The 112203-nt window shown below is 59.4% G+C and carries 106 protein-coding genes, 7 tRNA genes, 1 other RNA gene and 1 pseudogene (2 of these 115 cut by a window edge); 55 read left to right on the plus strand and 60 right to left on the minus strand.

Annotated features, from left to right (window positions below; genetic code table 11):
- The 7 genes from KHA73_RS17050 to ccmA form a co-directional block, all read right to left on the minus strand.
- Window positions 1-451, minus strand: the 5' portion of a protein-coding gene (locus KHA73_RS17050) for a DsbE family thiol:disulfide interchange protein (RefSeq protein ID WP_234585579.1). 101 nt of this gene lie to the left of the window's left edge; 451 of the gene's 552 nt are visible here — the first part of the coding sequence; the start codon lies at window positions 449-451; its stop codon lies off the left edge, out of view.
- Window positions 448-2418, minus strand: coding sequence for a heme lyase CcmF/NrfE family subunit (locus tag KHA73_RS17055; RefSeq protein WP_234585580.1), 1971 nt, complete (start codon window positions 2416-2418; stop codon window positions 448-450). The genes KHA73_RS17050 and KHA73_RS17055 overlap by 4 nt, the downstream gene beginning before the upstream one ends.
- Window positions 2415-2909, minus strand: coding sequence for a cytochrome c maturation protein CcmE (ccmE, locus tag KHA73_RS17060; RefSeq protein WP_234585582.1), 495 nt, complete (start codon window positions 2907-2909; stop codon window positions 2415-2417). The genes KHA73_RS17055 and ccmE overlap by 4 nt, the downstream gene beginning before the upstream one ends.
- A complete protein-coding gene (ccmD, locus tag KHA73_RS17065; RefSeq protein WP_234585583.1) occupies window positions 2906-3142 on the minus strand; it encodes a heme exporter protein CcmD in 237 nt (78 codons plus the stop codon). Before ccmD ends, ccmE begins: the two co-directional genes overlap by 4 nt.
- A complete protein-coding gene (locus tag KHA73_RS17070) occupies window positions 3142-3876 on the minus strand; it encodes a heme ABC transporter permease (protein WP_234585584.1) in 735 nt (244 codons plus the stop codon). The genes ccmD and KHA73_RS17070 overlap by 1 nt, the downstream gene beginning before the upstream one ends.
- A gap of 115 nt (window positions 3877-3991) precedes the next feature.
- The gene (ccmB, locus tag KHA73_RS17075; RefSeq protein ID WP_234585585.1) at window positions 3992-4651 is read right to left on the minus strand and encodes a heme exporter protein CcmB; all 660 of its coding nucleotides are present in this window, start codon (window positions 4649-4651) and stop codon (window positions 3992-3994) included.
- Window positions 4651-5283 carry a cytochrome c biogenesis heme-transporting ATPase CcmA gene (ccmA, locus tag KHA73_RS17080; protein ID WP_234591313.1) on the minus strand — a complete coding sequence of 211 codons (633 nt, stop codon included), beginning with the start codon at window positions 5281-5283 and terminating at the stop codon, window positions 4651-4653. Before ccmA ends, ccmB begins: the two co-directional genes overlap by 1 nt.
- Window positions 5284-5521: 238 nt before the next feature.
- Between ccmA and KHA73_RS17085 the strand changes: the two genes are divergently transcribed.
- A complete protein-coding gene (locus KHA73_RS17085) occupies window positions 5522-6451 on the plus strand; it encodes a formate/nitrite transporter family protein (protein WP_234585586.1) in 930 nt (309 codons plus the stop codon).
- Window positions 6452-6580: 129 nt separating this feature from the next.
- Window positions 6581-6655, plus strand: a tRNA-Arg gene (locus KHA73_RS17090).
- Window positions 6656-6801: 146 nt separating this feature from the next.
- Here KHA73_RS17090 and KHA73_RS17095 read toward each other — a convergent pair.
- Both KHA73_RS17095 and KHA73_RS17100 read right to left on the minus strand, forming a co-directional pair.
- Window positions 6802-7023 carry a hypothetical protein gene (locus KHA73_RS17095; protein WP_234585587.1) on the minus strand — a complete coding sequence of 74 codons (222 nt, stop codon included), beginning with the start codon at window positions 7021-7023 and terminating at the stop codon, window positions 6802-6804.
- A 1-nt stretch (window position 7024) separates the two neighbouring features.
- Entirely contained in the window at window positions 7025-7996 is a 972-nt protein-coding gene (locus KHA73_RS17100) for a hypothetical protein (protein ID WP_234585588.1), read from the minus strand.
- 226 nt (window positions 7997-8222) lie between these two features.
- Between KHA73_RS17100 and KHA73_RS17105 the strand changes: the two genes are divergently transcribed.
- From KHA73_RS17105 to dsdC, 3 genes are all read left to right on the plus strand, one after another.
- Entirely contained in the window at window positions 8223-9719 is a 1497-nt protein-coding gene (locus KHA73_RS17105; RefSeq protein ID WP_234585589.1) for a helix-turn-helix transcriptional regulator, read from the plus strand.
- 132 nt (window positions 9720-9851) lie between these two features.
- Window positions 9852-10103 (plus strand): CsbD family protein, encoded by a 252-nt coding sequence (locus KHA73_RS17110; protein ID WP_234585590.1) that lies wholly within the window; start codon window positions 9852-9854, stop codon window positions 10101-10103.
- A 205-nt stretch (window positions 10104-10308) separates the two neighbouring features.
- Complete coding sequence (dsdC, locus tag KHA73_RS17115) at window positions 10309-11238, plus strand: DNA-binding transcriptional regulator DsdC (RefSeq protein WP_234585591.1); 930 nt, start codon at window positions 10309-10311, stop codon at window positions 11236-11238.
- Window positions 11239-11274: 36 nt separating this feature from the next.
- On the opposite strand, the gene KHA73_RS17120 is transcribed toward dsdC, so the two are convergent.
- The 3 genes from KHA73_RS17120 to KHA73_RS17130 form a co-directional block, all read right to left on the minus strand.
- Entirely contained in the window at window positions 11275-11574 is a 300-nt protein-coding gene (locus KHA73_RS17120; protein ID WP_234585592.1) for a hypothetical protein, read from the minus strand.
- 3 nt (window positions 11575-11577) lie between these two features.
- Window positions 11578-12501 (minus strand): DMT family transporter, encoded by a 924-nt coding sequence (locus KHA73_RS17125; protein ID WP_234585593.1) that lies wholly within the window; start codon window positions 12499-12501, stop codon window positions 11578-11580.
- Between the two features lie 94 nt (window positions 12502-12595).
- Window positions 12596-12886, minus strand: coding sequence for a hypothetical protein (locus KHA73_RS17130; RefSeq protein WP_234585594.1), 291 nt, complete (start codon window positions 12884-12886; stop codon window positions 12596-12598).
- Between the two features lie 382 nt (window positions 12887-13268).
- Between KHA73_RS17130 and KHA73_RS17135 the strand changes: the two genes are divergently transcribed.
- On the plus strand, window positions 13269-14420 hold the full coding sequence (locus KHA73_RS17135; protein ID WP_234585595.1) for a porin: 1152 nt from the start codon (window positions 13269-13271) through the stop codon (window positions 14418-14420).
- Window positions 14421-14476: 56 nt separating this feature from the next.
- Here the strand turns inward: KHA73_RS17135 and mltB are convergent, their stop codons facing one another.
- On the minus strand, window positions 14477-15565 hold the full coding sequence (gene mltB, locus KHA73_RS17140) for a lytic murein transglycosylase B (protein ID WP_234585596.1): 1089 nt from the start codon (window positions 15563-15565) through the stop codon (window positions 14477-14479).
- 289 nt (window positions 15566-15854) lie between these two features.
- On the opposite strand from mltB, the gene KHA73_RS17145 reads away from it, so the two are divergent.
- Window positions 15855-16307: a hypothetical protein gene (locus KHA73_RS17145; RefSeq protein ID WP_234585597.1), complete on the plus strand. Its 453-nt coding sequence runs from the start codon at window positions 15855-15857 to the stop codon at window positions 16305-16307.
- Here the strand turns inward: KHA73_RS17145 and pgaD are convergent.
- The 4 genes from pgaD to pgaA are packed head-to-tail and all read right to left on the minus strand — an operon-like array spanning window position 16304 to window position 22533.
- Window positions 16304-16738 carry a poly-beta-1,6-N-acetyl-D-glucosamine biosynthesis protein PgaD gene (pgaD, locus tag KHA73_RS17150; RefSeq protein WP_234585598.1) on the minus strand — a complete coding sequence of 145 codons (435 nt, stop codon included), beginning with the start codon at window positions 16736-16738 and terminating at the stop codon, window positions 16304-16306. The two genes, KHA73_RS17145 and pgaD, sit on opposite strands and share 4 nt — an antisense overlap.
- The gene (gene pgaC, locus KHA73_RS17155; RefSeq protein WP_234585599.1) at window positions 16735-18069 is read right to left on the minus strand and encodes a poly-beta-1,6-N-acetyl-D-glucosamine synthase; all 1335 of its coding nucleotides are present in this window, start codon (window positions 18067-18069) and stop codon (window positions 16735-16737) included. The genes pgaD and pgaC overlap by 4 nt, the downstream gene beginning before the upstream one ends.
- Window positions 18066-20072: a poly-beta-1,6-N-acetyl-D-glucosamine N-deacetylase PgaB gene (gene pgaB, locus KHA73_RS17160; protein ID WP_234585600.1), complete on the minus strand. Its 2007-nt coding sequence runs from the start codon at window positions 20070-20072 to the stop codon at window positions 18066-18068. The genes pgaC and pgaB overlap by 4 nt, the downstream gene beginning before the upstream one ends.
- A gap of 10 nt (window positions 20073-20082) precedes the next feature.
- On the minus strand, window positions 20083-22533 hold the full coding sequence (gene pgaA / locus KHA73_RS17165; protein WP_234585601.1) for a poly-beta-1,6 N-acetyl-D-glucosamine export porin PgaA: 2451 nt from the start codon (window positions 22531-22533) through the stop codon (window positions 20083-20085).
- Window positions 22534-23038: 505 nt separating this feature from the next.
- Here pgaA and KHA73_RS17170 point away from each other — a divergent pair.
- Complete coding sequence (locus KHA73_RS17170; RefSeq protein WP_234585602.1) at window positions 23039-23482, plus strand: type II toxin-antitoxin system HicB family antitoxin; 444 nt, start codon at window positions 23039-23041, stop codon at window positions 23480-23482.
- 554 nt (window positions 23483-24036) lie between these two features.
- A complete protein-coding gene (ypdK, locus tag KHA73_RS17175) occupies window positions 24037-24111 on the plus strand; it encodes a membrane protein YpdK (protein ID WP_234591314.1) in 75 nt (24 codons plus the stop codon).
- 69 nt (window positions 24112-24180) lie between these two features.
- Here ypdK and KHA73_RS17180 read toward each other — a convergent pair whose 3' ends face one another.
- The 3 genes from KHA73_RS17180 to KHA73_RS17190 all read right to left on the minus strand — a co-directional run bounded on the left by KHA73_RS17180 (window position 24181) and on the right by KHA73_RS17190 (window position 26706).
- On the minus strand, window positions 24181-24705 hold the full coding sequence (locus KHA73_RS17180) for a cytochrome b (protein ID WP_234585603.1): 525 nt from the start codon (window positions 24703-24705) through the stop codon (window positions 24181-24183).
- Between the two features lie 114 nt (window positions 24706-24819).
- A complete protein-coding gene (gene alaC / locus KHA73_RS17185) occupies window positions 24820-26049 on the minus strand; it encodes an alanine transaminase (protein WP_234585604.1) in 1230 nt (409 codons plus the stop codon).
- A 117-nt stretch (window positions 26050-26166) separates the two neighbouring features.
- Window positions 26167-26706, minus strand: coding sequence for a GNAT family N-acetyltransferase (locus tag KHA73_RS17190; RefSeq protein WP_234585605.1), 540 nt, complete (start codon window positions 26704-26706; stop codon window positions 26167-26169).
- Between the two features lie 170 nt (window positions 26707-26876).
- Between KHA73_RS17190 and KHA73_RS17195 the strand changes: the two genes are divergently transcribed.
- From KHA73_RS17195 to KHA73_RS17205, 3 genes are all read left to right on the plus strand, one after another.
- On the plus strand, window positions 26877-28121 hold the full coding sequence (locus tag KHA73_RS17195) for a DUF1479 domain-containing protein (RefSeq protein WP_234585607.1): 1245 nt from the start codon (window positions 26877-26879) through the stop codon (window positions 28119-28121).
- Between the two features lie 107 nt (window positions 28122-28228).
- Entirely contained in the window at window positions 28229-29920 is a 1692-nt protein-coding gene (locus tag KHA73_RS17200; protein WP_314725572.1) for a sensor histidine kinase, read from the plus strand.
- Window positions 29917-30651: a LytR/AlgR family response regulator transcription factor gene (locus KHA73_RS17205; RefSeq protein WP_234585610.1), complete on the plus strand. Its 735-nt coding sequence runs from the start codon at window positions 29917-29919 to the stop codon at window positions 30649-30651. The genes KHA73_RS17200 and KHA73_RS17205 overlap by 4 nt, the downstream gene beginning before the upstream one ends.
- Before the next feature lie 4 nt (window positions 30652-30655).
- Here KHA73_RS17205 and KHA73_RS17210 read toward each other — a convergent pair whose 3' ends face one another.
- Window positions 30656-30988, minus strand: coding sequence for a DUF2502 domain-containing protein (locus KHA73_RS17210; protein ID WP_234585612.1), 333 nt, complete (start codon window positions 30986-30988; stop codon window positions 30656-30658).
- Between the two features lie 396 nt (window positions 30989-31384).
- Between KHA73_RS17210 and KHA73_RS17215 the strand changes: the two genes are divergently transcribed.
- The gene (locus tag KHA73_RS17215) at window positions 31385-32611 is read left to right on the plus strand and encodes an L-lactate MFS transporter (RefSeq protein WP_234585613.1); all 1227 of its coding nucleotides are present in this window, start codon (window positions 31385-31387) and stop codon (window positions 32609-32611) included.
- Between the two features lie 313 nt (window positions 32612-32924).
- Entirely contained in the window at window positions 32925-33620 is a 696-nt protein-coding gene (locus KHA73_RS17220; protein WP_234585614.1) for an alpha/beta fold hydrolase, read from the plus strand.
- Window positions 33621-33665: 45 nt separating this feature from the next.
- Here KHA73_RS17220 and glk read toward each other — a convergent pair whose 3' ends face one another.
- Window positions 33666-34628, minus strand: a complete 963-nt coding sequence (glk, locus tag KHA73_RS17225) for a glucokinase (RefSeq protein ID WP_234585615.1) — start codon at window positions 34626-34628, stop codon at window positions 33666-33668.
- Window positions 34629-34951: 323 nt separating this feature from the next.
- Here glk and KHA73_RS17230 point away from each other — a divergent pair, with 323 nt between their 5' ends.
- Window positions 34952-36199: an ion channel protein gene (locus KHA73_RS17230; protein WP_234585616.1), complete on the plus strand. Its 1248-nt coding sequence runs from the start codon at window positions 34952-34954 to the stop codon at window positions 36197-36199.
- Here the strand turns inward: KHA73_RS17230 and KHA73_RS17235 are convergent.
- Both KHA73_RS17235 and KHA73_RS17240 read right to left on the minus strand, forming a co-directional pair.
- Window positions 36196-36888 (minus strand): aspartate/glutamate racemase family protein, encoded by a 693-nt coding sequence (locus tag KHA73_RS17235; RefSeq protein ID WP_234585617.1) that lies wholly within the window; start codon window positions 36886-36888, stop codon window positions 36196-36198. The two genes, KHA73_RS17230 and KHA73_RS17235, sit on opposite strands and share 4 nt — an antisense overlap.
- Before the next feature lie 67 nt (window positions 36889-36955).
- Complete coding sequence (locus KHA73_RS17240) at window positions 36956-37408, minus strand: multidrug/biocide efflux PACE transporter (RefSeq protein ID WP_234585618.1); 453 nt, start codon at window positions 37406-37408, stop codon at window positions 36956-36958.
- 99 nt (window positions 37409-37507) lie between these two features.
- Between KHA73_RS17240 and KHA73_RS17245 the strand changes: the two genes are divergently transcribed.
- The 3 genes from KHA73_RS17245 (at window position 37508) to KHA73_RS17255 (ending at window position 40096) form a co-directional block, all read left to right on the plus strand.
- Window positions 37508-38386 (plus strand): LysR family transcriptional regulator, encoded by an 879-nt coding sequence (locus KHA73_RS17245; protein ID WP_234585619.1) that lies wholly within the window; start codon window positions 37508-37510, stop codon window positions 38384-38386.
- Between the two features lie 82 nt (window positions 38387-38468).
- Window positions 38469-39458 (plus strand): L-glyceraldehyde 3-phosphate reductase, encoded by a 990-nt coding sequence (mgrA, locus tag KHA73_RS17250; RefSeq protein WP_234585620.1) that lies wholly within the window; start codon window positions 38469-38471, stop codon window positions 39456-39458.
- A gap of 221 nt (window positions 39459-39679) precedes the next feature.
- Window positions 39680-40096 carry a DUF2502 domain-containing protein gene (locus KHA73_RS17255; RefSeq protein WP_234585621.1) on the plus strand — a complete coding sequence of 139 codons (417 nt, stop codon included), beginning with the start codon at window positions 39680-39682 and terminating at the stop codon, window positions 40094-40096.
- Between the two features lie 42 nt (window positions 40097-40138).
- On the opposite strand, the gene KHA73_RS17260 is transcribed toward KHA73_RS17255, so the two are convergent.
- Window positions 40139-41374 (minus strand): Nramp family divalent metal transporter, encoded by a 1236-nt coding sequence (locus KHA73_RS17260; RefSeq protein WP_234585622.1) that lies wholly within the window; start codon window positions 41372-41374, stop codon window positions 40139-40141.
- Between the two features lie 378 nt (window positions 41375-41752).
- On the opposite strand from KHA73_RS17260, the gene KHA73_RS17265 reads away from it, so the two are divergent.
- Window positions 41753-42940 carry a NupC/NupG family nucleoside CNT transporter gene (locus KHA73_RS17265; RefSeq protein ID WP_234585623.1) on the plus strand — a complete coding sequence of 396 codons (1188 nt, stop codon included), beginning with the start codon at window positions 41753-41755 and terminating at the stop codon, window positions 42938-42940.
- 117 nt (window positions 42941-43057) lie between these two features.
- Here KHA73_RS17265 and KHA73_RS17270 read toward each other — a convergent pair.
- A tRNA-Ala gene (locus tag KHA73_RS17270) sits at window positions 43058-43133 on the minus strand.
- A gap of 60 nt (window positions 43134-43193) precedes the next feature.
- Window positions 43194-43269 (minus strand) — tRNA-Ala (locus KHA73_RS17275).
- A gap of 309 nt (window positions 43270-43578) precedes the next feature.
- On the opposite strand from KHA73_RS17275, the gene KHA73_RS17280 reads away from it, so the two are divergent.
- The gene (locus tag KHA73_RS17280) at window positions 43579-44364 is read left to right on the plus strand and encodes a formate/nitrite transporter family protein (protein WP_234585624.1); all 786 of its coding nucleotides are present in this window, start codon (window positions 43579-43581) and stop codon (window positions 44362-44364) included.
- 66 nt (window positions 44365-44430) lie between these two features.
- On the opposite strand, the gene gltX is transcribed toward KHA73_RS17280, so the two are convergent.
- A complete protein-coding gene (gene gltX / locus KHA73_RS17285) occupies window positions 44431-45846 on the minus strand; it encodes a glutamate--tRNA ligase (RefSeq protein WP_234585626.1) in 1416 nt (471 codons plus the stop codon).
- A 292-nt stretch (window positions 45847-46138) separates the two neighbouring features.
- Between gltX and KHA73_RS17290 the strand changes: the two genes are divergently transcribed.
- The 9 genes from KHA73_RS17290 to KHA73_RS17330 all read left to right on the plus strand — a co-directional run bounded on the left by KHA73_RS17290 (window position 46139) and on the right by KHA73_RS17330 (window position 51029).
- Window positions 46139-46214: transfer RNA gene (locus tag KHA73_RS17290), tRNA-Val, on the plus strand.
- Between the two features lie 31 nt (window positions 46215-46245).
- Window positions 46246-46321 (plus strand) — tRNA-Val (locus KHA73_RS17295).
- A 40-nt stretch (window positions 46322-46361) separates the two neighbouring features.
- Window positions 46362-46437, plus strand: a tRNA-Val gene (locus tag KHA73_RS17300).
- Between the two features lie 7 nt (window positions 46438-46444).
- Window positions 46445-46520: transfer RNA gene (locus KHA73_RS17305), tRNA-Lys, on the plus strand.
- Between the two features lie 73 nt (window positions 46521-46593).
- Window positions 46594-46719: non-coding RNA, RtT sRNA (locus tag KHA73_RS17310), on the plus strand.
- 186 nt (window positions 46720-46905) lie between these two features.
- Window positions 46906-47907, plus strand: coding sequence for a Fe2+-enterobactin ABC transporter substrate-binding protein (gene fepB / locus KHA73_RS17315; RefSeq protein WP_234585627.1), 1002 nt, complete (start codon window positions 46906-46908; stop codon window positions 47905-47907).
- 208 nt (window positions 47908-48115) lie between these two features.
- Window positions 48116-49171, plus strand: a complete 1056-nt coding sequence (fepD, locus tag KHA73_RS17320) for a Fe(3+)-siderophore ABC transporter permease (RefSeq protein WP_234585628.1) — start codon at window positions 48116-48118, stop codon at window positions 49169-49171.
- Window positions 49171-50208, plus strand: coding sequence for an iron-enterobactin ABC transporter permease (fepG, locus tag KHA73_RS17325; RefSeq protein WP_234585629.1), 1038 nt, complete (start codon window positions 49171-49173; stop codon window positions 50206-50208). Before fepD ends, fepG begins: the two co-directional genes overlap by 1 nt.
- 17 nt (window positions 50209-50225) lie before the next feature.
- Window positions 50226-51029, plus strand: coding sequence for an ABC transporter ATP-binding protein (locus KHA73_RS17330; protein WP_234591316.1), 804 nt, complete (start codon window positions 50226-50228; stop codon window positions 51027-51029).
- Window positions 51030-51059: 30 nt separating this feature from the next.
- Here KHA73_RS17330 and KHA73_RS17335 read toward each other — a convergent pair whose 3' ends face one another.
- Window positions 51060-52646 (minus strand): ABC transporter substrate-binding protein, encoded by a 1587-nt coding sequence (locus KHA73_RS17335; protein WP_234585631.1) that lies wholly within the window; start codon window positions 52644-52646, stop codon window positions 51060-51062.
- Window positions 52647-52777: 131 nt separating this feature from the next.
- On the minus strand, window positions 52778-53683 hold the full coding sequence (locus tag KHA73_RS17340) for a LysR family transcriptional regulator (RefSeq protein WP_234585633.1): 906 nt from the start codon (window positions 53681-53683) through the stop codon (window positions 52778-52780).
- Between the two features lie 126 nt (window positions 53684-53809).
- On the opposite strand from KHA73_RS17340, the gene KHA73_RS17345 reads away from it, so the two are divergent.
- Window positions 53810-54490, plus strand: a complete 681-nt coding sequence (locus KHA73_RS17345) for a nitroreductase (RefSeq protein WP_234585635.1) — start codon at window positions 53810-53812, stop codon at window positions 54488-54490.
- A 100-nt stretch (window positions 54491-54590) separates the two neighbouring features.
- Here KHA73_RS17345 and alsS read toward each other — a convergent pair whose 3' ends face one another.
- Complete coding sequence (alsS, locus tag KHA73_RS17350) at window positions 54591-56276, minus strand: acetolactate synthase AlsS (protein WP_234585636.1); 1686 nt, start codon at window positions 56274-56276, stop codon at window positions 54591-54593.
- A gap of 34 nt (window positions 56277-56310) precedes the next feature.
- Complete coding sequence (budA, locus tag KHA73_RS17355; RefSeq protein ID WP_234585637.1) at window positions 56311-57090, minus strand: acetolactate decarboxylase; 780 nt, start codon at window positions 57088-57090, stop codon at window positions 56311-56313.
- Window positions 57091-57519: 429 nt separating this feature from the next.
- On the opposite strand from budA, the gene KHA73_RS17360 reads away from it, so the two are divergent.
- Window positions 57520-58422: a LysR family transcriptional regulator gene (locus KHA73_RS17360; RefSeq protein ID WP_234585638.1), complete on the plus strand. Its 903-nt coding sequence runs from the start codon at window positions 57520-57522 to the stop codon at window positions 58420-58422.
- Here the strand turns inward: KHA73_RS17360 and eutC are convergent.
- Window positions 58401-59192, minus strand: a complete 792-nt coding sequence (gene eutC / locus KHA73_RS17365; protein ID WP_234585640.1) for an ethanolamine ammonia-lyase subunit EutC — start codon at window positions 59190-59192, stop codon at window positions 58401-58403. The genes KHA73_RS17360 and eutC overlap by 22 nt on opposite strands.
- A complete protein-coding gene (locus tag KHA73_RS17370) occupies window positions 59189-60574 on the minus strand; it encodes an ethanolamine ammonia-lyase subunit EutB (RefSeq protein ID WP_234585641.1) in 1386 nt (461 codons plus the stop codon). Before KHA73_RS17370 ends, eutC begins: the two co-directional genes overlap by 4 nt.
- A gap of 199 nt (window positions 60575-60773) precedes the next feature.
- Between KHA73_RS17370 and KHA73_RS17375 the strand changes: the two genes are divergently transcribed.
- Window positions 60774-61322 carry a nucleotidyltransferase family protein gene (locus KHA73_RS17375; protein ID WP_234585642.1) on the plus strand — a complete coding sequence of 183 codons (549 nt, stop codon included), beginning with the start codon at window positions 60774-60776 and terminating at the stop codon, window positions 61320-61322.
- A 52-nt stretch (window positions 61323-61374) separates the two neighbouring features.
- On the plus strand, window positions 61375-61839 hold the full coding sequence (locus tag KHA73_RS17380; RefSeq protein WP_234585643.1) for a FlxA-like family protein: 465 nt from the start codon (window positions 61375-61377) through the stop codon (window positions 61837-61839).
- Window position 61840: 1 nt separating this feature from the next.
- On the opposite strand, the gene KHA73_RS17385 is transcribed toward KHA73_RS17380, so the two are convergent.
- Entirely contained in the window at window positions 61841-62761 is a 921-nt protein-coding gene (locus KHA73_RS17385) for a LysR family transcriptional regulator (RefSeq protein WP_234585644.1), read from the minus strand.
- Window positions 62762-62858: 97 nt separating this feature from the next.
- Between KHA73_RS17385 and KHA73_RS17390 the strand changes: the two genes are divergently transcribed.
- Window positions 62859-63851: a bile acid:sodium symporter family protein gene (locus tag KHA73_RS17390; protein WP_234585645.1), complete on the plus strand. Its 993-nt coding sequence runs from the start codon at window positions 62859-62861 to the stop codon at window positions 63849-63851.
- 25 nt (window positions 63852-63876) lie between these two features.
- Here KHA73_RS17390 and KHA73_RS17395 read toward each other — a convergent pair whose 3' ends face one another.
- The 3 genes from KHA73_RS17395 to zipA form a co-directional block, all read right to left on the minus strand.
- Entirely contained in the window at window positions 63877-64092 is a 216-nt protein-coding gene (locus tag KHA73_RS17395; RefSeq protein ID WP_020827985.1) for a DUF3820 family protein, read from the minus strand.
- Window positions 64092-66113, minus strand: a complete 2022-nt coding sequence (gene ligA / locus KHA73_RS17400) for an NAD-dependent DNA ligase LigA (protein ID WP_234585646.1) — start codon at window positions 66111-66113, stop codon at window positions 64092-64094. The genes KHA73_RS17395 and ligA overlap by 1 nt, the downstream gene beginning before the upstream one ends.
- Before the next feature lie 76 nt (window positions 66114-66189).
- Window positions 66190-67191 (minus strand): cell division protein ZipA, encoded by a 1002-nt coding sequence (gene zipA, locus KHA73_RS17405; protein ID WP_234585647.1) that lies wholly within the window; start codon window positions 67189-67191, stop codon window positions 66190-66192.
- A 221-nt stretch (window positions 67192-67412) separates the two neighbouring features.
- On the opposite strand from zipA, the gene cysZ reads away from it, so the two are divergent.
- The 5 genes from cysZ to crr all read left to right on the plus strand — a co-directional run bounded on the left by cysZ (window position 67413) and on the right by crr (window position 72319).
- Window positions 67413-68174, plus strand: a complete 762-nt coding sequence (cysZ, locus tag KHA73_RS17410) for a sulfate transporter CysZ (RefSeq protein ID WP_234585648.1) — start codon at window positions 67413-67415, stop codon at window positions 68172-68174.
- Window positions 68175-68357: 183 nt separating this feature from the next.
- Window positions 68358-69326, plus strand: a complete 969-nt coding sequence (gene cysK, locus KHA73_RS17415; protein WP_234585649.1) for a cysteine synthase A — start codon at window positions 68358-68360, stop codon at window positions 69324-69326.
- A gap of 400 nt (window positions 69327-69726) precedes the next feature.
- Entirely contained in the window at window positions 69727-69984 is a 258-nt protein-coding gene (ptsH, locus tag KHA73_RS17420; RefSeq protein ID WP_004936458.1) for a phosphocarrier protein Hpr, read from the plus strand.
- Window positions 69985-70032: 48 nt separating this feature from the next.
- Window positions 70033-71760, plus strand: coding sequence for a phosphoenolpyruvate-protein phosphotransferase PtsI (ptsI, locus tag KHA73_RS17425; protein WP_234585650.1), 1728 nt, complete (start codon window positions 70033-70035; stop codon window positions 71758-71760).
- A 49-nt stretch (window positions 71761-71809) separates the two neighbouring features.
- Window positions 71810-72319 (plus strand): PTS glucose transporter subunit IIA, encoded by a 510-nt coding sequence (crr, locus tag KHA73_RS17430; protein WP_004936467.1) that lies wholly within the window; start codon window positions 71810-71812, stop codon window positions 72317-72319.
- A gap of 298 nt (window positions 72320-72617) precedes the next feature.
- On the opposite strand, the gene KHA73_RS17435 is transcribed toward crr, so the two are convergent.
- From KHA73_RS17435 to KHA73_RS17480, 10 genes are all read right to left on the minus strand, one after another.
- Entirely contained in the window at window positions 72618-73940 is a 1323-nt protein-coding gene (locus KHA73_RS17435; protein ID WP_234585651.1) for an ATP-binding protein, read from the minus strand.
- A 5-nt stretch (window positions 73941-73945) separates the two neighbouring features.
- Window positions 73946-74626 (minus strand): response regulator transcription factor, encoded by a 681-nt coding sequence (locus KHA73_RS17440; RefSeq protein WP_234585652.1) that lies wholly within the window; start codon window positions 74624-74626, stop codon window positions 73946-73948.
- A gap of 223 nt (window positions 74627-74849) precedes the next feature.
- On the minus strand, window positions 74850-75731 hold the full coding sequence (gene cysM / locus KHA73_RS17445; protein ID WP_234585653.1) for a cysteine synthase CysM: 882 nt from the start codon (window positions 75729-75731) through the stop codon (window positions 74850-74852).
- 84 nt (window positions 75732-75815) lie between these two features.
- Complete coding sequence (cysA, locus tag KHA73_RS17450) at window positions 75816-76904, minus strand: sulfate/thiosulfate ABC transporter ATP-binding protein CysA (RefSeq protein ID WP_234585654.1); 1089 nt, start codon at window positions 76902-76904, stop codon at window positions 75816-75818.
- Window positions 76894-77769: a sulfate/thiosulfate ABC transporter permease CysW gene (gene cysW / locus KHA73_RS17455; RefSeq protein ID WP_234585655.1), complete on the minus strand. Its 876-nt coding sequence runs from the start codon at window positions 77767-77769 to the stop codon at window positions 76894-76896. Before cysW ends, cysA begins: the two co-directional genes overlap by 11 nt.
- Window positions 77769-78602 (minus strand): sulfate/thiosulfate ABC transporter permease CysT, encoded by an 834-nt coding sequence (cysT, locus tag KHA73_RS17460; protein WP_061799354.1) that lies wholly within the window; start codon window positions 78600-78602, stop codon window positions 77769-77771. The genes cysW and cysT overlap by 1 nt, the downstream gene beginning before the upstream one ends.
- Entirely contained in the window at window positions 78603-79625 is a 1023-nt protein-coding gene (locus KHA73_RS17465) for a sulfate ABC transporter substrate-binding protein (RefSeq protein ID WP_234585656.1), read from the minus strand.
- 201 nt (window positions 79626-79826) lie between these two features.
- The gene (locus tag KHA73_RS17470; protein ID WP_234585657.1) at window positions 79827-80726 is read right to left on the minus strand and encodes a Dyp-type peroxidase; all 900 of its coding nucleotides are present in this window, start codon (window positions 80724-80726) and stop codon (window positions 79827-79829) included.
- A 179-nt stretch (window positions 80727-80905) separates the two neighbouring features.
- Window positions 80906-81490: an RpoE-regulated lipoprotein gene (locus KHA73_RS17475; protein ID WP_234585658.1), complete on the minus strand. Its 585-nt coding sequence runs from the start codon at window positions 81488-81490 to the stop codon at window positions 80906-80908.
- A 156-nt stretch (window positions 81491-81646) separates the two neighbouring features.
- A complete protein-coding gene (locus tag KHA73_RS17480; protein WP_234585659.1) occupies window positions 81647-82111 on the minus strand; it encodes a DUF2919 domain-containing protein in 465 nt (154 codons plus the stop codon).
- A 172-nt stretch (window positions 82112-82283) separates the two neighbouring features.
- Between KHA73_RS17480 and KHA73_RS17485 the strand changes: the two genes are divergently transcribed.
- Window positions 82284-82682, plus strand: coding sequence for a YgiW/YdeI family stress tolerance OB fold protein (locus KHA73_RS17485; RefSeq protein WP_234585660.1), 399 nt, complete (start codon window positions 82284-82286; stop codon window positions 82680-82682).
- Between the two features lie 41 nt (window positions 82683-82723).
- Here KHA73_RS17485 and KHA73_RS17490 read toward each other — a convergent pair whose 3' ends face one another.
- Window positions 82724-83149, minus strand: a complete 426-nt coding sequence (locus KHA73_RS17490; RefSeq protein ID WP_234585661.1) for a GNAT family acetyltransferase — start codon at window positions 83147-83149, stop codon at window positions 82724-82726.
- 205 nt (window positions 83150-83354) lie between these two features.
- On the opposite strand from KHA73_RS17490, the gene amiA reads away from it, so the two are divergent.
- The 3 genes from amiA to KHA73_RS17505 all read left to right on the plus strand — a co-directional run bounded on the left by amiA (window position 83355) and on the right by KHA73_RS17505 (window position 85690).
- Window positions 83355-84245: an N-acetylmuramoyl-L-alanine amidase AmiA gene (gene amiA, locus KHA73_RS17495; protein WP_234585663.1), complete on the plus strand. Its 891-nt coding sequence runs from the start codon at window positions 83355-83357 to the stop codon at window positions 84243-84245.
- A gap of 69 nt (window positions 84246-84314) precedes the next feature.
- Complete coding sequence (gene hemF / locus KHA73_RS17500) at window positions 84315-85235, plus strand: oxygen-dependent coproporphyrinogen oxidase (RefSeq protein WP_234585664.1); 921 nt, start codon at window positions 84315-84317, stop codon at window positions 85233-85235.
- Window positions 85235-85690, plus strand: a complete 456-nt coding sequence (locus tag KHA73_RS17505) for a YaiI/YqxD family protein (protein ID WP_234591318.1) — start codon at window positions 85235-85237, stop codon at window positions 85688-85690. The genes hemF and KHA73_RS17505 overlap by 1 nt, the downstream gene beginning before the upstream one ends.
- A gap of 96 nt (window positions 85691-85786) precedes the next feature.
- Here KHA73_RS17505 and KHA73_RS17510 read toward each other — a convergent pair whose 3' ends face one another.
- The gene (locus KHA73_RS17510) at window positions 85787-86626 is read right to left on the minus strand and encodes a ChaN family lipoprotein (RefSeq protein WP_234585665.1); all 840 of its coding nucleotides are present in this window, start codon (window positions 86624-86626) and stop codon (window positions 85787-85789) included.
- Window positions 86627-86818: 192 nt separating this feature from the next.
- Between KHA73_RS17510 and mmuP the strand changes: the two genes are divergently transcribed.
- Complete coding sequence (mmuP, locus tag KHA73_RS17515) at window positions 86819-88228, plus strand: S-methylmethionine permease (RefSeq protein ID WP_234585666.1); 1410 nt, start codon at window positions 86819-86821, stop codon at window positions 88226-88228.
- Entirely contained in the window at window positions 88218-89156 is a 939-nt protein-coding gene (gene mmuM, locus KHA73_RS17520) for a homocysteine S-methyltransferase (protein ID WP_234585667.1), read from the plus strand. The genes mmuP and mmuM overlap by 11 nt, the downstream gene beginning before the upstream one ends.
- Before the next feature lie 51 nt (window positions 89157-89207).
- Here mmuM and maeB read toward each other — a convergent pair whose 3' ends face one another.
- From maeB to KHA73_RS17545, 5 genes are all read right to left on the minus strand, one after another.
- Window positions 89208-91487, minus strand: a complete 2280-nt coding sequence (gene maeB / locus KHA73_RS17525) for an NADP-dependent oxaloacetate-decarboxylating malate dehydrogenase (protein ID WP_234585668.1) — start codon at window positions 91485-91487, stop codon at window positions 89208-89210.
- Window positions 91488-91671: 184 nt separating this feature from the next.
- Complete coding sequence (gene lysC / locus KHA73_RS17530) at window positions 91672-91845, minus strand: Rz1-like lysis system protein LysC (RefSeq protein WP_234585669.1); 174 nt, start codon at window positions 91843-91845, stop codon at window positions 91672-91674.
- Entirely contained in the window at window positions 91826-92206 is a 381-nt protein-coding gene (locus KHA73_RS17535; protein WP_234585670.1) for a hypothetical protein, read from the minus strand. The genes lysC and KHA73_RS17535 overlap by 20 nt, the downstream gene beginning before the upstream one ends.
- Window positions 92203-92604 (minus strand): M15 family metallopeptidase, encoded by a 402-nt coding sequence (locus KHA73_RS17540; RefSeq protein WP_234585671.1) that lies wholly within the window; start codon window positions 92602-92604, stop codon window positions 92203-92205. Before KHA73_RS17540 ends, KHA73_RS17535 begins: the two co-directional genes overlap by 4 nt.
- Window positions 92594-92920 (minus strand): phage holin, lambda family, encoded by a 327-nt coding sequence (locus tag KHA73_RS17545; RefSeq protein ID WP_234585672.1) that lies wholly within the window; start codon window positions 92918-92920, stop codon window positions 92594-92596. The genes KHA73_RS17540 and KHA73_RS17545 overlap by 11 nt, the downstream gene beginning before the upstream one ends.
- 292 nt (window positions 92921-93212) lie before the next feature.
- Between KHA73_RS17545 and KHA73_RS17550 the strand changes: the two genes are divergently transcribed.
- Window positions 93213-94712 (plus strand): glycosyl hydrolase family 18 protein, encoded by a 1500-nt coding sequence (locus KHA73_RS17550; protein WP_234585673.1) that lies wholly within the window; start codon window positions 93213-93215, stop codon window positions 94710-94712.
- An 86-nt stretch (window positions 94713-94798) separates the two neighbouring features.
- Here the strand turns inward: KHA73_RS17550 and KHA73_RS17555 are convergent, their stop codons facing one another.
- Window positions 94799-95740, minus strand: coding sequence for a LysR family transcriptional regulator (locus KHA73_RS17555; protein ID WP_234585675.1), 942 nt, complete (start codon window positions 95738-95740; stop codon window positions 94799-94801).
- 406 nt (window positions 95741-96146) lie between these two features.
- Here KHA73_RS17555 and KHA73_RS17560 point away from each other — a divergent pair, with 406 nt between their 5' ends.
- From KHA73_RS17560 to KHA73_RS17580, 5 genes and pseudogenes are all read left to right on the plus strand, one after another.
- A complete protein-coding gene (locus tag KHA73_RS17560; RefSeq protein ID WP_234585676.1) occupies window positions 96147-96740 on the plus strand; it encodes a lytic polysaccharide monooxygenase in 594 nt (197 codons plus the stop codon).
- A gap of 253 nt (window positions 96741-96993) precedes the next feature.
- The gene (tal, locus tag KHA73_RS17565) at window positions 96994-97944 is read left to right on the plus strand and encodes a transaldolase (protein ID WP_234585678.1); all 951 of its coding nucleotides are present in this window, start codon (window positions 96994-96996) and stop codon (window positions 97942-97944) included.
- 18 nt (window positions 97945-97962) lie between these two features.
- Window positions 97963-99957 carry a transketolase gene (gene tkt / locus KHA73_RS17570; protein ID WP_234585679.1) on the plus strand — a complete coding sequence of 665 codons (1995 nt, stop codon included), beginning with the start codon at window positions 97963-97965 and terminating at the stop codon, window positions 99955-99957.
- 533 nt (window positions 99958-100490) lie between these two features.
- Window positions 100491-101782: pseudogene (locus tag KHA73_RS17575) on the plus strand (HlyD family secretion protein).
- On the plus strand, window positions 101775-103895 hold the full coding sequence (locus KHA73_RS17580) for a peptidase domain-containing ABC transporter (protein ID WP_234585683.1): 2121 nt from the start codon (window positions 101775-101777) through the stop codon (window positions 103893-103895). Before KHA73_RS17575 ends, KHA73_RS17580 begins: the two are co-directional and overlap by 8 nt.
- Window positions 103896-103951: 56 nt before the next feature.
- Here the strand turns inward: KHA73_RS17580 and KHA73_RS17585 are convergent, their stop codons facing one another.
- Entirely contained in the window at window positions 103952-105448 is a 1497-nt protein-coding gene (locus tag KHA73_RS17585; RefSeq protein WP_234585684.1) for a calcium-binding protein, read from the minus strand.
- Between the two features lie 75 nt (window positions 105449-105523).
- A complete protein-coding gene (locus KHA73_RS17590; RefSeq protein ID WP_234585686.1) occupies window positions 105524-105817 on the minus strand; it encodes a hypothetical protein in 294 nt (97 codons plus the stop codon).
- 718 nt (window positions 105818-106535) lie between these two features.
- On the opposite strand from KHA73_RS17590, the gene KHA73_RS17595 reads away from it, so the two are divergent.
- Window positions 106536-106763: a hypothetical protein gene (locus KHA73_RS17595; protein ID WP_234585687.1), complete on the plus strand. Its 228-nt coding sequence runs from the start codon at window positions 106536-106538 to the stop codon at window positions 106761-106763.
- A gap of 57 nt (window positions 106764-106820) precedes the next feature.
- Here the strand turns inward: KHA73_RS17595 and nudK are convergent, their stop codons facing one another.
- The gene (gene nudK, locus KHA73_RS17600; protein WP_234585689.1) at window positions 106821-107399 is read right to left on the minus strand and encodes a GDP-mannose pyrophosphatase NudK; all 579 of its coding nucleotides are present in this window, start codon (window positions 107397-107399) and stop codon (window positions 106821-106823) included.
- Window positions 107400-107676: 277 nt separating this feature from the next.
- Here nudK and narQ point away from each other — a divergent pair, with 277 nt between their 5' ends.
- Together narQ and narP are read left to right on the plus strand one after the other, a co-directional pair.
- Window positions 107677-109359: a nitrate/nitrite two-component system sensor histidine kinase NarQ gene (gene narQ, locus KHA73_RS17605; RefSeq protein WP_234585691.1), complete on the plus strand. Its 1683-nt coding sequence runs from the start codon at window positions 107677-107679 to the stop codon at window positions 109357-109359.
- Window positions 109360-109521: 162 nt separating this feature from the next.
- The gene (gene narP, locus KHA73_RS17610; protein ID WP_234585693.1) at window positions 109522-110154 is read left to right on the plus strand and encodes a nitrate/nitrite response regulator protein NarP; all 633 of its coding nucleotides are present in this window, start codon (window positions 109522-109524) and stop codon (window positions 110152-110154) included.
- Window positions 110155-110189: 35 nt separating this feature from the next.
- On the opposite strand, the gene KHA73_RS17615 is transcribed toward narP, so the two are convergent.
- Entirely contained in the window at window positions 110190-110468 is a 279-nt protein-coding gene (locus KHA73_RS17615) for a winged helix-turn-helix domain-containing protein (RefSeq protein ID WP_234585694.1), read from the minus strand.
- Window positions 110469-110756: 288 nt separating this feature from the next.
- Here KHA73_RS17615 and acrD point away from each other — a divergent pair, with 288 nt between their 5' ends.
- On the plus strand, window positions 110757-112203 hold the 5' portion of the coding sequence (gene acrD, locus KHA73_RS17620) for a multidrug efflux RND transporter permease AcrD (protein ID WP_234585696.1). The gene runs 1691 nt beyond the window's last position; 1447 of the gene's 3138 nt are visible here — the first part of the coding sequence; it begins with the start codon at window positions 110757-110759; its stop codon lies beyond the right edge, outside the window.

Raw genomic sequence — 112203 nt, forward strand, 5'->3', positions numbered from 1 at the left:
CGTCGATCAGGAAGGTTTCCGGCGCGCCGTACACCCCGAGATCCAGCCCCAGCATGCCGTCGCCGTCATACAGGCTGAGCGCGTAAGGGTTGCCCAACGAATTCAGCCAGGTCACCGCTTTGCTGCGGTCATCCTTGTAATTAAGCCCCACCACCCGCACGCCGCGCGCCGCCAGGGTGTTGAGGTACTGATGCTCGGCGCGGCAGGTCGGGCACCAGGTGGCCCAGACGTTGAGCAGCATCGGCTTGCCGTTGCGCAGCACCGCCTGATCGTAGGTTTTGCCCGGTTGATCCAGCGACTCCAGCTTGAAGGTGGGCACCGGTTTGCCAATCAGCGCCGACTCCAGCAGGGTCGGGTCCTCGCCGCCGGCGTTGCGCGCCAGCTGCACCATAAAGGCCGCCACCAGCAACAGGAACAGGATTAAAGGGATAAACAGCAGTTTGCGCTTCATGATTGCGCCTCCGGCTTGGCTTCACGCTTAAGCTTTTTGCTCATGCGATAACGCGGATCGAGGATGCACAGGATGCCGCCGATCGCCATAAATACCCCGCCGAACCAGATCCAGCGCACGAAGGGTTTGTAGTACAACCGCACCGCCCAAGAGCCGTCGTCCAGCTCTTCGCCCAGCGCCGCGTACAGATCGCGGCTGAAGCCGCCGTCGATCGCCGCTTCGGTCATCATGCTGCGCGCCACGCTGTAATAGCGTTTCTCGGCGTGCAGCGTCGCTTCCGGCTTGCCGTTGCGCGTCACGTCGATAATGCCGACGCCGCCGCTGTAGTTCGGGCCGCGGATGTCGTGCACGTCGCGGAACACAAAGTGGTAGCTATGGATATCCACGCTGTCGCCGGCCTTCATGCGCACGTCGCGTTCCACGCTGTAGTTCTGGCTGAACGCGATGCCGATCACCGTCACCGCCACGCCGAGATGGCCAAGCACCATGCCCCAGTGGCTGCGGGAAAGGTGCGTCAGGCCGCGCCAGAAACCGTGGCGATGAGTGGCCCGCTCGTGCAGCTCCATCAGCGTCAGGAGGATCACCCACACCGCCATGATCAGGCCCACCACCGTCATGCCGGCGATGCTGTCCTGCAGCAGCCACGGCAACAGAATGGACAACGCCAGGGTAATCACCAACGCCACGCCGAGGCGGCGCCACAGCTTGGTCGGTTCATCGCGGCGCCAGCGCACCAGCGGGCCGATGCCCAACAGCAGCGCCAGCGGCGCCATCAGCCAGGTGAACATGGTATTGAAGAACGGCTCGCCGATGGAGATGCTGCCCAGCCCCAGCTGTTTATGCACCAACGGCAGCAGCGTGCCCAGCAGCACCACCAGCATGGCGGCAATCAGCAGCACGTTGTTGCCCAGCAGGAAGGTTTCGCGCGAGAAAGTTTCGTGCTGCACCCGGCTGCGCACCTGGCCGCCTTTGATGGCGTACAGCAGCAGCGAACCGCCGATCACGATCACCAGATAAGCGAGGATAAACATGCCGCGCGCCGGATCCGAAGCGAAAGAATGCACCGACACCAGCACGCCGGAACGCACCAGGAAGGTCCCCAGCAGGCACAGCGAGAAGGCGGTGATCGCCAGCAGCACCGTCCAGGCCTTAAAGGTGCCGCGTTTTTCAGTGACCGCCAGCGAGTGGATCAAGGCGGTGCCGGCCAGCCATGGCATAAAGGAGGCGTTTTCCACCGGATCCCAGAACCACCAGCCGCCCCAGCCCAGCTCATAATAGGCCCAGGCGGACCCCAGCACGATGCCCATGGTGAGAAACACCCAGGCCGCGGTGGTCCAGGGGCGCGACCAGCGCGCCCAGGCGGTGTCGAGCCGGCCGGCCATCAGCGAGGCGATGGCGAAGGCGAAGGCCACCGAGAAACCGACATAGCCCATATACAGCAGCGGCGGGTGGAAAATCAGGCCGATGTCCTGCAGCAGCGGGTTGAGATCGCTGCCGTCGATCGGGAAGTTCGGCAAGGTGCGGGTGAACGGGTTGGAGGTCATGATGATAAACAGCAGGAAGCCGGCGGTGATCATGCCCATCACCGACAGCACGCGCGCCACCGCATCCTGCGGCATGCTGCGGCTGCACAGCGCCACCGCCAGCGACCAGCAGCTCAGCAACAGCACCCACAGCAGCAGCGAGCCCTCGTGCGCTCCCCAGGTGGCGGCGATGCGATAATACACCGGCAACTGAGTGTTGGAGTTGGCGGCCACGTAGGCCAGGGTAAAATCGTTGACCACAAAGGCGTGCACCAGGCAGATAAACGCCAGCGCGATGGCGGCGAACATGCCGTAGGTCAGCGGCCGGGCCACCGCCATCATGCGCGTATCCTGGCGCGCCGCGCCCCACTGCGGATAAATGCTCAGCAGCAGCGCTATCGCCAGCGCCAGGCACAGCAGGAAACTGCCAATTTCCGGCATCATGATTTGCTGCCCCCATTCTGCGGCGCGGCATAGGCTTCCGCCGGCCCTTTATGGTTATCTTTCATTGCGTCGGCCACTTCCGGCGGGGTGTATTTTTCGTCGTGCTTGGCCAGCACTTCGCGCGCGTTGACCACGTTGCCTTCGCCCAGCACGCCCTGCGCCACCACGCCCTGCCCTTCGCGGAACAGATCCGGCAGGATGCCGGTGTAAGTGACGCCAATGGCGCCGCGCGCGTCATAAATCTTGAAGCTGACCTGCAGCGTGTTCGGGTCACGCTTCACCGAACCGGGCATCACCATACCGCCGATGCGCAGGCGCTGGCCCACCTCGGGTTTCTCGTGGTTTTCGCCTTTGCCCTGCAGGATTTCACCCGGGGTATAGAACAGATCGATGTTGGAGCGCAGCGCATACAGCATCAGCGTGGCGGTCAGCGCCACGCCAATCAGCACCACAATAGCCAGATACAGGCGGCTTTTACGACGTGGATTCACAATGCTTTCTCCCGCGATGCGGCGGATTGTTGTTTTGACTGCTGCGCATGGCGGATGCGCCGTTCGCGCGCCTGACGGCGGCCGATCTCCTTCAACAGCCGTTTGCGCTGCCACAGGGTGTGCCCCACCAGCCCCAGCAGCGAGAGCAGCGTAACGGCCACCGCCAGCCAAACGTAAAAGGCGTAGCCACCCATGGCGAAAAACGCCTGCCAGGAAGTAAAAGCGGCATTCATCACTGGCGCTCCTTATCGATCAGCCCGGCGACCCACGGGCGTTGGCGCTCGTGGAGCAGGATCAGGTTGCGCAGGCGCATCAGGGTGAGGGTGACGAAGAACAGCAGGTAGCCGAGGATCGCCCAGCGCAGCGGGGTGCGCATGCTCGGCGCGATGCTCTGTTGCATATTGGTCGAGCCCTGATGAAGGGTATTCCACCATTCGACCGAGAAATGAATGATCGGGATGTTCACCACCCCCACCAGCACCAGAATGCCGGCGGCACGGCCCGCCAGGCGGCGGTCCTCAAAGGCGTTGTACAGGGCGATGATGCCCATATAGAGAAACAGCAGCACCAGCTCGGAGGTCAGACGCGCGTCCCACACCCACCAGGTGCCCCACATCGGCTTGCCCCAGGCGGAACCGGTAACCAGCGCGATAAAGGTGAAAACGGCCCCGATCGGCGCCATCGCCGCCACCAGGGTGTCGGACATTTTCATCTGCCACACCAGGCCGATAAACGCCGCTACCGCCATCGAGGCGTAGATGCCCATCGACCACATGGCCGCCGGCACGTGAATATAGATGATGCGGAAGCTGTCGCCCTGCTGATAATCTTTCGGCGCAAAGCCAAAGCCCCACACCCAGCCAAGCAGCAGGCAGGCGGCGCCCGCCAAACCCAGCCAGGGAATAAAGCGGCCGCAGACGTGATACAGCCGTTCAGGCCGGGCCAGTTGATGTAACCATTTCCACATTGTCGTCATTGCTCACGGTAAATTTTATTCGTCAGCCGCCCCTGCAGCCGGGACGACGAAATTGCTGCGGCGCAACACGCTCTTGTTGGCGTTAACCGCGTTTCAATTCAATGTATTAGTGCACACTCACCCGCAGCGCCGCCGCGGTGGCGAAAGGCGCCAGCGTCACGCTGCCGGCCAACATCGCCCCCAAAATCGCCAGGTAACCGTCGATCGGCATGCCCATGGCAGCGGCGTCGATGGCGCCGGTGGCGAAAATCAGCACCGGAATATACAACGGCAGCACCAGCAGGCTGAGCAGCACGCCGCCTTTGCGCAGCCCGACGGTCAGCCCCACGCCGATAGCGCCGATCAGGCTCAGCGTCGGCGTGCCCAGCAGCAGCGTGCCGGCCACCGCCAGCCAGGTATGCATATCCAGCGACAGCAGCAGCGCCACCAGCGGCGACAGGATCAACAGCGGCAGCCCGGTCACGACCCAGTGAGCGCACACTTTACCTAATACGGCCATCGGCAACGGCGTCGGCAGCAATAACAGCTGCTCCAGCGAGCCGTCGAGATAGTCGTCGCGGAACAGCCGCTCCAGCGACAGCAGCGAGGCCAGCAGCGCCGCCACCCAGATAATCCCCGGCGCGATGCGCGCCAGCAGCTGCGGCTCGGGGCCAATGCCCAACGGGAACAGCGTGATCACTATCAGGAAAAACCACAGCGGGTTGACAATCTCCGACCCTTTGCGAAAGGCAATCTTCAGCTCACGACGCAGTATGGTCAAAAACATCACTGGCTCTCCATGCGGCTTTCCGTCAGCCTGATTTTGCCTACCGCCCGGTTGGCGCCGGCCAAATCCTGATGCGTGGTCAACAATACCATGCCGCCCTGCTGCGCATGTTGCTCAAAAAGGCTAATTAATTCAGCCACGCCTTGTTTATCGATCGCGGTCAGCGGCTCATCGAGGATCCACAGCGGGCTGTCGCTGAGCCACAGCCGCGACAGCGCCACCCGCCGCTGCTGCCCGGCGGACAGCTGCGCCACCGGCAAATCTTCATAGCCCACCAGCCCCACCAGCTCCAAAGCCCGCCAGATGGCCTGACGATCGGACGTGCGGTGCGCCGCCTGATAAAATTGCAGGTTCTCGAAGGGAGTCAGCATGGCGTTAATCCCCGGCTGATGGCCGAGGAACAGCAATTCTTGATGGTAGCTTGCACGGTCGCGCAGCGTATTGCGCCCACGCCATTGAACCTCCCCGGCGTCTGGCCGCGCCAGGCCCGCCAAAATGCGCAGCAGGCTGGTTTTGCCTGCGCCATTGGGCCCTTCGACCTGAACAATTTCGCCCGGATGCACCGAAAAGCTCAGCGCGCTAAACAGGGTGCGCTCATCGCGCACGCAACTCAGACTTTTGGCTTCCAGCATCGGGGAACTCATATTTTTCTTTGGGATAGCGAATCATAGCATAAGCCCCACGCCGCACGCAGCCTGCGGCTGGCGCTCCGAAGGGGCAATATGCCGCGCAGGATCAACAATACGCGGAAAAAACCGCCGAAGTTTAACTCTTGTTACTTTTTTCTGCATTTAGCCGCATTTTCGCCACTCGCCGCAGGGGCATCTACGCTTAATGCATGGCCGCCCCCCTTTGATAAGGAAAGACATCATGAGCGACGCAGAAAAACGCCCTAATGATTCAGGCGACGAGAAGATGCAGGTTGAAAGCAAAGAGCATGAACAAGGCAAAAGCGAGATTGAAGTCAAAGAGGAGAATCTGCCCTCACGCGCGGCGGCGGTGCACGAACTGATCCGCATGGAGGGCGAAAAAGAGCTGGAGCGCGACTGGCAGGCGCTGCTGTGGTCTGCGATCGCCGCCGGGCTGTCGATGGGCGCCTCGCTGATGGCGAAGGGAATTTTCCACGCCAGGCTGCCGGACGATCCCAGCCGCTTTTTCATTGAGAATATCGGCTACACCTTCGGCTTTATCATCGTGATCATGGCGCGCCAGCAGCTGTTTACCGAAAATACCGTGACTGCGGTGCTGCCCATCATGCACAAACCGACGCCGAACAATTTCCTCATCCTGCTGCGCCTGTGGGGCGTAGTGCTGCTCGGCAACCTGATCGGCACCGGGTTGGCTTCGCTGGCCTTTATTCATATGCCGATTTTCGACGACGAGACCCGCGGCGCCTTCGTCAGCCTGGGGCAGGAAGTGATGCAGAATTCGCCGTCAGAGATGTTCGCCAACGGCATTTTGGCCGGTTGGATCATCGCCACCATGGTGTGGATGTTCCCTTCCGCCGGCGCGGCCAAGATCTGGGTGATCGTGCTGATGACCTATCTGGTGGCGATCTGCGATCTCACCCATATCGTGGTCGGATCGGTCGAGATCCTTTATCTGGTGTTCAACGGCGTTATTCCCTGGCAGGAATTTTTCTACCCGTTCGCCATCCCGACGCTGGCGGGCAACATCATTGGCGGCACCTTTATCTTTGCGCTGATCAGCCACGCGCAGATCCGCAACGATATGAGCGCCAAAAATAAGCAAGAACGGCTGCAGCAGCAAAAACCGCCCGGCGAGGAGCAAAAACCCTGACGGCGGCCGCCCCGGCGAGCATATTTTGGCGCGGATTGGCGAGGGAATGAGCAAACGAACCGCTAAGCGCTTATTCTGCGGGTAAAAAAAGGTATAATGCCCCGGCAGCTTCGGTTGCCGGCCCGCAGGGTCCCCGTAGTTAAACGGATATAACAAGCCCCTCCTAAGGGCTAGTTACTGGTTCGATTCCAGTCGGGGACACCATTTGGCTGTCTATCGCCCCCTGTAAACATCCCCTCTCTTGCAAAATCATCGCGCCAATCGCACTTGCCTCTTCCTATTCGTTTTTCTTATTCCCAAAAGCAAAAAGCCCACGCTTATCAGCATGGGCGTTTTCAGTTTAACGGCGTTTATGCCGGCACCTCGTCAATATCGCCGGGCCATTGCTTGCGCAGCAGATACAGCAGCAAGGACACGCGCCGCTCGGTGCGCTCCGGCGTATCCGGCGGCAGGTTGTAACGCAACGTATAGCGTTCGTTCTTTTCGTTGCAGAAATCAATCACCAGCACGGGCGCAGAGGCCCCCACGACCTTCCGATAGTTCAACGAGATGCAGGATAGATTTTTTTTCATCTCAGCTCACCGCGACGCTGCGACGGGTTGCTTCAGCAATCCGGCCTACGCCGGCGCTCAGTAGCGCACCCAACAGCAGCATCAACAGGGAGCCCCACGCGGCGCGGGAAAGTTGCTTAGCGGCCTCGTCGGCAGCCTCGCGCGCTTTCTGTTCGGCCTGCGCCTTGAGTTTTTCAACCTTCTGCACCGCCTGCTGGTAGGCCTCGGCGTAGTTGTCGACGATCTGCGCGGCTTCCGCATGGCTCTTGCCGGTGCGCGCGGCGACGATGTTCACCAGCGCGTCCTTATCTGCCGCGCTCAGCGCCGGTTCGCCGGACTGTTTGACGCGTTCGAACCACTGCTTTAGCTCGCCGGCGGCCTGGGCCGGATCGGCGGCGGCATCCGCGGCCGATTGCTTGCCGTCCGCGCTGAGCTGGTCAGTTTTCTGCTCCAGCCTGGACGGATCCAGTTCGGCCTTGCCGCTTTGCTTGAGCGTGGTATTCAACTGATTTTCCAGGCTGCCCCAATCCAGGCTGATGCCCTGTTTATCCAACTGCTGTTTAACGCTGCCACCCACGGCCGGCGCCGCTGCCGCGAGGCCATTTCCCGCCAGCGATAATCCTTTGCCAACGGCGCTGCCGGCCAAACCGACAACGCTGCTCGCCAGCGAAATCATCAACCAGGTGACCAGTAACGTGGTGAGCGCCCAGCTCAGCAGGCCATGCAGGCCGCCGCGGTTGGGTGCGGTTCTGCCGGCGACGAATGCGCCTGCGGCCAGAGAAACCAGCGTTGAAACCAGCAGCCAAATCCCGGCGCCGGTACCGAAGCCGCTCAGGGGATTGCCCTTCTGCAGCGGATCCACGGCCGCAGTGCCGATGGCCGTGCCCAGCACGCTAAATATCAGATAGGTCACCAACGCTATGGCGCTCCCAGCCAATATCGAGCCCCATGAAACGTGAAACGCAAAGCGATTTGATTCATAGACAGTGGTCATTGTTATTCCTTATATTTCCTTGGACAGGTATGTACGGCGGACAAGCCGTACCGACCAGACCAGTCTGCCGGGCGGCGCCGCTCACCGTCCCGGTTCATTTGCGCCATGGAGGCTAGTGCATTCACACCCTGCGAATGAATCCGTTACGCACTATGCTGCTTGGTAAAGCCTGTCACTCTCGGTTGCCCGCTCAGGGCGCCACCCCTTCTCGTCTTGCGGAGACCACATGAGCCAATCCGTTCTTGCCAGCGAAACCAACCGCAGCCACCTGCAGCAGATCATCTCCGGTTTGTCCGACGGCGTGATCCTGACCGATACCGACCAGACCATCCTGTGGGCCAATGACGCCGCGCTGAATATGCATGGTTTGAATCAGTTGAAAGCCCTGGGGGCGAATGCCGGGGAGTACGCGCAACGTTTTGCCCTGCGCTATCGCAACAACCATCCGCTGGATCTGGCGCAGTATCCGCTTAATCGGCTTGCCGACGGCGAGGAGTTCAACGACGTGGTGGTCGAAGTCAGGCCGGCGGGAGATCCTGATAACCTCTGGGTTCACCGGTTGCGCAGCCTGATAATCGTTGACCGGCAAGGGCAGCCTGAACTGCTGGCGTTGATCTTAAGCGATGCGACCGAGTGGGCCAGCGCCGAGCAGCGTTTTGAAAAAACCTTCAACGCCAACCCGGCCCCGGCGGTCATTTGCCGCCTGAGCGACCTGCGCTACGTCAAGGTGAATCAGGGTTTTCTCGACATGACGGGCTACGCCCGCGAGCAGGTCATGGGCCGTTCGGTTTATGAGCTGGACGTGCTGGAGCAGGCCGAAAATAAGGCGCTGGCGGTGCAGCGCCTGGGGGAAGGCGCAACCATTCCGCAGATGGAAGCCGAGCTGAAACTGCCTGGCGGCGGAACCAAACTGGTGGTGGTCGCCGGCCAGCCGCTGGACTTCAACGAAGACGACTGCATGCTGTTCACCTTTACCGACCTTGAGCCCCGGCGCAAGGCGGAATCGGCATTGCGCGAGAGTGAAGAAAGGTTCGCCAAATCCTTTCGTTTAAGCCCGGTGCCCACCCTGGTATGCACCGCAGACAACCAGCAGGTGCTGGACATCAATGAAGCCTTCATCAGGACCACCGGCTACGCCAGAGAAGAGCTCATCGGCAAATCGGTCGACGATATCGCGTTTATCTCCGGGCCAGAAGAATGCCGCCGCCTGTTTACCGCCCTGGAAAAAACCGGCAGCGTCAAGCATCAGGATCTCAACGTGCGCAAAAACAACGGTGAAGTCATCGACTGCATGATCTCCGCCGATGCCGTGAGCATTCACCATACCCCCTGCTATCTGCTGGTGCTGATGGATATTACCGAGCGCAAACGCTCGGAGCTTGAACTGGTGAGCGCCATCGAAGAAGTGATGCAGGACGCCTCCTGGTTCAGCCAAACCCTGCTCGAAAAGCTGGCCAACGTGAAAAGCCTCAACAAACCCAATCTGTCCGGCCTGGCTTTTATCGATCTCACTGCGCGCGAGCGCGATGTGTTGGGGTTAATCTGCGAGGGCCTGCCGGACAAAAAGATCGCCCTTCGCCTCGATCTGGCCCTCAATACCGTTCGCAACCATGTGGCTACGGTGTATTCCAAACTCGGCGTACACAGCCGCAGCGAAGCCATCGTTTGGGCCAGGGAACGCGGGCTGTTTGCCGGCGAGCGCCAGCAAAAGGGTGGGAAATGACCTGCAAATGCACTAGCCGCACCGATGCAAACTGACCTTATGCCCGCTTGATAAAGTGCTTAATATCAAAGCATCAATGCAGGCTCCCGCTTTCTGCGGGCGCCAAAACGGACCCAACATCAGGAGAGCATAATGAACAGCGAAAAAGCCAATGGCGTTATGGACAAAGTGGTCGGCAGAGCACAGGAGCTGGCGGGAGACGTAACCGGGGATGAACGGCTGCAGGCCGAAGGCGCCGGCCGCTACGCCGCAGGCGCGCTGCAAGAAAAATACGGCGATGCCCTGACCTGCATCAACGATACCGTCAAGAAAAACCCGATCGCCACGGTAGCCATCATTGCCGGCGTCGGATTGCTGGCGGGCCTGCTGCTGCGCCGCCGTTAACGCGCCAAGGGCGGAAACGCCGTCCATTTGCACGTTCACTGCTCTGGCGAATTCGCCAGGGCAGTATTTCGCCAGTCACAATGCCAATCAGCCCAACAGACATAGCCCCCCGATTATATTTAATAAATTAAAATAAGAGAAATCACGTTTTATTTCCTTTTGGCGGAATGTTAATATCCATAAATTATTCGCATGGATAAAAATAATGTTCCCCAGCAAAAAACACGCACAAAAATCCAGCCCATTAACCAGCTATCAGTTTTCCCGGCTGCATACTTTTGAATGCGTCGCGCGCCATTTATCTTTTTCTCTGGCGGCGGAAGAGCTGTCTATCACCCCCAGCGCGGTGAGCCATCGAATTAACCTACTCGAAAAGCAGCTGGGCTTTTTGTTATTCCAACGTTTCCACCGGCGAATTACGCTCACGCCGGAAGGCGAGCGAATGCAATGGGCGCTCAGCAGCTCCTTCGATACTCTGAATCAGGAAATCCTGGACATTAAAAACCGGGAGTTGACGGGCACCCTGACCATTTACTCGCATCCCTCCCTGGTGCAGTGCCTGCTGCTGCCGCGGCTCGGTGATTTTATCGCCCAGCATCCGACCATTCATTTGAGCATTCTCACCGGGCAGGAAATCATCAATCTGGCCAACCGCGGCGTTGATTTGGCGATGTATTTTGGCAAGCTGCCGTCCGGCAGACATTTGGACGAAGCCTTTATGCAGGAGTCGATGGTGCCGATCTGCACCCCGCATTACGCCAAAACGCACCAACTGTACGACGCACCGGAAAATCTGGCGCACTGCACCCTATTGCACGACAGATACAACTCCGGCGAAGACGAGTGGCAGACCTGGTCGCAGCATTTCGATTTAGGGCTGGACACCGACAGCAAAAGCATGGAGTTCGACCGTTCGGACCTGGCGGTGCTGGCGGCAACCCGCCATCTTGGCGTCGCCATGGGGCGGCTCAATCTGGTGCAGGACTGGATAACCCGCGGTGAGCTGATTATCCCTTTTAATAACATGACCCTGTCCTGCGAACATTGCTACTTTATGTCGACCATATCCGAGCGTCAGTGGCCAAAGATCGTCGCTTTCAAGGAGTGGATGATGAAGATAGCGCCTCTGGCCTAAAGGCCGGAAACGCATAATCCCCCCTCCCGCACAGGATTACTTTTTCTTTGGGACATAAGAAAACTCAAGCGCGCAGCTGTATAACCGTCCGGCCTTTGAATAATAAATATGCTTGCGGTTATTATCCCACGCCACAGCATAGTTATTAGCAAATCTGATGACCTCAACCGGTATCTTATTGGCTAACCGCATGCGCTTCGTACTTTTCACTACGGTAAACTCACCATTATCACTGAGCGTTATCAGCGGATAACCCCAGGCATATTTGGATATTTGCACGCTGATGGTGAATTGGCTTTCGCAGATTATTTGGTAGGTATGAACATCAACATCCATAATTTATATTTTTGGTGCAACCCTCTTGTGAAAATAAAATAAATAAGAGCAGCTCACGACAATCAGCCCGAGCACGATCAGTACCGAGCCCAAGACGAATTCAATCTGCAATGGCTCCCCCAAAATCACCACCCCGGCCAAAATGCCGAAGATAGGCGTCATAAAGGTCAAGATGCCCAACGAAGAAGCCTGATAGCTGCGCAGCAGGGAAAACCAGGCCAGATAGCTGATGAAAGAGACGATCACCGTTTGGAAAATCAGGCTGCCCCACCCCACCGCACTCAGCTTGAAATGGAGGTTATCCGCCGTCATCGCCAGCAAGGATAACAAGATGCCCGCGCCCGCCAGTTGAAACAACAGCGTCTGCTTTGATGAACAGGAAGACAAACGGGTCGTACGGATAACGATCGTCGAACCGCCCCAGGACAATCCCGCCAACAGGCCGTAAATATCGCCTCTGAGTTGATTCACACCGCCCGAACCGCCCCCCATGCCGGCGATGGCGAGCACCACGCCGCCAAACGCGATGGCAATGCCGGCCCACTGGACAATCGACAACCGTTCCTGCGGGATAAAAAAATGCAGCCCAATGGCGGAGAACAACGGCGCGGTATACAAAAACACCGCCATGTGCGAGGCGCTGGTATAACGCAGCCCTGCGGATACCAAAAAGAACTCTAACGCAAACAGCATACCGACGCTGATACCGGCCAGCAGCGTCGGGCGGTCGAGGCGAAACTTTTCGCCTCTGAAGCGCGCTAACAGATAAACCGCCAGGGCCGCGACGCTCGATCTGATGGCAATCTGCAATACCGATGAAATGTCCGGTTCGGCGGCCTTAATGGCCACCTGTTGCAACCCCCAGATGGCGCATATCATCACCATGGCGGCTGCGGCTCTGCTGTCTATGCTGTTTCTGGCGTTCATCGTTGCTCCCGCATACCGCGCCGTTTAAAACGCGGCTGTCCCTCACCGCAAATAAAAACGGTAATAGGGGATGAATTAAAATTTGATGCTGAAATTATTCTTTATAAACCACGATTTCCTGATACATCTTAATCACTTCATCGTTGCTATTAGTCTCGGAGGTATATTCGGTCTGCTGCGCCAGGTGAATAACCTTCCAGCCTTTTTTCGCCAATTCAGGAATCGTCAGCCGGCCAATGCCACGGCAGCTAAATGCCGTGTCGTCACTCAGCCTCAATTTACTAACCTCTGCATAATCATAAGCTTGAGACTGACACACGTGCGACTCAGCCGCCAGCAGCGGCAAGGAGAAAAAGCTGATAACCAACGCTAAAAATCCTTTCACAATAACCTCCAGGCATTATTAAATCACGACCTTACACATTTAAAATAAAGCCCCTGTCGGAGCCATTAAATTACACGGCATAGGCTATTCTCTGACAAGTGAAATATATAATGCTTTGTGTTAGATGAATTCATCCGAGTTTTAACGCCCAGCCGGCACCTTCCCGTAGCAGCTGCGCCCCCGCTTCCCCGCCACAGCTGATTAAAAACGGAACAAATAATTAGCAAGAAAAGTAACTTTTTATGTCGCCGCTTGTGTTACACATGCCTTCCGCTTCAAAAACATCAAAAAAACCACCCAACCGCACAAAAACTCAGCTTTTTGCGCGGAATATCGGCATGGCGGCGCTGACGAGGGTGACAACCGATAACAGGGATAACACATGACAATTAAATTGCGCGCATTAACTCAGGCGGTGGCGCTGGGGCTGGCGGTCGGCAGCGCCTCTTTCGCCGCTCAGGCAGAAATCACCCTGCTGAAGCAAGATCCGCAGGCCGGCGATCCGCTGAGCCGGCTCAACTTTACCGTCGGCGGCAGTATTCGCCCGCAGTTCAACATGATGACCGGCGACGGCGACAAAGGTTCATACAAGCGTAACGGCTTTGACGGCGGCACCCGCTTCCGCTTTGCCGCGGACTACTACCTGTTCGACGACATCAGCTGGATCAGCTACTACGAGCTGGGCGTGAATATTCCCGCGCTGTTCGACTGGGATCACCACTATGCCGACGGCGCTAACAACACCAGCCGCCGCATGCTGTATACCGGGCTGAAAAGCAAAACCTGGGGCCAACTGACCTTTGGCCAGCAAAACAGCGTTTACTATGATGTGGTCGGCGTAAAAACCGATATCTGGGACTACGACATGCTAGCCCAGGCGCCGGGGAACGGCATCAACGGCGACTACGACGGTTCTTACCGCTCCCGCAAGATGCTGAAGTATAAAAACAGCTTCGGCGACGCGGATGTTTACGCCTCTTACCTGTTCAACGACGGCGAATATCTGCCGGGCAACGGCCTGCGCTACAAGCGCAAGGGCGGCGGTTCACTGGGCGTGGACTACCACCTGACGCCGGATCTGACCTGGGGCGCCGCCTGGAACTACACCCGCGCCGAAATGCGCAATCCGTCCACCAGCGGCGCCAAGAGTTATGACCAGAACATTCTGGGCACGGCCATCAGTTGGAAACCGGACAACTGGACGCTGACCTTCGGCGGCGGTTGGTACAACAACTTCCTGACCACCAAGAAAGCCGACGTGGATAACTACTTCGCCGGCGACGCCTGGGGCATTGAATACCTGGCCGGTTATACCGTACCGGTTGGCCAGTACGCGGTGAAATCCGTGATGCCGTACTTTATGGGCGACCGCCTGGAGTACGTCAGCGGCCGCAACTATCAGCGTATCGACAACGGGCTCGGGGTGACTCTGCAGTTTGATTACGGCTTCCGCGTAGACGTGGAACACGTGCTGACCTCAAGCACCGATAACCTCGGCGACATGACGCTGGTGCGCCTGCGTTACGATTTCTAAACGCTGGCGATATGAAAAAGGCCGCTTAAGCGGCCTTTTTTATTTTTGCTGCGGCGTCAGAACCCACCGCGCGCCGAGCGCCCCACCGCCTCACCCAACTGCCACACCGCCATCGCATAATGGGTGCTGTGGTTGTAGCGGGTGATGGTGTAAAAGTTAGGCAAACCATACCAGTACTGATAGCCGGTGCCGATATCCAGGCGCAGCAGGCTGGCCTCCTGGTTGTCGCCCAGCGATCCCTGCGGGCTCAGCCCTGCCGCCGCCAGGCTGGCGATCGAGTAGCGGGTCTTGAAGCCGTTTTCCAGCCCAGGAGCCTGGCCGTTGGCCTGTATCGCCACCGGTTCGCCCTTGGCCCAGCCGTGCGCCTTGAAGTAATTGGCGACGCTGCCGATGGCGTCCACCGGATCCCACAGGTTGATGTGGCCGTCACCGTTGAAGTCAACCGCGTAGCTTTTGAAGGAAGAAGGCATGAACTGGCCATACCCCATGGCGCCGGCAAATGAACCGCGCAGTTCCAGCGGATCGTCCCCTTCAGTGCGCGACATCAGCAAGAAGGTTTCCAGTTCGCCGGCGAAGTAATCGGCGCGGCGCGGGTAGTCGAAGGCCAGCGTCGCCAGGGCGTCGATAATGCGGGTTTTGCCCATGACGCGCCCCCAGCGGGTCTCTACGCCGATAATGCCGACGACTATCTCAGGCGGCACGCCGTAAACCTGCCAGGCGCGCTGTAGTGCGTCCTGATATTGATTCCAGAAGACGACGCCGTTTTGCACGTTATCCGGCGTGATGAACTTGTTGCGATAGCGCAGCCAGGAGCCGTTTGGTCCGGTTGGCCCCTGCGTGCTCGGGGTTGGCGCCTGGCGATCCATCAGCCGCAGCACAGAGTCCAACCGCCGGGCCTGCGCCAGCACGTCATGCAGCTGCTGGCGATCAAAACCGTGCTCCTGCACCATTTTATCGATAAAACGCGCGGTATTCGGGTTATTGGCGAAATCGCCGCCCAAAGGCACGCCGCTATGGGCCGGCGTCAGCAAAAAGCCGCCCTTCACCCCGGTGCTCTGAGGCGTGGCCGTCGCGCTGGGTTTAGGTGTGCTGCTGCAGGCAGCAAGCAAGGTAATCAGAGGTAAAAGAGCAACCAGTTGACGCATCGGATATCCATATAACTGTGCAAGAAATAACTGGAGGTTATGTTAATGCATTGTTCAACGCGAACAAACAGGATTATGTCGTCAATCATCGGCTCAGAAGGCTAAAAGCACAAAATTGTGATGCATTGCTCGGAACAGGACGGCCACTTGATGTAAAGAAGCAACCTCAACCGCAGGTAAATGATAAAGGTTATCACCTTGAATTTTGCGGCAATATCTTTACAATGCGCGGCAGTTTTAAGGCCGAAGCCGGCCTTTTTCGCGCTTTTCTCCACAGCGGACTGTTATCTTGGACTCTCTCGGACAAATCGCCAAAGACCTGTTTACCCGCCGCATTGCGCGCAAGCGTTATCTTTTTTCGCTGATCTTTTTTGCCGCCGGCATCACGTTGCTGCCGTTGCTGTCGCCTTATCTGGATAAAAATCACTTCCGCACCCATGCGCAAGGGGATACCCAGGAATTTTTCTCGGTCCTGCTGTATCTGCTGTGCATCATGCTGTGGTCGCTGGTTTGGCTCAGCCTGATTGCCTGGTTTGTCGCCAGAACCGCCTTTCGGCTCAACGATGTCGCCCTGCCCGGCTGGTTGTTGGCGCTGGCGATGTACTTCTGCGGCGTCGTTAATAACTACCATCCCGGCCCCGTGCAGCGCTGGCTGCCGATAGTCAGCCTGATTGGCGTGCTGTGCGCCCTGCTGCTGCCGCCCAACCTCTTCGCCCGCAAGGTGAACGGCAGCGCGGATTAACGCAGTTGCACCACCTTGTCATCGGCCATTTCCGCCAGCCTGGCGCTAACCTGGCTGATGCCGCCGCCGCTATTGTGGAAAACCACGGCGTTGGACAGACGTTTCAATTGCCCGGTCAGTTCCGGGGTGATGTAGCTGATGCGGGTATTGGGTATCTGCGCCCGCCAGCGGCCGGCCGCTCTGCGGCGTGAAAAATACTGGTTGTACTTGGCCCAGGCGATCAGGGTAAAGGCATTAAACAGCGCCACCACGATGTACAACGAAATAACCTGCAGCAAAGACAACGCGGAATTCGGCCCGTGCTGTTCCATAACCGACACCAGGCCCCGGCTGAACAGGTACAGGAAACCGCACCAGGCGAACAGCGTCAGCAGCCCGTCGATCATGCGCGGCAGCCAGCCGCGCGCAGAATAAATCAGTATCTCCGTCACTCTTTTATCCTCCCTATGCCCCGATCCGGGCTAATCCAACGCGCACGTCCGCGTCGGGCTCTCAACATCACTTTGGAAAAAGCCACCAGCGTGGTCAGCAAGCTGAGCAGCCAATACACCAGCGGATACCAGATGATCCAAAACAGCGAACGACCGAAGCGTTTTTCATAGCGGCGCTCCAGCATCAGGCTGACGGCGAACTGCAACAGGCACACCACGCCCAACACCAGGCCGGTGAAGGCCGGCGTCAGCAGGGAGTGAATGCGAATGCCTTCAGGCAGCGGCACCACCAACCCGACCAGGAAAATCAGCACGCTGACCAGGTAAGTAAACGCCCACAGCGTGGAAAGACAATATTCGGCGAACAGCAGCCACATATGGCGGTGTTCCCACGCCCACAGGTTGCGCAGGTTTTTCAGAAACACCTCGGCGCCGCCCTGCGCCCAGCGCAGGCGCTGTTTCCACAGCCCGCGCAGCGTTTCCGGCATCAGGATCCAGCACAGCGCCCGCGGTTCGAAGAATATCGCCCAGTGCTTCAGCTGCAGTTTCCAGCTGATGTCAATGTCTTCGGTGATCATGTCCTGGCTCCAGTAGCCGACGTCGGTAAGCGCCTGTTTGCGAAACGCCGCCACCACGCCGGAAACGGTAAACAGCCGGCCGTAAACGCGCTGCGTGCGCTTGATCAAACCGATAATCGAAGAAAACTCGCCGACCTGAATGCGCCCAATCAGCGTAGAGCGCGTGCGAATGCGCGGGTTGCCGGTCACCGCGCCGACGTGCGGGTTGGTCAGCATCGGCGCCACCAGATAGGCGGCCGCATCGCGATCCAGCAGCGCATCGCCGTCGATGCACACCAGATATTCGCTGTGCGCCGCCGCCGCGCCGGCCTGCAGGGCGATGGCCTTGCCCTGATTCTGCGCCAGATGGATCACCCGCAGGCGGGGGAACTCCAACGCCAGCTGATCCAGCACCTCGGCGGTGTCATCGCTGGAGCCGTCGTTGATGGCGATCACTTCAATATTCGGGTAACGCTGGGCCAGCGCCGCCGAAAGCGTCTCGCGCGCGTTCAACCCCTCATTGAAGCAGGGAACCAGAATGCTGATCGACGGGTTGCCCGGCAGCTCGGGCGGCGGCATATCGGGATGCCAGCGCCAGTGGCGTTCGCGGTGCAGCCAGAAATAAATGCCGCCGGTGATCCAAATGCCGGACATAAACAGCGGCCAGAAAAACACGAAGTTGAGCAGCATCTCGCCGGTAAACAGCAGCACGATGCCAAAGGGCACGCTCAACACCAAACACAGGATGAATAACGCAATTAAACGATCGGTCATGGCAGTGGGAACCAGGCAGATGACAACACCGGGCGCACGGCTTCAAGCTTCGGCCGGTTCTCCAGGAAGTTGTCAGGGTAATAACCAAAGTTCTGCGCGCCGTTGCGCTGCAGACGACGCATCCATTCGGCCAGCTGTTGGCCATCCTCCAGCGGGATCTGCCGCGTTTGCCGCCAGTCGACCGCCTGCAGCTCGAACACCGTCTTGCCGAGCGCGCCAGGATAGGCCGCCACTTTGCCGACCAACAGATCCAGCCAGCGCGCGCTCTCGTCGCGCGGCACGTTCTCCATCAGCGGCATGGCCATCGGCGCCACCCAGTCATAGGCCTGCAGGAAGTCGGCCAGATTCTGCGCAAACCAGGCTTCGCTGGCGGGATCGAGGATCGGCATAGCGTAAATGTTGCGGGCGGTTTTCACCTGCGGGCCGCGAATGGCGTGAACCCGCGCGGTCAGGGTTTGCGTGAAATCGATCAACGCCCTGCTTTTAAAACGCGTCCAGCGGGCAAAGGCCTGCGGGTCCTGGCGAATGGCCGCGATCGAATCAGCAAAACCGGCGGCGCGGTAAGCCGCCAGGGCATCCGGGCCGGCGTCCTCATAATCGGACAGCAGCGCATCGTCGTGGAATAAGATCCCCTGGAAACTGGCGTGCGCGGCCAGATCCTCGTAGATCTCGGTGATGCGTTGGCGCGCCGTCGGGCTGAACGGCGACAGGCGGCGGTACTGCTTGTCGTCGACGGAAATCGCGCCGCTCTGCGGATCGATGCGCTGCACCCGCGGCACATCCGGCCCCAGCTCGTACGCCAGCACCGGCATCCAGGCGTAAACTTTCGCGCCAGTGCGCGAAGTCAGCTGCCAGGCAACCCGGTTGAACAAATCGGCTTTCATCGGCAGCCAGCGATTGGGGAAGTAAACCTCGCTGACATTGCCGTTGCCTTTCGGGTCGGCAAACGCCTGCAGGAACACGGTATTGATGCGCAGATCGAAAACGCGCTGGATCAGCTTATCGAGATTTTTGGCCTGCTGTTGCGGATCGGGATCGTAGAGATAGTCCAGATCCACATGCGCCACCCGCATCATCAATTGGGCCTGGATCTGAGTCACCTGCTGGGCAAAGCTGGCCAGCGTGGGGTTATTGGCTACCAGCATGCGCGGTACGTTATCGGGCACATTCACGTCGCCCAGGCCGCTCTCCAGGGTCATCGCCATGCGATAACCCTGGCGGCGGATGATATCAAGCGCCACGCCGCCGGCTGCGCCGTACGGCCATACCCACACCCGCGGCGCTTTGCCGGTCGCGGCGGTAATGCGCCGGGTAATCAGCTCGACGTCTTTCTCAATGCGCCGGCGAAATTCGTCCTCGGTTTCGTAACGCGAGGTTTTGCCGTCATAGCGGCGGTTGGCCACCGCCGGCTCGGTATTGCCCTGCGGGTTGGCGACGACGCCATAGTGGGAGGCATAGGTGTGCGCGCCAATCTCCACCAGCCCCGATGCCGCCAGCTCGCTCACCTGCGCCCAGGTGAGAAAACGGTCGCGCGGGGTGATCAGGCCGCCGAAGTCCACCGGCTTGTCCGCCGGCGCATCCAGCCAGGCGCCCACCGGCGCCAACAGCGCCGGCCAGTTATAGGCTTTCAGCAGCGGGAAAACCCGGCTGTAGAAGCTGCTGTAACCGTCGTCGAAGCTCAGCAGCACCGCTTTCGCCGGCAGCGGCGCGCCGCCATGCTGCGCGGCGAGAATTTGCTCGACCGACACCGGCTGGTAGCCGTTTTGTTTCAACCAGGAGAACTGCTCGTTCAGCGCGCTGGTGCGCACCGACAGGTAACGCTGATCCGCCGGGCCATCCTCCACGTCGTGATAGGCCAGCACCATGTACTGATTCGCCGGCCAGGGCCGTTCGTCAGCCGCCACCGGGCGCTCCGCCGGCGGCGTGAAGTGCGGCGCATCCGTCTGGCTGCAGGCGTTGCTCAGCAGCGCGCCCAGCAGTAAAAGCGATGATCGAAAAAGCATAATTATTCCTTTAAAAACGATAATTCAGATCGAAAGTCAGGCTGATGTTGCGCTCGCGCTTGCCGTCGTACGGGTGTTTCTCCCATTGCAGCATGGCGCCGGCGTCCAATACCCCGCCCCAGCCGATACGCTGTCCGTAGCCCAGTTGGGTGATCGCTTTACGCGCATAATCTTGTTGCCAATAGCTGCCGGCGCCGGCCTGAATCTGCTGGCTCCATTGCGTTTGATAATGGCGATACAGCACGCTATCGAGCGTTACCGACGGCATCAGCGTAAAATCGCTTTTAGGGTTGTAGTAAGGCGCGTCGTCCAGGCTGTTGCGGCTGCCGGCCAGCGTCAGGTTCATGTCCAGCGTATAGCGGCCGCCGGCCAGCAAACGCTGGCGTCCTTCCACGCCGTATTCCAGGCGGTTGTTGCCGTCGGAAAAGTGCGATGGCGCCACGCTGGCGCGCAGCTCGCGGCTTTCATTTTGCTGCCAACGCAGCCACAGGTTGCCGCCGTTGGCGCTGATGCCGTTGGTCATGGCGCGCAGCGGGGTGTCCGCCGACAGCCGCGCGACGGCGCCGCCGATGCGCCACTGGTCGTTAACGTCATGCCAGCCGGAAAGCCGCAGGCCAAGCTGATTGCCGTGGCCGAAATTGCGGTTGGCCACTTCCGCCTCCAGCCAGCCGTCGCGCGAACGCCACTCGGCCCCGGCGCTGAGATCGCGGTTGATGCCCTTCCCTTCGGTAAACTGGCCAGTGGTAAAGCCCCAGCCGGTGAACAGCCGCCAGTTGTCGTCAATCGGCGCTGAATAGAGTGCGGCGCGCAGGCCAAAATCATGGGTGCCGCTGATTGGGCCATCGGAATCGATGCCCTGATTGCCGCTGACGCGCAATTCAGACATATGATGAATACGGCGCGAACGCTCAAGCTGCTGCGAGGCGACGCTTTCCGGCGCGCGTCGCATTACATCGTCCGCCAGCAGGTCCATCTGCCGCCACTCCTGCAAATCCTGTGCGACATAGCCCTGCTGAATTTCGAGCGCCAGGCTGCGCGGATCCAAACCTTCAACCTGTTTTAATTCCTCTTCCGCGCGCCGCGGCCAGCCGCGCGCCTGATAAACACCGGCCAGCGCGATGCGCAATCCCTGGTTGCCGGGCGCCGTACGCGCCAGATGCGTGATGTGCCGTTCTGCCTCCGGCAGGTCACGTTGATAAATCAGCGCCTGCTGCCGCAAAATTTGCGCGGCCAGCCAGTCGTCGTTATACGTCAGCGTCGGCAGCCGATAGAGCCGCACAAAATAGGGATATTGCTGGCTGGCGCGTTGGGCAAGCAGCGCCGCCCGATCGATCTGCTCATTTTCCGCCTGCGCGTAGAACAGTTCGGTTTGCGCGCCAATGCCGCTTCTCTGCGGCGCAGCCGCGTTCAGCCGGCTGAAAATGGCCTGCGCCTGGTCCGGCTGACGCAAATAAAGATAGGCGGAAGCCGCCCAGCGCTGCGCGTAATCCGGTACCGGGCGCCCTTCCGCCAGCAGCGCCTGGTAATCGGCGACCACGTCCGCCATGCGGGAGCGGGCCAGCAGCGCCCCAAGCCTGTCGATACGCGCCTGCTGATAGTTGACCTGCGCGTCCGGCAACGTGCGCCATTGCGCCAGCAGTTGGTCGTAGCGCGCCAATGCGCGATCGGCAAGGGTGAAACGCTGTTGTTCACCACGCGATTCAACAAACGACAAACGCACCAGCTCGGCGGCTTCATCCGCCTGCAGGCGGCGCAGCTGGTCCGCCGGTAGCGATGCCCCCTCGACCAGCGCGGGGCCGGCCACCCGATTGGCCGCCAGCAGCGTGACGTAATATTGCCGGATACCGTCGTCCGCAGGCGCCAGCGTACGGGCGCGGGTGGCGTTTTCCAGCGCCGCCCAGGGGCGGCCTCCCGCTTTGTCGACGTAAGCGCGCGTCAGATAATAGGCGGCCGGATCGAGCCTGCCGTTCAACCTGGCCGCTTCCGCCTGCGCCTGCAGATCCTGCCCGGCGTCCGCCAGCGTCATCACATAGCCGCGCTGCAGCCCTGCGTCGGCCGGGGTCTGCCGCAACGCCGCGCGCCACAGCCGCAGCGAAGGCGGCCACTGTTTCAGGTTGCGGTAGGCACGGGCCACCGCCGCCAGGCTGGCGGCATCCCGCGGCAGCGAGGCGCCGTCGGCCTGCCAAAGATCGACAATCTCTTGATCGCGCCCCGCCCAGCCGGCCACCTGAATAAAGTCGGCCTGCTGCTGCGGGTTCAATCCATCGTGGGCGCGCCGCTGCGACAAATACGCCAATACCGGGCCGGTATTGCCCGCCCGGGCCTGACGAATCAGCCCGTCGTAATGTTCATCCGCCAGCGCACCTGGCGGCAGAGCCAAACCGATAAACAACAACGACGCGGCATATTTGATTGGGTATCGCTCACCCAACCGGCGTAAGCGAGGGTTAACTTTAGGCACGGAATATTCCTTTAATCCTGATGTGACTTCCTTGATGCAATTCGGGAGAGTGAAAATTGGCACCCGAAAAATGGCCAAACGGCAATAAACAGTCTTAGGCAAATTCCCAATAAAAGAAGATAACGAGGTAAGGAAAGACTATTTTATAAACATGGGAATTGACACGAAAATTAAAGAAACACTTTTATAAACACATGAACCGACAATAAAAAACCAGTAAAACATTGAAATAAAATCATTTAAAATCAATAGGTAATTTATTTTTGTGAATTAAAAAAAACAATATGAAATCATATAAAAACCCGTAAACTATTTTATCTAATCTACCAATACCGTAATTATCACCCTGGCATAAAACGCTTTCCTTGATGTTTTCTTATTTTATTTCCTTACCGCTACGCAGCGTATTTTCGCCCGGCAATGCCGGCAGAATTTAGCCGCGCTGGCTATCTGCCGGCCAAGCCGTCACAATACTGCATCATTCATGCGCTACTCAGGAACCACCATGCCTTGCGATTATTCCGCCCATTACGCCTTTGATCATGACAGCGACGCCTGGCAGATTGGCTTTCGCGATTTCCCCGAACAGCGCGCAGCCTGCTACAAGCGTGAAGACGTCGAACTGGAAGCGCAGGAAGGCTTGCTGACCGCCATCGCCGTCGCCATGGACGAAGGACGCGAAATACCCGCACCCTCCCCCCGGCAGGCGGAAGAGCTGGCGGTGCATCTGCCGGTGCTGGTCAGGCTCAAGCTGGAGCTGCATAACATCATGCTGGCCAATGGCATCGCCAAGGCGGACCTGGCGCGCAGGCTGGGTTTTAACGGCGGCCAGATGGATCGTTTGCTGGACGTGAGCTATGCCTCAAAAGTCGAGGCGCTGGAACAGGCGCTGTACCTGTTGGGCTATGAAGTGCGCACGGCGGTAATGGAAATAAACCGCGGCCAGTAAAATATTGTCCGCCAGGGCTAAATTTCCGCCAATTTACGCCGATGTGATGGTTACCCAATCACCAACAGTAACCATGAAGGCTTAAAATGGAGTGGAATCGCCGTAACATTTGGACCGTTATTCTGCTGTCTTGCTTTGTCTTCTGGGTCATGCTGCTGACCGGCATCAACGCCGTCGCCTAGGCCCCCTTCCACAACATCGCAGCATACCTGATTAAAAAGCCCGCAGCAGCGGGCTATCCCCCATTGCCCCTGCCGAGGATGAAAATAAAAAGCCTTTAAAAACAGCAATGGGTGGTTAAAAAACAGCCAAAAAATGTGATCAAAAACACAGTATTGAAATCACTCGGGCATTGGGAGTACATTAGCGCCGATCCTGTCGTGTTTCAGATTTTACCTCACGGGCGATGAAACACGGCAACCGGACAATCCGCGGTCAGGGACGTTGTTCTTTCTGATTGAAGAACCCGCCGGGCCACTGCGGATTGACCATAAAACACTCAGCACAACAATCGGGATCATTGCTGGCGAGGAACTCCAAATGGGAGTTGTTCAGTGAAATATTTTTTGATGGGCGTTTCATTCATGTTGTTTGCATGGATTGGCACCTTCATGCTGATGGTTTCCTAACGGCAGCCTGACCAGGTACACAAATAAAGGGACGCATCTGCGTCCCTTTGTTGTTTCCGCCGCCGACGATTATTTGCCCGGCATCATGCGGCGCAACGTGTCGTCCTTGCGCACATAGTGGTGGTACAGCGCCGCCAGGGCGTGTGCGGAAATAATGAAGTAACCGACGTTGGCCAAGGTTTCGTGCGTGGTTCTGATCAGCCGGCGCATCACCGGATCCGGCGTTACCCACTGCGGCACCTGCCAGCCCAGCAAAACCCAATGCTTCCCGCCGTAGGCCAGCGCCAACACCCCCAGCACCGGCAGCGCCAGAAACACCACATACAGCAGCCAGTGGAAAATTTTAGCGCCTATATCCTGCCACTCTTCCAGCAGCGGCGTGATAGCCGGCGTCATCATGAAATAGCGCAGAATCAACCTGACGAACATCAGTGCAAATACCGAAACGCCGAAGTTGAAGTGCAGGTTTTTCACCACCGGCGCCAAGGAGTCAGGCACGCTGTCCTTCAGCAGCATCGCCGCGTAGGTGAGGATCACCATCAGCAGCGTCAGCCAGTGCAAAGCGATTTGCGATCTCGCGTAGCGGTTGCTCATCGATTATTTCCAAAGAAAATAAAATCAAGATTAGATGAGCATAATGGGGAAATAATGAAGAAAACCTGAGGAGCCAATAAAAATAAGGCCGGGCGAACGCCCGGCTTCCAGGGGTTATTTGGCGGTGCCGGCCTTGCCCGGCTTGAGCAGGCCGTCGGCGCGGAACATCGCCTTGATGCCGCGCACCGCCTGCCGAATGCGGTCCTGATTCTCGATCAGGGCAAAACGCACGTGGCTGTCGCCGTAGTCGCCAAAACCGATGCCCGGCGAGACGCAGACCTTGGCTTCCGCCAGCAGCCGCTTGGCGAACTCCAGCGAACCGAGATGCGCGTATGGCTCGGGAATTTTCGCCCATACGTACATCGAGGCTTTCGGGTTCTCGACCATCCAACCGGCTTCGTGCAGCCCTTTCACCAGCACGTTGCGGCGCTGGCGATACTGTTCGGCGATGTCGCGCACGCACTGCTGATCGCCCTCCAGCGCGGCGATGGCCGCTACCTGCAGCGGCGTAAAGGTGCCGTAATCGTGGTAGCTCTTGATGCGCGCCAGCGCGTTGACCAGCTCGGGGTTGCCGACCATAAAGCCGATGCGCCAACCCGCCATGTTATAGCTTTTCGACAGGGTGAAGAACTCTACCGCGATATCCTTGGCGCCCGGCACCTGCATGATCGACGGCGCTTTCCAGCCATCGTAAACGATGTCGGCATAGGCCAGATCGTGGATCACCAGCACGTTGTACTGCTTGGCCAGCGCCACCACCCGCTCAAAGAAGTCCAGCTCGACGCACTGGGCGGTGGGGTTGGACGGGAAGCCGAGGATCATCATTTTCGGCCGTGGAATGGTTTCGCGGATGGCGCGTTCCAGCTCGCCGAAGAAATCCACCCCGTCCACCAGCGGCACCGAACGCACCTGGGCGCCGGCGATCACCGCGCCGTAGATGTGGATCGGGTAGCTTGGGTTCGGCACCAGCACGGTGTCGCCGTGGTCCAGGGTCGCCAGCATCAGGTGCGCCAGCCCTTCCTTCGAACCTATGGTGACGATGGCTTCGCTTTCCGGATCGATATCCACCTGGTAGCGGTCGGCGTACCAGCGTGAAATGGCGCGGCGCAGGCGCGGAATGCCGCGCGAGGTGGAATAGCCGTGGGTATCGTCGCGCTGCGCCACGGTGCAGAGCTTCTCCACGATGTGCGGCGGCGTCGGGCCGTCGGGGTTGCCCATGCTGAAATCGATAATATCCTCGCCGCGACGGCGTGCGGCCATCTTCAGTTCGGCGGTGATGTTGAATACGTAAGGGGGCAGGCGTTCAATACGCGTAAAACGGCGTTGTGGACTGTTATCAGCCATAGGTTCCTCGAAGAGACGTTAGCGCCCGGACCGTCCGAGCGACGCTGACCCGTTTTCGGGTCGAATATCGAACATATCGCAGCGGCGGCGACATTGTCGATACCCGCCGCGATATTTTTATTGCCCCGCCCGAAACTCCGCCGCCAGCAGCCCGAACAGCCAGTCAGCGTGCCACTGCCCCGCCAGCCGGAAGTTGTCGCGCAGCGTGCCTTCCAGCAAGAAGCCGCAGGATTCCAGCAGGCGGCGCGAGGCGATATTGCCCTCGGTGACGGTCGCGGTCAGCTTGTGGAAGCCGCAGGCGTTGAAGCCAAAATCCAGCACCGCCCGCAGCGATTCCTTGCCGTAGCCCTTGCCGTGCCCGGACGGCAAAATGCCGTAGCCCACTTCCGCCTGCCGGCAAGGCAGCCACATCGGGCGAAAACCGGTGATGCCCACCGCCTCCCCGCCGGCCTTTTCGCGCATCACCAGGCACAGCCAGTGGTCCCCATGCTTATCCCAGGCCGGCAGCCGCGCCTCAAACCGCGTGCGGATTTCCGCCTCGGTCAGCGGATCGGCGATATAGCGAATCACCTCAGGATCCTGATACAGGCGCAGGAACAGCGGCCAGTCGTCGGCGATTATCGGCTGCAGGGTCAAACGTTCCGTACTCAGCTTCATGCAAAATCTCCGAAAAACGAAAAAGAGGAACTTACGAATGAAAGATATCCCTTTATTTTCCCCTATTAAATCCAGATAATCATTAACGTCAAAACCACAAAACCATAACCTCTTACCTCGTCCCCTACAACTTGCCCGCCGCCGTGCGAACGCGGCATGAGGAGAACACCATGGCTTCATTACTCATCGACGACATTCCGGCAGCGATTAAAAGCGTCAAACAACAGCTGCGCCAGGCGTTGCCCAACTACCGCGAGGTGTTTCTGGCGCTGGAGGACAACATCCGCGGCCAGGTGGAGCAAATCCGCCAGGAGCTGGCCGCCGGGCAAAATCCGGTGCCGCAAATCGATGCCGAAGACATTCTGCAGCAGCGCGTCAGCGAGCAGCAAAAAGCGCTGATCAAGCAGCGCGGCGCCTGCGCCATCCGCGGCGTGTTTCCGCGCGAGAAAGCCGATGCCTGGAACCGCGAGGTCGGCGACTACCTCGACCGCAACAACTTCGTCGAACGGCTGAAAAACGCCGCCGAAGACAACTACTTCGGCAAGCTGGCCGCCAGCAAGCCGCAGATCTACGGCATTTACTGGTCGAAGCCGCAGGTGGAAGCGCGGCAGGATGCGCGCATGCATGCGGTGCAGGTGTTCCTCAACAGCCTGTGGCAAACCGAGAGCAATGGTAAGCAGCACTTCGACCCGACGCGGGTCGCCACCTATGCCGATCGCACCCGCCGCCGCCCGCCGAACTCGTCGTCGCTGGGCCTGTCGCCGCACGTCGACAGCGGCACCATCGAGCGCTGGCTGGACGAAAACTTCCGCTACGTTTACCGCCACGTATTCTCCGGCAACTGGCAGCAGTACGATCCCTTCGCCGCCGACGGCCGCACCGAAGTGCGCGAGATAGCCTCGCCGGCGGTGTGCTCGATGTTCCGCACCTTCCAGGGCTGGACGGCGCTGACGCCGCAGCGCACCAACGCCGGCACGCTCAACCTGGTGCCTGTCGCCAACGCCATGGCCTATGTGCTGCTGCGCGCGCTGCAGGACGACGTCGCCGACGACGATCTGTGCGGCGCCGCGCCGGGCCGCGCGCTGTCGATCTCGGAACAATGGCATCCCCTTTTACTCAGTGGGATTTCCCCTATTCCCGATCTGGAGCCGGGCGATACGGTATTCTGGCACTGCGACGTGATCCACGCGGTGGAAAACGAGCACAACGGCGAGTTCGACAGCAACGTGATGTACATCGCCGCCGCGCCGGGCTGTGCGAAAAACGACGCCTACCTGCAGCGCCAGCTGCCGAGCTTTATCGCCGGCAAAACGCCGCCGGACTTCGCCCCCGACGACTTCGAAGTGGACTTCGTCGGCCGCGCCACCCTCAGCCTGCTGACGCCGCTGGGCAAAGCGCAGCTCGGCATCAAATAACCCTCCGCCGGTGGCGCGCCCCCGCTCGCCACCGGCTTCTCTCGCTGTGATATACTGGCGCTATTCGTCCGCCGCCGCGAGAGCCCGTCGTGCACCCTTTTTTTGAAATGCTGTTAGCGGTGTTTGATCGCGCCGCACTGATGTTAATCTGCCTGTTTTTCCTGACCCGCACCCGGCTGTTCCGCCAACTGCTGCAGAAAGAAGACCATACGCCGCTCGAGCTGGGCATCGTCACGGCGATTTTCTCGCTGTTCGCGCTGTTCAGCACCTATTCCGGCATCAACGTCGAAGGCTCGCTGGTCAACGTGCGGGTGATCGCCATTATGGCCGGCGGCATCCTGTTCGGCCCCTGGGTGGGCATCATTACCGGCGTCATCGCCGGGGTGCACCGTTATCTGATCGACATCGGCGGCATTACCTCGGTGCCTTGCCTGATCACCGGCATCATCGCCGGCATCAGCGCCGGCTACATCAACCTCAAAGTGAAGAAAGAGCAGCGTTGGCGCGCCGGCATCATCGGCGGCATGCTGTGCGAATCCCTGACGATGCTGCTGATCGCGCTGTGGGCCACCCCCACCTCGCTCGGGCTGGATATCGTCGCCCAGATAGCCTTGCCGATGATCCTCGGCACGGTGTGCATCGGGCTGATCGTGCTGCTGGTGCAGAGCGTCGAGGACGAAAAGGAGGTGATCGCCGCCCGCCAAGCCAAGCTGGCGCTGGATATCGCCCACAAGACGCTGCCCTACTTCCGCAACATCAACGGCGAATCGCTGAGCACCATCTGCCAGATCATCCGCCAGGACATCCAGGCCGATGCGGTGGCGATCACCGACACCCACCAGGTGCTGGCCTACGTCGGCGTGGGCCAGGAGGCTTACCCGATCGGCCGCGAGGGGCTGAGCCGCGTCACCCGCGAAAGCATCCGCCACGGCAAAATCATCATCAAAAACAATCTGGAGAACCCGGCCGCGCCGCAGATCCACTCGCAGCTGGTGGTGCCGCTGTGGGAAAAGGGCGAAGTGACCGGCGCGCTGAAAATTTACTACTGCCATGCCCACCAAATCACCAACACGCTGAAGGTGATGGCGGTCGGCCTGTCGCAGATCATCTCCACTCAGATGGAGGTGTCGCGCATAGAGCATCTGCGCCAGATGGCGGACAAGGCCGAAATGCGCGCGCTGCAAAGCAAGATCAATCCGCATTTCCTGTTCAACGCGCTGAACGCCATCTCCTCGTCGATTCGCCTTAATCCGGACACCGCTCGCCAGCTGATCATCAACCTGTCGCGCTACCTGCGCTATAACCTGGAGCTGAACGACGAGCTGATCGACATCCGCAAGGAGCTGCACCAGATCCAGGACTATATCGCCATCGAGCAGGCGCGCTTCGGCGCCAAGCTGACGGTGATTTACGACATCGACGACGATATTTCGGTGCGTATCCCCAGCCTGCTGATCCAACCGCTGGTGGAGAACGCCATCGTGCATGGCATCCAGCCCTGCAAGGGCAAGGGGGTGGTGGTGATCGCGGTGAAGGATCGCGGCGATCGGGTGAAAATCTCGATCAAGGACACCGGGCACGGCATCGATCGGGAAACCATCGCGCGGGTGGCGCGCAACGAGATGCCGGGCCACAATATCGGCCTGCTCAACGTGCATCACCGCGTTTCGCTGCTGTACGGTGAAGGGCTGCGCATCCGCCGCCTGGAGCCCGGCACCGAAATCGCCTTTTACATCAGCAAAAACGGCGGCAAACTACAGACGGAACAAGGCGCATTGCCCGTTGGGGAGCCCTCATGAAAGCCATCATCGTCGAAGACGAGTTCCTCGCGCAGGAGGAGCTCAGCTATCTGATCAAAAAGCACAGCAACATCGTTATCGAGGCCACCTTCGAAGACGGGCTGGACGTGCTGAAGTACCTGCAGACGCATCAGGTCGACGCCATTTTCCTCGACATCAACATCCCGTCGCTGGACGGCGTGCTGCTGGCGCAAAACATCAGCAAGTTCGCCCATCGGCCGTCGATCGTGTTTATCACCGCCTATAAAGAACACGCGGTAGAGGCGTTCGAGATCGAGGCGTTCGACTACATCCTCAAGCCCTACCACGAGGCGCGCATCGTCACCATGCTACAAAAGCTGGAAGCGCTGCACAGCCGCCCCGCCAGCGCCCCCGATCACAGCGCGGCGCCGGGCCGCAGCAGCCACAGCATCAACCTGATCAAAGACGAGCGGATCATCGTCACCGACATCAACGACATCTACTATGCCGCCGCCGATGAGAAAGTGACGCGGGTCTACACCCGCCGCGAAGAGTTTGTGATGCCGATGAACCTCACGGAGTTTTACGGCCGCCTGCCGGAAGAGCACTTCTTCCGCTGCCACCGCTCTTACTGCGTCAACCTGTCGAAAATCCGCGAGATCGTGCCCTGGTTCAACAACACCTACATTCTGCGGCTGAGCGACCTGGAGTTTGAGGTGCCGGTCAGCCGCAGCAAGGTGAAGGAATTCCGCAAGCTGATGCGCCTGTAACGGCTTACCAGCGCGGCCCCGGGCGGTAGTAATAGCCCGGCGGTGGCGACATGCGGTAATACGGGCGATCGCGCCATTCGCGCCGCGGTGGCCCATAGTAGATAACCCGCGGCGGCGGCCCGTAGTAGTAACCCCGCGGCCGTTGATAGACACGATGTTCAGACCACCAGCGCGGGTCGCGCCAGCGGCCGCCGTCCCAGTAATGGCCGCGATTATCGCGATCGCCGATATGCAACGACAGGCCAGGCACGCTGACGCCGATAGATACGCCTGCGTGGCCCGCCAGCGGCAGCGTCAACGGCAGCATGGCCGCCAGTAACAACAGTATCTTTTTCATTTCAAGGACTCCTGCAGAGCGGAACCTGTCCGTTCCCGGATAACATAGGCCCGCGCCCGCCGCCGCTCTATAGGAGCAATGCCGATTTACGCCATTCAGACAAATCCTTCACAATTCCACCACAATTCATCACCGCCGATTTACAATAAATCGTTGATATCTTTGATGTAGATCACGTGACGCCAAAGGCATTTCATCCCCTTTAACCCCCTAAAACGGCAACTCACGCAGCGCCAGATGCATTTCATTCCTTCCTCGATGCAACTCATTCCCGATCCGCCGTTCGCTGGTACTACCAGCCATATAATAAGCCCATACCGCGGGACCGCAGATTTCCCCGCAAATTTCCGCCAACGGCTGACGCCCGGCAACGCACACACAGGAAGGAGACCGGCCATGAACACCAAACCGGCAAATCGCAGCTTAATCGTCCTCGGCACCATCATCTGCCAGATGGGCCTGGGCACTATCTACACCTGGAGCCTGTTCAACCAACCGCTGGTCGACAAGTTCCATTGGGGCCTGGCGGACGTCGCCACCACCTTCTCCATCACCAGCTTCTTCCTGGCCTTCGCCACGCTGTTCGCCGGCAAGCTGCAGGAGCGCTTCGGCATCCGCAACCTGACGCTGTGCTCCGGCGTGCTGGTCGGCCTGGGGTTGATCGCCAGCGCCCACGTCAGCTCACTCGATATGATTTACCTGCTGGCCGGCGTGGTGGTGGGCTTCGCGGTCGGCATCGCCTATATTTCCACCCTGTCCAACCTGATTAAATGGTTCCCGGCCAACAAGGGGCTGATCTCCGGCATCTCCGTCGGCGCCTTCGGCAGCGGCAGCCTGTTGTTCAAATACGTCAACGCCGCACTGATTGCCGACGTCGGCGTCTCCGGCGCCTTCTTCTACTGGGGCGCCATCGTGATGGCATTGATCGTGCTGGGTTCACTGCTGCTGAAAGAGCCGGTGCTGGCGGCCAACACGGCGCAACAAGGCGCAGGCGGCCTGGGCAACGACTTTAGCGTGCGCCAGATGCTGGCCACCAAAGAAGCCTACCTGCTGTTCATCATTTTCTTCGCCGCCTGCATGAGCGGCCTGTACCTGATCGGCATCGTGAAAGACATGGGCGTGCAGCTGGCCGGGATGGATCTGGCAACCGCCGCCAACACCGTCTCGGCGGTCGCCATCTTCAACACCGCCGGCCGCATCATCCTCGGCACCCTGTCCGATAAAGTGGGCCGCATGCGCGTCATCAGCTTCACCATGCTGGTGACGGCGCTGGCGATTGTGGCGCTGAGCTTCCTGACCCTGAACCATACGCTGTTCTTTATCTGCGTCGGCGCGGTAGCCTTCTGCTTCGGCGGCAACATCACCGTATTCCCGGCGATTGTCGGCGACTTCTTCGGCCTGAAAAACCACAGCAAGAACTACGGCATCATCTACCAGGGCTTCGGCCTGGGCGCGCTGGCCGGTTCGTTCGTCGCCAAATACTTCGGCGGCTTCCACGCCACCTTTATGGTGATTGGCGTGCTGTCGGCTGCATCACTGCTGATTACCCTGTTCATCAAGGCGCCGAAGGCGGTGGAACAGGAAGAGGAAGGCCGCCAGGCGGCGGAGCTGGCCAAAGCCTGACAGTCGAGGTGAAAACCGGGAATACATTCTCTGGATATATACTCCAAATGCCGGATACTCTCTGGCATTTGGACGTTTATTTTACGTCCAACCGCCGCTACAGTGCCCGCATTAACAGGCTATATCTGACACATTGAGAATATTTGCAGGAAATATTCCGGCCATATCCCGATAAACCCCGCTTCTCTGAGCTATTCTGGTGGTGGATTTATTAAACTCACCCAGTTTCTTTTTATCTTCTCTAACCTCATATGTGTCTTTGCTGTCCGGGGCTGGCATTTGTCTCATTATCTGTTCTAAACAAGGAGGAAGAGTGAACTTACTGTTAATTCCGGGGTTTATGACTGATAAAGCATTATGGCGTGATATGAAACCTGCGTTATCTTCCCTAGGGGTAATTACTTACGGAGACATTTCACAGGGGGAGGATCTCAGAGAAATCGCTCTGCATAATATTGCACTGTCACCAAATCGATTTGTTCTGGTGGGATTTTCTTTAGGTGGGTATGTAGCGCGCTGGATTGCCAGCTTAGCGCCTGAAAGGGTCCAAGCCTTAGTGCTTATTGCCACGTCGAATCAGCCAGATAGCGACAGCCAAAAAGCAGTAAAATCCCGCACAGCTGAAATGGTGAACAAAGAGTCTTTTGGCGGGCTCAGCCCCGCAACTATTCGCACATCGCTCCATGCATGCAATAGAGAAAATAAACACCTGGTTGAGTACATCCGCGCCATGAGCCTGAGATTAGGACCGGAAGTATTTGTCCGTCAGTTAAAGTTGCAACGCGACAACCCGCCCCCTTTGTCGAGCACTCTGCACTGCCCCATATTAATCATTGCTTCAGCCGGTGATGAACTGAGAACGTTAGCTGATGCGGAGGCGTTGCAACATGAATTTCCCGTTTCCACTTTGCGCATCATAGAGGGCGCTGGACATATGTTGCCTCTTGAACAACCTGAAATATTGGTAAAAGTTGTCAGTACATGGCTAGAAGAGTCCATCCATACGTAACCGAATGATAGATGGACAATCTTTTCCTTGCTATCGATAAAGCGCTTACAGATGCATGCCCAGCGTCTGGCGCAGGTGGGCGCCCGCCCCCAGCAGGCCCGGCTGACCGTGGGTGATCATGAACACCGGGATGTCGCGCACGTAATCCTTGAAACGCCCCTTGTCTTCAAAGGCGGCGCGGAAACCGGACGCCTTGAAGAATTCCATAAAGCGCGGCACGATGCCGCCGGCGATGTAGACGCCGCCAAAGGTGCCCAGGTTCAGCGCCAGGTTGCCGCCAAAGCGGCCCATGATCACGCAGAACAGCGACAGGGCGCGGCGGCAGTCGATGCAGCTGTCGGCCAGCGCGCGCTCGGTGATATCCTTCGGCTCCAGCTTCTCCGGCAGGCGATGGTCCGCCTTGACGATGGCGCGATACAGGTTGACCAAGCCCGGCCCGGACAGCACCCGCTCGGCGGAAACGTGCCCCACTTCGGCGCGCAGCACCTCCAGAATGACGTCTTCTTCTTCGCTGTTCGGCGCAAAGTCGACGTGGCCGCCCTCGCCCGGCAGGCTGACCCAGCGGCGGTCGACATGCACCAGATGAGCGACGCCCAGCCCGGTGCCGGCGCCGTAGACCGCAATCGGCTTGTCCTTCTGCGCGCTGCCGCCGCCAAACTGCAGCACGTCGTCCGGCGACAGCATCGGGATCGCCATCGACACCGCGGTAAAGTCATTGATCACTTCCAGATGGCTCAGCCCCAGATTAGCCTTCATCTCCTTGATGGAGAACGCCCAGCTGTGGTTGGTCATCGCCACCCAGTCTTCGGTCACCGGGCAGGCGATCGCGATACAGGCGTCCTGCACCGCGATATCATGCTCCTGCAGATAACGGCGGATCACCGCCTCCAGGCTGTCGAATTCGAGGCCGGAATACGTTTTTGCCTGGGTAATCTCACCCGTCGCAACAGTGCACAGCGCCAGGCGAGCATTAGTGCCGCCAACATCACCTACGAGGGCATAGGTCATCGATATCTTCTCCGCAACAAAATGAAAAATAGAAAACTGCCCACACTGTAAAATCCCGCCGCAAAAACAACAATCACCATCCTCGGGTCTGCCATCCATTAGCGATCCAGATCACAAAAAACGTTTCAGCCGACGCCAGCCCACCGCCGGGAGCGCGCGTTGAAACAAATTGCGGCAAAAAACGTGCCGCAACCGCTGTTAACCGTCATGCGCGCCGGGCAATATCAGTGCGTGCCTGAGCGCCGTTTGTCTGGCAAGCTGAGGCCCTGCGTCCAATCACCCTTTCTCCCTGCCGTTCAGGGGGTCATCGACGAGGATCGTTCATGCTGCACCCGCGCGCCAATGCCATGTTGGCCTTTGCTCTGCCCGCGCTGATTATCGGCTCCGCCTCCAGCCTGGTGCTTATTCTGGTGATGAAATTCGCCGATGCGCTGCAGCAACTGCTGTGGGTCAATATCCCGGCCGCCCTGAACATCGATACCGCTTCCCCCTGGTGGCTCATTGGCATACTGACGCTGACCGGCGTCGCCGTCGGGCTGATCCTGCGCTATATGCCCGGCCACGGCGGGCCGGACCCGGCCACCGAATCGCTGATCGGCATGCCGCTGCCGCTCTCTTCCCTGCCCGGCCTCGGGCTGGCGCTGATTATCGGCCTGGCCGGCGGCGTCAGCCTGGGGCCGGAAAACCCGATTACCGCCATCAATATCGCCCTGGTAGTGGCGGCCGGTTCGCGCCTGCTGCCCAAGGTGCCGCGCATGGACTGGATCATCCTCGCGGCGGCCGGCACCATCGGCGCGCTGTTCGGCACCCCGGTGGCCGCGGCGCTGATTTTTTCGCAAACCCTGGCGAGCAATAACGAGACGCCGCTGTGGGATCGGCTGTTCGCGCCGCTGATGGCGGCGGCGGCGGGCGCGGTCACCACCCAGCTGTTCTTCACGCCGAACTTTGCGCTGCAGCTCGATGCCTACGAGGTGACCCGGCTGCCGGATGTTTTCAGCGGCGCGCTGGTGGCGCTGATCGCCATCGCCCTCGGCATGGTCGCCCTGTGGTGTTTCCCGCACCTCCACCGCCTGTTCCATTCGATGAAAAACCCGGTGCTGATGCTCGGGCTGGGCGGTTTTCTGCTGGGGGTGCTGGCGCTGTTCGGCGGCGAGATTACCCTGTTTAAAGGGCTGGACGAGATGAAACGGCTGGCGTCCGATCAGAGCTTTTCGGTAACGGCGCTGCTGACCATTACGCTGACCAAGCTGGCGGCGCTGGTGATCGCCGCCGCCTGCGGTTTTCGCGGCGGGCGCATCTTCCCGGCGGTGTTCGTCGGCGTGGCGCTGGGGCTGATGCTGCATCAGCACGTTCCTGCGGTGCCGGCGGCGATCACCGTGTCGTGCGCCATCATGGGGTTGGTGCTGGTGGTTACGCGCGACGGCTGGCTCAGCCTGTTTATGGCGGTGGCGGTGGTGCCGGAACTGCACCTGTTGCCGGTGCTGTGCATCGTGATGTTGCCCGCCTGGCTGGTGCTGGCGGGCAAGCCCCTGATGCTGGTGAACCGGCGCCAACCGCCCTACGACGATTAAGCCAGCGCATACTCCGCGGCGGCGCGCGCATGGATGGCGGTGGTGTCGAACACCGGCACCGAAGCATCCTGCGCGCCGACCAGCAAGCCAATCTCGGTACAGCCGAAAATAATGCCGCGCGCGCCCTGCTGTTCAAGAGTGCCGATAATCCGGCGATATTCTTCACGCGACGCGTCGTGAATTTTCCCCAGGCACAGTTCGTCGTAGATAATGCGGTGCACGATGTCGCGATCGGCGGCGACCGGCGTGACCACGTCAATGCCGTGCTGTTCCTGCAGCCTGCCGCGGTAAAAATCCTGCTCCATGGTGAAGCGGGTGCCCAGCAGCCCAACCCGGCGGATCCCCTGCCGGCACACCTGCAGCGCGGTGGCGTCGGCGATGTGGATCAGCGGCAGCCCGCTGGCCTGTTCGACCGCCTGCGCCACTTTATGCATGGTATTGGTGCAAATGACGATAGCCTCGGCGCCGGCGGCGCGCAGCGCGGCGGCGGCATTGGCCAACAGCCGCCCGGCCCCCGCCCAGTCGCCCTGGTGCTGCAGGCGTTCAACCTCGTGGAAGTCGACGCTGTAAAGTACGATTTTGGCCGAGTGCAGGCCGCCGAGGCGTTCCTTCACCTGCTCGTTGATCATGCGGTAATAAGGGATGGTTGATTCCCAGCTCATGCCGCCCAGCAAGCCCAACACTTTCATCGTTTTCTCCTCAGCCTTCTCCGGCAATCCCCAGACATTACCTGAGAATCGCCGGGCTGACGATGCCTTATTTGGCGCCGGAATTGATCGGCTGGCGCGCTTCGAACCAGCGCTGGCGCAGCGTGTCGTACAGCCAGTTATAGAGCATGGTGTACGGCAGGAAGAACAGGAAGAAGCCCAGTTCCAGCATAAAGGCCTGCCCCCAGGTAATGTTCAGCATCCAGGCGGCGATCGGCACGCCTATCAGGATAAAACCGGCTTCGAAGCCGACCGCGTGCAGCACCCGCACTTTCAGATTCCGCGCCACGCGGCTGACCGGCCACAGGCGGTCGAACACCGTGTTATAGACCATGTTCCACACCATGGCGACTGTGGACAACATCACCGCCAACGCACCGACCTGCACCATCGAACGGTTCAGCAGCCATGCGCCCAGCGGGGCGCAAATCATCACGGCAATGGCCTCAAAGCCGACGGCGTGGACGATACGTTCAACGAAAGACTTGTTTTGCAGTTGCATACATCACCTGTTTTCTGACTGTTGTTAATAATGCCAGGTGATTATCATCGTTTTTTTGGGTAGATTAAAAATAGGTTCCATCGATAAAGTAGATAGGTCATGCGCTATTCCCCGGAAGCATTACAGGCGTTTGTCGAAGCGGCGGCCCTCGGCTCCTTCTCCGCCGCGGCGCGCAAGCTGCACAAGAGCCAGTCGACCATCAGCACCGCCATCGCCAATCTGGAGGCCGATCTGGCGCTGACGCTGTTCGACCGCCAGGCGCGCCAGCCGGTGCTGACCGCCGCCGGCCGCAAGGTCCTGGGGCACGTACAGGAGATCCTCGCCGCCAGCGAGCGGCTCGATGCGCTGAGCATCCGGCTGGCGGGCAATATCGAGCCGCGCCTCAGCATGGTGTTCTCCGACACCTACCAGCCGCAGCACCACGACCGGCTCATGCAGCTCTTCGAGCAACGCTATCAGGATATCGAGCTGGAGTGGATGATCGCCGAAGAAGGCGACGTGATCGATCTGTTGCAAAGCGGCCGCGCGCATTTGGGCATGGTCGAGGTGCAAAAACACTACCCGCCGGATATCGCCTTCGCCCGCCTGCCGGAGCAAACCGAGATGGGGCTGTTCGTCGCCCACCGCCATCCGCTGGCGCAGGTTGCCGCCCCCACCCCGGAGCAGTTATCCAGCAACCGCCAGCTGATCCTGAACACCTATACCGGCGCTGAAACCACCCGCTCGGGCGGCCTGGTATGGTCAGCCCCAAGCTATCTGTTATTGCTGGAAATGGCGGAGCAGGGGTTCGGCTGGGCGATGCTGCCGCACTGGCTGGTACAACAATACGGCCACGGCAAGTTGACCGAGCTGCGCCCGCGCGGCTGGCCCAGACTGATATCGGTGGATGCGGTATGGTCCAAGCTCACCCCGCCGGGGCCGGCGGGGTACTGGATGCTGGAACGGTTGCTGGAAAGCGGCGAAGTTCAAAAGGCGTGAAGAGCGTGATCGCCGGCGCTGTGCGCAGCAGTGAAAACGCATACACTAAAATACGTTTTCACCTCCGCCAATAAGGATCCGTATGCTTTATCAAGCTGACCCTGCGCGTTATCAGAATATGGAGTACCGGCGCTGCGGCCGCAGCGGCTTGAAGCTGCCCGCCATCTCGCTCGGCCTGTGGCACAACTTTGGCGACACCACGTTGTATGACAACGCGCGCCAGCTGATTCACTGTGCCTTCGACCACGGCATCACCCATTTCGATCTGGCCAACAACTATGGCCCACCGCCCGGCGCCGCCGAAGAAACCTTTGGCCGCATCCTCAATCGCGACCTGAAAAGCTGGCGCGACGAACTGATTATTGCCTCCAAGGCCGGCTACACCATGTGGCCTGGCCCCTACGGCGACTGGGGCTCGAAAAAATACCTGGTCGCCAGCCTCGATCAGAGCCTGAAACGCATGGGGCTGGAGTACGTCGACATCTTTTATCATCACCGCCCGGACCCGGACACGCCGCTGGAAGAAACCATGGCGGCGCTGGATCTGCTGGTGCGTCAGGGCAAGGCGCTGTATGTCGGGCTGTCCAACTACCCTGCCGATCGCGCCCGCCAGGCCTTCGCCATTCTGCAACGGCTCGGCACCCCTTGCCTGATCCACCAGCCGAAGTATTCGATGTTCGAACGTTGGGTAGAACCGGAGCTGCTGGATACGCTGGCAGAGCACGGCGTCGGCGCGGTCGCCTTCTCGCCGCTGGCCGGCGGCCTGCTGACCGACCGCTATCTGCACGGCATTCCGCAGGATTCCCGCGCCGCCAGCGGCAGCCAGTTTTTACAGCCGCAGCAGTTGACCGACGAGCGGCTGAACAAAGCGCGCAGCCTCAATGCGCTGGCGCAGCAGCGCGGGCAGAAGCTGTCGCAGATGGCGCTGGCCTGGGTGCTGCGCGGCGATCGCGTGACCTCGGCGCTGATCGGCGCCAGCAAAACCAGCCAGATCGACGACGCCGTCGGCATGCTGGCCAACCGTCATTTCAATGAGGACGAAATAGCGCTGATTGAGAAAATATTAATGTAATCGCTTACAAAAACCGCCGGCCTTGTTGCCGGCGAAGGCGCTCGCCTTGCTCCAGACAAATCTTAAATCCTGACGCCCATCGATTTTTCAGAGTTCATCTCAGATTCAACCCTATCCGCCAGCGCTAATATGCCGATGTTGCAGAAAAAAATGATTATAAGGTCGCTTTATAAACTGATGAACGCGCTTCATTACCGATAAAGCCGACCAAAGGAGAAGCCATGTTTAAACCTCTGCTATTGGCCGCCGTGCTGGCGGCGGCAACGTTGCCCGCCCTACAGCAAGCGCACGCCGAAGGCGTCAGCATCGATTTGATGCCGGGCGTTTCATTGCGCATAGGCGATCAGGATAACCGCGGCCGCTACTGGGACGGTTACGACTGGCGTGATCGCGACTGGTGGCGTGGCCACCAGGGCCGCTATCTGGGCGATCGCAGCCCGCGCGGTTATTTCTGGGATGGCTACCGCTGGCGTGACAACGATTACTGGCGCAAGAATTACTACTATCACGATGGCCGCTATCGCAAGTTCGACAAGCATTACGACAAACATCACGATAAACACCACTGGAAGAAGAAAAAACACCACGACGATCGCGACCACTGGCGCCGCGGCCATGATGATGATGATGATGACTGACAGCAGCAGGCCGGCATCAGGCCGGCCTTTTCATTGCCTCGCCTACAGCAAGCCGCCGACCAGCAGATAGCCGTTCAGCCCAACCACCACCAGCACGATCAGTTTGCCCAGATTCTGCACCGAACGGCCGTTCACCATTTCCCCCATCAACTGCCTATTGCCGGTGAAAGACAGTAGCGGCACCAGCGCCAGCGCAATGCCGAAGCTCAGCAACACCTGGCTCAGAACCAGAATACGCGTGGCGTCCATGCCCATCATGATAACGATAAACGACGGCAGCATGGTCACCAGACGGCGCAACCACAGGGGAATATGGAAGTGCACAAAGCCCTGCATCACCACCTGCCCCGCCAGCGTGCCCACCACGGTGGAAGACAATCCGGCGGCCACCAGGCTCAGGCCGAATACGGTGGCAGCGGCCTGGCCCAGCAGCGGTTGCAGCGTCAGATAGGCGCGATCGAGATCGGCGATACCGCTGTGGCCGCTAAAGTGGAACGCGGCGGCGGCGGTGGCCATCATCGCCAGATTGACGAAGCCGGCGATGGTCATGGCGATGGCGACATCAACCTTGGTGGCGGCATAGCGATCGGCCCGGCTCTCGGCGTCGCCGTGTTGGGTTAACGAAGAGTGCAGATAGATAACGTGCGGCATGATGGTGGCACCCAACACGCCGGCGGCCAGGAACACCGCATCGCCGTTGGGCAGATCCGGCACCGCCATGCCTTGCAACAACGGCCCCAGCTGCGGCTGAGAAAACGCCAATTCGACGATATAAGCGGCGGCGACAAACAGCAGCAGCCCGCCAATCACCCGCTCGAGCGGCTTCTGCCCGCGTTTTTGCAAGCCGAGGATCAGGAAGGTGGCGATGCCGGTGAGGATCGCGCCTTCCAGCAGCGAAACGCCCAACAACAGCTTGAAACCGATCGCCGCGCCGATAAACTCGGCCAGATCGGTGGCCATGGCGATAATCTCCGCTTGCACCCAATAGGCCCATACCGCCGGGCGCGGGAAACGATCGCGAATATGCTCCGCCAGATTTTTACCGGTGGCGATCCCCAGCTTGGCCGACAGCAGTTGGATCAGCATCGCCATCAGGTTGGCCCAGACCACCACCCACAGCAGGCTGTAACCGAAAGAGGCGCCGGCCTGAATGTTGGTGGCGAAATTGCCGGGATCGATGTAGCCGATGGCGGCGATAAATGCGGGGCCCATCAGCGAGAATTTGACCTTTCTTGACGGGTAACTGCGGGTGGTTTCAACCACGCGGCTGTTCAGCATATGTTGAACCCTTACTGATAATACGTTTACCACCACTCTATCTAAATGATAATAATTATCAAGCGCATTTGTCGTGGTAAAACTTATCTCTGCAATAGGCGGGAATTTAGGTTTTATCGAAAGGTTGGAGGGCAAACCTGCCCATTTCCGTGCTTTGTTGGCTGACATTCAGGGCGCAATACCCCTGAAACACAGGTTAGCACAAGAATACGAATTTCATATGGATATACTAACATCTTGATTTTTTATGCTTTTACGCAATAGTTTAAGAACATTCCCGCTATCATTTTCCATATTTGCTATAGAAGTCTCGTTTTTAAACGTGGCGTTACATAAAATGACATCCGAAATTCAGCCTGCCTCAAGTTTGGAGCAAACATGTCCCATATTGCGCACTTTGCGTTAGCGTTGGTGGTGGTGGCGATCCTGGCACTGTTGGTGTGCCGCGATCGCAAAAGCATCCGCATTCGCTATGTTATTCAATTATTGGTTATCGAAGTACTGCTGGCCTATTTTTTCCTGCATTCGGAAGCGGGTTTAGGCTTTGTAAAAGGGTTTGCGGCGCTGTTTGACAAGCTGCTCGGATTTGCTGGACAAGGGACTGATTTTGTATTCGGCGGCATGGGTGACAAAGGCCTGGCGTTCTTCTTCCTGAAGGTGCTGTGCCCTATCGTCTTCATCTCTGCGCTGATCGGTATTCTGCAATACATCAAAGTGTTGCCGTTTGTGATCCGGATTATCGGTACCGTGCTGTCAAAAGTGAACGGTATGGGCAAGCTGGAATCGTTCAACGCCGTCAGCTCACTGATCCTCGGCCAGTCTGAGAACTTCATTGCCTATAAAGATATCCTGGGCAAAATGTCGGAAAAGCGCATGTACACCATGGCGGCGACCGCGATGTCTACGGTTTCCATGTCCATCGTCGGCGCTTACATGACCATGCTGGACGCCAAGTTCGTGGTAGCGGCGCTGGTACTGAACATGTTCAGCACCTTTATCGTGCTTTCATTGGTTAACCCGTATGACACTAATAAAGAAGAAGAACTGCACCTGGGTAACCTGCACGAAGGCCAAAGCTTCTTTGAAATGCTGGGTGAGTACATCCTGGCTGGTTTCAAGGTAGCGATTATCGTTGCCGCAATGCTGATCGGTTTTATCGCCCTGATCGCCGCGCTCAACGGCCTGTTCAGCGCCATCTTCGGCCTGAGCTTCCAGGAAATCCTCGGCTACTTCTTCTACCCGTTCGCCTGGGTTATGGGCATTCCTAAGCACGAAGCCCTGCAGGTTGGCAGCATCATGGCAACCAAACTGGTATCCAACGAGTTCGTGGCAATGATGGAACTGCAGAAAGTCTCTGCGGAACTGTCGCCGCGCAGCATGGGTATCCTGTCGGTGTTCCTGGTGTCCTTCGCCAACTTCTCTTCCATCGGCATCGTGGCCGGGGCGATCAAAGGGTTGAACGAACATCAGGGCAACGTGGTGTCGCGCTTCGGTCTGAAGCTGGTCTACGGCTCCACGCTGGTCAGCATCCTGTCTGCCTCTATCGCCGGTCTGGTGCTGGGCTAAGCCGCCTGGCGGCAAAAGTGAAAAGGTCGCTGCGGCGGCCTTTTTTATTGCCCAAAATTTGGTGTGGCTAAATAACAGAAAGCAAAAAGCCGACCCTGAGGTCGGCTTTTCAAATGGTGGTGGAGCTAGACGGGATCGAACCGTCGACCTCTTGCATGCCATGCAAGCGCTCTCCCAGCTGAGCTATAGCCCCACAAAAGTGGTACGCATTAACCGGCGTTACGGTATTCCCCAACCTTTCTGAGATAAAGGTTGGTGGAGCTAGACGGGATCGAACCGTCGACCTCTTGCATGCCATGCAAGCGCTCTCCCAGCTGAGCTATAGCCCCGTTCCACAATCACTTTGTGCTGTGAACGGGGCGCATAATATGAAACCCGGTAAACACTGTCAACGGCTAAATTGAATTCCTCGATCAAGCGCTGAAAAAGCCGCCAAATCAGCACGTTTAACGCCAAAAAACCGGCAATGCGGATATAAATCAATCGTCACGCGAACCGGCCCACGGAAAATCGATTACCCTTATAAATTGCGTTGCTTTTTAATTAATAGAATGTTAGCGAAATGCGCTTGAGTCCCTTGCTGCACAGGCATAGACTGCCCGCGCCGTAAATTTCATTACTCTAAAACTGAGCCAGTTATGTCTTTGCATTCACCAAAAGAAATCGCCACCCTCGCCGTTCAGGCCGGGGTGAACAAAAGCCACGCCCCTCTCGCCAACCTGTTGATTCTGGGCTTTCTCGCCGGCGCCTTTATCGCCACCGGCTTTCTGCTGGATATCCACGTAATCGGCACCCTGCCTGCTGAATGGGGCTCCTTTGGCGCCTTGCTGGGCGCGGCGGTGTTCCCTATCGGGCTGATCCTCACCATCCTGGCCGGCGGCGAACTGCTGACCGGCAATATGATGACGCTGCCGATGGCCTGGTTCGCCCGGCAAATCACCGCGTTCGCCGTACTGCGCAATTGGTTCTGGGTCACCCTGGCCAACTTTGCCGGCAGCCTGGCGGTCGCCTACTTCTTCGGCCACCTGCTTGGCTTGACCGAGGGTGCGTTCCTGCATAAAACCCTGGCCATTGCCCAGGCGAAAGTCGACGCCGACTTCCTGCACGCCTTTATTTCCGGCGTGGGCTGCAACTGGCTGGTATGCCTGGCGGTGTGGCTGGCCTTCGCCAGCAAAGACGTGCCGGGCAAAGTGATCGGCATGTGGTTCCCGGTCATGGCCTTTGTCGCCATCGGTTTTCAGCACGTGGTGGCCAACATGTTCATTATCCCGGCGGCGATTTTTGCCGGCGGGATGGGCTGGGATCAATTTCTGCCTAACGTGGTTGCGGTGTTCCTTGGCAATGCGCTGGGCGGCGCCGGCTTTGTCGGCCTGATGTATTTCCTCGCCTACCGCCCCGCTTCGCCGGCCAGCGAACGGGCCTGATCGGCAGCAATAAAAAAAGCCCCGGGATCGCTCCACGGGGCTTTTCATTTATAGCGCGGCAGCTTATTAGCCCTGGGCTTCACGCCCGGCGATGTAAGCCAGCGCCATATCGATACGCTGCAGAGAACGCGCCTGACCAATGGCATGCACGGTCACGTCCATCCCCGGCGACTGGCCGGCGCCGGTTACGGCAACGCGCAGCGGCATGCCGACCTTGCCCATACCTACGCCCAGCTCATCCGCGGTGCCCTGAATCGCGTCGTGCACGTTTTCCGGCGTCCAGGCGCTGATGGCGGCCAGCTTGGCGCGCACCGCTTCCAGCGGCTGGCGAGCCACCGGGCGCAGGTGTTTCTTGGCGGCGTCGGCGTCGAATTCGCTGAAGTCTTCATAGAAGTAGCGACAGGATTCGGCCATTTCCTTCAGCGTCTTGCAGCGCTCGCCCAGCAGCTTGACGATATCCTTCAGCTCAGGACCGTTGCGGGTTTCGATGCCCAGTTGTTCAACGTGCCATGCCAGATGCACCGCCACTTCTTCCGCCGGCATATGGTTGATGTAGTGATGGTTCAGCCACTGCAGCTTTTCGGTGTTGAAGGCGCTGGCGGATTTGTTGATCGCTTCCAGCGTGAAGAACTCTTTCATCTCGTCGATGGAGAAGATTTCCTGATCGCCGTGGGACCAGCCCAGACGCACCAGGTAGTTCAGCAGCGCCTGCGGCAGATAGCCGTCGTCGCGGTACTGCATCACGCCCACCGCGCCGTGGCGCTTGGACAGCTTTTTGCCGTCGTCGCCGAGGATCATGGAAACGTGCGCGTATTCCGGCACCGGCGCGCCCAGCGCTTTCAGGATGTTGATCTGGCGCGGGGTGTTGTTGATGTGGTCTTCGCCGCGGATCACGTGGCTGATTTCCATATCCCAGTCGTCCACCACCACGCAGAAGTTATAGGTTGGCGAACCGTCGGTGCGGCGGATGATCAGATCGTCCAGCTCCTGGTTGCTGAACTCGATCGGGCCGCGGATCTTGTCGTCGAAGATCACCGAGCCTTCCTGCGGGTTGCGAAAACGCACCACGTGCGGCTCGTCGTCGGTGTGGCTGCATTGGCTGTCGCGGCAGTGGCCGTCGTAACGCGGCTTCTCGCCGTTTTCCATCTGCTTTTCACGCAGCGCTTCCAGACGCTCTTTGGAGCAATAGCATTTATAGGCCGTGCCCTGCACCAGCATGTCGTCGATGACCGCGTTGTAACGGTCGAAGCGTTTGGTCTGGAAATACGGGCCTTCATCCCAATCCAGGTTCAACCAGTTCATGCCATCCATAATTGCGTCGATCGCGTCCTGGGTGGAGCGTTCCAGATCGGTGTCTTCGATGCGCAGAACGAACTCGCCGCCGGCATGGCGGCTGAACAACCAGGAATACAGCGCAGTACGGGCGCCACCGACGTGCAGATAGCCGGTTGGGCTCGGGGCAAAACGGGTTTTGATTTTCATTGGGTTCACTGCCTTATTACGCAACGCGTGTCGGCGGTTGCCGACGATTGCTCGGAATTTAAAAAAGTGGGCAACATTGTACCACCACGCGCTAATTCCTCAACGCTGACACGATATTGCGGCGGTGGATTTCGCTCTCTCTGCGGCCCGTTTCGCATAACAATGGGCAAAGAATCGGCGGCGCTGGCGATAATTATCGCATCCTGTTTAAATTTGCGGCGAACGATTGAAATCATTTTAAAAACCGTTGACTCACTTTCAACTATCCCTATAATGCGACTCCAACAAGACGGGGCGATTAGCTCAGTTGGTAGAGCATCTCCTTTACACGGAGGGGGTCGGCGGTTCGAGCCCGTCATCGCCCACCATCTTGTTGAGCAGTAAGAAATGAGAAAATGAGGGTGATTAGCTCAGTTGGTAGAGCATCTCCTTTACACGGAGGGGGTCGGCGGTTCGAGCCCGTCATCACCCACCACTCATTCTCTCGTTTAGCAGTAACCTGGAAGTCCTGAAGTGGGTGATTAGCTCAGTTGGTAGAGCATCTCCTTTACACGGAGGGGGTCGGCGGTTCGAGCCCGTCATCACCCACCACTTCTGCGGGTCGTTAGCTCAGTTGGTAGAGCAGTTGACTTTTAATCAATTGGTCGCAGGTTCGAATCCTGCACGACCCACCAATTCAGAGAAAAGCGCCTTTGGGCGCTTTTTTCGTTTCAGCTCCACCTCATCCGCCCCAACCTCTTTATTGCATAGCGCACGATGTCGTGTTGGATGAGAACCTGCGTTCAGGTTCGAGCCGAGCGAAGCGAGACGACAACGCACAGCGTTGCCCGCAGGGTGAGGCCAAAGGCCGAATCAATCCTGCACGACCCACCCATTCAGAGAAAAGCGCCTTTAGGCGCTTTTTTCGTTTTCGCCGTTTGAAAATCCCCCCAGCCAAAATCACCGCCCCGTCGTCTTGGATACGAATGGTTATCATTTTAACATGTTGAGTGGTAAATTAGCGGGTATGCCTAACCCAGCCAAGACACGTCTTAGTTCAAGGAAAGAAAGAGCCCGCTCATGACCCTATCCTTACGTCACCTATTTATTTCATTTATCGCGGCTTCCGGCCTGCTGCTCAGCGGCTGCGGCCCAGACGACAACCCCGAAGCGCAAACGCCCGCCTCCGCAAACAGCGGCTGGCCGCGCACCATCGACAGCGCCAAAGGCCCGTTTACGCTGGAAAAACCGCCGCTGCGCATCGTCTCCACCAGCGTCACTCTCACCGGCACTCTGCTGGCGATTGACGCGCCGGTTATCGCCAGCGGCGCCACCAGCGCCAACTCATCGCTGTCTGACAGCCAGGGGTTCTTTACCCAGTGGAGCGAAGTGGCGAAGCAGCGCAACGTCAAACCGCTGTATCAGGTTGAACCCAATGCCGAAGCGGTCGCCGCCGCCAACCCCGATTTGATCGTCATCGCCTCCACCGGCGGCGATTCGGCGCTGAAGCTGTACGACCAACTGTCGACCGTCGCGCCAACGCTGGTGCTCAACTACGGCGATAAAAGCTGGCAGCAGCTGGCCACCCAATTAGGGGAAATCACCGGCCACGAACAGGGGGCAAAACAGGCCGAAGCGCGCTTTGAACGGCGGGTGGAACAGGTGAAGCAGTCCATCGTCCTGCCGCCGCAGCCCACTTCCCCGCTGGTCTATGCCGACAACGGGCGTGAGGCCATGCTGTGGACGCCGGACTCCGCCCAGGGGAAATTGCTGACCCAGCTCGGCTTCCAGCTGGCCACGCCGCCGGAAAGCGCCAAGGGCAACACCAGCATGGGCAAACGCCAGGACATCATTCAGCTTTCGGGCGAAAAGATGGCGGAAGGCCTGAACGGCAAGACGCTGATGCTGTTCTCGGCCGATGAGCGCAAGGTCAGGGAGCTGTTGGCCAACCCGTTCCTCCAGCACCTGGAGCCGGTTGAACAACATCATGTCTACGCCGTCGGCACCGACACCTTTCGCCTCGATTACTACAGCGCCACCAATATGCTGAACAGCATCGAGCGGCAGCTCAAGAAATCCTGACATGCCCTCCGGCAGGCCTGGCGCCTGCCGCATTTCGCCGCGCAACAATTACATTCAATCTATTGAAATATAAACAATCATTAACATCACGGATAACTTATCCCACCCTATCCGGCGGATGCATTGCGGCGCAAACTCATGCTACTATAAGCCGGTCTTCAAGAACGCTAATAATAATGAGAATCAAAATTATAAAGGAGTTAACGGTGTGAGCTTACCCACTCCGACCACGCGGGCGCCTACATCCACGTCTCGCACAGCCTACGCCGGCGGCCTGAAGCGGGTTTCCGGGCTGGGCCTGTGCCTGGCACTGCTCTTGCTGTGCGTGATGGCCAGCCTGATGCTGGGATCCAAATCCATTCCTTTTCATACCGTTTGGCTCAGCCTGCAGGGCCAGTTTAGCGGTGCAGACAGCACAATTATTCTCAACGCCCGCCTGCCCCGCACGCTGGCGGGCATTCTGGCCGGCGTGGCGCTGGGCGGCGCCGGCGCGCTGATCCAGGCGCTGACGCGCAACCCGCTGGCCGATCCCGGCGTGCTCGGCATCAACGCCGGCGCCAGCTTCGCCGTGGTGCTGGGCATTATGTTTTTCGGCGCCGCTTCTACCGAAGGCTATATGGGCTGGGCCTTTGCCGGCGCCGCCATCACCACCCTGCTGGTGTACCTGATCGGCACGCTGGCGGGCGGGCGCATCAATCCGGTGCGGCTGACGCTGGCCGGCGTGGCGATAGGCGCGGTGTTGAACGGCGTCACCACCGGGCTGTCGCTGCTCGATCCGCAGACCTTCGACCAACTGCGTTTCTGGCAGGCCGGCACGCTGGATATCCGCACTCTGGCCAGCCTGGCGGTCACCGCGCCCGCCATCCTGATCGGCGCCCTGCTGACGCTGGCCATCGCCCGGCCGCTGAACACCATCGGCATGGGGGAAGATCTGGCCATCGCGCTCGGCGCGCGCGTGGCGCTGACTCAAATCATCGCGGTTATCGCCATTACGCTGCTGTGCGGCGCGGCGACCGCCACCGTCGGCCCGATCGCCTTTGTCGGCCTGATGGTGCCGCACATCGCCCGCTGGTGGGTTGGCCCCGATCAGCGTTGGATATTGCCTTACTCAATGCTGATGGCCCCGGTGCTGCTGCTGTGCGCCGACATCATCGGCCGTTTGTTGGTGCCCGGCGAGCTGCGGGTCTCCATCGTCACCGCCTTTATCGGCGCGCCGGTCTTGATCTGGCTGGTGCGCCGCAAGAAAACCCTGGGGGGCCTGTGATGTCGATGCCTCGCACCCTGCTTATCGGCCGCGCGGACGGCATCGTCAACTGGCGCATGCCGATGCGCGTGCTGCTGGTCAATCTCTCGCTGCTGGCGCTGTGCCTGCTATTGGCGGTGGCGGCGCTGTGCTACGGCACGCTTCCGCTGTCGCTGGAGCAGGTGTTTTCCGCGCTGAACGGCCAGGCGCCAAAGAATCTGGTGACCGTGGTCACCCAGTGGCGCCTGCCGCGCATTACCATGGCGCTGCTGCTGGGCGGCGCGCTCGGCATGAGCGGCGCGATTTTCCAGTCTATTATCCGCAACCCGCTGGGCAGCCCGGACGTCATCGGCTTTAACATGGGCGCCTATACCGGCGCGCTGATCGCCATCACGCTGTTCAGCGGCGGCTATTACTCCATCGCCGGCGGCGCGCTGGCCGGCGGCATCGTCTCTGCGCTGGTGATCTACCTGCTCGCCTGGCGGCAGGGCGTGGCCGGCTTCCGGTTGATTATTGTCGGCATCGCCATCAGCGCGGTGCTGGTCTCCACCAACACCTGGCTGATCATCACCGCCTCTCTGGAGCGCGCCATGGACGCCGCCATGTGGCAGGCCGGTTCATTGAACGGCATGACCTGGCAGAAATCGCAGCCGGCGCTGGTGTTTATCTCGCTGGCCGCCGCCGCCGCGCTGTTGATGGGCAAACGCCTGCGGTTGCTGGAGATGGGCGACGACGCCGCGCGCGCGCTGGGGGTGAATGCGGAAGGTAGCCGGCTGTGGCTGATGCTGTTCGGCGTGACCCTGACCGCCGCCGTTACCGCCACCGCCGGGCCGATTTCTTTTATCGCGCTGGCCGCCCCGCAGATCGCCCGCCGTCTGACCGGTCAATCCTCGGTTACCCTGACGTCGTCGGCCCTGATGGGCGCCACCTTGCTGCTGGGGGCCGACGTTGCCTCCCAGCATCTGTTCGCGCCGACCCAGCTGCCGGTGGGCGTCGTGACCGTCAGCATCGGCGGCCTGTATCTGATCTGGCTGTTAATCCGTGAGTCCCGCAGATAATGAAGAGTAAGAATGCCATGAGCCACCGCCTGCACGCCTCGCACCTGACGCTGGGCTATGATAACAAAATCATCGCCAACGACCTGAGCGTAGCCATCCCCGACGGCGCCTTCACGGTGATTGTCGGGCCGAACGCCTGCGGCAAATCCACGCTGCTGCGCGCGCTGTCCCGCCTGCTGAAACCCAGCGCCGGCGAGGTGTTTCTCGATGGCAAAAACATCAGCAGCTTCGCCACCAAGGCGCTGGCGCGCGAGCTGGGCCTGCTGCCGCAAACCTCGATCGCGCCGGACAGCATCACGGTGGCGGATCTGGTGTCGCGCGGGCGTTACCCACACCAAAGCCTGCTGAAGCAGTGGACCCATGCCGACCGCCAGGCGGTAGAGGAAGCCATGGCGGCCACCAACGTCAGCCAGTTGGCGGACCGCAGCGTCGACGAACTGTCCGGTGGCCAGCGCCAGCGCGTGTGGGTGGCGATGGTGCTGGCGCAGCAAACCTCGCTGCTGTTGCTGGATGAGCCGACCACCTATCTGGACATCGCCCATCAGATTGAGCTGTTGGATCTGTTCCGCCAGCTGAACCAGGAACGCGGCCAAACCATGATCGCCGTACTGCACGATCTGAACCACGCCTGCCGCTATGCCGACCACATCATCGCCATGCGCGCCGGCAAGATAGTGGCGCAGGGCAAACCGGCCGAAATCATCACCGCCGAGCTGGTTGAACAGGTGTTCGGCATGCCCTGCATGATCATCGACGATCCGCTGTCGCACACGCCGCTGGTGATCCCGCGCGGCCGCTTCCACTGCGGTTCCGCACGGTAAATAACAGGCCGGCTCTCCCGGCCTTTTCGATTATTTCTCCAGCGACACCTGCTTGAAGATGTGCTTGCCGAACGGGTCGATCTCGTAGCCCTGCACCTCCTTGCGCACCGGCTCGAAGATGGTCGAATGGGCGATCATCAGCGCCGGCATTTGTTCATGCATCATCACCTGCGCCTGTTCGTACATCGCCACCCGCTTGGCATGGTCGTTCTCTTCGCGCGCCTGCTGGATCAACTGGTCAAACGGCTTATAGCACCACTTGGCGGAGTTAGAGCCGTTGAGCGAGGCGCAGGTGAACAGCGGGCCGAAGAAGTTGTCCGGGTCGCCGTTGGCGGTGGTCCAGCCCATCAGCGCGGTCTGGTGCTCGCCGTTTTTGATCCGCTGCAGGTACTCGCCCCATTCGAAGGTCACCACCTTGGCGCGCACGCCGATTTTAGCCCAGTCCGCCTGGATCATCTCCGCCATGCGTTTGGCGTTGGGATTATAGGGCCGCTGCACCGGCATCGCCCACAGATCGATGGCGAAGCCCTGCCCCAGCCCGGCCTCCTGCAGCAGCCGTTTCGCCTGGTCCGGCGCGTACGGGTAATCCTCAATCTTGTCGTTGCTGCCCCACTGGGTCGGCGGCAGCAGATTCTTGGCAGGCTGGCCGGCGCCGTGGAACACCGCCTCGATAATCGCCGGCTTGTTGATCGCCAGCGCCAGCGCCTGACGCACCTTGACGTTGTCCAGCGGTTTCTTCTGGGTATTGAACGCCAGGAAGCCGATGTTCAACCCCGACTTTTCCATCAGCCGTAGATTGTTATCTTCCCGCATGCGGGCTAAATCCGCCGGGTTGGGGAACGGCATCACCTGACATTCGTTTTTTTGCAGCTTGGCGAAGCGCACCGCCGCGTCCGGGGTGATCGAGAACACCAGCCGATCGATTTTCGGCCGCCCTTCCCAATAGCCGTCGAACGCCTTATAGAGAATTTTGGCGTCCTTCTGGTATTGCACCAGTTGGAACGGGCCGGTGCCGATCGGATCGTTGTCCACCCGCTGTGGCGTACCCGCCTTCAGCATCGCGTCGGCGTACTCCGCCGAGAGAATGGTGGCGAAATACATGCCCAGATCGGCCACGAACGGCGCTTCGGCGCGGGAAAGCTCGAAACGCACGGTGTTGTCGTCCACCTTGACGATGCGATCGATCAGCGTACCGAACTCCATCGATTCAAAGTTGGTGTAGGCGCCGTTGGAAACCTTGTGGTAGGGATTATTGGCGTCTTTCTGGCGCATAAAGGAGAAAATGACGTCGTCGGCGTTGAAGTCGCGGGTGGGGGTGAAATATTTATTGCTCTGGAATTTCACGCCTTTGCGCAGGTGGAAGGTATAGGTTTTGCCGTCTTCGCTCACTTCCCAGCGCTCCGCCAGGCTGGGCTGCAGCTCGACGGTGCCGGTTTTAAAATCCACCAGCCGGTTGTAGATCGTCGCCGAACTGGCGTCCACCGTCGGGCCAGAGGTAAACAGCTGCGGGTTGAAGCCCTCCGGCGAACTTTCCGAACAATAGACCAGCGTGCTCGCCTGCACGCCACCGCTTACCGCCAACGCCAACAGCCCCATCGTTATCGCTTTTTTATTCATCGTGCCATCCCCAGTGGTGAGAAAACAGACCGATGAATAGCAATAAATCACGCAGTTAGGCTTGTAAAGGACAAATTCCGCGCATGCGGGCAGCCGCATGGCCATTCACGGCATAAAGCCGGCGTTGCTGGTTATTCGCCGCAGCTCGCTATCAGCCTCTCGATTAACGCCTTAACTTTGGGCAACTTTTCCCGGTTTTTCAGCCAGGCCAGGGTAATCGGCATACCGTCCGTTTCCAATTCAGGAAGAATTTTCACTAGCCGGCCGTCTGCCAATGGTTCGCGGATCAACCAGGTGGGGAGCTGCCCGATGCCAAACCCGGCCATCACCGCCAGCGCCTGCCCTTCCGAATCCCCTATCGCCAGGCCGCCAGAGGCCGGCCTCAGTATATTTTCCTGCCTCTCCCCGGTGAAATGGAGCGGGTAGGCCATGCCGTTTCCCTGGCCATAGAAGACCAAAGCGTGCTCCGACAGCTCATGCTCATTGCCGGGCTCCCCGTGCCGTTGCAAATAGCCCGGCGAAGCGCAAAAGACCAGCCTTTGAATATTCATCTGATAATGCCCCAGCGCCGCCGGCCAAATGCTGCGGCCGCCTGAGCGTACGATAATATCAATCCCGTCTTCAACCGGGTCGACAAAGCGATCGGACAGGGTAATGTGGGGTTCCAGCTGCGGGTGCTCGCGCATAAATTGCAAGATGACCGGCAAAACCTGCAGCCGCCCATAGGCTGCCGGCAAATCGATACGTATCCCGCCCTTTAATTCCTGATGTTCCGCATGCAGCGACAGCTCCACCTCTTCAAGATGCGCCAACGCGCCGGTGCAGGCACGGTAAAACTCCACGCCGGCGTCATTCAGCGCCAGGCGTCGGGTCGTGCGGTCGAACAGCTTTACCTTAAGCCGTTTTTCTAACCTGGCGACGGATTTGCTGACGGCCGAAGTGGTTAAATGCAATCGCTCGGCGGCGGCGGTAAAACTGCCCGCATCAGCGACGCAGACAAACACGTCAATGCCCTTCAGACGCTCTGAAAAACGCATGGGAGGCCACCCTATTGTTGAATTAATTTCCAATAACAGAGTGAATTAATACCAAAGATGTCACCTGGATTCCATTATAAGATTGCCTGTCTCATTTTTAGGCAATTTGATTAACGGAAGGTAAATATGAACAGCCGGGTATTATCTTTTGCAGACACCGTCAGCCAGCGTTTTTCACCGCGCGCTTTTCTTCCTGCGTCCTTAACCGAGGGGCAACTCAACGAGGTGCTGCAAGATGCGCAATGCGCGCCATCTAATTGCAATACTCAGCCATGGCACGTCCATATCGTGTCGGGTAAAAAGAGGGAAGCCCTGAGCAATACATTGATAGAAAATGATAATCTTGGCCTGGCCAAACCGGATTTCACCTTCGATTACGCCGATTATTACGGTGATTATTTCGAACGCAGCCAGGAGCAAACCAGAATATATTATGAATCTCTCGGAGTAAGGCGCGAGGATCAGGAAAAACGCAGAGAAATCTACCTGCGCAATTTTAAATTCTTCAATGCGCCTCACGTCGCGTTCTTGTTTATGCCTTCATTTGGCGACAACGTACGCGTGGCGTCCGATATCGGCATGTATGCGCAAAACTTCCTGCTTTCCCTGACCGCCAGAGGCTATGCCGGGATACCGCAAACCCTGCTCGGATTCCATGCGGATACGGTGAGGGAAGCGTTGGGCGTCTCGGCGGAGTTCCGGCTGCTGTTTGGCATTTCGTTCGGCTATGCCGACCCGCAGGCCCCGACCCACAGTGTTCGCGTAGGCAGGCTCCCGGTTGAGAAAAGCGTCGTTCTGCATAATTAACCGCTAATGACCGCCAGAACCAGCGCACGATGATTTGGCTGCGCCGCAGCAAAAAATCGCGGCTGGTTCTTTGGTGGCAGGCCATCAGCCGATGATGAAATTAAATCATCTGGCTAAAGTTCATCTGCGCCATCAGCTTGTAGTTGTCGGCATAATCGACCGGTATCGCCACCACCACCGGCCCCTGGATTTCCATCGCCTTGCGCAGCATCGGCCGCAGATCCTCTACCGACTGTACGGCAAAGCCAACCGCCCCGCAGGATTCCGCATAGGCTTTGAAATCTATCGGCCCGAACTCTACGCCGGATTTGCGCTGGTATTTGTTTACCTCCTGCATTTCCACCATGTTGTAGGCGTTATCCACCCAGATCACGTGCACGATGTTGTTTTTCAGCCGCACGGCGGTTTCCAGCTCCATGCTCGACTGCATAAAGCCGCCGTCGCCTGAAATCGAGACCACTTTGTCGCCCGGGCGCACCAGCGCCGCGCCGATCGCCCACGGCAGCGCCACCCCCATGGTCTGCTGGCCGTTGGAAATCAGCAGCTGACGGGCGCGGAAGCTGTAAAGATAGCGGGCGATCCAAATATGGAAGCTGCCCATATCCACGCACAGCGTCACGTCATCGCTGACGATATCCTGCAGTTCTTTCACGATGCGCAGCGGGTGGATCGGCATGCCGCCGCGCCGCGCCGCGCGCTCCGCCAGCTCGCTGCGCTGGCGCCCCAGATCGGTGAGGATCAGCTCCACCTCGGCCGGCACGCTGACCGCGCCGCTGAAGGCTTCGGTCAACATGTTGAGGGTGGCGCTGATATTGCCCACCAGCTCGACGTCCGGGCGGTAGCAGGTGTCGATGTCCGCCGGCAGCACGTCGATATGCACCAGCTTCAGCCTGCCCTGGCTGTTCCACATGCAGGGATCGTATTCGATCGGGCCATAGCCGACGCTGACCACCAGATCGGCCTTTTGCAGCAGCTGATCGGCGGGCTGGTTGTTGAACAGCCCGACGCGGCCGGCAAAGCGGGCGAAATGGTTAACGTCGATCACCCCGGCCGCCTGATAGGTGCCGACCACCGGCATATGGGTGCGGTACAGCAGATGGCGCACCGCCTCGCTGTTTTCCGGGCGGCTGGCCTGCAGGCCCAGCAGCAGTACCGGGCATTTGGCCCGTTGGATCAGTTTTACCGCCGCCTGAATGTCGTCGGCGGCCGCGGCGCCCATGCGCGGCAGGCGGCAGCCGGCCAGCACCGGCGCGCTCACCGGCTCATTGACGATGTCCATCGGCAGGCTGACGAACGAAGCGCCGGGCCGGCCAAACTCGGCGCGGCGGAAGGCGTTGGCGATCACCTCGGAGATCGCCGAACCGGCGTGCACCTCGGCGCAATATTTGGTCACCGGGCGGAACATGCTGACGGTGTCCATGCTCTGGTGGGTCTGCTTCAGGTTGTCGGCGCGCTTCACCGCCCCGCCGAAAGCCACCACCGCATCCCCTTCCGAAGTGGCGGTCGCCAGCCCGGTGATCAGGTTGGAGCTGCCCGGCCCGGAGGTGACCAGCGCCACCCCGGCCTTGCCGGTCAGGCGGCCGACCGCCGCCGCCATAAAGGCCGCGTTGGCCTCGTGGCGCACCACCACCGTTTCGATCGACGGCGCGTCCTCCAGCGAATCGAACACCCGGTCAATCTTGGCGCCCGGAATGCCGAACACGTGCTTCACGCCCTGCGCCTCCAGATTTTTCACCACCAAATCCGCGCCGCATTGCCAATTATTGTCTGTTTTTACCTGTGCCATGGTTCCACCTCCTAAAAAAACGATCGCCGGGGCATTAACCCTCGGCGGAACGAATCGCGCGATCCAAATCCTCTGGGCAGAGGTCGGCGCGTAAGAAATCCGCATCATGCGGCAATTGAAGATTGAGACGGGTGATAACGCCGAACTGCAGGCGGCCGTGATCGAGCTGATAATCCAGCACGTGGCCGCCGCCGCTGCGGTCGTCGGTAACGAAGTGTTCGTGATAGCCGGCCACGCCGATGCCCTGCATATAGTCCGGCGAGCGGAAGCCGACCAGCGTGCCCTGCCGCTGATGGAAGGAGAACGTCGGCTGTTCTTCAATCGCCTCCAGCATCGGGCGATACGGCCGTTCCTGGCGCGGTACGGTACGGGTTTCCACGTGGCTGAATTCGCCGTCGACCCGCACCGCGCAGAACAGGTTCGGCGAAGCGACCTGTTCGTCGATGCACTGGTGCAGCTGGGCCTTGGTGATCGGCCGGTCGAACCGTTGGCTGACGCTGGGCTGGAAAAAGGTGACCACGGCAAAGGGAGTTTTCTGTTGCAGACCGGCCGGCCTTGCGCTGCCGTCGGCGCGCAGCTGGTGTATTTCGTGGTCGAAGGCGATCAGCTCGCCATCCAGATGATTGAAGGTGCCAAGGCCGAAGTTGCCGTGCTTCAGCAACTCGGCGATGGTGACCTCACCTTCGTATACGCCGCCGATCAACGCGCTCATCAGCGAGATTTGGTAGATTTCACCCTCCCCGGCAACCACCGATTGCCTGGCGAAACCCTGCACCAAATGGTGCGCGCAGGCGCAACCCTGGTTTTTGTTCATGACCTACTCCTCCACCAGCGCAAGGCAATATGCCCCGCGCGTTCAAAAATGCTCACCGGCGGTGAACAAAGATGCCGCCATCGGCGCGTTCGTGAGTTGGAACGATTCAGCCTGAGGCGACAAAAAAACCGGCACGGCGGGCCGGCTGACGTTCAGGCGCAACAGGGGTTAGCAAACATAAAGTGTCACTAATCATTGTCGTTTAGCCGAGCGTCAAATTGAACGGTTTATCTGGTGTTGAAGCGGCAATCAATCTTCCGGGCCAATACGGTTACCCGGGGAAAATATTTTATATTTAGTGCTAAAGGCCACGTGGGTTATGCATTTTTTCTCTATGCGTCCGTGCCTAAGCGCAGGAAAAGAGTAGCCCGCCGGCCGCCGGCTGAGAAGCGGGTATTCATAAGAAACGCTTTTGCATATAATGCAAAAATGAATGATGCCCGTTATGTTGAACATCTGCCGATTTTTCTCGATGTGGCCCGGTTGGGCAGCTTCTCCGCCGCCGCGCGCAAGCTGGGCATGGTGCCCTCCTCTCTGGTGCGCCATATCGACGCGCTGGAGAGCGCACTCGGCGCCACGCTGTTTATCCGCTCTACCCGCGGCCTGATGCTGACCGATGCCGGTGAACTGTTGCTGCCGCGCGCCGCCGCGCTGTTGGGGGACATCACCGACATCCGCGCCGAGCTGAGCGCGTTGGCCGATACGCCACAGGGCACGCTGCGCATCAGCTGCCTGCCGACCTTTGGTAAAACCTACGTTCTGCCGCTGCTGCCGGTGCTGAGTGAACGCTGCCCGCGGCTGTTCGTCGATCTGGATCTGACCGAACGCCAAACCGACCCGACGCAGGAGCAGTTGGACGCCGCCATCCGCATCGGCGAGCAGAAGGACAGCGGGCTGTACGCCAGCCGCATCGCCACCCAACGCTGGGTGATGTGCGCCAGCCCCGGCTATGTCGCCCGCTACGGCCGGCCGGCCAGTCTGGACGCCCTGCCACATCACCGGCTGATCGCCCGTTACCACAAGCAGCAACCGGCCTGCTGGGCGCAGATCCTCAGCGTCGCGCTGATGGGGCGCTGCAGCATGGTGCTGCGCTGTGACGATTTTACCGCCCAGCGCCAGGCGGCGCTGCTCGGCCTGGGCATCGCTTTTCTGCCTAATTGGGTGGTGGGGCCGGATATTCACAGCGGGCAATTACGGCAGCTGCTTGAAGACCCGCGCGGCGAGCAGCAGGGGATCTATCTGCTGCGGCCGGTGGCGAAAGTTTCCGCCCGGCTGGAGGCCTTCAGCAACCTGCTGCTGCACGGCATCGGTCAGCCGCCCAGCTGGGAATGAAGCGGCGTCACCCGGCCATGCAGCGCCGGGTTGTCGCTTTCATCTTTCAAATCAATGCCGGTCAGCCGCCGCTGAAAAGCCTGTTCAAGCAGCCATGCCAGCTTGAACGCCGCCTGCGGGTAGCCCAACCCTTCCGGGCGCACATTGGAGATACAGTTGCGCTCAGACTCCCTTCTTTGGGTATTCGGCCCCCAGGTGAGGTAGAGCCCCAGACTGTCCGGCGACGACAGGCCCGGCCGCTCACCGATCAGGATCGCCACCGCCTTGGCCTGCAGGCACTCGCCGATATCGTCTCCCAACGCCACCCGCGCCTGATGCGCCAGCACCACCGGCGCCAGCGAAATATCCAGTGCCGCAAGATAGGGCCGCAACGCCTGCAGCAACGGCAGCGCCTGGCGATGCACCGCCTTGGAGGACAGCCCGTCCGCTATCACCAGCAGCAGATCGGCTCCCTGCTGCGGCAGGCCGAGCAACAGTTTGCGGCTGTCCGGCTCCAGCCTGCGCCCCCGGTCCGGGCGGCGCAGGTAGGCGGCGCGATCTTCCGCCTGGCTGTGTACGGTCAACGTTGGCCAGCCGTCGTCCTGCAACGCCTGCGCCAGGCGATCGCTGTCGAACGGTTGATGCACCGCGTCCCGCGCCTGCGCGTGCGCCAGCCCGAAGCGCAGCAGCTCGTCGGTGGGCAGGCTGGCGCCGGTGCGGCCTAGGGCGATGCGTGCATCGGTAAAGGCGCGCAACGCCTCCCAGCCGTTGAGGTGTACCGGTTTGCTCATGGCCTCTCTCCCTGCAGCGCCAGCAACAGCGGGTGGTTGGCAGCGGTGTCGCGCAGCCGCCCGCTAGCGTCGATGATGTTCATTTTCGCCAGCCAGACGGCGAACTCCGGCGCATGCTTCAGCCCCAGCAGCTCGCGGATATACAGGGCGTCATGAAATGAGGTGCTCTGATAATTGAGCATGATGTCGTCGGCCCCCGGCACGCCAATCAGAAAGGTTAGACCGGCGGCGGCCAACAGCGTCAGCAGGGTATCCATATCGTCCTGATCGGCCTCGGCGTGGTTGGTGTAGCAAACGTCGCAGCCCAACGGCAGGCCGAGCAGCTTGCCGCAGAAGTGATCCTCCAGCCCAGCGCGGATAATCTGCTTGCCGTCGTACAGATACTCGGGCCCGATAAAGCCCACCACGGTGTTGATCAGCAGCGGAGAGAAATGCCGCGCCACCGCGTAAGCGCGCGCCTCGCAGGTTTGCTGATCGACGCCGTGATGCGCATTGGCCGACAGGCAGCTGCCCTGCCCGGTTTCAAAATACATGACGTTATTGCCGAGCGTGCCGCGGTTGAGGCTCAGCGCCGCCTGCTGCGCCTCGGCCAACAGCGCCAGGCTGATGCCGAAACCGCGGTTGGCCGCCTCGGTGCCGGCGATCGACTGAAACACCAAATCCACCGGCGCGCCGCGCTCGATCAAACGCAGCGTGTTGGTCACGTGAGTCAGCACGCAGGACTGGGTGGGAATGGCGAAACGCTGGATCACGTCGTCCAGCATGTAGTTGAGTTTTTCCAGCAGCGGCAGGCTGTCGCTGGCGGGATTGATGCCAACCACCGCATCGCCGCTGCCGTACAGCAGCCCGTCCAACATGCTGGCGGCGATGCCTTGCAGGCTGTCGGTCGGGTGATTGGGCTGCAGCCTGACGCTGAGATGGCCCGGCAGGCCGAGGGTGTTGCGAAAACGCGTCACCACCCGGCACTTCTTCGCCACCAGGATCAGATCCTGATTGCGCATGATTTTACTCACCGCCGCCGCCATTTCCGGAGTAATGCCGGGCGCCACCCGCGCCAGCGTGGCGCTGTCCGCCTGTTCGCTCAACAGCCAATTGCGGAAGTCGCCAACCGTCAGATGAGAAATCGGTTCAAAGGCGGCGGCGTTATGGCCGTCGATAATCAGCCGCGTCACCTCATCCTGCTCATAGGGCACCAGCGGCTGCTGCAAAAAAACCTTCAGCGGCAGATCCGCCAGCGCGATGCGCGCCGCCATGCGTTCTTCGGCGCTTTGCGCCGCCACTTCGGCCAGATAGTCCCCGGAGCGGGCCGGCGAGGCCCGGGCCATCAACTGGCGCAAGTCGCTGAAGCGGTAGCTGCGCCGGCCGAGCGTTACCTGATACATAGCATCCCCTGTCGCCCTGAATGATGGTTGAAAACTGCAAACCCTGTACCAAGTGTAGTCAGCCGGCCAGGATTTTCGTTTTTCTTGTAAAATCAGACGATTAACAGGATAACGCCCTCAGCCGGGCTGCACTAAAATCAGGCATGCGCTTCCGTCGACGGGCACGGCGGAGTACAGTAGCCGCAGCATAGGAGAGGTAATGGACCGGCAACAGAAAATTATCCAGTGGTTACAGCAAGATAACCAAAGAATGAGCGCACTGCGCACCGCGCGCCGCCTTGGCCTGAACGACTGGTGCCTGGGGGCCGGGTTCGTGCGCAACCTGGTGTGGGATCGGCGGCACGGCTACGCCGACGCCACGCCGCTCAACGATATCGACGTGATCCATTTTGACCCGCTGCGGCCGGAGGCCGAGCGCGATCGCATGCTGGAAGCGCGGCTGCAACAGTGGCTGCCGCAGCCCTGGTCGGTAAAAAATCAGGCGCGCATGCACCTGCGCAGCGGCCGGGCGCCTTATCGCAGCAGTGAAGAAGCCATCAGCTATTGGACCGAGGTGGAGACGGCAATCGGTGTGCGGTTGAACGCCGACGACAGCTTCACGTTGGTGGCGCCCTTCGGCCTCGATGCGCTGTTCAACGACAGCATCACCTTCAATGTGAAAAACGGCGATCTGAGCGCCTGCCAACAGCGAGTGGCCGAAAAAGGCTGGTTAGCGCGGTGGCCGCGTCTGCGGCAGATAAAGTTTTAGCCGCCGCTGCCGATACCCTGAGCAACGATATCAAGACTCAGGGAGAGCACCCATGTCGGCCAGCATTACCATGATCGTACCAATCAAAAACACCGTTCCCGGCGTCAGCAACGTCTTTAGCGCTCCCGGCAACCAGGGCGAACTGCTGATGGCCAAACCGGTCAATAACCAGCCGCAAGGCGGCAAGGCGGAGAAAAACGAACGCGCCAACGGCAATGACGAACCGGTTAACCTCAATGAAAGCCACGCCTCGGCGCGCATCAAGGCGCTGAACAGGCAGATTCAGGCTCTGCAGCAGAAGCTGGTGGAGCTGAAGGACTCCGATGCCGATCCTAAAGAGATCGAAAAACAAAAGCAGCTGATCGAAGCGCAGATCAAGATGCTGCAGGCGGAGATCGCGCGCATCCAGAAAGAAGAGATGGAAAAGCAGCAGCAACAGATGGAAAAAGCCGCGGCGCAATCCGGCGACGGCGTTAACCGCCCGACGCCGCTCAACGCCGTGGACGTCTATATCTGATTCAGTATTCCGCGCTTTGCCGCCGGCGATCCGCCAGCAGCGCCGCCTGCCGGCGCACTACCTGCCAAATGGCCTCCGCCGCCGGCGTCAGCGAGCGGTTTTTACGCCGCACCAGCATCAGCGCGCGGTTGATTTCCGGCACCAGCCGCCGCACCTTCAGCTGCCCGCCTTCCGGCAGCGGCAGCGCCAGCGCCGGGAAAATGCTGATGCCGATGCCCGCCGCCACCATCGGGAACAGCGTCGCCGGGTGGCCGATTTCCTGCACCACCTGCGCTTCCACCCCCTGCTGGCGCAGCGCGCTGTCGATCAATGGCCGGCTGCCTGAGGCGTAATCCTGCAGTACCAGGCGGCAGCCGCTCAACGCCGACCAATGCACCTCAGGCTGCGCGGCGAACGGATGATCGTTGCGGCACAGCAGCAAAAACGGTTCGTGCAGCACCGGCTCACAGTCCAGATCCACCGCCTGCACCGGATCGACCACGATGCCGAAATCCACCTCGGCGTTGCGGATGCTTTGCAGCACCTGCTGCTGCGCCTGATCGCGCAGCATGATGCGGATCTCCGGGTACTGCCGCTCGCCTGCCGCGATGCACTGCGGCATCAGGTGCGCCGAGATGGTCTGGCTCGACGCCACCCGCACCGTGCCGCTGCGCAGCACGCCGAAGCTGCGCGCGTCCAGCAATGACGCCTGCAGCTCATCCAGCAACCGTTCAACCCGGTTGGCCAGCCGTTGGCCGGCGTCGGTCAACACCACTTCGCGGGTAGTGCGGTCCAGCAGCCGCACGCCGATCTCCGTTTCCAGTTCCTTCACGCTGTGGCTGACCGCCGATTGAGTCAGGCCGATAGCTTCGCCGGCGCGGCTAAAGCTGCCGTGCCGGGCGATAGCGACGAAGACCTTTAGCTGCTTGAGTGAATAATTCATGCGTGTTTTTCATAAATAAATTAAATAAATCAATTTAATTATTATATCCCTGCGCGGGAGAATAGGCCTATCGATTTTCCGCCACGAGTACACCGCCATGAGATTCCTGCCCGATCGCTTTACCCTGACGCTGATCGCCACCGTGCTGCTGGCCTCGTTTCTGCCGGCGCGCGGCGAGTTCGTCGGCTGGCTCAACAACCTGACCATCGCCGCCATCGCCCTGCTGTTCTTCATGCACGGCGCCAAACTGTCGCGCGAAGCCATTCTGGCCGGCAGCAACAATTGGCGGCTGCATCTGTGGGTGATGTTCAGCACCTTTATCATCTTCCCTGCGCTCGGGGTGCTGTTTAAATGGTGGTCGCCGATCGACGTCAGCCCCGAGCTGTATTCCGGCTTTATCTACCTGTGCATCCTGCCCGCCACCGTGCAATCCGCCATCGCCTTCACCTCGCTGGCGGGCGGCAACGTAGCGGCGGCGGTCTGCAGCGCTTCCGCTTCCAGCCTGCTGGGGATCTTCGTCTCGCCGCTGCTGGTCGGCCTGCTGATGAACGTGCACGGCGAAACCGGTAGCCTGCAACAGGTGGGTTCCATCGTGCTGCAGCTGCTGGTGCCGTTCGTTGCCGGCCACCTGTCGCGGCCGCTGATCGGCAAATGGATCGAGCGCAACCGAAAGCTTATCGGCAAAACCGATCAGACCTCGATTCTGCTGGTGGTGTACTCAGCCTTTAGCGAAGCGGTGACGCACGGCATCTGGCACCAGGTGGGCATCGGCTCGTTGGCGTTTATCGTCGGCGGCAGCATAGTGTTGCTGGCGATCGTGCTGGTGGTGAACACTTACATGGCGCGTTGGCTGGGCTTCAGCAAGGCGGATGAAATCACCATCGTGTTCTGCGGCTCGAAGAAAAGCCTGGCCAACGGCATCCCGATGGCCAATATCCTGTTCCCGGCGGCTACGGTGGGCATTATGGTGCTGCCGCTGATGGTGTTCCATCAGGTACAGCTGATGACCTGTGCGGTATTGGCCAAAAGATATCAGCGCAAACAGCAGGATAAACAGGCGATGTTGAACGCGCAGGCTTCACGCGGGTAAAAAAGACGGGCTGGCGCCCGTCTATTCAGCTCTTTTTCAACGGCTTGACCAGGTGGTCGAGCCCTTCGATTTTAATCGCCAGCGTCATTTCCATCAGCATGCCGAGTTTGCCGTTGGGGAATTCGCCCTTGCGGGCGAACCACAGCAGATACTCTTCCGGCAGATCGATCAGCACCCTCCCCTGATACTTGCCGAACGGCATCACGGTGTTGGCGATTTCCAGCAGGTTTTCCTTTTCCATCAGGCACCCAACAGGCGGATCATTTCCGCTTCGTCGATCACCGCGATACCCAGCTCCTGCGCCTTCGCCAGCTTGGAGCCGGCCGCTTCACCCGCGATCACCAGATCGGTTTTCTTCGATACGCTGCCGCTGACCTTGGCACCCAGCGCCGTCAGGCGATCCTTGGCTTCGTCGCGCGAGAGCTGGCTAAGCGAACCGGTCAGCACTACGGTTTTGCCGGCGAACGGGCTGTCGATTTCTTCCGCCACCACTACCACCGGCGCCGGCCAGCTGATGCCGATTTCGGCGCCAACCAGCTCATTGATGACCTTTTGATTCAAGGTTTCGTCGAGGAAATGGCGCGTGTGCTTCGCCACCACTTCGCCGACGTCCGGCACCTCTTTCAGCGCCTCGATATCGGCGGCGAACAGCTTCTCCAGCGAGCCGAAGTGCGATGCCAGGTTGGCGGCGGTCGACTCACCGACCTCGCGGATACCCAACGCATACAGGAAACGCGCGAAGGTGGTCTGCTTGGATTTTTCCAGCGCGTTGACCAGATTCTGCGCCGATTTCGGCCCCATGCGATCCAGCCCGGTCAGAATGCCGGCGGACAGGCGGAACAGATCGGCCGGATTTTTGACGTACTCTTTTTCCACCAATTGTTCGATGATCTTGTCGCCCATGCCTTCGACGTCCAGCGCCCGGCGGGAGACGAAATGCTTCAGCGCCTCTTTGCGCTGCGCGGCGCAGATCAACCCGCCGGTGCAGCGCGCCACCGCTTCGCCTTCCACCCGCTCAACGTCGGAACCGCACACCGGGCAGTGCCGCGGAAACGCCACTTCGCGCGCGTCCTGCGGGCGGCGGTCTTCCAGCACCCCCACCACCTGCGGGATCACGTCGCCGGCGCGGCGCACGATCACCGTGTCGCCAATGCGCAGGCCCAGGCGTTCAATCTCGTCGGCGTTGTGCAGCGTGGCGTTGCTGACGGTAACCCCCGCCACCAGCACCGGCTCCAGCCGCGCCACCGGAGTGATGGCGCCGGTGCGCCCCACCTGGAATTCAACCTCGCGCACCACGGTAATCTGTTCCTGCGCCGGGAATTTGAAGGCCGTCGCCCAACGCGGCGCGCGCGCTACGAAGCCCAGGGTTTCTTGCAGATCGATGTCGTCGATTTTCACCACCACGCCGTCGATATCAAAGCCGAGCTGCGCGCGGTCCTGTTCCACCTGGCGGTAGAACGCCAGCACCTCGTCGCTGCCGGTGCAGCAACGGGCGCGATCGCTGACCGGCAGGCCCCATTCTCTGAACTGCATCAGCCGCGCGAAGTGGCTGCGCGGCAGCTCGCCGCCCTCCAGCAGGCCGACGCCGTAGCAGAAGAAGGTTAGCGGCCGCTTGGCGGTGATGCGCGGATCGAGCTGGCGCAGCGAACCGGCGGCGGCGTTGCGCGGGTTGGCGAAAATCTTGCCGTCCTTGCGCCGCGCCTCTTCGTTCATTTGTTCAAAACCGGCCTGCGGCATAAAGACTTCACCGCGCACTTCCAGCCGGCGCGGGATGTTGGCGCCGGTCAGGCGCAGCGGGATAGCGCGGATGGTGCGCACGTTGGACGTGATGTTTTCCCCGGTGGTGCCGTCGCCGCGCGTAGCCGCGCGCACCAGCTCGCCGTCTTCGTACAGCAGGCTGACCGCCAGGCCGTCCAGCTTGAGCTCGCAGCAGAAGGTCAGCGGCTCTTCGTTTTTCAACCGATCCTGCACGCGCTTGTAAAACGCCAGGAAGCTTTCTTCATCGAACACGTTGTCCAGCGACAGCATCGGCACTTCGTGGCGCACCTGATCGAAGGCCGCCAGCGGCGCCGCGCCCACGCGTTGGGTCGGCGAATCGGCGGCGATCAGTTCCGGATGGGCGCTTTCCAGCTCGCGCAACTCACGCATCAGGCGATCGTATTCCGCATCCGGCACCTCCGGCGCGTCAAGCACGTGATACTGGTATTCGTGATGGCGCAATGAGGCTCGTAGTTGATTGATTTTTTGGATTATCGATTCCATGGCTCACCACCAAAGATAAAAAACCCCCGGCTAGCGGGGGCTTTGTTGTTACGGATGTTCAGTGCGCGGCAGCCGATCAGGCGTTGTTTTCCAACACTTCACGGATGCGCGCTTTGTAGGTTTCCAGCTTCTGCGGCGTCATCATGCGGCGCTCGTCGTCGAGCACCACGCCGCCCACGTCGTCGGCGATGCGCTGTGCAGACTGCAGCATCAGCTTGAAGTTCTGGTTGGCGTCGCCGTAAGACGGCACCATCATGAACATCGACACGCCAGGCGTGGAGAAATCGGACATCAGGTCAGGATCGAAAGACCCCGGCTTGACCATATTCGCCAGGCTGAACAGCACCGGGCCGCTGCCGGCCGGGCTGATATGGCGATGGAAAATGCCCATTTCGCCAAACTGGAAGCCCGCCTGCAGCACGCTCTGCAGCAATACTTCGCCGCCGATCACGCCGCCCTGATGGGCCGATACGTGCAGCACCAGCACGGTTTCTTTCAGCTTCGCCTGAACTGGCGCGGCCGGAGCAGGCTTAGGCTCTGCCGGCGCCGGTTTCGCTTCCGGCTGCGGCTGCAGCGCAGGCTCGGCGCGCAACGCCGGCTCCGCTGCTGGCTGCGCCTGAGGCGGCAGATCGTCAACGCGCGGCTCGCGGCGCGGCGCAGGCTGTTGCTGCGGCTCGTCGTCTTTGTCCTGCGCGTAGTTGTTCAGCAGGATGTCGTCATAATCCGGCCGCTGCGACAGCGGCGGCGGCGTCTGATGAGCAGCCGGTTGAACGGCACGTGGCGCAGGCTCAGCCGCCGGAGCGGGTTTGGGCGCTGCCACGGGTTCTTCGCGTGCGGCATCAAAATGACCAAACGACGGCTCATCCTGCGGGTGAGCGGCGCGTACACGCACCTCCCCCACGCCTTCATCGAGGTCGTCGATCGGGGTTTGTTCACGTTCCTTTTTGGAACGCTTGGCTGGGCGATCGCGAAAAAGCGACGAGCGTTCTTTACGACTGGTCCAAAGACCGTGTAATAACAACGCTATTATGGCGATCGCGCCAACAACGATTAATATCAGACGCAAATCCTGCATCATTGCTATCTCTGTTGTTCCAATACATTGCCACCGCGGCAAACATTCACTCTTTAACTCTATTTGCCCGAGCACACAAGTGCAAGTCCGTGCTGAACTTTATGCCAATAAAGATGATTATACTGCCTTTTTTTGCTGCTTTTTCAGCCAACGCAACCCTAGCCAGCAGAAAATCATCCCGATATGATAATGATGCCTGTTCAGACAACGAGATAACTTAAGATATGTCCTATACGCAGCCCCCTTTAAAATCCACCAGCGGCTTTCACTATTTTGCCGAAGGCTGGCGCCTGATTTCGCGCCCGGGAATAAAACGCTATGTGGTTCTGCCGTTGCTGGTCAACGTGCTGCTGATGGGCTCCGCCTTCTGGTGGCTGTTCAGCCAACTCGGCGACTGGATCCCGACGATGATGAGCCACGTGCCCAATTGGCTGCAGTGGCTGAGTTATCTGCTGTGGCCAGTGGCGGTCATCTCCGTGCTGCTGGTCTTCAGCTATCTGTTCAGCACCATCACCAACCTGATCGCCGCACCGTTCTGCGGCCTGCTGGCGGAGCAGCTGGAAGGCAGCCTCACCGGCAAACCGCTGCCGGATACCGGCATTTTCGGCATCCTGAAGGACCTGCCGCGCATCATGGCGCGCGAGTGGCGCAAGCTGGCCTATTATCTGCCGCGCGCCCTGCTGTTGCTGATTCTGTACTTTATTCCCGGCATCGGCCAAACGGTGGCGCCGGTGCTGTGGTTCCTGTTCAGCGCCTGGATGCTGGCGATCCAATACTGCGACTACCCCTTCGACAACCATAAAGTCAGCTTTGCCGACATGCGCCGCGCGCTGCGCCAGCACAAAACCGACAACCTGCAGTTCGGCGCCCTGGTCAGCCTGTTCACCATGATCCCGATCCTCAACCTGGTGATCCTGCCGGTGGCGGTGTGCGGCGCCACCGCGATGTGGGTGGACCGTTATCGCCCGCAATTCGTCCGTTCCTGAGCCGTTTTATTCGGCAAATAATGATTAATTTTTCAACAGGGCGCGCATTTTGCGCCCTTATCATTGTGCTTAAAACTTATTTCCTAATAACATATAGATATACCAATTCTTTACTTCCCTGCCGGTACTGTTAGCGTATGCTTTCGATGTTCCCCACATTTTCATAGAGTTAAAGGACGGGCTATGAGCAAGATATATGAAGACAACTCATTAACAATCGGCCATACGCCGCTGGTTCGTCTGAACCGTATCGGCAACGGACGCATTCTGGCCAAGGTTGAATCACGCAACCCGAGCTTCAGCGTCAAATGCCGCATCGGTGCCAATATGATCTGGGACGCGGAACAACGCGGCATCCTGACCGCCGGCAAAGAGCTGGTGGAGCCGACCAGCGGCAACACCGGCATCGCGCTGGCCTTCGTGGCCGCGGCGCGCGGCTACAAGCTGACGCTGACCATGCCGGAAACCATGAGCATCGAGCGCCGCAAGCTGCTCAAGGCGCTGGGCGCCAACCTGGTGCTGACCGAAGGCGCGAAAGGCATGAAAGGCGCCATCGCCAAGGCGGAAGAGATTGTCGCCACCGATCCGAACCGCTACATCATCCTGCAGCAGTTCAGCAACCCGGCTAACCCGGCGATCCATGAAAAAACCACCGGCCCGGAAATCTGGGAAGACACCGACGGCGCGGTTGACGTATTTATCTCCGGCGTAGGCACCGGCGGCACCCTGACCGGCGTCAGCCGCTACATCAAGAACACCAAAGGCAAGGCCATCACTACCGTGGCGGTAGAACCGACCGATTCTCCGGTGATCAGCCAGGCGCTGGCCGGTGAGGAACTGAAGCCCGGCCCGCACAAGATCCAGGGCATCGGCGCCGGCTTTATCCCGGGCAACCTGGATCTGGATCTGGTGGATCGCGTCGAGCAGATCACCAACGACGAAGCCATCAGCATGGCGCGCCGCCTGATGGACGAAGAAGGCATTCTGGCCGGCATCTCCTCCGGCGCAGCGGTGGCGGCGGCGGTGAAACTGGCCGAAGAGGCCGACTTTGCCGACAAGACCATCGTGGTGATCCTGCCCTCTTCCGGCGAGCGCTACCTGAGCACCGCCCTGTTCGCCGATCTGTTCACCGAGCAAGAACTGCAGCAGTAATGCCAAAGGTGCACAAAACGCTAAAAAAGCACCCTAACGGGTGCTTTTTTGTGGACTGGATCAAAGTTTATAGCAGTAGAAGATTGATTTTGCCCGCTGGCTTTAGTATTTAACGGTGCATTATTTCGATGCGCAAAATTAATCACCCTCGGTGCCTTGTTTAGGCTGAATCGATTTACTCGTTTGTCGCACAGGCGTTAAAGCGGGCATAATGGGGAGCTGATTGAAACGACGTCAGAAGCCGGGATTTTTTTGATCTGAAGTGCCTAATGCGTCGTTTTCTGTTGCATCAACGCTCGCCCCTGTACCATAGTCAGGCGCTAACCAGATAAGCTAAAGTCATGCTCGTGGGCTAAACTTTAGCTCCACAACATTAATCCAATAAGTTGGGGAAACATCAATGTTCCAGCAAGAAGTTACTATTACCGCTCCGAATGGTCTGCACACTCGCCCTGCCGCTCAGTTCGTAAAAGAAGCCAAAGGCTTCACGTCTGACATCACCGTGACCTCCAACGGCAAAAGCGCCAGCGCCAAAAGCCTGTTCAAACTGCAAACTCTGGGGCTGACTCAAGGGACCGTAGTGACCATCTCAGCTGAAGGTGAAGACGAGCAGAAAGCCGTTGAGCACTTGGTAAAACTGATGGCAGAGCTTGAGTAAAATCGGCCCGTCTTTTTAGTTAACACCAGTCAAGAGTAAGGTAGGGTTATGATTTCAGGCATTTTAGTATCACCGGGTATCGCTTTTGGTAAGGCTCTCCTACTGAAAGAAGATGAAATTGTCATCAACCGGAAGAAAATCTCTGCTGATCAAGTAGAGCAGGAAGTCTCGCGTTTTCTGGCAGGCCGCGCCAAGGCGTCCGAGCAGCTGGAAGCGATCAAGACCAAAGCTGGCGAAACCTTCGGCGAAGAGAAGGAAGCTATCTTCGAAGGCCACATTATGTTGCTGGAAGACGAAGAGCTTGAGCAGGAAATCATAGCCCTCATCAAAGACGACCTGGCTTCTGCTGACGCAGCGGCCTACACCGTGATCGAAGGCCAGGCGAAAGCGCTGGAAGAACTGGACGACGAATACCTGAAAGAGCGCGCGGCCGACGTGCGCGACATCGGTAAACGCCTGCTGCAGAACATTCTGGGCATGCCAATCGTCGATCTGGGTTCCATCCGGGACGAAGTGATCCTGGTGGCCACCGATCTGACCCCGTCCGAGACCGCACAGCTGAACCTGGACAAAGTGCTGGGCTTCATCACCGATCTCGGCGGCCGCACCTCGCACACCTCCATCATGGCGCGCTCTCTGGAATTGCCGGCTATCGTAGGCACCAGCGACGTCACCAAGCAGGTGAAAAACGACGATTACCTGATCCTGGACGCGGTTAACAACAAGATTTACGTTAACCCTACCGCTGACGTTATCGACCAGCTGAAAGCCGCCCAGAATCAATACATCACCGAGAAAAACGATCTGGCCAAGCTGAAGGATCTGCCGGCGATTACGCTGGACGGCCATCAGGTTGAAGTCTGCGCCAACATCGGCACCGTGCGCGACGTCGCGGGTGCAGAGCGCAACGGCGCGGAAGGCGTCGGCCTGTATCGTACCGAATTCCTGTTCATGGACCGCGACTCGCTGCCGACCGAAGACGAGCAGTTCCAGGCCTACAAAGCCGTTGCGGAAGCCATGGGCTCGCAGGCCGTGATCGTCCGCACCATGGACATCGGCGGCGACAAAGACCTGCCGTACATGAACCTGCCGAAGGAAGAGAACCCGTTCCTGGGCTGGCGCGCCATCCGCATCGCGATGGATCGCCGTGAAATTCTGCACGCTCAGCTGCGCGCCATCCTGCGCGCCTCGGCGTTCGGCAAACTGCGCATCATGTTCCCGATGATTATTTCCGTGGAAGAAGTGCGCGATCTGAAAGGCGAAATCGAAACGCTGAAGGCGCAGCTGCGCGAAGAAGGCAAGGCGTTTGACGAGACCATTGAAGTGGGCGTGATGGTGGAAACGCCGGCTGCGGCGGTCATCGCTCACCACCTGGCGAAAGAAGTCGACTTCTTTAGTATTGGGACAAACGATCTAACCCAGTATACTCTGGCGGTAGATCGCGGCAATGAGCTGATTTCTCATCTCTATAACCCGATGTCCCCATCAGTGCTTGGCCTGATCAAACAGGTTATTGATGCATCTCATGCGGAAGGCAAGTGGACCGGTATGTGCGGTGAACTGGCTGGCGATGAGCGTGCTACACTGTTGTTATTGGGCATGGGGCTGGATGAGTTCAGCATGAGTGCGATTTCAATCCCACGCATCAAGAAAATTATTCGTAACACGAATTTCGAAGATGTGAAGGCGTTGGCAGCGCAGGCCTTGGCACAGCCAACGGCACAAGACCTGATGAATTGCGTTAATAAATTCATCGAAGAAAAAACGCTCTGCTAAACTTCCACGACACTGGAACGCCGCCCAATTTAATGCTTAGGAGAAGATCATGGGTTTGTTCGATAAACTGAAATCTCTGGTTTCTGATGACAAGAAAGACACGGGCACTATCGAGATCGTCGCTCCCCTTTCTGGCGAAATCGTCAATATCGAAGATGTGCCGGACGTAGTGTTCGCTGAAAAAATCGTTGGCGACGGTATCGCCATCAAGCCAGCCGGCAACAAAATGGTGGCCCCGGTTGACGGCACCATCGGCAAAATTTTCGAAACCAACCATGCTTTCTCTATCGAATCCGACAGCGGCATCGAGCTGTTTGTCCACTTCGGCATCGATACCGTTGAGCTGAAAGGCGAAGGCTTCAAGCGCATCGCCGAAGAAGGCCAGCGCGTCAAGAAAGGTGACGTCGTTATCGAGTTCAACCTGCCACTGCTGGAAGAAAAAGCCAAGTCGACCCTGACTCCGGTGGTTATCTCCAACATGGACGAGATCAAAGAGCTGATCAAACTGTCCGGCAGCGTCACCGTAGGCGAGACCCCGATCATCCGCATCAAGAAGTAATTGCGAATGAGATAAGAACGGCGCCCCTGGCGCCGTTTTTTTTTATCCCCTTCGTCTTTCGAACCGCAGCGTTGTTGGCCGCACGTGCTCACCCCAGTCACTTACCGGAGTAAGCTCCCGGGGATTCCCCCGCTTGCCGCCTAGCTGCAATTCGAAATCCTTTGGGTATATCGCGGATAATAGACGTTATCGGCGCAGGCAGTTTGAACATGGACAGCGCACAGCCCTCGGAGCGTACACGCAGTACGTGACGAGGGCGAGCACTGCCCTAGTTCAAAATGGCAAGTAAGATAGTCTATTATTGCCAACGCGGGATGCGCAGAGTAATAACCAACCCCTCTTTTTCGCCGTTGCGCGCCTCAACCTGCCCGCCGTGCGCCAGCACCACCTTGCGGGTGATCGCCAGCCCCAGGCCGTAGCCCTTGCCCGACAGCGCCGATTTCACGCGCACAAAGGGATCGAAGATGCTCGACAGCTTCGACTCTTCCACGCCAGGCCCCTGATCGCTGACCTCAATCTGAAACAGCTGATCGATACGCGACAGCGCCACCGTCACCTGCTGGCCCTGGGTGGAGAAACGCAGCGCGTTGCGCACCACGTTATCCATCGCGCGCCGCATCAGCTCGGCGTTGCCCTTAACGGTGTATTCCACATCGGAGTTGGCCTGCAGGGCGATATTCACGCCCGGCACCTGCGCCTCGTAGCGTGCATCGCTCACCACCGCATCCACCAATCCGTACAGATCGAAATACTCTTCGTCCGGCAGCCGGCTGTGTTCGGTGCGCGACAGCGCCAACAGCTCGCCAATCATTTTGTCCAGCCGGCCTGACTCATGCTCGATGCGTTGCAGCGAATTCTCCACGTTGCCGGCATTCTGCCGCGCCAGGCCGATGGCTAACTGCAAACGGGCCAGCGGTGAGCGCAGCTCATGCGAAACGTCGTGCAACAGCTGTTCGCGAGCGCTGACCAACAGCTCCAGCCGTTCGGCCATGGTGTCGAAATCGCGCGCCACCTCGGAGAGTTCGTCGTGTCTTCGCCGCATGGTCGGGAACAAACGCACCGACAAATCGCCCTGCGCCACGCGATCCAGGCCACCGCGCAGCTGGCGCATCGGCCGGGTCAGGTTCCAGGCCAGCACCGCGCTGAACAACAGGCCGCCAAGCCCGCCGACCCACAGCATCGGCGCCGGAATATTGAAGACGTGCGAACGCTTGTTCTGGCGATACTCCTCCCGCAGGCCGCGCACGTTATAGCTCAGCAGGTAGCCCTTGCCGTCCTTATCCTGCACCCAGGCGTCGATGGTTTTCGGCATGCGGCGGCCTTCGAATACCGTCTCATCCTCCGCTGGCGCAGGGGGTTGCGTCATCGGAGTGATCGACAATAGCCGGCGATCGTCTTCCGACCAACCCGCGATCATCGCCTCCAGCGCCGGCATGCCGCCGCTGCGCAGCTGGGTGGCCGCCGAGGTCAGCTGCAAAGCGATCGCTCGCCGCGCCATGGCGTTTTCCGGCGGCACATAACGGTCGCCATACAGGGAAAAGGCCACCCACAGCGCCTGAGTCATGATGAGAAAGGTCAGCCAGAAGCCGAGCAGGATTTTCCAGAATAGTCTTCCGCGCATGGCCATTACCGAATGCGGTAGCCGATGCTGCGCACCGTCTCAATGCTCAGGGCGTTGTCGGTCAGCGCCCCCAGCTTCTGGCGAATGTTGCTGATATGCACGTCCACGCTGCGGTCGTAGGCTTCGCGCGGTCGCCCCAGCCCTTTCTCGGACAGTTCGTCCTTGGAAACCACCCGCTCCGGCGCGCGCAGCAGCAACTCCAACAGGTTGAACTCCGAGGCGGTAAGATCAAACGCCTTGCCGCGCCACTCGCTGCTGCGGGTTGAGGGGTTGAGCGTCAGTTCACCGAAGCTGATGGCTATCTCGTCGTCCACCTCGTCCGGCCGCTCATCAAAACGCCGCAGCACCGCACGCAGGCGCGCCACCAGCTCGCGCGGATAGCACGGCTTGGGCATGTAGTCGTCGGCGCCCATTTCCAGGCCAATCACCCGATCAATGTTGTCGCCTTTGGCCGTCAGCATGATGATAGGCATGCGGCTTTTCTTGCGCACGTCGCGCAGCACGTCAATGCCGCTCATGTCCGGCAGCATAATATCGAGGATCATCGCGGTATAGTCGCCCGACAGCGCACCTTCCACGCCCGCTTTGCCTGTCAGCACCAGCGTGGCGTCAAAACCTTCGGCGGTCAGGTATTCGCTCAGCATGGTGCCAAGCTCCAGGTCATCATCGACCAATAAAATTTTCATGCCTTGCTCCTTCGCTGATTTTCATCATTTTCCCGCCAATTCGTTCAATGCGCAGCCGGTTTTACTCAATCCTTACACATGCGGCAGGCGACCAACCGCCACTGTTATTGTGGCCGCTATCGGGCTATTTCTCTACTTCAGGGGCAGGTCTGATTGCCGGAGCGGCGGCGTAAGCTGTGGTTTTTCCCGGCGAAACGCGCCGCCGGGAGGGGCGGGAATAGCCTTAGTCGAACACCCCGGTTGAGAGGTAGCGATCGCCGCGATCGCAGATCACCGCCACGATCAGGCTGCCAGGGTTGGCCGCGGCGATGCGCAAGGCACCGGCCACCGCGCCGCCGGAGCTGACGCCGCAGAAGATACCTTCGCGCTGCGCCAGCCGGCGCATGGTTTGCTCGGCGTCGCCCTGCTCAATGTCCAACACCTGGTCCACCAAGTCCGGGCGGAAGATGCCCGGCAGGTAGGCCGGCGCCCAGCGACGAATGCCGGGAATGCTGCTGCCTTCCGCCGGCTGCAGGCCGATAATCTGCACCTGCGGGTTCTGGCTTTTCAGGTAGCCGCCCACGCCGGTTATGGTGCCGGTCGTGCCCATGCTGGAAACGAAATGGGTAATGCGCCCTTCGGTCTGGCGCCAGATTTCCGGGCCCGTGGTGGTAAAATGCGCGTAGGGGTTGTCCAGATTGTTGAACTGATCCAACACCTTGCCCTGCCCCTGGCGTTGCATCTCCAGCGCCAGATCGCGCGCGCCTTCCATACCCTGCTCCCGGCTGACCAGGATCAGCTCGGCGCCATAGGCGCGCATCGCCGCCTGGCGCTCCATGCTCATATTTTCGGGCATCAACAGCTTTAGCGGGTAACCTTTCAGCGCGGCGATCATCGCCAGCGCAATGCCGGTGTTGCCGCTGGTGGCCTCGATCAGCACGTCGCCGGGTGCTATCTCGCCGCGCAGCTCCGCCTGCTGGATCATTGCCAGCGCGGCGCGATCCTTCACCGAGCCCGCCGGATTATTGCCTTCCAGCTTGACCCAAACCTCGCTGCCCGCTGCGGCGGCCAGTCGTTGCAGTTTTACCAACGGGGTATTCCCGATGCATTGTTCCAGCGTTGTCACGATCTTTGCCTGTGTGTTGGTGTGCGTAATGTAAAAAGGCAACCCCGGGGTTGCCTTTAAAATAAACGTGGGTGTTAAAAACTATCAGGCGCTTTTGGCTAACGCAACAGGTTGCAACAGTTGATCGCCGGCATACAGCCGCGCATTGAGGCTGCCGACATAGTAGCGGCCGCCGCGCACCGGCGTCGCGTTGCCTTCCGGCAGCACCACGCCGATCGGTTCCTGGTGCCAGCCAATCGGCTGTACGGTCAACTGCCAGAAATGGCCGCGCGGGCTGACTTCCAGCACCTGCACCGGCAGCGGGCAACGCTCGCTGCTCTCGGTCGCCACTTCCATTTCCCACGGACGCAGGAACAGATCGACGCTGCCCTGATGCATCGGCTGGAACGACAGCGGCCACTGGTGCGCGCCGACGAACAGCTGCGAACCGCGGATCTCGCCGTTCAGGCGGTTCACCTCGCCCATAAACTCCAGCACGAAGCGGCTGGCCGGATCGCGCATAATCTCTTCCGGCGATCCCACCTGTTCGATATTGCCCTGGCTCATCACCACGATGCGGTCGGCCACTTCCATCGCCTCTTCCTGATCGTGGGTGACGAACACGCTGGTGAACTTCAGCTCTTCATGCAGCTGACGCAGCCAGCGGCGCAGTTCTTTGCGCACCTGGGCGTCCAGCGCGCCGAAAGGCTCGTCCAGCAGCAGGATCTGCGGCTCCACCGCCAACGCGCGCGCCAGCGCCACACGCTGTTTTTGGCCGCCGGACAGCTGCGACGGATAGCGGTTGGCCAGGTGCGCCAACTGCACCATTTCCAGCAGCTGGGTGACTTTCTGTTTGATCGCCGCGGCGTTCGGGCGCTCGCGGCGCGGCAACACGCTCAGGCCAAAGGCGATGTTGTCGAACACCGTCATATGGCGGAACAGCGCGTAATGCTGGAATACAAAGCCCACCCGGCGATCGCGCGCGTGCACGTGGCTGACGTCGGTGCCGTGGAAGCCCAGCTTGCCGCCGCTCTGGCTTTCCAGCCCGGCGATAATGCGCAGCAGCGTGGTCTTGCCGGAACCGGACGGCCCCAATAACGCCACCATCTCGCCGGAAGAAATATCGAGCGAGATATCGTTCAATACCTTGGTGCGGCCGAAGAACTTGTTGATACCGTTAATCTCAATGCTCATGATTTTCCTCCCGCTCGAGCCGTGCGTTCTGGCGTTCCAGACGCCATTGCAGAGCGCTTTTCAAAAATAGGGTTACTATCGCCATCAGGGTCAGCAGCGCGGCGGCGGTAAAGGAGCCGACGGTGTTGTAATCCTGCTGCAGCAGCTCAACCTGCAGCGGAAGGCTGTAGGTTTCACCGCGAATCGAACCGGACACCACCGAGACCGCGCCGAATTCGCCGATGGCGCGCGCGTTGGTCAGCACCACGCCGTACAGCAGCGCCCAGCGAATGTTCGGCAACGTCACCCGGCGGAACATTTGCCAACCGGAGGCGCCCAGCAAAATGGCGGCCTCGTCTTCCTGGCTGCCCTGGCTGAGCATCATCGGCACCAGCTCACGCACCACGAATGGACAGGTAACGAAGATGGTCACCAACACCATGCCCGGCCAGGAGAACATGATCTGGATGTTGTGCGCATCCAGCCAACCGCCCAGCAGGCCGTTGCTGCCGTAAAACAGCAGGTAAATCAGCCCCGCCACCACCGGCGAAACGGCGAACGGGATGTCGATCAGGGTCAGCAGCAGTTGGCGGCCCGGGAAGGTGAAACGCGTCACCAGCCACGCCAGCAGCGTGCCGAAAATCAGGTTGAACGGCACGGTGATCAACGCGATCAATACCGTCAGCCAGATGGCGTGCAGCATGTCCGGATCGAGCAGGTTGCCCCACATCGCGCCAACGCCTTTCGAAAAGGCCTCGGCGAAAATCGAAATCATCGGCACCACCAGCAGCAGCACCGAGAACAGCACGCCGACGACGATCAGCGACCATTTGGCCCAGTTGACGCGCGGGCGCTCGACGCCGTTAAACTCGGAAATATCAGCCATCAGTGCCCCCCAATGCGGCGGCCGAAGCGGCTCTGCAGAACGTTAATGCTGAACAGCAGCAGCAGCGACGCCGCCAGGATCACCGAAGCGATGGCGCTGGCCGCCGGATAGTCGAACTCCTGCAGGCGCACAAAAATCATCAGCGAGGTCACTTCCGTCTTCCAGGCGATGTTGCCGGCAATGAAAATCACCGCACCGAACTCCCCCAGGCTGCGGGTAAAAGAAATCGCCGTGCCGGCCAGCAACGCCGGCGCCACTTCAGGCAACACCACGCGGCGGAAGCTCTGCCAGCGGGTGGCGCCGAGGGTTTCGGCCGCCTCTTCGTATTCCGGGCCCAGCTCCTCCAGCACCGGTTGCACGGTGCGCACCACGAACGGCAGGCTGGTGAACGCCATCGCCACCGCAATGCCCAACCAGGTGAAGGTAACCTTGATGTCGAAATGCGCCAGCCACTGCCCGTACCAGCCGGTGGTGGAGAACAGCCCCGCCAGCGTCAGGCCGGCCACCGCCGTCGGCAGCGCAAACGGCAGATCGATCAGGCCGTCCAGCAGCGAGCGGCCAGGGAACCGGTAGCGCGTCAGGATCCAGGCCATCAGCATGCCAAACACCGCGTTGAACAGGCTGGCGACGCCCGCCGCCAGCAGCGTCACCTTATAGGCCGCCACCACCTGCGGATTGGAGATCACTTCCCAATACTGCGCCAGGCTCATCTGCGCCAGCTGCATCACCAGCGCGGAGAGCGGCAGCAGCAGGATCAGGCAGGTATAGAACAGGCTGCTGCCGAGGCTGAGGCCAAATCCGGGCAGAACCCGTTTGCTGGACAACGACAACATTTATTTATGTCCCGCCGCTAACAGCTGGTCGAGCTCGCCGCCGGTCGAGAAATGCGTTTTCATCACCTGCGGCCAGCCGCCGAATTGATCTTCCACCCGGAACAGCTTGGTGTCCGGGAACTGCCCTTTCGCCGCCGCCATCGCCTTCGGATCGTAGACGCGGTAGTAGAAGCTGGCGATCACCTGCTGGGCTGCCGGGCTATAGAGGTAGTTCAGGTAGTCCTTGGCCGCCTGCGCGGTGCCGTTTCTCTCAACGTTTTTGTCCACCCAGGCCACCGGGAATTCCGCCAGGATATCGACCGGCGGTACGATCACTTCATATTTGTCTTCGCCGTACTGCTTGCGGATGTTGTTCACTTCCGACTCAAAGCTGATCAGCACGTCGCCCAAGCCGCGCTCGACGAAGGTGGTGGTCGCGCCGCGACCGCCGGTATCGAACACCAGCACGTTTTTCAGGAAGCGGGTCATAAAGGCGCGAGTCTTGGCCCGATCGTTGCCGTCGGCCTGGCTGGCGGCGCCCCAGGCGGCCAGATAGGTGTAACGGCCGTTGCCTGAGGTTTTCGGGTTCGGGAATACCAGCTTCACGTCGTCGCGCACCAGATCGTTCCAGGTGTGGATGCCTTTCGGGTTGTCCTTGCGCACCAGGAACGCCATGGTGGAATAGAACGGCGAGCTGTTGTTCGGCAAGCGCGACTGCCAGTCGGCCGGGATCAGCTGGCCGCGGTCGTGCAGGATCTGCACATCGGTCACCTGGTTGTAGGTCACTACGTCGGCGCGCAGCCCTTGCAAGATCGCCAGCGCCTGCTTGGAAGAGCCGGCGTGGGATTGCTTGATGGTCAGCTTGTCGTTTGGATGTTGCTGGTTCCATTGCTGTTCGAAGCCAGGGTTCAGCGCGGTAAACAATTCACGGGAAACGTCATAGGAGCTATTCAGCAATTCCGCTGCCGAAGCCGCGCCGCTGGCCAACAGCGCCGCCGCCAGCCACCCTTTCAGCACGATATTTTTAACCCGGATTTGTTTCATTCTGCACCTTAGCTCACTGAGTCAATCTTTCAGGCTTTCGCCTTATTGAAGACCAGTGTATTTATAACTAGGTGCGGAGCTGTAACGCTTTTATATACCGTTTGGTGATTTTCAAGCATCAAACGCTATAAGGCAGGGGCGGAGCGGTTTTGGCAAGGCGGGATCGGCACCGAAGCGGGCGCCGCCCGCCCCGGTGGAGCGTCAAAGTGACAGCAGGCGCGTCAGGGACGGCGCGAAGTAGTAACTGCCGGTCACCGCACGGCTAAAGCGCAGCATTGCATCGCGTTTGCCGTCCAGATCGCCGAACATGCTCAGCAACTGCTGCTCGATGTTGTGCAGGCGCGCGCAGTAGGCGATGAAATAAAGCCCGTGTTTGCCGCTGGCAGTACCGTAAGGCAGGCTCTGGCGCAGGATTTTCAGGCCTTTGCCGTCTTCTTTCAGATCGACGCGGCTAACGTGCGAGGTATCCGGGCGCTGGTCCGCCGGCAGCTCTTCGCTGTCGTGCTTGGTGCGGCCGATAATTTGCTCCTGCTGCTCGGTGGTGAAACGCTGCCACTGGCGCAGGTTGTGTTCGTAGCGCTGCACCAGCACGTAGCTGCCGCCCGCGTCTTCTTCGCCCTCGGCGATGGTCGCCACCTGCGGGCGCTGGTCGCCCTGCGGGTTTTCGGTGCCGTCGATAAAGCCGCTCAGATCGCGCTCTTCCACCCAGCGGAAGCCGTGGGTTTCCTCTTCGATTTTAATCGCGTTGCCGAACGCCGCCAGCGCGGCCTGCGCCAGCGTGAAGTTGACGTCATGACGCAGGGATTGAATATGAATCAGCATATCGCGCTGGGTGGCCGGCGCCAGCCCTTTGCCAAGCGGCGTGAAGGGTTTCAGCTCTTTGGCGCCCTGGCCGCTGGACAGATCGTGCCAAACGTCATAGCCAAAAGCGATCGCTGCGCCCAGACGCGCATCCGGGAACTGCTGCTGCAGCTCACTCAGCGTCTGGCAAAACTGTTTGCAGCCCTGGCGCAAATCGGCAAATTCACCCTGTACGGTAGCTTCCATAAAAATGGCGAAACGGCAGTGTTCCAACAAAATGCCGCTCTGAACCTGTGTCATGTCGTTATCCTCAATACCAAAATCGGGCAACAGGATTGGCTGTTCACGCCCGGGGTCCCTGTTACAAACGCGCGCTATGATACCGCATGGCGGCAGGATTGCATTGCATCAACGCAAAGAAAATGGGGTTAATCGGTTAGCAATGCGGGCGCCGCACAGGGGCGCCCGTGGCAGAAGGGTTATTGCGGTTTGGCGTGCCAGATGATTTTGCTGATGGTCCAGCTTTTCAGCGTGTCGTCCGGCGGGATGATATCCTGCGGGCCGGCCCACTTGCCGCTGAAAATGTAGGTGACGTATTTGCTCTGCTCCGCCACGCACTCCACCTTGCCGGCATCTTCGCCCGTGGCCGGTTTACAGGCGCCGAACGCTTTGCTGTACATGTCGCCGAACGGCGTGCCGAGCTTGTTGCCCCACTCGGTCGCCACTTTTTGGTCCATCACGTCTACCCGCTGCACGTGGCCTTTAGGTTCGCCGGTGATCACCAGCTTCACTTCGTCGCCGGACAGCGCCTGATAATAAGAGACAATCTGGCCGTTGCTGGTCGCCATGCCGCCGCGCAGACGATAGTTGCCGTCCAGCCCGTCGTTGATGGCGGTTTCCGACATTGGCGTGCCGGCGTTAAGATTGCCGACGCCCTTGGCGCTGACTTCAAGACTGCTGCCGAACCAGTTGAACGGCGACAGGCTGGACCAGGAGAAGTTGGACAGGGTCGAACAGCCGGTCAGTAACAGCGGGAGCCCTAACAGCAGTGGGCGAATATTCATCTTATAGCTCCTTAACATCAATGGCATGGGCCGCTGGGATCGCCCTGCCGCGCTCGGCGTTTTGCTGCGTGTCAGCCTCTCACAACTGCGCGCGCTACGCCATCGGTTGCCAGCTTGGAGTGCATAAAATGCGAAAAGTGCCGCACTTCGCCGCAATTAGCCGGGTTCATCCTGCGGCGCGAAGCAGGCTTTCAGGCGCGCGTTCAGCAGCAGATAGGCCAACGCCAGGGTATCCAGCAGCACCAGCATCAGCTCCAGCGCAGGCGAGTTGCCGTCCTGTTGCCACAGGCTGAACAGCGAACCGCCCAGCGCCGCCAGCAGCGAACATATCAGCACCCAGCGCCAGGCGCGCCACAGCCGCGGCCATTGCAGGCGCCGCCCGCCGAGCAAAAACGCCAGCGCGGCCGGCAGCCCGAGCAGGATGCCGTACCAGAAACGCTGCGTGTCCGGGTAGAACAGCGCCAGCAGCTCGCTGCCCTGCTCGCGTGAGGCGCCGGCCATCACAAACAGCAACCAGGTGCGTGCCTGCAAAATCAATACGCCCCAAAACCACAGCGGCAGGCGCAACGCGCCGTGCTGATCGTAATCGTCCGGGGAAAACCGGGGTGAGGATAGGTTCAACTGCCGTTCCTTGCCAAGATGATGGTGACTCTTTCAGATGGGCGCCAGGATAACGCTTTTCAATGCGCCGGCTTAAGAAGCTCTTAAGATCCTTGTGCTTTAATCATCACTACCCGATAAGTAACCCGAATGACCGGGTACTGATTTTTGATGAAAGATAAGGAAGCTCAACATGAAAAAACTGACTCTGGCCGCATTAATCGCCTTGTGCAGCGCACCGGTTCTGGCTCAGCAGGGCGGGTTCCTGGATCCTGCCGCGCCGCAGGCCCAAACGCAAACCGCGCAACAGGGCGGCTTCTCCGGCCCCAGCGCCGCGCTGACCACCGTGGACAAGGTGAAATCGATGAGCGACGACGCCTGGGTGATGCTGCAGGGCAACATTGAGCAGCGCGTCGGCGACGATACCTATACCTTCCGCGACGCCAGCGGCACCCTGACGGTCGAGATCGACAAGAAGCGCTGGAATGGCCAAACCATCACGCCGAAAGACAAAGTGCAGTTGGAAGGTAAGGTGGATAAAGACTGGAGCAGCGTGGAAGTGGATGTGAAAACCATCAAAAAGCTGCCGTAATCCGTTACCCGGGGCGGCGATCGCGCCGCCCCGGGCGCAACTCAATATTCCTGGTCTTCGATCAGCCGCTTGCCCAGGTTGGTCACGCTCTGGATCTCGTAGCCGAGCTTTTCGTACATCTCAACCACGGTGTCGTTGTCTTCACGCACCATCAGCTGGATCTTCGGGCAACCGCGCGCGATCAGCTTCTTCTCCAGGCGGTTGATCAAGGCATTGGCGATACCGCGCCCGCGATAATCCGGATGCACGCCAAGATAGTAGGCCGAACCGCGGTGACCGTCGTAACCGCCCATCACCGAACCGACCACTTCACCGCCGACCTCGGCCACCAAAAACAGCTCAGGATCGTGATTCAGCTTGCGCTCGATATCCATCTCCGGATCGTTCCACGGCCGCAGCAGATCGCAGCGCTCCCACAGGGTTATGACCTCTTCAAAGTCGTCTTGTCGAAATACGCGAATTTCCATCGATGTTGGCCGCTGTTAATTAAGGTGTTTATCTGATTATCGCGTGATTATTCACATACGCAATATCAAACTGCGATTTCCCGCGCTATTTGACCAGATTTTGCCGGTAACAGGCGTAATAAATGGAAATAGTTATCAGGTCGATTAATGATTATCAATACGATATAACGTCGCAAAATAGAATTTATCGATGGAGCGTCGCGTAATGAAAAAGCAGGTTAAACAATTCCTCAATTTTAAACCGCTTGCCGTTTCCTCCACGCGACGTCAACTTTTGCTCTCCGGCCTGGCCGTTGCGCTGCTCGGCGCCAACGGCCGCAAGGCCAAAGCGGAGTCCGGCGGCATGCTGCGCAGCCAGCAGCACAGCAAACCGGCGCCGAAAGCGGCCGGCGCGAAGAGGATCGTGATGATCGATCCCGGCCACGGCGGCATCGACTCCGGTGCGGTGGGCCACGAAGGCTCGCAGGAAAAACACGTGGTGCTGGAGATAGCTAACCACGTGCGCCGCTTCCTGCATGAGCACGATCGTGTAGAAGTGCGCCTGACCCGTGAGGAAGACGAATTTATTCCGCTGTTCCAACGGGTGGAGATCGCCCACCAGCATCAGGCCGACCTGTTTATTTCCATCCATGCCGACGGCTTCACCAACCCGACAGCCTCGGGCGCGTCGGTGTTCGCCCTGTCCAACCGCGGCGCCAGCAGCGCCATGGCGCGCTATCTGTCCAACCGCGAAAACGCCGCCGATGACGTGGCGGGCGGCAAATACAAGCAGCAGGACAACTACCTGCAGCAGGTGCTGTTCGATCTGGTGCAAACCGACACCATCAACAACAGCCTGACGCTCGGCCGCCACGTGCTCGGGCAAATTCGCCCGGTGCACCATCTGCACAGCGACAGCACCGAGCAGGCGGCCTTCGCCGTGCTGAAATCCCCGTCCATTCCCTCCGTGCTGGTGGAAACCTCGTTCATCACCAACCCGAACGAAGAGCGGCTGCTGGGCACCACCGCATTCCGCGAAAAAATCGCCCGCGCCATTGCCGACGGGGTGATCAATTTCTTCGATTATTTTGACACCCATCAGCGAAAACCGCGCTGATGCTGCCGCCGCCGGCGAATAAGAGTATACTTAGCGGCTTGTTCAGCCAGACGCTATAAATGATCCCGCATGAGTTTACCTACCATCGCTGAAGTAAAATCCTTCCTGCTGGCGCTGCAGGACCGCATCTGCGCCCAACTGGCCCAGGCCGACGGCGGCGCCGCTTTCACCGAAGACCAATGGACGCGTGAAGAAGGCGGCGGTGGCCGCAGCCGCGTACTGACCAACGGCGCGGTGTTCGAACAGGCGGGGGTAAACTTTTCCCACGTGTCCGGCGCTACCCTGCCCGCCTCCGCCACTGCGCACCGCCCCGAACTGGCCGGCCGCAGCTTCCAGGCGATGGGCGTCTCGCTGGTGGTACACCCGCTCAGCCCCTATGTTCCCACCAGCCATGCCAACGTGCGCTTCTTTATCGCTGAAAAGCCGGGTGAAGAGCCGGTATGGTGGTTCGGCGGCGGCTTGGATCTGACGCCGTTCTACGGCTTCGAAGAGGACGCGGTGCACTGGCACCGCACCGCCCGGCAGCTGTGCGCCCCCTTCGGCGACGAAGTCTACCCTCGATATAAAAAATGGTGCGACGATTACTTCTTTATCAAGCACCGCAACGAGGCACGCGGCATCGGCGGCCTGTTTTATGACGATCTGAACACCCCGGATTTCGACCACTGCTTCGCCTTCACCCGTGCGGTGGGCGAAGGTTTCCTCGACGCCTATCTGCCGATCGTCGAAAAGCGCAAAACGCTGGCCTGGGGCGAACGCGAGCGCCAGTTCCAGCTGTATCGCCGTGGCCGCTACGTGGAGTTCAACCTGGTGTGGGATCGCGGCACGCTGTTCGGGTTGCAAACCGGTGGCCGCACCGAATCCATCCTGATGTCCATGCCGCCGCTGGTGCGCTGGGAATACAACTATCAACCGCCGGCCGACGGCCCGGAAGCGGCGCTGTACCGCGATTTCCTGCCGGTGCGCGACTGGCTGAAGGAGCCTGAGTGATGCAGATTTGGGTCGATGCGGACGCCTGTCCGAACGTCATCAAAGAAGTGCTGTTCCGCGCCGCCGATCGCACCGCCGTGCCGGTGACGCTGGTGGCCAACCAGCCGCTGAAAACGCCGCCGTCGAAGTTTATCCGCACCCTGCAGGTGGCGGCCGGCTTCGACGTGGCGGATAACGAGATCGTGCGCCGCTGCGAAAAAGGCGATCTGGTGATCACCGCCGACATCCCGCTGGCGGCGGAAGTGATAGAAAAAGGCGCCATCGCGCTGAATCCGCGCGGCGAACGTTACACCCCGGACACCATTCGCGAGCGCCTCAACATGCGCGACTTTATGGATACCCTGCGCTCCAGCGGTATCCAGACCGGCGGCCCGAACGCGCTTAACCAGCGCGATCGCCAGCAGTTCGCCAACGAACTGGACAAGTGGTTGCAGCAGGCGAAACGGGCGCAGTAACTGCGCCCACGAAACCGGAGGTTTTATTTTCAAGCCACAGCCCGTAGTTACTCCCTATCCCATTATTTTAAAAAGAAATTACAGTAATTAACCGATTCATTTCACAGGGGGCGTGACCCACAGGTAATCCGCCGCCTGCTTATCCATCCGAGTGCCAGACTCCGCCAGCATCAGCACCGTCGGCAGCGCCGCCGGCTGCAGATCCTGCACATGCAGGGGCACCCCAACCGATTTGGCGGCGTGATAACCGCCGGCGATCAGCAGCGCCGGCGCTGGCGCCGCCAGTAAACGTTCGGCCATGCGCCGGTCACGCTGTTGCTGAATGACCAGCATCGCATGCAGCCGTTCCGCCTCGATTTGACCGCCGTGCGAATTGCGAATGGTTTCCGCCAGCGCCTTCTGCACCACCGGTCGTACCGACAGCACGCCCTGGGGAAAGACCGGTTGCTGATAAAACGCCATTATCTCGCTGCGATCCAGGTTGGCCGACAACAGCGGGTACGGCGCACGCATCGCCGCCATCGTCACTTCGCCATACAGTTCCCATTTCCAGCCCGGCTGCCAGTCAATCAGCTCGGCGACGCGGGCATCGCGCACCGCCGGATTGCCCTGCAGCCACAGCTTGACCTTATCCACCTTGGCCTGCTGATTGGGGTTGATCATCTCCATCAGCACGCTGCCCTGCGGCCGCTGTTGCGGCAGTTGCTGCACCAGCCACAGCTCAATCCGGTGGTGATATGGGTTATCGTGTTTTTCCCCGACGATCACCCGCGGCTGCGCCGCCAGCCGGGCCAGCAGTTGCTCGGGCGTCAGGGTTGCGCCGCTGCGCAAATCGGTGATGGTGCCCAGGCGCTGCACGTCGTTTTGCGGCGACGTCGCCGGCGTGTGGCTACAGGCGGCAAGCACCAATGCAGCCAGTAAAATCAGAAATCTCATGCTGTTGCCCTGTTATCAAAAGTGGCGACATTATAGATAATAATTATCATTTGCATATAGACCGACACCGATCCTGCGGCCCATCTAACGATTTTTCTCCCCCGTCCGCTTGCCGCGCATTGATTTCACTGGGCATTGCGGGTATAACCAATAGCCATTTAGCAGCTTAGACGTCTATACGGATAAATTATTATGCACTCACCCGCTCCCGCCGCAGGGCAATTCAAACGCAGCATGAAGACTCGGCATCTGGTGATGCTGTCGCTGGGTGGCGTGATCGGTACCGGGTTGTTCTTCAACACTGGCTACATTATTTCCACCACCGGCGCCCTCGGCACCCTGTTGGCCTATCTGATCGGCGCGCTGGTGGTGTATCTGGTGATGCTGTGCCTGGGGGAGCTGTCGGTGGCCATGCCGGAAACCGGCGCCTTTCACGTCTACGCTTCGCGCTATCTGGGCCCGGCCACCGGCTATACCGTCGCCTGGCTGTACTGGCTAACCTGGACGGTGGCGCTGGGCTCCAGCCTCACCGCCGCCGGTTTCTGCATGCAGTATTGGTTCCCGCAGTCACCGGTGTGGTTGTGGTGCCTGATTTTCTGCGCGGCCATTTTCCTGCTTAACGTGGTGACCACCCGCTTCTTCGCCGAAAGCGAATTCTGGTTCTCTTTGATCAAGGTGGTGACCATTCTGGCGTTCATCATATTGGGCGGCGCCGCCATGTTCGGCCTGCTGCCGATGAAGGACGGCACGCCGGCGCCGTTCCTGCACAACCTCACGTCCTCCGGCTGGCTGCCAAACGGCACCCTGCCCATCCTGATGACCATGGTGGCGGTGAACTTCGCCTTCTCCGGCACCGAGCTTATCGGCATCGCCGCCGGCGAAACCGAGAACCCGGAAAAGGTCGTGCCGCTGGCGATCCGTACCACGGTGGTCCGCCTGATGCTGTTCTTTATCGGCACGGTGTTTATTCTGGCGGCGCTGATCCCGATGGATCAGGCCGGGATCGTCAAAAGCCCGTTCGTGCTGGTGTTCGAGCGCATCGGCGTGCCCTACGCCGCCGATATCTTCAACTTCGTGATCCTGACCGCCATTCTGTCGGCGGCCAACTCCGGCCTCTACGCCTCCGGGCGCATGCTGTGGTCGCTGGCCAACCAGCGCACCTTGCCGGCCTATTTTTCCCGCCTCAACCGGCGCGGCATCCCGATCAACGCGCTGACCTTCAGCATGCTCGGCGGCATATTGGCGCTGCTGACCAGCGTGATCGCCCCCGACACGGTGTTTGTTGCGCTGTCGGCCATCTCCGGCTTCGCGGTGGTGGCGGTGTGGCTGAGCATCTGCGCCGCGCATTATGCCTTCCGTCGCCATTATCTGCGCAGCGGCCAGCCGATAGACGGGCTGAAGTACCGTGCGCCGGGCTATCCGCTGACGCCGATCCTCGGCTTCGCGCTGTGCCTGCTGGCCTGTATCGGGCTGGCGTTCGATCCGGAACAACGCATCGCCTTGTATTGCGGGCTGCCGTTTGTCGCTCTGTGTTACGCCGCCTACTACCTGACCCGCCGCGTCGGGCAAAAAACCTCTCTGGGAGAAAACCATGCCGGTTAACAACCCCGTCGCCCAATTGCTGGCCGACCACCCTACCTTGATCCTGGACGGCGCCCTGGCCACCGAGCTGGAGGCGCGCGGCTGCGACCTCAGCGATCCGCTGTGGTCCGCCAAGGTGCTGATTGAAAATCCCGAACTGATTTATCAGGTGCATCTCGACTACTTCCGCGCCGGCGCGCAATGCGCCATCACCGCCAGCTACCAGGCCACGCCGCAGGGCTTCCTGCGCCGCGGGCTGGATCACGCGCAGTCGCTGGCGCTGATCGCCAAAAGCGTGCAGTTGGCGCAGCGGGCGCGCAGCGATTATCTGGCGGCCCAGCCGCTGGCGGCGCCGCTGCTGGTCGCCGGCTCGGTGGGGCCCTACGGCGCCTATCTGGCCGACGGCGCGGAATACCGCGGCGACTACCGCCTGCCGCAGGAGGAGATGATGGCTTTCCACCGCCCGCGCATCACGGCGTTGGCCAAGGCCGGCGTCGATCTGCTGGCCTGTGAAACCCTGCCGTCGTTCAGCGAACTGCAGGCGCTGCTGGCGCTGCTGCGAGAATTCCCGACGCTCGGCGCCTGGTTCGCTTTCACGCTGCGCGACAGCCGGCATCTCAGCGACGGCACGCCGCTGGCCGAGGTGCTCGCCGCGCTGCACGGCAACCCGCAGGTGCTGGCCATCGGCCTCAACTGCATTGCGCTGGAGCAGGTTGCCCCGGCGCTGCGGCAGTTGGCCGTGGAGGCGGATAAACCGCTGCTGGCCTATCCGAACTCCGGCGAGCATTACGACGCGGTCAGCAAAACCTGGCGCGCCTGCGGCGGCGAGCATGGCAGCCTGGCTGAACGGGTCGGCGAATGGCAAACCCTCGGCGCACGGCTGATTGGCGGCTGCTGCCGCACCACCCCGCAGGATATCCGCGCCATCGCCGAGCGCTGCAGGGCATAAAAAAGCCCCCTGCGCCGGCGGCGGCGCAGGGGGCGGGTTATCGGCTACGGCTTATAACGGTTCGGTCTGGGCTTCCACCACCGCCAGCGCCACCATATTGACGATGCGGCGCACCGAAGCGATCGGCGTCAGGATGTGTACCGGCTTAGATACCCCCATCAGCACCGGCCCGACGGTGACCCCTTCCGAACAGGAAACGCGCAGCAGGTTGTAGCTGATGCGCGCCGCTTCCATATTCGGCATGATCAGCAGGTTGGCTGCGCCTTTCAGCGGGCTGTCCGGCATCAGGTCGTGGCGGATGCTCTCCACCAGCGCGGCGTCGCCGTGCATTTCCCCGTCGATCTCCAGCTCCGGCGCCAGCGCATTCACCAGCTCCAGGGTTTTGCGCATCTTGCGCGCCGCCGGGCAGTCGGAAGAGCCAAAGCTGGAATGGGACAACAGCGCCACCTTCGGCTCGATGCCGAAGCGGCGCACGGTTTCCGCCGCCATCAGGGTGATTTCCGCCAGCTGTTCCGGCGTCGGATCGTCGTTGACATAGGTATCGGCGATGAAGGTGTTGCCGCTCGGCAGCAGCAACGCGTTCATCGCCCCGGCGACGTGCGCCCCTTCGCGGAAACCGAACACGTCTTTCACCACGTCGTAGTGCTCATGGTAGCTGCCGATGGTGCCGCAGATCATCGCGTCCGCTTCACCGCGATGCAGCATGATGGCGGCGATCAGCGTCGGGTTGCCGATTACCGCGCGGCGCGCCTGCTCCTGCGAAACGCCGCGGCGCTTCATGATCTGGTAATACTCGCCCCAGTATTCGTTGAAGCGCGGATCGGATTCGTTGTTCACCACTTCGAAATCTTTGCCCGGCGTCAGCTGCAGGCCAAGCTTTTTCAAGCGCATCTCGATCACGCTCGGGCGGCCGACCAGGATCGGATAGGCCAGCCCCTGCGACACCAGCTCCTGCGTGGCGTGCAGCACGCGCTCTTCCTCGCCTTCCGCCAGCACCACGCGCTTCATCTCTTTGCGCGCCTGCGAGAAGATCGGTTTCATGAACAGGTTGGTTTTGTAGACGAACTCGGCCAGCTTCTCCACGTAAGCGTCGAAGTCTTCGATCGGGCGCGTCGCCACGCCGGAATCCATCGCCGCCTTGGCCACCGCCGGGGCAATCTTCACGATCAGGCGCGGGTCGAAAGGCTTGGGAATGATGTATTCCGGGCCGAATGACAGATCCTGATCGTCATAGGCGGAAGCCACTACGTCGCTCTGCTCCGCCAGCGCCAGATCGGCGATGGCATGTACGCAGGCCAGCTTCATCTCTTCGTTGATGGTGGTGGCGCCCACATCCAACGCGCCGCGGAAGATGAACGGGAAGCACAGTACGTTGTTCACCTGGTTCGGGTAGTCGGAACGGCCGGTGCAGATGATGGCGTCCGGACGCACCGCTTTGGCCAGCGGCGGCAAAATCTCCGGTTCCGGGTTGGCCAGCGCCATGATCAGCGGATCGCGCGCCATGGTTTTCACCATGTCCTGCGTCAGCACGCCCGGGCCGGAACAGCCGAGGAAGATATCGGCGTCAGGAATGGCGTCGCCCAGCGTGCGCTGGCCGTTATCCTCGATGGCATAGGCCGCTTTGGTCTGCTCCATGTTGGCCTCGCGGCCCTTGTAGATCACCCCTTTGGAGTCGCAGACGGTGATGTTCTGCTGGCGCAGGCCCAGCGCCACCAGCAGGTTCAGACAGGCGATCGACGCCGCACCGGCGCCGGACACCACCAGGCGCACGTCGGAGATGTTCTTCTTCACCACGCGCAGGCCGTTGAGCACCGCAGCGGTGGTGATGATCGCCGTACCGTGCTGATCGTCGTGGAACACCGGGATCTTCATGCGTTCGCGCAGTTTCTGCTCAATGTAGAAACACTCCGGCGCCTTGATGTCTTCCAGGTTGATGCCGCCGAAGGTCGGTTCCAGCGCGGCGATAATGTCGATCAATTTGTCAGGGTTATGCTCATCCACTTCGATATCAAACACATCGATACCGGAAAACTTCTTGAACAAAACGCCCTTGCCTTCCATCACCGGTTTACCGGCCAACGCGCCGATATTGCCCAGGCCCAGCACCGCGGTACCGTTGGAAATCACCGCCACCAGGTTGCCGCGCGCGGTGTATTTGTAAGCCGCCAGCGGATCTGCGGCAATTTCCAGACAGGGTGCGGCGACGCCCGGCGAATAGGCCAACGCCAGATCGCGCTGGGTGGCCAGCGGTTTGGTCGGGGAAACCTGGATCTTCCCTGGGACAGGAAACTGATGGAAATCAAGGGCACTCTGTTTGAGCTGTTCGTCCATTATGGATTCCTTTGCTTTTTGCTTTTATGTTGAGGTAAGGCTTGTCAGATCGATAAGGCTTAAGGCTAGACCAGTATAGTGAGAGAAACCTCACAAACTTTGAAGCGGGCCATAACCTTGGTCGAAATACTTTTATAAAAGTAAAAAAAGAAGTACCACAGGACGAGAAAGAAAAACACTGCCGTCAGTGCGACGGCAGCGCGGCGCGCCAGGCGTTGAGCGTCGCCACCTGGCCGGCGCAGATTTGTAACGAGGTTTGTAACGCCAGGGTATAGCTCAGCGCATCCCCCCAGGTATTGCCCGGCAGCGACGGCAGCTCGCAGGGGGCGAACACCGATTCAGGGGGCAACAGCGGCACCGGCTGCGCCGCCGGCGGATTGGCGCAAGAGCTCAAGCACAGCGCCAGGCATAGGCTGAGCGGCGCAGGGGTCATTTTTAATCGCTTCACGGTATTTCCTCTGGTAGACGTCGTTCTGCTGGCGCAGCTGCTGCTCCTGGCGCTGCTGCGCCGCCATCAGCGCACGATTTTGCGCATCCTGCGTCTGCAGCGTGGCGATCAGGCCGGCCTGCTGCGCCAGACTCTTTTGCTGCTCCGCCGCCTGCTGGCGCGCCAACGCCAGCCGGTGCGACAGCAGCGAGCTGTAGCCGCCCAGGCAGATGGCCGCCAGCAACAGCAGCAGCAACCCGCCCTGCGTCAACCGCTGCAGCCAGCCGCTCATGCCGGGTAGTCCCGCTGGCTGAGCTGGAAATGCGGCCCGTCTTTCAGCGTTTTCCACTCTCCGCCCCACTCGACGCTGACGCCGCACTCGCGCGCCGCGCGCCGTACCGCCACCGCAATCTGTGCGTAATAATCCCACTCCCAGGAGACCACCCCCGCCGGCATCGCCACCACGTCCACCGCGTGGCCGGTCAGGTGGCGGCTGCGCAGCGTCTGGCTTGTGCCGGCGCGCACCATCTCGCGCTGGCGTGCCATGCTGCGCAGCCCCTCGCTGACGGAAAACGGCACCAGCGAATAACGCAGCGCCAGGCGGATCACCCGCACCAGATCGGGATGCACGCCAAGCAGGTTCGTTTCGCTGCGTGCGGTAAAGCGAATATCCTCAATTTCATTTAACATTTTTAAACCCCGTTTTTTTACCAATGAATTTTTTAATTAAGGCGCTGATATAATCCGCCCCCAAAAAACCGATCAACACGCTGGCCAGATTCGCCCACTTTAATTCCAGGCCCATCAATGCCAGGGCGTCCCGCACCGTCAACGCCAATAACGCGCACATCGCCGCATTCAATAAACGCCGCCGAATCCCCACGTTGCGGTAGGCGCCATGCAATAGCGCCATTGCGCCGGCTAAAATGGCATTCATTACCGGCTGCAGATATTCACACACTCGCTGCATAATTAAGCCAACAGCGTCTGGCTCTAAGCTGGACATAGCTTTTCTCCTGTTTTAGTTTTAATTAAATGCCAATCACGGCCGGTAGGTCATCGGATAGTTTGAATCTAGTTAAGGATGCTATAACAAAGCAAATGAATAAATACATGGCCTAAAGTAAAATTAATTCACGCTGACTGCTGACACAACAAATAACGCCACACCGCCGGCCTGATTAATAAAACTCACGCCTATCGTGATTTATTTCGACTTCTCTTTCTTCTAAAAATAAAGGCTAATAACGGCGGGAGATATGCTCTCATTATGAAATAACCCACTTTGGAGAAAGTCTATGTCCGCACGTAAAGCCGTTATTGGTTATTATTTTATTCCGACCAACCAAATTAATAACTACACCGAGTCCGATACCGCTATCGTGCCGTTCCCGGTTTCGAACATTACCCCCGCCAAGGCCAGGCAACTGACCCATATCAACTTCTCGTTCCTCGACATCAACAGCAACCTGGAGTGCGCCTGGGATCCGGCCACCATCGACGCCAAAGCGCGCGACGTGGTAGGCCGCCTGACCGCGCTGAAAGCGCATAACCCCAGCCTGCGCATCATGTTCTCCATCGGCGGCTGGTACTATTCCAACGATCAGGGGGTGTCTCACGCCAACTACGTCAACGCGGTGAAAACCCCGGCCGCCCGCAGCAAGTTCGCCCAATCCTGCGTGCGCCTCATGAAGGATTACGGCTTCGACGGCGTGGATATCGACTGGGAATACCCGCAGGCGGCGGAGGTGGACGGCTTCGTCGCCGCGCTGCAGGAGATCCGCACCCTGCTGGATCAGCAAACCCAGGCCGACGGCCGCCAGGCGCTGCCTTATCAGTTGACCATCGCCGGCGCCGGCGGTGCGTTTTTCCTGTCGCGCTACTACAGCAAACTGCCGCAGATCGTCGCACAGCTCGACTACATCAACCTGATGACCTACGATCTGGCCGGCCCCTGGGAAAAAATCACCAACCATCAGGCGGCGCTGTTCGGCGATCCCGCCGGGCCGACGTTCTACAATGCGCTGCGCGAGGCCAATCTGGGCTGGAGCTGGGAAGAATTGACCCGCGCCTTCCCCAGCCCGTTCAGCCTGACGGTTGACGCCGCCGTCCAGCAGCACTTGATGATGGAAGGCGTGCCGAGCGCCAAGATAGTGATGGGCGTGCCCTTCTACGGCCGGGCCTTCAAAGGCGTCAGCGGCACCAACGGCGGCCAATACAGCAGCCACAGCACGCCGGGAGAAGACCCCTTCCCGGGCACCGACTACTGGCTGGTGGGCTGCGACGAATGCGTGCGCGACAAGGATCCGCGCATCGCCTCCTACCGCCAGCTGGAACAGATGCTGCTCGGCAACTACGGGTACCAGCGCCTGTGGAACGACAAGACCAAAACGCCCTACCTGTTCCATGCGGAGAAGGGCCTGTTCGTCACCTACGACGACGTGGAAAGCTTCAAATACAAGGCCAAGTACATCAAGCAGCAGCAGTTGGGCGGCGTGATGTTCTGGCATCTGGGGCAGGACAACCGCAACGGCGACCTGCTGGCCTCGCTCGATCGCTACTTCAACGCGGCGGATTACGACGACAGCCAGCTGGATATGGGCACCGGCCTGCGCTACACCGGCGTTGGCCCCGGCAACCTGCCGATCATGACCGCACCGGCCTACGTGCCGGGCACCACCTACCCGCAGGGCGCGCTGGTGGCCTATCAAGGCTATGTCTGGCAGACCAAGTGGGGCTTTATCACCTCGGCGCCAGGTTCCGACAGCGCCTGGCTGAAGGTGGGCCGCGTGGCGTAACCCATAAAAAAACCCCGTAGCCTGGCGCTGCGGGGTTGTTTACTCGGTTAAACGTTTAATAATCGCATCCCTTCGTTTTTACTCCCTCAGTTGTTACACCAGGGGTAACCGCCATCCCGCACCACTTCGCGCCCCATCAGGCTGAAAACGTCGCTTTTCCGCGTCAGCCGTTCATGCCACCAGCTAAAACCGGCTCCCTTGCTGGCCGGGTGCCACGCCAGCCAGATCATTTCGTCGCCTTTTTGCATCTCCACCGGCACCGTCACCAGCTCGCCGCTGGCCAGCTCTTTTTCAATCAGCGCCGGCGGCAGGAAGGCGTGGCCGATACCGCGTTTGAGCAACGCCAGCTTGCTCTCGACGTCGCACACCACCAGCTGGCGCTGCAGCGGCAAAGTGCCATGATTGCGCTTGGGCAGCTCGTGGCTGCTGTCGGCAATCACCACCACGATGTCGTTCAGCCGCTGTTTCTTGCACACCGCCTTTCTCTGCGCCGCAAAAGGATGAGAAGGCGACACGCACAGCACAAAGTTAAGCTTGCCTAACATCAGGGTTTTGGCCTGCACGCTGTCCGGGATCTGGCCGATGGCGATCACCAAATCGGCGCGGTTGTTTTTCAACGCATCCCAGGTGCCGTTCAACGCCTCCCGCTGCACCGAGATATTGGCGTTCGGGCTGTGCTGAATGTAGTCGCGAATATCCTGGGTGAGGGTCTCCAACGGAAAGAACTTATCGACCACAATGCGAATGTTATTGTCCATTTTAGGGATATTCCTCACCCTGCTTTCAAGATCCTGCACCGCATTTAATATCCAGCTGCCTTCCTGCAGCAGGAATTCCCCTTCATCCGTCAGGGTAATCATGGGGCCATTACGATGAAAAAGTTTCACGCAGAGTTTGCTTTCAATATTTGAAACGCGATAGGAGATCGCCGAAGGCGTTTTATGCAACGCCTCGGCCGCCATGGAGAAAGAACCGGTACTTTTTATGGTGCTGATTATTTTAATCGCATCCAGGGATAATCTAGTCATACAAATTCCTCTTTGACATAAAATAAGAAAAATTGACACTAAATTCCCAGGCGGTTGGCGCGCAAAAATCGATCAAGTCCTGCAAAGGTTCTTCAAGCAACAAGCAATATACTCCATAACGGAGAGCGTCATCTGAAAGACTATTCATCAACACTTTAAATAAAATTCATCATGACGATGCGATTTTAGACAGCAGAGGTTAAATAAATTCAACCTATCACTCAAAGTTAATCATCATAATAATTTTAGTTAATAGCCTATAAAACATTCCGCTCTACGGCACGACACGAATGATAAAAATAAAACAAGCCGGCAAGAATGATTATTTCATTTTCGTTATTGCCCTCTCATTAGGCCGGCGAGAAATACATTCATTTCACAATATAACTTCCGTCAGGAGTGACTTATGAACAAGACTTCCCGTACCCTCATGTCCCTGGGCCTGCTGAGCGCCGCACTGTTTGGCGTTTCACAACAGGCTAACGCACACGGCTATGTCGAAACGCCGGCCAGCCGCGCCTATCAGTGCAAGCTGCAGCTCAACACCCAGTGCGGCAGCGTGCAGTACGAACCGCAGAGCGTTGAAGGGCTGAAAGGCTTCCCGCAGGCCGGCCCGGCTGACGGCCATATCGCCAGCGCCGACAAGTCCACCTTCTTCGAGCTGGATCAACAAACGCCGACCCGCTGGAGCAAGATCAACCTGAAGACCGGCGCCAACAGCTTCACCTGGACGCTGACCGCGCGCCACAGCACCAGCAGCTGGCGTTATTTCATCACCAAGCCGAACTGGGACGCGTCACAGCCGCTGACCCGCGCCTCCTTTGACCTGACGCCGTTCTGCCAATACAACGACGGCGGCGCCATCCCGGCCGCCAAGGTCACCCACCAGTGCAACATACCTGCGGATCGCACCGGTTCGCACGTGATCCTCGCCGTGTGGGATGTAGCCGATACCGCCAACGCCTTCTACCAGGCGATCGACGTCAATCTGAGCCACTGATTTCGGAGGTAAATCCAAAGGGTGCGGTTCATTCACAGCTGCGCCCTTTACTATTGTATTGCCCCCTTCGCCACCCCGGCATCTCGCTCAACGCCGCGCCCCGCCTGAGTTGATTAAACGCTCATTGTTCTTATCCATCGCAACAATCAGAAAAAGCGTATTCTCTTTATCACCCTGATGAGGCACTGTGTGCCCCCTATGATGAAAAAGGTTCTCATTTCCCTACGTTGAAGCTTGGTCAAGGAGCTTATAAATGAATCAATTAGACGCACTCAAGCAGCTGACCACGGTGGTCGCCGACAGCGGCGATATCGAATCCATCCGCCAGTTCGAACCCCAGGATGCCACCACCAACCCTTCACTGATCCTGAAAGCCGCCGCGCTGCCGCAGTACAAATCGCTGATTAGCGAAGCGCTGGACTATGCCCGCCGCCAGGGCGGCAGCAAGGAAACCCAGCTGATCAACGCCAGCGATCGGCTGGCGGTCAATATCGGCCTGGAGATCCTGAAAAGCGTGCCGGGCCGCATCTCCACCGAAGTGGACGCCCGCCTGTCGTTTGATCGCGGCATGTGCGTCGCCAAAGCGCGCAAGCTGATCGGCATGTATCAGGAACAGGGCATCGATAAATCGCGCATTCTGATCAAACTGGCCGCCACCTGGGAAGGCATCAAAGCCGCCGAGGAGCTGGAAAAAGAAGGCATCAACACCAACCTGACGCTGCTGTTCTCCTTCGCGCAGGCGCGCGCCTGCGCCGAGGCCGGCGTGTATCTGATTTCACCGTTCGTAGGCCGCATCTACGACTGGTACCAGGCTAAGCAACCGGCCGCCGCTTACGACGCCGAACAGGATCCGGGCGTGAAATCGGTGCGCACCATTTATGAATACTACAAGCAGCACCGTTATCAGACCGTGATCATGGGCGCCAGCTTCCGCAAGGTAGAGCAAATTCTGGCGCTGGCCGGTTGTGACCGCCTGACCATTGCACCGAACCTGCTGGAACAGCTGAAAAACAGCGAGCAGCCGGTCGAGCGCAGGCTGACGCCGTCGACCGAAGGTTTCTACCAGCCCGCCCCGCTTGCCGAGGCCGAGTTCCGCTGGTTGCACAACCAGGACGCCATGGCGGTGGAAAAATTGGCCGAAGGCATCCGTCTGTTCGCCGTCGACCAGCAGAAGCTGGAAGACATGCTGGCCGCTGAACTGTAATGACTCTGGAGCACCGTTATGTCTTCTCGTAAAGAACTCGCCAACGCCATCCGCGCACTCAGCATGGACGCCGTACAAAAAGCAAATTCCGGCCACCCGGGCGCCCCGATGGGCATGGCGGACATCGCCGAAGTCCTGTGGCGTGACTACCTGAACCACAACCCGACCAACCCGCACTGGGCTGACCGCGACCGCTTCGTGCTCTCCAACGGCCACGGCTCCATGTTGATTTACAGCCTGCTGCACCTCACCGGCTACGACCTGCCGATGAGCGAGCTGGAAAACTTCCGCCAGCTGCACTCCAAAACCCCGGGCCACCCGGAATACGGCTATACCCCCGGCGTTGAAACCACCACCGGCCCCCTCGGCCAGGGCATCGCCAACGCCGTCGGCTTCGCCATCGCCGAACGCACCCTCGGCGCCCAGTTCAACCGCCCGGGCCACGACATCGTCGACCACCACACCTACGCCTTCATGGGCGACGGCTGCATGATGGAAGGCATCTCTCACGAAGTCTGTTCGCTGGCCGGCACCCTCAAGCTCGGCAAGCTGACCGCCTTCTACGATGACAACGGCATCTCCATCGACGGCCACGTCGACGGCTGGTTCACCGACGACACCGCCCTGCGCTTCGAAGCCTACGGCTGGCACGTGGTGCGCAACGTCGACGGCCACAACCCGGACGCCATCAAGGCGGCGATTGAGGAAGCCCGCAAGGTCACCGACAAGCCGTCCCTGCTGATGTGCAAGACCGTCATCGGCTTCGGCTCCCCGAACAAGGCCGGCACCCACGACGTGCACGGCGCCGCGCTGGGCGCAGCCGAAGTGGCCGCCACCCGCGAAGCCCTGGGCTGGAAATACGCCGCCTTTGAAATCCCGCAGGACATCTATGCCCAGTGGGACGCCAAGGAAGCCGGCCAGGCCAAAGAAGCGGCCTGGAACGACAAGTTCGCCGCCTACGCCAGGGCCTTCCCTGAGCTGGCCGCCGAGTTCACGCGCCGCATGAGCGGTGAGCTGCCGGCGAACTGGAAAGCCGACGCGCAGAAATTCGTTGAGCAGCTGCAGGCCAACCCGGCCAACATCGCCAGCCGCAAGGCCTCGCAGAACGCGCTGGAAACCTTCGGCAAGGTGCTGCCGGAGTTCCTGGGCGGCTCCGCCGACCTGGCGCCGAGCAACCTGACGATGTGGTCCGGCTCGAAAGCGCTGAACGTCGACCCGGCGGGCAACTACATTCATTACGGCGTGCGCGAGTTCGGCATGACCGCCATCACCAACGGCATCGCGCTGCACGGCGGCTTCCTGCCGTACTCGGCGACCTTCCTGATGTTCGTGGAATACGCGCGCAACGCGGTGCGCATGGCGGCGCTGATGAAGCTGCGCAACGTGTTCGTCTATACCCACGACTCCATCGGTCTGGGCGAAGACGGCCCGACGCACCAGCCGGTGGAGCAGCTGGCCAGCCTGCGCGTAACGCCGAACATGAGCACCTGGCGCCCGTGCGACCAGGTGGAATCGGCGATTGCCTGGCAGTACGGCATCGAGCGCAACGACGGCCCGACCACGCTGGTGTTCTCGCGCCAGAACCTGACCCAGCAGCCGCGCAGCGCAGAGCAGCTGGCGAACGTGTACCGCGGCGGCTACGTGCTGAAAGACTGCGCGGGCACGCCGGAGCTCATCCTGATTGCCACCGGCTCCGAAGTGGGCATCACGGTGGACGCGGCGGACAAGCTGACTGCGGCGGGCCGTAAGGTGCGCGTGGTGTCGATGCCGTCGACCGACGCGTTCGACAAGCAGGATGCGGCGTACCGCGAGTCGGTGCTGCCGGCGGCGGTGAGCGCACGGGTGGCGGTGGAAGCGGGTATCGCGGACTACTGGTACAAGTACGTGGGGCTGAACGGCGCCATCGTGGGCATGACCACCTTCGGTGAGTCGGCGCCGGCGGAGCAGCTGTTCAAGGAGTTCGGCTTCACCGTGGACAACGTGGTGGCCCAGGCGCAGGCGCTGCTGAAGTAAGCGGTTCCCGGCGTTAAGCCCGGCCTCGCCGGTAATGCCTGTCAGTTAAGCCTGACAGGCATTTTTTTATCCAATCTCTGTACGCTCTGCGCAGGAGGAATTGTCGTAAATACCCCGCATTTCTCTGCGACCGCAATGAACGACAATGGGAGCGGCCGAAGGCGCGGCCCTTTGCTCGGTCGAGGCGCGTGAGCCTAATGATACATCTCGTATTTATCGGCCGAAAACGTCACTAATACCGGCAGAAAAACGCTCACTGACCACCATTACGGCATTGTCGGGCTTTTTTATTTCCCCAAAGTTCTGTAACGCTAAGCGGTAAATTTATTTTCATAAAATAGGAATTGCCTCATTCACAATAGAAATCTTAAAGAATCAATCCCATCACTTTATGTTTTTCAATCATTTAATATGAAACAAAATAAAAAGTTTTATTTTGTTATGGTGCGATAAAAACAAAAATAAAACTTAATTTGACGGGTGTTCATCAAGCGGATATCTTTTATTTTTCATGGATGAAGTAAAGAGATGTTATGAGTAAAAAGGATCTGTTTCGGCAAGAGGCCGTCAATCACCAGCGCTCAAAATGGACCGGTAAGGCATTGCTTATTTCCGGCCTGCCCGCCTGGGCCGTGGTGGCCATATCATTGGCCTTTATTATCGCCCTGCTTATTTTCCTGACTTTCGGCAACTATACCCGCCGCATTAATGTCGCCGGGGAGGTCACCACCTTGCCGCGTTCGGTCAATATTTTCGCCGCGCAGCAGGGCTTTATTTCCCAGCGCTTTGTCAGCGTCGGCGATCAGGTCAAAAAAGGCCAGCGCCTGTATCAGATCGACGTCAGCCGCGTCACCGATTCCGGCACCGTCAGCGCCAATACCCGCCAGGCCATCGAAAGCCAGGTCGCCCAAATCGACAACATCATCCAGAAACTGCAGGAGAATAAGCGCGCCACCGTAGACAATCTGCAGGCGCAAAAGGCGCAGTATGAAACCGCCCACGCCCAGTCTAAACAGCTGGTGGAAAACTCCCGCCGCGGCGTCGAATCCATGCGCCGCACCATGGAGAGCTACGGCGAATATCAGCGCAAGGGCCTGATTAACAAAGACCAGTTAAACAACCAGACCTACCTGTATTATCAGCAGCAAAGTTCTTTTCAAAGCCTTTATAGCCAAAGCATCCAGGAATCGCTGCAAATCGCCAATCTCGGCAGCGATATCGTCACCCGCGCCGCCGATTTCGATAATCAGATTTCGCAATATGAACTCCAGCGCGAAGATCTGCAGCGCCGCCTGTCGGAAGCCGACGCCAGCGGCGCGCTGATTATTAACGCCCCGACCGACGGCCGGGTGGAGTCCCTCAGCGTCACCCCGGGGCAAATGGTGAATATCGGCGACAGCCTGGCGCAGCTTATTCCCAGCAACCACGCGGTGTATTATCTGGTGCTGTGGCTGCCGAACGGCAGCGTGCCTTACGTCGGCGTCGGCGACAATATCAATATCCGTTACGACGCTTTCCCGTTTGAGAAGTTCGGCCAGTTCCCCGGCAAAATCGACGCCATCTCCTACGTGCCCGCCTCGACGCAGGAAATGTCCACCTACAGCAGCTCGCCCATCCGCCAGTCCACCGAGATCACCGAGTCCTATTACAAGGTGCTGGTGGCTATCGACAACACCCAGTTCGGCTACCAGGGCAAAACCCTGCGCCTGTCGAGCGGCATGAAGGCGCAGACCACCTTCTTCCTCGAGAAACGCCCGATTTATCAATGGATGTTCTCACCTTTCTACGACATGAAAAAAGCTTAACGGGGCCGATCCGTGAATAAAACACCCTTTGAGACCATCACCAGCAAGCTGAATCTGGCCCTGAGAAAGAAGGTGCCGCAGATCCTGCAAACCGAAGCGGCCGAGTGCGGCCTGGCCAGCCTGGCCATGGTTTGCGGTTACTACGGCATGAACGTCGATCTGTTCAACCTGCGGCAAAAGTTCGGCATCTCGTCACGCGGCGCCACCCTGGCGTCGCTGATCGACATCGCCGCCTCCCTGGCGCTGAAAACCCGCGCGCTGTCCCTCAGCATCGATGAAATCAAGGAGCTGAAGACCCCCTGCATCCTGCACTGGGACATGAACCACTTCGTGGTGCTGGTCGGGGTGCGCGGCGGCCGCATCGTCATTCACGACCCGGCCTTCGGCCGCCGGGTGATCGGCCTGCAGGAGCTGTCGCTGCATTTTACCGGCGTGGCGCTGGAGCTGTGGCCGGGCAGCGAGTTCACCCCGGTCACGCAGCAGAGCAAGCTGCATATCCGCACCCTGCTGCGCAACGTCAGCGGCCTGAAAGGCGCGCTGATCAAAATCTTCTGCCTGTCGCTGGTGATTGAGGCCATCAACCTGCTGATGCCGGTCGGCACCCAGCTGGTGATGGACCACGTGATACAGGCCGGCGATCACGATCTGCTGGCGCTGATCTGCATCGGGCTGCTGTTCTTCATTCTGTTTCGCACCTGCGTGGCGATGCTGCGCTCCTGGACCAGCATCGTGATGGGCTCGCTTATCGACGTGCAGTGGAAGGCCGGGCTGTTCGACCACCTGATGAAGCTGCCGCTGGCCTATTTCGAAAAGCGCAAGCTGGGGGACATCCAGTCGCGTTTCGGCTCGCTGGACACCATCCGCACCACGTTCACCACCAGCATCGTCAACAGCATCATCGACGGCATCATGTCGATCGGCGTGTTCGTCATGATGCTGCTGTACGGCGGCTGGCTGGTGTGGGTGGTGATGGGCTTCACGGTGATTTACGTGGTGTTGCGCCTCTCCACCTACCGCCACTATCGTCAGGCGTCGGAAGAGCAGCTGGTCAAGGGCGCCAAGGCCGGCTCGCACTTTATGGAAACGCTGTACGGCATCGGCACCCTGAAAGCGCTGGGCCTGGCGGGCACCCGCTCGCAATACTGGCTGAACCTGAATATCGACACCACCAACGCCAACATCCGCCTGACCAAACTGGACATGATGTTCGGCGGCGTCAACTCGCTGATCAGCACCTGCGATCAGATCGTCATTCTGTGGCTGGGCGCCTCGCTGGTGATCGACAACCAGATGACGCTGGGGATGTTCGTGGCGTTCAACGCCTACCGCGGGCAGTTCTCCGACCGCGCCTCCAACCTGATCGACATGGTGCTGCGGCTGCGCATGCTGAGCCTGCACAACGAGAGGGTGGCGGACATCGTGCTGTCGGAGCCGGAGAAACAGATGCCGCCGCGGCAGCTGTATGCGCCCAACGAAGCGGCGGCGTTCGACGTGCGCGACCTGTATTACCAGTACGACAGCCTGTCGAAGCCGGTGATTGCCGGCATCAACCTGCAGATAGCGGCGGGGGAAAGCGTGGCGATCGTCGGCCCGTCGGGGATAGGCAAGACCACGCTGATGAAGCTGATGAGCGGCCTGCTGGAGCCGAGCAGCGGTGCGCTGTTCATCAACGGGCTGAATATCCACGACATCGGCGTCAACAACTACCGGCAGTGCATCGCCTGCGTGCTGCAGGACGACAAGCTGTTCTCGGGCTCGATAGCGGAAAACATCGCCGGTTTCGATGCGACGCCGAACCTGGAGCTGATCGTGGCCTGCACCCGCCACTGCAACATCCACGACGACATCATGCAGATGCCGATGGGCTACGAAACGCTGATTGGCGAGCTGGGCGGGAGCCTGTCGGGCGGGCAGAAACAGCGTTTGCTGATCGCGCGGGCGCTGTACCGGCGGCCGAACATTCTGTTTATGGACGAAGCCACCAGCCACCTCGATCTGGCCAACGAAATGCACATCAACAACGCGATAGCGGCGCTGAAGATCACGCGCATCATCATCGCCCACCGGCCTTCCACCATCGCCTCGGCCGACAGGGTGGTCAGCCTGGCGCCGCCGGAGCAACCCGGCGCCTGACTTCAGGCAAAAAAAACGGCCGCACAAGCGGCCGTTTTTCATTAATCTGCTGAAGGTTATACGATAAAATCAACCTGCTGCAGCGGATGCCCAACGATCTTCACCAGGAAATCGGCGCTGGTAAAATCACCGCCCATGTTAATCGCCAGATCGCTGACGTTGGTCGCCTGATCATAAGTCAGGGTCGCTTCACCCGCCTTGCCGCTGAATTCGCTGACAAAAGTCACCTTCTGCAAGCCTTCACCGGTGTTGAACACCGACAGGTCTATTTTGTCGGTGCCGCTGACAAAATCGGTGATCCAATCTGGAGCCGAAGCCCGCGATTCGTTGTAGCTGTTAAAGATAAAGGTATCGGCCCCTTCGCCACCGGACAGCTGATCGACGCCAACCCCGCCAATCAGCACGTCGTCGCCGGCGCCGCCAAACAGCATGTCATTACCGGCGCCGCCGGACAGAATGTCGTTGCCGGCTTCGCCTCTCAGCACGTTGCTGCCGTCGTTGCCGGCGATAAAGTTATTCAACTCGTTGCCGGTGCCGACGATGTTGTCCTTGCCGGTCAACACCAGATATTCAACGTTCTTGGCGAGCGTATAGCTGACCGAAGACTGCACGGTATCCAGGCCTTCACCGTAGTTTTCATGCACTTCATCACGAATATCGTCGACGATATAGGTGTCGTTGTTGCCGCCGCCGTACATTTTATCCGCGCCGGCGCCGCCGTCGAGGATATCGTCGCCGTCTTTGCCATACAGCCAGTCATTGCCCCGGCCACCGGAGATATGATCGTTGCCGTAGCCGCCATACAGGTGATCGGAGAAGATGCTGCCGTTAACCGTTCTGGCGTCGTGCACCGGATCGAGAATGCCGGTCAGCAACAGATCCAGCGTATTGGTCACCAGCCCGTTTTTGTTCAATACGATATCGACGGCCAGGCGCCCCACCCCGCCCACCAGATTGGCGGTCAGCGCCGCGGTCAGCCCGCCGAGGAACGGCAGCAGGCCATCGGCCGGATCGGAAACCTGCACATAGTTATCGCCAAAGCCCAGCGGCGGCGGGAAGACATCCCCCAGCACCCCGGCCCAGCCCGCAGGCGGCAGCCCCAGGTTTTCCAATGCCTGAGACACGTCGGTGTTCACTACGTCGCCGGCCGTCTGCATGCCGCCGTGGGACAGCGCATCATTGATCACGGTGAGCGCCAACGCATCGGAAGCCTGCTGGAAGGTCGCTTCGGAAATCGGCTTGCCCTGCAGCAGGGAAGCTACCTTGGTGGACCCGCGTACAAATTCGCTGTATGCCGAATTATCGCCGGCGTTGATGCCCACCACGTCGCTAATCCAGGTCTCCAGCTTAATCAATTCTTTCGCATGTTCGTCACCGAACAAATAAACCGCGGTCGGCGGCAAATTACCGGTATAGGCCACCCGCGCTTCATGCACGATATCACGGATATAACGGTAGCCATCGGCATATTGACCCGTGTCGCGCAGCTCAGCCAGCTTCTTTGATTGTTCTTCGGTAAACGACACCAAAACATCACTGTTTTGCGTAGCCATATATTTTTCCTTAAATATAATTCAGCAAAAAATTGCCGGCCATTTATAAAAATGGCCGGCACGGGCATCGGTTAATTAGCCGCGGCCCCATTCAGAGGTCACATGGTAAGGCTGGCTCAGTTCATAAGTCGCCCCCAGCGCCTGGCCGATGCCGGCGCTGATTTTCAGACCTGCGCCAATCAGCGTATCGCCCAGCTCATGCACTGGCGCAACAAAAGGAATCGCATTCAGCGCCTGGCCGATCGGCGCCACGGCATTAAAGAAGGCGTTAGTGAGATCCACCGCCTGTAAAATATTATTGCCCGCAATGCTGCTCAGCAAACCGGCACCCGTTACCTGCTCAATTTCCTTCTGAGAAAGTTCGATCATGTTAATTACTCCAATAAAACATCGGTAACAAAGGGTATTTAACAGGAAAAATCAGACGTAAAAAATGTTAGCCATACTGAAGACATATGAATTTCACATTCCTTATGCAATGCGCGCTAATCTTTCCTGATTAAAATCATACCCTGCTCTTCTTAATCACGCCCAGCCAAAGAAAACTCCATTCCCGGCGATGGACAGACTGATTGTAGAGCATTCTAAATTCGACAACCAGTTTCTGAACAGACGCTAAAAAGGCCCCACAGGCATTTCCAAATAAATAGGATTATTGCTAGCCGCCTGCCAGGAGGCAGGATAAAAAAACCTAAGAATCAATCAAGAAATTAACGAAAAACGGGAATGAGAAACAAAAAAACCTGATAAGTGCGTATCTTACTCAGCAATGAAAATTAAGACAAAACGTTGACTGCAGATTTTTTAATATTTAGAAACATCAGAAAACATAGGATTTTTTTTATATTTCTGCGGCAAAAAAACTCTTTTTATTTACATTAATTTACAATTAAAAATAAATTTAACGGCAAGAAATAATTAAATAGTCATTTAAAAACATAATCATAACCGGAAATAGCCCTAAATTAAGACTTATCCTAATCATATTTTCTTGGCAATATCTTTACAAAAGACTTATACCTTAATGGCGAACGCGTTCGCAGAAAGGGAATAAGGCGTATCTCAGATACGTATTTCAAGTTTCATCATGGAAATGGAGATTAAGATGAAAGAACTTAATGTTAATCAAATTGAAGAAGTCAATGGCGCAACTTTCGGCCTGGGATTGGCCATTATCGGCGCAGGCGTTGGCTTCATCGGTGACACCCTTGGCCACCTGGCCGGCCTGTGGGGCAACGGCTGCAAGCCGCAACCACCGGTTTGCCCGCCGCCAAAACCGCCTGTTTGCCCGCCGGAGCCGCCAGTCTGCGAATAACGGGTAGTTAAATTAACTTCGCCGGTGCGCGCGCCCGGCGGAGTTTTTAGCGCTGTTCTAGTCGCCCATAATCCGATGAATTTGCAGATACTGCACCAGCATGATGGTTTTGCCATCTTTGATTCGGCCGTCGGCAATCATCGCCACCGCCTCGCTGAACGGCAGTTCGATCACCTCGATGTCTTCATCTTCTATACCGCCGCCGGCCGCTCGCCGCTCATTATCATGATATTCGGCAATAAAGAAATGCACGATCTCGGTGACGCCGCCGGGGGACATGTAGGCTTCAAAAATCTTTTTCACCTCACCAACCTGAAAGCCGGTCTCCTCCACCGCTTCGCGACGCGCGCATTGTTCGGGCGAATCGGCATCCAGCAGGCCGGCGCAGGCCTCCAGCAGCATGCCGCTTTCATTGCCGTTCACGTAAGTCGGCATGCGGAACTGATTGGTCAGCACCAGAGTGCCCTTGGCGCGGTTGTACAACAAAATGGTGGCGCCGTTGCCCCGATCGTAGACTTCGCGCATCTGCTGAACGGAACGGCCATCCTTGCGTATCAAATCGAACGTGTATTTATGCAGCACGTACCAGTTATCCGACAGCAGCTCTTTCTTAACATTCTCAATCTTCGATGACATGAACTCTTCTTCCATTGGCTGAAACGTGAAAATCATACCGCGATCGGGCGCCCCTGCGGCAAGCGATTTGCAACAAAATTCGCGCGGCGGCCCGGGCCTGGTCGCAGTTTGCCTCCCTTCCGGGCAGCGCACGCTATTTAATTGATTATACAGCGACTATTTTTTCATTTTGTTGACAACTTGATACAAATCGCGGCGCATTTTAGTTGCAAAAGTTATAGTTTTGCTTTCGAATGAAATCGACGACGCCTGCCGTCGGAAAGAAAAGGACTCGTGATTGCTTGTTAAACGCTCTGTGACCGGCAGCCTGGCCAAGGCTCTGTTTTGTATTGTTATTCTGTCGGTAATTTCAACCGGGCTGGCGTTAACCACCGTCGCCGGCAGCCAGAGCGATGCTGAAGCGATCAACATTGCCGGCTCGCTGCGCATGCAAAGCTACCGGCTGGCGTACGATCTCGATAACGGGGCCGCCGAGCTGGAACCGCATCTGCAGCAGTATCAACAATCGCTGCAGGCGCCGGCGCTGCTGAAGCTGGATCGCTTTTACGTGCCGGCCGAAGTGCGGGGAAAATACCTGGCGCTGCGCCAAACCTGGCACGGGCTGGCGCAACAGATCCGCGCCGGCCAAAGCGCCGCCTATCAGGCCCAGGTCGCCGGCTACGTCGCCCAGATAGACCATTTTGTCCTTGCGCTGCAGCGTTATTCCGAGCTGAAGCTGACCCTGGTGGCGACTGTCGGCGCGCTGGGGTATATCGCCATCATCGGCCTGGTGCTGTTTTGCATTCGCTTTATACGCCGCCAGGTGGTCGCGCCGCTGAAACAGCTGGTCGACGCCAGCCAGCGCGTGCAACAGCGGGATTTCAGGCATCCGCCGCTGGATGTCAGCCTGCCGAACGAGCTGGGCGTACTGTCGCAGGCCTTCACCGCCATGTCCGACGATCTGGCCGCCTTTTATCAGTCGCTGGAACGGCAGGTGCACGAAAAAACCCAACGCCTGCGGCAGGCCAACAAAACGCTGGCGGTGTTGTACAGCTGCTCGCAGGCGCTGAGCGAGCGCCAGATAGACCAGCGGGCATTTGAAAAAATCCTGCGTATCGTCCGCCAAAGCGAGCGACTGCACTGCATCAGCCTGAGCGTCACGGACAGCCTCAGCCAGTGGCGGCTCAGCAGCGGCGAACCGGAACAGGCCCCGGCATGGCATGCGCTGCCGATAGTGCAGGACGGTAAACCGCTGGGGGAACTGCGCTGGCAGCCGCAGGCGCAACCGCCTCATCCGTACCTGATGCAGAGCCTGGCCAACATGCTGAGCCGCGCCGTTTATTTCAACCGGGCGCAAAAACAGCACCAACAGCTGCTGCTGATGGAAGAACGCGCCACCATCGCCCGCGAGCTGCACGATTCGCTGGCGCAGGCGCTGTCTTTTCTGCGCATTCAGCTGGCGCTGCTGAAACGCAGCGTTAACGATAACCCCGCGCAAGCGCGGGAAATTATCGATGATTTTGAACGCACGCTGGCCGATGCTTACCGCCAACTGCGCGAACTGTTGGCGACTTTCCGCCTGAATATTCAGGAGGCGGATCTGAACGAGGCGCTGCAGCGGCTGCTGCAGCCATTAAAGGCTCTGAGCGCCGCGCGGATTCAGTTACACTGTCGGCTTTCCTCGCAGGCGCTCAACGCCCAGCAGCAGGTGCATGCGCTGCAGATTGTGCGCGAAGCGGTGCTCAACGCCGTCAAGCACGCCGGGGCCAATGAAATCGAGGTTCGCTGTGAAGTGAACGCCGCCGGCGATAACCTCTTCGTCATCGCTGACGACGGCTGCGGCATCGCCAGCCTGGAAGAGCCGGAAGGCCATTATGGTTTAACCATCATGACCGAACGCGCCGCCCGGCTGGGAGGTACGTTGCACATCCGGCGGAGAGCCGCAGGCGGCACGGAGGTTTGCCTGACGTTTCCGTCATAGCCCGCACGGCTGCCCCACCCTGCGTTACGTTTGCGCGCAGGCCGGCGGCCGCCTCGAGCTGTTGGTGGCGCCAATCGCCACTATGTTAAAAGAGTCCATCCACTGTGGAGCACGCCCCCGGGCGCGTTTGAGTGGCTTTACTTGCTACAGGGAGCATATTTCATGGTGATGAAGCACTACCGAGTAATGATCGTCGACGATCACCCGCTGATGCGGCGCGGCATCAAACAGCTGCTGGCGTTGGATCCGCTGTTTAACGTGGTGGCGGAGGCCGGCAACGGCAGCGAGGCTATCGCCCTGGCGCAGCAGCATGCCCCGGACGTGATCTTGCTGGATCTGAATATGAAGGGCATGTCCGGGTTGGATACCTTAAAGGCGTTGCGCGATGAGGGCGTGGATGCCCGCATCATCGTCCTGACGGTCTCCGATGCGCGCAGCGATCTGTATGCATTGATCGACGCCGGCGCCGACGGCTACCTGTTGAAAGACAGCGAACCGGAGCTGTTGCTGGATCATATCCGCGCCGCCGCCGAGGGGCAAAACGTGATCAGTGAAGCGGTGGCGGACTACCTGCTGTCGCGTAGCGAGCAGCACGATCCCTTCTCGGAGCTGACAGAGCGGGAGCTGGACGTGTTGCAAGAGGTGGCGCGCGGCATGTCCAACAAGCAGGTGGCGGCGCAGCTGCATATTTCTGAAGAAACGGTGAAGGTGCATATCCGCAACATGCTGCGCAAGCTGGACGTTCGCTCCCGCGTGGCGGCGACGGTGATGTATCTGGAGCATAAAAGCCAGTAACCGCACGCGTCCCCGGCCTGCAAGCCGGGGATCCCCTAGTCGATCGCGGCGAGCAGCGCCTGATGATGCTGGTGAACCCAGTGTTTATTGAGCGGCCCCCAGCTTTCAAGCTGATAGAAACCGTCGTTATTGCGCACTCCCTGTTGTACAAACTGCAGCGCCACGCCCAGGCCGGGCAAGGCTTTCAGCACGTCTTGCAAGGTGCGGCGCGGCCAGCCGGTCAATTCCATCAGCCGCGGTACGTTGGGCCTTTCGCTATGGCTTATCAGCCAGCACAGATAAAGTCGACGCGCGAATACCGGATTAATTTCCATACCGAGCTCCTGCCATGAGGTGATTCCTGTTATTTTCGGTTCCCTGCCCCAAAGGGTGCGCAAGGTCGTTGATAGTCATAAAAATGTCGTAATGACCTTTTTTAACCGCAATGGGTACGGCATCGCAGGTTTCTACTACCGTTATTTACATTATCTCCTTTTTTTCTCCACGCTTTACCCGGCCATCGCGAGTAAAGTGCAATAGCGCCGGGATCCTTCCCAGCCGCTGATATGCATAATCCAGATGCGTCTTAAAGATAGAACAAGTCATAACGAGGTTCGCGCTGTATGGCCAATTTTTTTATTGATCGCCCGATTTTCGCCTGGGTTTTGGCAATCATTCTTTGCCTGACCGGCGCTTTGGCGATCTTTTCATTACCCGTTGAGCAATACCCGAACCTGGCGCCGCCGAACGTGCGCATCTCTGCCACCTACCCCGGCGCCTCTGCAAAAACGCTGGAAAATACCGTTACGCAGATTATCGAACAGAACATGACCGGTCTGGACAACATGATGTACATGTCGTCCCAGAGCACCAACACCGGCCAGGCGACGGTGACGCTGACCTTTGAAGCCGGCACCGATCCCAATGAAGCGATGCAGCAGGTGCAGAACCAGCTGCAAGCGGCGATCAAGCGTCTGCCGCAGGCGGTGCAAAATCAGGGGGTGACGGTATCGAAATCCGGCGACACCACCCTGATGATGGTCGCCTTCGTCTCCACCGACGGCAGCATGGACAAGCAGGACATCGCCGACTACATCGTTTCCAACCTGCAGGATCCGCTCAGCCGCATCAACGGCGTGGGCAGCATGGACGTTTACGGCTCGCAGTACGCCATGCGCATCTGGCTCGATCCCAACAAGCTGAACAGCTATCAGCTGACCACCCAGGACGTGGTCAGCGCCATTCAATCGCAGAACGCCCAGGTGGCGGTCGGCCAGCTCGGCGGCACGCCGTCGGTCGACAAGCAGGCGCTGAACGCCACCATCAACGCGCAGTCGCAGCTGCAAACGCCGGAACAGTTCCGCCAAATCACCCTGCGGGTCAATAAAGACGGTTCGCTGGTGACGCTGGGCGACGTTTCCACCATCGAGCTGGGCGGCGAGAACTACAACTACCTCAGCCGCTATAACGGCATGCAGGCCGCCGGCATGAACATCAAGCTGGCCTCGGGCGCCAACGAGCTGCAAACCGACCAGTTGGTGAAAGACAAAATCGCCGAGCTGTCGCAGTACTTCCCGCACGGGCTGGAGGCCAAGGTAGCCTATGAAACCACGCCATTCGTCAAAGCCTCAATCCATGACGTGGTAAAAACCCTGCTGGAAGCCATCTTGCTGGTGTTCCTGGTGATGTACCTGTTCCTGCAGAACTTCCGCGCGACCCTGATCCCCACCATCGCCGTGCCGGTGGTGTTGATGGGCACCTTCGCCATCCTTTCCGCCTGCGGATTCAGCATCAATACCCTGACCATGTTCGCCATGGTGCTGGCGATCGGCCTGCTGGTGGACGATGCCATCGTGGTGGTGGAAAACGTCGAACGCGTGATGAGCGAAGAAGGCCTGCCGCCACGCGAAGCCACGCGAAAATCCATGGGGCAAATTCAGAGTGCGCTGGTCGGCATCGCCATGGTGCTGTCGGCGGTGTTCGTCCCCATGGCGTTCTTCGGCGGCACCACCGGCGCCATCTACCGCCAGTTCTCCATCACCATCGTTTCCGCCATGGTGCTGTCGGTGC

Origin of the sequence: Serratia entomophila, assembly GCF_021462285.1 — a bacterium.
GTDB classification, from domain to species: Bacteria; Pseudomonadota; Gammaproteobacteria; order Enterobacterales; family Enterobacteriaceae; genus Serratia; species Serratia entomophila.

What these genes read in the sequence shown, in the direction of transcription:
- KHA73_RS17055 (WP_234585580.1), bottom strand. Translation starts at nt 2,418, where the DNA reads ATGATGCCGGAAATTGGCAGTTTCCTGCTGTGCCTGGCGCTGGCGATA.
- ccmD (WP_234585583.1), bottom strand. Translation starts at nt 3,142, where the DNA reads ATGAATGCCGCTTTTACTTCCTGGCAGGCGTTTTTCGCCATGGGTGGC.
- KHA73_RS17070 (WP_234585584.1), bottom strand. Translation starts at nt 3,876, where the DNA reads ATGTGGAAATGGTTACATCAACTGGCCCGGCCTGAACGGCTGTATCAC.
- ccmB (WP_234585585.1), bottom strand. Translation starts at nt 4,651, where the DNA reads ATGTTTTTGACCATACTGCGTCGTGAGCTGAAGATTGCCTTTCGCAAA.
- ccmA (WP_234591313.1), bottom strand. Translation starts at nt 5,283, where the DNA reads ATGCTGGAAGCCAAAAGTCTGAGTTGCGTGCGCGATGAGCGCACCCTG.
- KHA73_RS17085 (WP_234585586.1), top strand. Translation starts at nt 5,522, where the DNA reads ATGAGCGACGCAGAAAAACGCCCTAATGATTCAGGCGACGAGAAGATG.
- KHA73_RS17095 (WP_234585587.1), bottom strand. Translation starts at nt 7,023, where the DNA reads ATGAAAAAAAATCTATCCTGCATCTCGTTGAACTATCGGAAGGTCGTG.
- KHA73_RS17100 (WP_234585588.1), bottom strand. Translation starts at nt 7,996, where the DNA reads ATGACCACTGTCTATGAATCAAATCGCTTTGCGTTTCACGTTTCATGG.
- KHA73_RS17105 (WP_234585589.1), top strand. Translation starts at nt 8,223, where the DNA reads ATGAGCCAATCCGTTCTTGCCAGCGAAACCAACCGCAGCCACCTGCAG.
- KHA73_RS17110 (WP_234585590.1), top strand. Translation starts at nt 9,852, where the DNA reads ATGAACAGCGAAAAAGCCAATGGCGTTATGGACAAAGTGGTCGGCAGA.
- dsdC (WP_234585591.1), top strand. Translation starts at nt 10,309, where the DNA reads ATGTTCCCCAGCAAAAAACACGCACAAAAATCCAGCCCATTAACCAGC.
- KHA73_RS17120 (WP_234585592.1), bottom strand. Translation starts at nt 11,574, where the DNA reads ATGGATGTTGATGTTCATACCTACCAAATAATCTGCGAAAGCCAATTC.
- KHA73_RS17125 (WP_234585593.1), bottom strand. Translation starts at nt 12,501, where the DNA reads ATGAACGCCAGAAACAGCATAGACAGCAGAGCCGCAGCCGCCATGGTG.
- KHA73_RS17135 (WP_234585595.1), top strand. Translation starts at nt 13,269, where the DNA reads ATGACAATTAAATTGCGCGCATTAACTCAGGCGGTGGCGCTGGGGCTG.
- mltB (WP_234585596.1), bottom strand. Translation starts at nt 15,565, where the DNA reads ATGCGTCAACTGGTTGCTCTTTTACCTCTGATTACCTTGCTTGCTGCC.
- pgaC (WP_234585599.1), bottom strand. Translation starts at nt 18,069, where the DNA reads ATGACCGATCGTTTAATTGCGTTATTCATCCTGTGTTTGGTGTTGAGC.
- pgaB (WP_234585600.1), bottom strand. Translation starts at nt 20,072, where the DNA reads ATGCTTTTTCGATCATCGCTTTTACTGCTGGGCGCGCTGCTGAGCAAC.
- KHA73_RS17170 (WP_234585602.1), top strand. Translation starts at nt 23,039, where the DNA reads ATGCCTTGCGATTATTCCGCCCATTACGCCTTTGATCATGACAGCGAC.
- KHA73_RS17180 (WP_234585603.1), bottom strand. Translation starts at nt 24,705, where the DNA reads ATGAGCAACCGCTACGCGAGATCGCAAATCGCTTTGCACTGGCTGACG.
- alaC (WP_234585604.1), bottom strand. Translation starts at nt 26,049, where the DNA reads ATGGCTGATAACAGTCCACAACGCCGTTTTACGCGTATTGAACGCCTG.
- KHA73_RS17190 (WP_234585605.1), bottom strand. Translation starts at nt 26,706, where the DNA reads ATGAAGCTGAGTACGGAACGTTTGACCCTGCAGCCGATAATCGCCGAC.
- KHA73_RS17195 (WP_234585607.1), top strand. Translation starts at nt 26,877, where the DNA reads ATGGCTTCATTACTCATCGACGACATTCCGGCAGCGATTAAAAGCGTC.
- KHA73_RS17200 (WP_314725572.1), top strand. Translation starts at nt 28,229, where the DNA reads ATGCTGTTAGCGGTGTTTGATCGCGCCGCACTGATGTTAATCTGCCTG.
- KHA73_RS17205 (WP_234585610.1), top strand. Translation starts at nt 29,917, where the DNA reads ATGAAAGCCATCATCGTCGAAGACGAGTTCCTCGCGCAGGAGGAGCTC.
- KHA73_RS17210 (WP_234585612.1), bottom strand. Translation starts at nt 30,988, where the DNA reads ATGAAAAAGATACTGTTGTTACTGGCGGCCATGCTGCCGTTGACGCTG.
- KHA73_RS17215 (WP_234585613.1), top strand. Translation starts at nt 31,385, where the DNA reads ATGAACACCAAACCGGCAAATCGCAGCTTAATCGTCCTCGGCACCATC.
- glk (WP_234585615.1), bottom strand. Translation starts at nt 34,628, where the DNA reads ATGACCTATGCCCTCGTAGGTGATGTTGGCGGCACTAATGCTCGCCTG.
- KHA73_RS17230 (WP_234585616.1), top strand. Translation starts at nt 34,952, where the DNA reads ATGCTGCACCCGCGCGCCAATGCCATGTTGGCCTTTGCTCTGCCCGCG.
- KHA73_RS17235 (WP_234585617.1), bottom strand. Translation starts at nt 36,888, where the DNA reads ATGAAAGTGTTGGGCTTGCTGGGCGGCATGAGCTGGGAATCAACCATC.
- KHA73_RS17240 (WP_234585618.1), bottom strand. Translation starts at nt 37,408, where the DNA reads ATGCAACTGCAAAACAAGTCTTTCGTTGAACGTATCGTCCACGCCGTC.
- KHA73_RS17245 (WP_234585619.1), top strand. Translation starts at nt 37,508, where the DNA reads ATGCGCTATTCCCCGGAAGCATTACAGGCGTTTGTCGAAGCGGCGGCC.
- mgrA (WP_234585620.1), top strand. Translation starts at nt 38,469, where the DNA reads ATGCTTTATCAAGCTGACCCTGCGCGTTATCAGAATATGGAGTACCGG.
- KHA73_RS17255 (WP_234585621.1), top strand. Translation starts at nt 39,680, where the DNA reads ATGTTTAAACCTCTGCTATTGGCCGCCGTGCTGGCGGCGGCAACGTTG.
- KHA73_RS17260 (WP_234585622.1), bottom strand. Translation starts at nt 41,374, where the DNA reads ATGCTGAACAGCCGCGTGGTTGAAACCACCCGCAGTTACCCGTCAAGA.
- KHA73_RS17265 (WP_234585623.1), top strand. Translation starts at nt 41,753, where the DNA reads ATGTCCCATATTGCGCACTTTGCGTTAGCGTTGGTGGTGGTGGCGATC.
- KHA73_RS17280 (WP_234585624.1), top strand. Translation starts at nt 43,579, where the DNA reads ATGTCTTTGCATTCACCAAAAGAAATCGCCACCCTCGCCGTTCAGGCC.
- gltX (WP_234585626.1), bottom strand. Translation starts at nt 45,846, where the DNA reads ATGAAAATCAAAACCCGTTTTGCCCCGAGCCCAACCGGCTATCTGCAC.
- fepB (WP_234585627.1), top strand. Translation starts at nt 46,906, where the DNA reads ATGACCCTATCCTTACGTCACCTATTTATTTCATTTATCGCGGCTTCC.
- fepG (WP_234585629.1), top strand. Translation starts at nt 49,171, where the DNA reads ATGTCGATGCCTCGCACCCTGCTTATCGGCCGCGCGGACGGCATCGTC.
- KHA73_RS17330 (WP_234591316.1), top strand. Translation starts at nt 50,226, where the DNA reads ATGAGCCACCGCCTGCACGCCTCGCACCTGACGCTGGGCTATGATAAC.
- KHA73_RS17335 (WP_234585631.1), bottom strand. Translation starts at nt 52,646, where the DNA reads ATGAATAAAAAAGCGATAACGATGGGGCTGTTGGCGTTGGCGGTAAGC.
- KHA73_RS17340 (WP_234585633.1), bottom strand. Translation starts at nt 53,683, where the DNA reads ATGCGTTTTTCAGAGCGTCTGAAGGGCATTGACGTGTTTGTCTGCGTC.
- KHA73_RS17345 (WP_234585635.1), top strand. Translation starts at nt 53,810, where the DNA reads ATGAACAGCCGGGTATTATCTTTTGCAGACACCGTCAGCCAGCGTTTT.
- alsS (WP_234585636.1), bottom strand. Translation starts at nt 56,276, where the DNA reads ATGGCACAGGTAAAAACAGACAATAATTGGCAATGCGGCGCGGATTTG.
- budA (WP_234585637.1), bottom strand. Translation starts at nt 57,090, where the DNA reads ATGAACAAAAACCAGGGTTGCGCCTGCGCGCACCATTTGGTGCAGGGT.
- KHA73_RS17360 (WP_234585638.1), top strand. Translation starts at nt 57,520, where the DNA reads ATGAATGATGCCCGTTATGTTGAACATCTGCCGATTTTTCTCGATGTG.
- eutC (WP_234585640.1), bottom strand. Translation starts at nt 59,192, where the DNA reads ATGAGCAAACCGGTACACCTCAACGGCTGGGAGGCGTTGCGCGCCTTT.
- KHA73_RS17370 (WP_234585641.1), bottom strand. Translation starts at nt 60,574, where the DNA reads ATGTATCAGGTAACGCTCGGCCGGCGCAGCTACCGCTTCAGCGACTTG.
- KHA73_RS17375 (WP_234585642.1), top strand. Translation starts at nt 60,774, where the DNA reads ATGGACCGGCAACAGAAAATTATCCAGTGGTTACAGCAAGATAACCAA.
- KHA73_RS17380 (WP_234585643.1), top strand. Translation starts at nt 61,375, where the DNA reads ATGTCGGCCAGCATTACCATGATCGTACCAATCAAAAACACCGTTCCC.
- KHA73_RS17385 (WP_234585644.1), bottom strand. Translation starts at nt 62,761, where the DNA reads ATGAATTATTCACTCAAGCAGCTAAAGGTCTTCGTCGCTATCGCCCGG.
- KHA73_RS17390 (WP_234585645.1), top strand. Translation starts at nt 62,859, where the DNA reads ATGAGATTCCTGCCCGATCGCTTTACCCTGACGCTGATCGCCACCGTG.
- KHA73_RS17395 (WP_020827985.1), bottom strand. Translation starts at nt 64,092, where the DNA reads ATGGAAAAGGAAAACCTGCTGGAAATCGCCAACACCGTGATGCCGTTC.
- ligA (WP_234585646.1), bottom strand. Translation starts at nt 66,113, where the DNA reads ATGGAATCGATAATCCAAAAAATCAATCAACTACGAGCCTCATTGCGC.
- zipA (WP_234585647.1), bottom strand. Translation starts at nt 67,191, where the DNA reads ATGATGCAGGATTTGCGTCTGATATTAATCGTTGTTGGCGCGATCGCC.
- cysZ (WP_234585648.1), top strand. Translation starts at nt 67,413, where the DNA reads ATGTCCTATACGCAGCCCCCTTTAAAATCCACCAGCGGCTTTCACTAT.
- cysK (WP_234585649.1), top strand. Translation starts at nt 68,358, where the DNA reads ATGAGCAAGATATATGAAGACAACTCATTAACAATCGGCCATACGCCG.
- ptsH (WP_004936458.1), top strand. Translation starts at nt 69,727, where the DNA reads ATGTTCCAGCAAGAAGTTACTATTACCGCTCCGAATGGTCTGCACACT.
- ptsI (WP_234585650.1), top strand. Translation starts at nt 70,033, where the DNA reads ATGATTTCAGGCATTTTAGTATCACCGGGTATCGCTTTTGGTAAGGCT.
- crr (WP_004936467.1), top strand. Translation starts at nt 71,810, where the DNA reads ATGGGTTTGTTCGATAAACTGAAATCTCTGGTTTCTGATGACAAGAAA.
- KHA73_RS17435 (WP_234585651.1), bottom strand. Translation starts at nt 73,940, where the DNA reads ATGCGCGGAAGACTATTCTGGAAAATCCTGCTCGGCTTCTGGCTGACC.
- KHA73_RS17440 (WP_234585652.1), bottom strand. Translation starts at nt 74,626, where the DNA reads ATGAAAATTTTATTGGTCGATGATGACCTGGAGCTTGGCACCATGCTG.
- cysA (WP_234585654.1), bottom strand. Translation starts at nt 76,904, where the DNA reads ATGAGCATTGAGATTAACGGTATCAACAAGTTCTTCGGCCGCACCAAG.
- cysW (WP_234585655.1), bottom strand. Translation starts at nt 77,769, where the DNA reads ATGGCTGATATTTCCGAGTTTAACGGCGTCGAGCGCCCGCGCGTCAAC.
- cysT (WP_061799354.1), bottom strand. Translation starts at nt 78,602, where the DNA reads ATGTTGTCGTTGTCCAGCAAACGGGTTCTGCCCGGATTTGGCCTCAGC.
- KHA73_RS17465 (WP_234585656.1), bottom strand. Translation starts at nt 79,625, where the DNA reads ATGAAACAAATCCGGGTTAAAAATATCGTGCTGAAAGGGTGGCTGGCG.
- KHA73_RS17470 (WP_234585657.1), bottom strand. Translation starts at nt 80,726, where the DNA reads ATGACACAGGTTCAGAGCGGCATTTTGTTGGAACACTGCCGTTTCGCC.
- KHA73_RS17475 (WP_234585658.1), bottom strand. Translation starts at nt 81,490, where the DNA reads ATGAATATTCGCCCACTGCTGTTAGGGCTCCCGCTGTTACTGACCGGC.
- KHA73_RS17485 (WP_234585660.1), top strand. Translation starts at nt 82,284, where the DNA reads ATGAAAAAACTGACTCTGGCCGCATTAATCGCCTTGTGCAGCGCACCG.
- KHA73_RS17490 (WP_234585661.1), bottom strand. Translation starts at nt 83,149, where the DNA reads ATGGAAATTCGCGTATTTCGACAAGACGACTTTGAAGAGGTCATAACC.
- amiA (WP_234585663.1), top strand. Translation starts at nt 83,355, where the DNA reads ATGAAAAAGCAGGTTAAACAATTCCTCAATTTTAAACCGCTTGCCGTT.
- hemF (WP_234585664.1), top strand. Translation starts at nt 84,315, where the DNA reads ATGAGTTTACCTACCATCGCTGAAGTAAAATCCTTCCTGCTGGCGCTG.
- KHA73_RS17505 (WP_234591318.1), top strand. Translation starts at nt 85,235, where the DNA reads ATGCAGATTTGGGTCGATGCGGACGCCTGTCCGAACGTCATCAAAGAA.
- KHA73_RS17510 (WP_234585665.1), bottom strand. Translation starts at nt 86,626, where the DNA reads ATGAGATTTCTGATTTTACTGGCTGCATTGGTGCTTGCCGCCTGTAGC.
- mmuP (WP_234585666.1), top strand. Translation starts at nt 86,819, where the DNA reads ATGCACTCACCCGCTCCCGCCGCAGGGCAATTCAAACGCAGCATGAAG.
- mmuM (WP_234585667.1), top strand. Translation starts at nt 88,218, where the DNA reads ATGCCGGTTAACAACCCCGTCGCCCAATTGCTGGCCGACCACCCTACC.
- maeB (WP_234585668.1), bottom strand. Translation starts at nt 91,487, where the DNA reads ATGGACGAACAGCTCAAACAGAGTGCCCTTGATTTCCATCAGTTTCCT.
- KHA73_RS17535 (WP_234585670.1), bottom strand. Translation starts at nt 92,206, where the DNA reads ATGAGCGGCTGGCTGCAGCGGTTGACGCAGGGCGGGTTGCTGCTGCTG.
- KHA73_RS17540 (WP_234585671.1), bottom strand. Translation starts at nt 92,604, where the DNA reads ATGTTAAATGAAATTGAGGATATTCGCTTTACCGCACGCAGCGAAACG.
- KHA73_RS17545 (WP_234585672.1), bottom strand. Translation starts at nt 92,920, where the DNA reads ATGTCCAGCTTAGAGCCAGACGCTGTTGGCTTAATTATGCAGCGAGTG.
- KHA73_RS17550 (WP_234585673.1), top strand. Translation starts at nt 93,213, where the DNA reads ATGTCCGCACGTAAAGCCGTTATTGGTTATTATTTTATTCCGACCAAC.
- KHA73_RS17555 (WP_234585675.1), bottom strand. Translation starts at nt 95,740, where the DNA reads ATGACTAGATTATCCCTGGATGCGATTAAAATAATCAGCACCATAAAA.
- KHA73_RS17560 (WP_234585676.1), top strand. Translation starts at nt 96,147, where the DNA reads ATGAACAAGACTTCCCGTACCCTCATGTCCCTGGGCCTGCTGAGCGCC.
- tal (WP_234585678.1), top strand. Translation starts at nt 96,994, where the DNA reads ATGAATCAATTAGACGCACTCAAGCAGCTGACCACGGTGGTCGCCGAC.
- tkt (WP_234585679.1), top strand. Translation starts at nt 97,963, where the DNA reads ATGTCTTCTCGTAAAGAACTCGCCAACGCCATCCGCGCACTCAGCATG.
- KHA73_RS17585 (WP_234585684.1), bottom strand. Translation starts at nt 105,448, where the DNA reads ATGGCTACGCAAAACAGTGATGTTTTGGTGTCGTTTACCGAAGAACAA.
- KHA73_RS17590 (WP_234585686.1), bottom strand. Translation starts at nt 105,817, where the DNA reads ATGATCGAACTTTCTCAGAAGGAAATTGAGCAGGTAACGGGTGCCGGT.
- KHA73_RS17595 (WP_234585687.1), top strand. Translation starts at nt 106,536, where the DNA reads ATGGAAATGGAGATTAAGATGAAAGAACTTAATGTTAATCAAATTGAA.
- nudK (WP_234585689.1), bottom strand. Translation starts at nt 107,399, where the DNA reads ATGTCATCGAAGATTGAGAATGTTAAGAAAGAGCTGCTGTCGGATAAC.
- narP (WP_234585693.1), top strand. Translation starts at nt 109,522, where the DNA reads ATGGTGATGAAGCACTACCGAGTAATGATCGTCGACGATCACCCGCTG.
- KHA73_RS17615 (WP_234585694.1), bottom strand. Translation starts at nt 110,468, where the DNA reads ATGGAAATTAATCCGGTATTCGCGCGTCGACTTTATCTGTGCTGGCTG.